Source organism: Paraburkholderia sp. RL17-381-BIF-C (assembly GCF_046026435.1).
Lineage (GTDB): Bacteria > Pseudomonadota > Gammaproteobacteria > Burkholderiales > Burkholderiaceae > Paraburkholderia.
In genome coordinates this window covers 1-83,594 of the sequence record NZ_JARESX010000033.1, presented here as the reverse complement: position 1 = coordinate 83,594, position 83,594 = coordinate 1, and the positions used below count along the sequence as shown (strand labels likewise).

General features: G+C 62.6%; 77 protein-coding genes and 1 pseudogene. 38 read left to right on the top strand and 40 right to left on the bottom strand.

Annotation, left to right across the window (positions count from 1 at the left end):
* On the top strand, positions 1 to 648 hold a 648-nt coding region (locus P0D70_RS20990), incomplete at its 5' end, for a phytanoyl-CoA dioxygenase family protein (protein WP_408185902.1).
* A gap of 350 nt (positions 649 to 998) precedes the next feature.
* On the opposite strand, the gene P0D70_RS20985 is transcribed toward P0D70_RS20990, so the two are convergent.
* The gene (locus P0D70_RS20985; RefSeq protein WP_408185901.1) at positions 999 to 2,126 is read right to left on the bottom strand and encodes an aminotransferase class V-fold PLP-dependent enzyme; all 1,128 of its coding nucleotides are present in this window, start codon (positions 2,124 to 2,126) and stop codon (positions 999 to 1,001) included.
* 241 nt (positions 2,127 to 2,367) lie between these two features.
* Between P0D70_RS20985 and P0D70_RS20980 the strand changes: the two genes are divergently transcribed.
* Both P0D70_RS20980 and P0D70_RS20975 read left to right on the top strand, forming a co-directional pair.
* Entirely contained in the window at positions 2,368 to 3,165 is a 798-nt protein-coding gene (locus P0D70_RS20980; protein ID WP_408185900.1) for a hypothetical protein, read from the top strand.
* 33 nt (positions 3,166 to 3,198) lie between these two features.
* Positions 3,199 to 3,582 carry a nuclear transport factor 2-like protein gene (locus P0D70_RS20975; protein ID WP_091805700.1) on the top strand — a complete coding sequence of 128 codons (384 nt, stop codon included), beginning with the start codon at positions 3,199 to 3,201 and terminating at the stop codon, positions 3,580 to 3,582.
* Between the two features lie 25 nt (positions 3,583 to 3,607).
* Here the strand turns inward: P0D70_RS20975 and P0D70_RS20970 are convergent, their stop codons facing one another.
* The 3 genes from P0D70_RS20970 to P0D70_RS20960 form a co-directional block, all read right to left on the bottom strand.
* Entirely contained in the window at positions 3,608 to 3,922 is a 315-nt protein-coding gene (locus tag P0D70_RS20970; protein ID WP_408185899.1) for a helicase, read from the bottom strand.
* A 107-nt stretch (positions 3,923 to 4,029) separates the two neighbouring features.
* A complete protein-coding gene (locus P0D70_RS20965; protein ID WP_408185898.1) occupies positions 4,030 to 6,279 on the bottom strand; it encodes a xanthine dehydrogenase family protein molybdopterin-binding subunit in 2,250 nt (749 codons plus the stop codon).
* Complete coding sequence (locus tag P0D70_RS20960; RefSeq protein WP_408185897.1) at positions 6,280 to 6,807, bottom strand: (2Fe-2S)-binding protein; 528 nt, start codon at positions 6,805 to 6,807, stop codon at positions 6,280 to 6,282. It lies immediately after the preceding gene.
* Positions 6,808 to 6,952: 145 nt separating this feature from the next.
* Between P0D70_RS20960 and P0D70_RS20955 the strand changes: the two genes are divergently transcribed.
* Positions 6,953 to 7,849 carry a LysR substrate-binding domain-containing protein gene (locus tag P0D70_RS20955; protein ID WP_408185896.1) on the top strand — a complete coding sequence of 299 codons (897 nt, stop codon included), beginning with the start codon at positions 6,953 to 6,955 and terminating at the stop codon, positions 7,847 to 7,849.
* On the opposite strand, the gene P0D70_RS20950 is transcribed toward P0D70_RS20955, so the two are convergent.
* Entirely contained in the window at positions 7,836 to 8,723 is an 888-nt protein-coding gene (locus P0D70_RS20950) for a LysR substrate-binding domain-containing protein (RefSeq protein ID WP_408185895.1), read from the bottom strand. The two genes, P0D70_RS20955 and P0D70_RS20950, sit on opposite strands and share 14 nt — an antisense overlap.
* 241 nt (positions 8,724 to 8,964) lie before the next feature.
* Here P0D70_RS20950 and P0D70_RS20945 point away from each other — a divergent pair, with 241 nt between their 5' ends.
* The 8 genes from P0D70_RS20945 to P0D70_RS20910 all read left to right on the top strand — a co-directional run bounded on the left by P0D70_RS20945 (position 8,965) and on the right by P0D70_RS20910 (position 17,785).
* On the top strand, positions 8,965 to 9,921 hold the full coding sequence (locus tag P0D70_RS20945) for an amidohydrolase family protein (RefSeq protein WP_408185894.1): 957 nt from the start codon (positions 8,965 to 8,967) through the stop codon (positions 9,919 to 9,921).
* A complete protein-coding gene (locus P0D70_RS20940; RefSeq protein WP_012428924.1) occupies positions 9,921 to 10,847 on the top strand; it encodes an amidohydrolase family protein in 927 nt (308 codons plus the stop codon). The genes P0D70_RS20945 and P0D70_RS20940 overlap by 1 nt, the downstream gene beginning before the upstream one ends.
* Before the next feature lie 107 nt (positions 10,848 to 10,954).
* Positions 10,955 to 12,349: a UbiD family decarboxylase gene (locus tag P0D70_RS20935; RefSeq protein WP_408185893.1), complete on the top strand. Its 1,395-nt coding sequence runs from the start codon at positions 10,955 to 10,957 to the stop codon at positions 12,347 to 12,349.
* Positions 12,346 to 12,936, top strand: a complete 591-nt coding sequence (locus tag P0D70_RS20930; RefSeq protein WP_408185892.1) for a UbiX family flavin prenyltransferase — start codon at positions 12,346 to 12,348, stop codon at positions 12,934 to 12,936. Before P0D70_RS20935 ends, P0D70_RS20930 begins: the two co-directional genes overlap by 4 nt.
* A gap of 40 nt (positions 12,937 to 12,976) precedes the next feature.
* Positions 12,977 to 14,083, top strand: coding sequence for a CobW family GTP-binding protein (locus tag P0D70_RS20925; protein WP_408185891.1), 1,107 nt, complete (start codon positions 12,977 to 12,979; stop codon positions 14,081 to 14,083).
* A gap of 143 nt (positions 14,084 to 14,226) precedes the next feature.
* On the top strand, positions 14,227 to 15,567 hold the full coding sequence (locus P0D70_RS20920; protein ID WP_091805664.1) for a nucleobase:cation symporter-2 family protein: 1,341 nt from the start codon (positions 14,227 to 14,229) through the stop codon (positions 15,565 to 15,567).
* 86 nt (positions 15,568 to 15,653) lie between these two features.
* Complete coding sequence (locus P0D70_RS20915) at positions 15,654 to 17,033, top strand: isoxanthopterin deaminase (protein WP_408185905.1); 1,380 nt, start codon at positions 15,654 to 15,656, stop codon at positions 17,031 to 17,033.
* A 20-nt stretch (positions 17,034 to 17,053) separates the two neighbouring features.
* The gene (locus P0D70_RS20910) at positions 17,054 to 17,785 is read left to right on the top strand and encodes a maleate cis-trans isomerase family protein (RefSeq protein ID WP_408185890.1); all 732 of its coding nucleotides are present in this window, start codon (positions 17,054 to 17,056) and stop codon (positions 17,783 to 17,785) included.
* A 74-nt stretch (positions 17,786 to 17,859) separates the two neighbouring features.
* Here P0D70_RS20910 and thrS read toward each other — a convergent pair whose 3' ends face one another.
* Positions 17,860 to 19,074 carry a threonine--tRNA ligase gene (thrS, locus tag P0D70_RS20905; protein WP_408185889.1) on the bottom strand — a complete coding sequence of 405 codons (1,215 nt, stop codon included), beginning with the start codon at positions 19,072 to 19,074 and terminating at the stop codon, positions 17,860 to 17,862.
* A 366-nt stretch (positions 19,075 to 19,440) separates the two neighbouring features.
* Between thrS and P0D70_RS20900 the strand changes: the two genes are divergently transcribed.
* Positions 19,441 to 19,926 (top strand): GNAT family N-acetyltransferase, encoded by a 486-nt coding sequence (locus P0D70_RS20900; protein ID WP_408185888.1) that lies wholly within the window; start codon positions 19,441 to 19,443, stop codon positions 19,924 to 19,926.
* Positions 19,927 to 19,956: 30 nt separating this feature from the next.
* Here P0D70_RS20900 and P0D70_RS20895 read toward each other — a convergent pair whose 3' ends face one another.
* Positions 19,957 to 20,541 carry a flavin reductase family protein gene (locus P0D70_RS20895; RefSeq protein WP_091805650.1) on the bottom strand — a complete coding sequence of 195 codons (585 nt, stop codon included), beginning with the start codon at positions 20,539 to 20,541 and terminating at the stop codon, positions 19,957 to 19,959.
* 211 nt (positions 20,542 to 20,752) lie between these two features.
* On the opposite strand from P0D70_RS20895, the gene P0D70_RS20890 reads away from it, so the two are divergent.
* Positions 20,753 to 21,559, top strand: coding sequence for an aminoglycoside phosphotransferase family protein (locus P0D70_RS20890; protein WP_408185887.1), 807 nt, complete (start codon positions 20,753 to 20,755; stop codon positions 21,557 to 21,559).
* A 43-nt stretch (positions 21,560 to 21,602) separates the two neighbouring features.
* Here P0D70_RS20890 and P0D70_RS20885 read toward each other — a convergent pair whose 3' ends face one another.
* Together P0D70_RS20885 and pdxR are read right to left on the bottom strand one after the other, a co-directional pair.
* On the bottom strand, positions 21,603 to 21,935 hold the full coding sequence (locus tag P0D70_RS20885) for a hypothetical protein (protein ID WP_091809052.1): 333 nt from the start codon (positions 21,933 to 21,935) through the stop codon (positions 21,603 to 21,605).
* A 225-nt stretch (positions 21,936 to 22,160) separates the two neighbouring features.
* The gene (pdxR, locus tag P0D70_RS20880; RefSeq protein ID WP_408185886.1) at positions 22,161 to 23,672 is read right to left on the bottom strand and encodes a MocR-like pyridoxine biosynthesis transcription factor PdxR; all 1,512 of its coding nucleotides are present in this window, start codon (positions 23,670 to 23,672) and stop codon (positions 22,161 to 22,163) included.
* A gap of 109 nt (positions 23,673 to 23,781) precedes the next feature.
* Here pdxR and P0D70_RS20875 point away from each other — a divergent pair, with 109 nt between their 5' ends.
* A complete protein-coding gene (locus P0D70_RS20875; RefSeq protein ID WP_408185885.1) occupies positions 23,782 to 24,522 on the top strand; it encodes a GNAT family N-acetyltransferase in 741 nt (246 codons plus the stop codon).
* Between the two features lie 70 nt (positions 24,523 to 24,592).
* Here the strand turns inward: P0D70_RS20875 and P0D70_RS20870 are convergent, their stop codons facing one another.
* Positions 24,593 to 25,129 carry a GNAT family N-acetyltransferase gene (locus tag P0D70_RS20870; protein WP_408185884.1) on the bottom strand — a complete coding sequence of 179 codons (537 nt, stop codon included), beginning with the start codon at positions 25,127 to 25,129 and terminating at the stop codon, positions 24,593 to 24,595.
* A gap of 231 nt (positions 25,130 to 25,360) precedes the next feature.
* On the opposite strand from P0D70_RS20870, the pseudogene P0D70_RS20865 reads away from it, so the two are divergent.
* Positions 25,361 to 25,978 (top strand): annotated as a pseudogene (locus P0D70_RS20865) (VC0807 family protein); the annotation flags it as partial.
* 59 nt (positions 25,979 to 26,037) lie between these two features.
* Here P0D70_RS20865 and P0D70_RS20860 read toward each other — a convergent pair.
* Positions 26,038 to 26,904 (bottom strand): LysR family transcriptional regulator, encoded by an 867-nt coding sequence (locus P0D70_RS20860; protein WP_091805636.1) that lies wholly within the window; start codon positions 26,902 to 26,904, stop codon positions 26,038 to 26,040.
* Positions 26,905 to 27,028: 124 nt separating this feature from the next.
* On the opposite strand from P0D70_RS20860, the gene P0D70_RS20855 reads away from it, so the two are divergent.
* From P0D70_RS20855 to P0D70_RS20825, 7 genes are all read left to right on the top strand, one after another.
* Entirely contained in the window at positions 27,029 to 27,973 is a 945-nt protein-coding gene (locus P0D70_RS20855) for an AEC family transporter (RefSeq protein WP_408185883.1), read from the top strand.
* 123 nt (positions 27,974 to 28,096) lie between these two features.
* A complete protein-coding gene (locus P0D70_RS20850) occupies positions 28,097 to 28,957 on the top strand; it encodes an AraC family transcriptional regulator (protein ID WP_408185882.1) in 861 nt (286 codons plus the stop codon).
* Positions 28,958 to 29,130: 173 nt separating this feature from the next.
* On the top strand, positions 29,131 to 30,096 hold the full coding sequence (locus tag P0D70_RS20845; RefSeq protein WP_408185881.1) for a quinone oxidoreductase family protein: 966 nt from the start codon (positions 29,131 to 29,133) through the stop codon (positions 30,094 to 30,096).
* 102 nt (positions 30,097 to 30,198) lie between these two features.
* Positions 30,199 to 30,375, top strand: coding sequence for a DUF1427 family protein (locus tag P0D70_RS20840; RefSeq protein ID WP_408185880.1), 177 nt, complete (start codon positions 30,199 to 30,201; stop codon positions 30,373 to 30,375).
* 192 nt (positions 30,376 to 30,567) lie between these two features.
* Positions 30,568 to 31,146 (top strand): DUF4337 domain-containing protein, encoded by a 579-nt coding sequence (locus P0D70_RS20835; protein ID WP_408185879.1) that lies wholly within the window; start codon positions 30,568 to 30,570, stop codon positions 31,144 to 31,146.
* 61 nt (positions 31,147 to 31,207) lie between these two features.
* Positions 31,208 to 31,825 (top strand): LysE family translocator, encoded by a 618-nt coding sequence (locus P0D70_RS20830; RefSeq protein ID WP_408185878.1) that lies wholly within the window; start codon positions 31,208 to 31,210, stop codon positions 31,823 to 31,825.
* Positions 31,826 to 32,013: 188 nt separating this feature from the next.
* On the top strand, positions 32,014 to 32,706 hold the full coding sequence (locus P0D70_RS20825) for a class I SAM-dependent methyltransferase (RefSeq protein WP_408185877.1): 693 nt from the start codon (positions 32,014 to 32,016) through the stop codon (positions 32,704 to 32,706).
* Between the two features lie 36 nt (positions 32,707 to 32,742).
* On the opposite strand, the gene P0D70_RS20820 is transcribed toward P0D70_RS20825, so the two are convergent.
* The 7 genes from P0D70_RS20820 to P0D70_RS20790 all read right to left on the bottom strand — a co-directional run bounded on the left by P0D70_RS20820 (position 32,743) and on the right by P0D70_RS20790 (position 37,805).
* Positions 32,743 to 34,017 carry an RNA polymerase sigma factor gene (locus tag P0D70_RS20820; protein WP_091805615.1) on the bottom strand — a complete coding sequence of 425 codons (1,275 nt, stop codon included), beginning with the start codon at positions 34,015 to 34,017 and terminating at the stop codon, positions 32,743 to 32,745.
* 3 nt (positions 34,018 to 34,020) lie between these two features.
* On the bottom strand, positions 34,021 to 34,428 hold the full coding sequence (locus tag P0D70_RS20815; protein ID WP_408185876.1) for a VOC family protein: 408 nt from the start codon (positions 34,426 to 34,428) through the stop codon (positions 34,021 to 34,023).
* A gap of 127 nt (positions 34,429 to 34,555) precedes the next feature.
* A complete protein-coding gene (locus P0D70_RS20810; RefSeq protein ID WP_408185875.1) occupies positions 34,556 to 34,969 on the bottom strand; it encodes a YciI family protein in 414 nt (137 codons plus the stop codon).
* A 147-nt stretch (positions 34,970 to 35,116) separates the two neighbouring features.
* Complete coding sequence (locus P0D70_RS20805) at positions 35,117 to 35,470, bottom strand: YciI family protein (RefSeq protein ID WP_408185874.1); 354 nt, start codon at positions 35,468 to 35,470, stop codon at positions 35,117 to 35,119.
* A 268-nt stretch (positions 35,471 to 35,738) separates the two neighbouring features.
* Positions 35,739 to 36,212, bottom strand: a complete 474-nt coding sequence (locus P0D70_RS20800; RefSeq protein ID WP_091805603.1) for a hypothetical protein — start codon at positions 36,210 to 36,212, stop codon at positions 35,739 to 35,741.
* 870 nt (positions 36,213 to 37,082) lie between these two features.
* Positions 37,083 to 37,355: a DUF1488 family protein gene (locus tag P0D70_RS20795; RefSeq protein ID WP_091805600.1), complete on the bottom strand. Its 273-nt coding sequence runs from the start codon at positions 37,353 to 37,355 to the stop codon at positions 37,083 to 37,085.
* A gap of 114 nt (positions 37,356 to 37,469) precedes the next feature.
* Positions 37,470 to 37,805 carry a hypothetical protein gene (locus P0D70_RS20790; RefSeq protein WP_408185873.1) on the bottom strand — a complete coding sequence of 112 codons (336 nt, stop codon included), beginning with the start codon at positions 37,803 to 37,805 and terminating at the stop codon, positions 37,470 to 37,472.
* A 398-nt stretch (positions 37,806 to 38,203) separates the two neighbouring features.
* On the opposite strand from P0D70_RS20790, the gene P0D70_RS20785 reads away from it, so the two are divergent.
* On the top strand, positions 38,204 to 38,677 hold the full coding sequence (locus P0D70_RS20785; RefSeq protein WP_408185872.1) for a GNAT family N-acetyltransferase: 474 nt from the start codon (positions 38,204 to 38,206) through the stop codon (positions 38,675 to 38,677).
* A gap of 35 nt (positions 38,678 to 38,712) precedes the next feature.
* On the top strand, positions 38,713 to 39,063 hold the full coding sequence (locus tag P0D70_RS20780; protein WP_091805594.1) for a DOPA 4,5-dioxygenase family protein: 351 nt from the start codon (positions 38,713 to 38,715) through the stop codon (positions 39,061 to 39,063).
* 52 nt (positions 39,064 to 39,115) lie between these two features.
* Here the strand turns inward: P0D70_RS20780 and P0D70_RS20775 are convergent, their stop codons facing one another.
* The 6 genes from P0D70_RS20775 to P0D70_RS20750 all read right to left on the bottom strand — a co-directional run bounded on the left by P0D70_RS20775 (position 39,116) and on the right by P0D70_RS20750 (position 49,229).
* Positions 39,116 to 39,427, bottom strand: a complete 312-nt coding sequence (locus P0D70_RS20775; RefSeq protein ID WP_408185871.1) for a high-potential iron-sulfur protein — start codon at positions 39,425 to 39,427, stop codon at positions 39,116 to 39,118.
* A 70-nt stretch (positions 39,428 to 39,497) separates the two neighbouring features.
* The gene (locus tag P0D70_RS20770) at positions 39,498 to 40,187 is read right to left on the bottom strand and encodes a nitroreductase (protein WP_408185870.1); all 690 of its coding nucleotides are present in this window, start codon (positions 40,185 to 40,187) and stop codon (positions 39,498 to 39,500) included.
* Positions 40,188 to 40,308: 121 nt separating this feature from the next.
* Complete coding sequence (locus P0D70_RS20765; protein ID WP_408185869.1) at positions 40,309 to 45,255, bottom strand: response regulator; 4,947 nt, start codon at positions 45,253 to 45,255, stop codon at positions 40,309 to 40,311.
* A gap of 317 nt (positions 45,256 to 45,572) precedes the next feature.
* Positions 45,573 to 46,295 (bottom strand): PepSY-associated TM helix domain-containing protein, encoded by a 723-nt coding sequence (locus P0D70_RS20760; protein WP_408185868.1) that lies wholly within the window; start codon positions 46,293 to 46,295, stop codon positions 45,573 to 45,575.
* Entirely contained in the window at positions 46,292 to 46,975 is a 684-nt protein-coding gene (locus P0D70_RS20755) for a Fe2+-dependent dioxygenase (RefSeq protein ID WP_091805578.1), read from the bottom strand. Before P0D70_RS20755 ends, P0D70_RS20760 begins: the two co-directional genes overlap by 4 nt.
* Before the next feature lie 67 nt (positions 46,976 to 47,042).
* Complete coding sequence (locus P0D70_RS20750) at positions 47,043 to 49,229, bottom strand: TonB-dependent receptor (RefSeq protein ID WP_408185867.1); 2,187 nt, start codon at positions 49,227 to 49,229, stop codon at positions 47,043 to 47,045.
* A 453-nt stretch (positions 49,230 to 49,682) separates the two neighbouring features.
* Here P0D70_RS20750 and P0D70_RS20745 point away from each other — a divergent pair, with 453 nt between their 5' ends.
* Positions 49,683 to 50,678 carry an aldo/keto reductase gene (locus P0D70_RS20745; protein WP_408185866.1) on the top strand — a complete coding sequence of 332 codons (996 nt, stop codon included), beginning with the start codon at positions 49,683 to 49,685 and terminating at the stop codon, positions 50,676 to 50,678.
* A gap of 42 nt (positions 50,679 to 50,720) precedes the next feature.
* Here the strand turns inward: P0D70_RS20745 and P0D70_RS20740 are convergent, their stop codons facing one another.
* The 4 genes from P0D70_RS20740 to P0D70_RS20725 all read right to left on the bottom strand — a co-directional run bounded on the left by P0D70_RS20740 (position 50,721) and on the right by P0D70_RS20725 (position 58,169).
* On the bottom strand, positions 50,721 to 51,521 hold the full coding sequence (locus P0D70_RS20740; protein WP_408185865.1) for an ROK family protein: 801 nt from the start codon (positions 51,519 to 51,521) through the stop codon (positions 50,721 to 50,723).
* 35 nt (positions 51,522 to 51,556) lie between these two features.
* Positions 51,557 to 53,164: a glucose-6-phosphate dehydrogenase gene (gene zwf, locus P0D70_RS20735; RefSeq protein ID WP_408185864.1), complete on the bottom strand. Its 1,608-nt coding sequence runs from the start codon at positions 53,162 to 53,164 to the stop codon at positions 51,557 to 51,559.
* Between the two features lie 160 nt (positions 53,165 to 53,324).
* Complete coding sequence (locus P0D70_RS20730; RefSeq protein ID WP_408185862.1) at positions 53,325 to 56,135, bottom strand: MGH1-like glycoside hydrolase domain-containing protein; 2,811 nt, start codon at positions 56,133 to 56,135, stop codon at positions 53,325 to 53,327.
* Between the two features lie 51 nt (positions 56,136 to 56,186).
* Entirely contained in the window at positions 56,187 to 58,169 is a 1,983-nt protein-coding gene (locus P0D70_RS20725; RefSeq protein WP_408185861.1) for an amylo-alpha-1,6-glucosidase, read from the bottom strand.
* 210 nt (positions 58,170 to 58,379) lie between these two features.
* Between P0D70_RS20725 and P0D70_RS20720 the strand changes: the two genes are divergently transcribed.
* The 3 genes from P0D70_RS20720 (at position 58,380) to P0D70_RS20710 (ending at position 61,347) form a co-directional block, all read left to right on the top strand.
* The gene (locus tag P0D70_RS20720) at positions 58,380 to 58,718 is read left to right on the top strand and encodes a hypothetical protein (protein WP_408185860.1); all 339 of its coding nucleotides are present in this window, start codon (positions 58,380 to 58,382) and stop codon (positions 58,716 to 58,718) included.
* A gap of 59 nt (positions 58,719 to 58,777) precedes the next feature.
* Positions 58,778 to 60,931 (top strand): phosphocholine-specific phospholipase C, encoded by a 2,154-nt coding sequence (locus P0D70_RS20715; protein ID WP_408185859.1) that lies wholly within the window; start codon positions 58,778 to 58,780, stop codon positions 60,929 to 60,931.
* A 146-nt stretch (positions 60,932 to 61,077) separates the two neighbouring features.
* A complete protein-coding gene (locus P0D70_RS20710) occupies positions 61,078 to 61,347 on the top strand; it encodes a cupin domain-containing protein (protein ID WP_408185904.1) in 270 nt (89 codons plus the stop codon).
* Positions 61,348 to 61,390: 43 nt separating this feature from the next.
* Here the strand turns inward: P0D70_RS20710 and P0D70_RS20705 are convergent, their stop codons facing one another.
* Together P0D70_RS20705 and P0D70_RS20700 are read right to left on the bottom strand one after the other, a co-directional pair.
* Complete coding sequence (locus tag P0D70_RS20705; RefSeq protein WP_091805554.1) at positions 61,391 to 62,506, bottom strand: succinylglutamate desuccinylase/aspartoacylase family protein; 1,116 nt, start codon at positions 62,504 to 62,506, stop codon at positions 61,391 to 61,393.
* 38 nt (positions 62,507 to 62,544) lie between these two features.
* Complete coding sequence (locus P0D70_RS20700; protein ID WP_408185858.1) at positions 62,545 to 63,312, bottom strand: transporter substrate-binding domain-containing protein; 768 nt, start codon at positions 63,310 to 63,312, stop codon at positions 62,545 to 62,547.
* Between the two features lie 123 nt (positions 63,313 to 63,435).
* Here P0D70_RS20700 and P0D70_RS20695 point away from each other — a divergent pair, with 123 nt between their 5' ends.
* Positions 63,436 to 64,356 (top strand): LysR substrate-binding domain-containing protein, encoded by a 921-nt coding sequence (locus P0D70_RS20695; protein ID WP_408185903.1) that lies wholly within the window; start codon positions 63,436 to 63,438, stop codon positions 64,354 to 64,356.
* 13 nt (positions 64,357 to 64,369) lie between these two features.
* Here P0D70_RS20695 and lysA read toward each other — a convergent pair whose 3' ends face one another.
* Positions 64,370 to 65,611, bottom strand: a complete 1,242-nt coding sequence (gene lysA, locus P0D70_RS20690; protein WP_408185857.1) for a diaminopimelate decarboxylase — start codon at positions 65,609 to 65,611, stop codon at positions 64,370 to 64,372.
* A 112-nt stretch (positions 65,612 to 65,723) separates the two neighbouring features.
* Between lysA and P0D70_RS20685 the strand changes: the two genes are divergently transcribed.
* Positions 65,724 to 66,653, top strand: coding sequence for a LysR family transcriptional regulator (locus P0D70_RS20685; protein ID WP_408185856.1), 930 nt, complete (start codon positions 65,724 to 65,726; stop codon positions 66,651 to 66,653).
* A gap of 175 nt (positions 66,654 to 66,828) precedes the next feature.
* Positions 66,829 to 67,683, top strand: coding sequence for an oxidoreductase (locus tag P0D70_RS20680; RefSeq protein ID WP_408185855.1), 855 nt, complete (start codon positions 66,829 to 66,831; stop codon positions 67,681 to 67,683).
* A gap of 29 nt (positions 67,684 to 67,712) precedes the next feature.
* On the opposite strand, the gene P0D70_RS20675 is transcribed toward P0D70_RS20680, so the two are convergent.
* The 8 genes from P0D70_RS20675 to P0D70_RS20640 all read right to left on the bottom strand — a co-directional run bounded on the left by P0D70_RS20675 (position 67,713) and on the right by P0D70_RS20640 (position 76,002).
* On the bottom strand, positions 67,713 to 68,129 hold the full coding sequence (locus P0D70_RS20675; RefSeq protein WP_091805538.1) for a rubredoxin: 417 nt from the start codon (positions 68,127 to 68,129) through the stop codon (positions 67,713 to 67,715).
* 453 nt (positions 68,130 to 68,582) lie between these two features.
* Positions 68,583 to 69,803 (bottom strand): Rieske 2Fe-2S domain-containing protein, encoded by a 1,221-nt coding sequence (locus tag P0D70_RS20670; protein ID WP_408185854.1) that lies wholly within the window; start codon positions 69,801 to 69,803, stop codon positions 68,583 to 68,585.
* Positions 69,804 to 69,974: 171 nt separating this feature from the next.
* Complete coding sequence (locus P0D70_RS20665; RefSeq protein WP_408185853.1) at positions 69,975 to 71,426, bottom strand: glycosyltransferase family 2 protein; 1,452 nt, start codon at positions 71,424 to 71,426, stop codon at positions 69,975 to 69,977.
* 48 nt (positions 71,427 to 71,474) lie between these two features.
* Positions 71,475 to 72,074 (bottom strand): cytochrome b, encoded by a 600-nt coding sequence (locus P0D70_RS20660; protein WP_091805529.1) that lies wholly within the window; start codon positions 72,072 to 72,074, stop codon positions 71,475 to 71,477.
* A gap of 187 nt (positions 72,075 to 72,261) precedes the next feature.
* Positions 72,262 to 73,068: a class I SAM-dependent methyltransferase gene (locus tag P0D70_RS20655; RefSeq protein WP_408185852.1), complete on the bottom strand. Its 807-nt coding sequence runs from the start codon at positions 73,066 to 73,068 to the stop codon at positions 72,262 to 72,264.
* Between the two features lie 297 nt (positions 73,069 to 73,365).
* Positions 73,366 to 74,478 carry an SAM-dependent methyltransferase gene (locus P0D70_RS20650; RefSeq protein WP_408185851.1) on the bottom strand — a complete coding sequence of 371 codons (1,113 nt, stop codon included), beginning with the start codon at positions 74,476 to 74,478 and terminating at the stop codon, positions 73,366 to 73,368.
* Between the two features lie 68 nt (positions 74,479 to 74,546).
* Positions 74,547 to 75,323 carry a DUF1295 domain-containing protein gene (locus tag P0D70_RS20645; RefSeq protein ID WP_408185850.1) on the bottom strand — a complete coding sequence of 259 codons (777 nt, stop codon included), beginning with the start codon at positions 75,321 to 75,323 and terminating at the stop codon, positions 74,547 to 74,549.
* Between the two features lie 70 nt (positions 75,324 to 75,393).
* Complete coding sequence (locus P0D70_RS20640) at positions 75,394 to 76,002, bottom strand: lipocalin family protein (RefSeq protein WP_408185849.1); 609 nt, start codon at positions 76,000 to 76,002, stop codon at positions 75,394 to 75,396.
* Between the two features lie 289 nt (positions 76,003 to 76,291).
* Between P0D70_RS20640 and P0D70_RS20635 the strand changes: the two genes are divergently transcribed.
* The 6 genes from P0D70_RS20635 to P0D70_RS20610 all read left to right on the top strand — a co-directional run bounded on the left by P0D70_RS20635 (position 76,292) and on the right by P0D70_RS20610 (position 83,294).
* Positions 76,292 to 77,356 carry a DMT family transporter gene (locus tag P0D70_RS20635; protein ID WP_091805520.1) on the top strand — a complete coding sequence of 355 codons (1,065 nt, stop codon included), beginning with the start codon at positions 76,292 to 76,294 and terminating at the stop codon, positions 77,354 to 77,356.
* 176 nt (positions 77,357 to 77,532) lie between these two features.
* Entirely contained in the window at positions 77,533 to 77,736 is a 204-nt protein-coding gene (locus tag P0D70_RS20630) for a DUF3562 domain-containing protein (protein WP_408185848.1), read from the top strand.
* Positions 77,737 to 77,872: 136 nt separating this feature from the next.
* Positions 77,873 to 78,976 carry an NAD(P)/FAD-dependent oxidoreductase gene (locus tag P0D70_RS20625; protein WP_408185847.1) on the top strand — a complete coding sequence of 368 codons (1,104 nt, stop codon included), beginning with the start codon at positions 77,873 to 77,875 and terminating at the stop codon, positions 78,974 to 78,976.
* Between the two features lie 127 nt (positions 78,977 to 79,103).
* Positions 79,104 to 79,565: a GNAT family N-acetyltransferase gene (locus P0D70_RS20620; RefSeq protein WP_091805514.1), complete on the top strand. Its 462-nt coding sequence runs from the start codon at positions 79,104 to 79,106 to the stop codon at positions 79,563 to 79,565.
* Between the two features lie 306 nt (positions 79,566 to 79,871).
* A complete protein-coding gene (locus tag P0D70_RS20615; RefSeq protein ID WP_408185846.1) occupies positions 79,872 to 81,581 on the top strand; it encodes an Hsp70 family protein in 1,710 nt (569 codons plus the stop codon).
* Between the two features lie 6 nt (positions 81,582 to 81,587).
* Positions 81,588 to 83,294 (top strand): J domain-containing protein, encoded by a 1,707-nt coding sequence (locus P0D70_RS20610; protein WP_408185845.1) that lies wholly within the window; start codon positions 81,588 to 81,590, stop codon positions 83,292 to 83,294.
* A gap of 21 nt (positions 83,295 to 83,315) precedes the next feature.
* Here P0D70_RS20610 and P0D70_RS20605 read toward each other — a convergent pair.
* Positions 83,316 to 83,594, bottom strand: a 279-nt coding sequence (locus P0D70_RS20605; protein ID WP_408185844.1) for a hypothetical protein, incomplete at its 5' end; no start/stop codon positions are given.

Below are 83,594 nucleotides of genomic sequence, written 5' to 3'. Positions count from 1 at the left end.
CGCGCCATCCTTGGACCCGAAGCCGAGTTTGCCTTCGACCATGCCATTCTCAAGCCCGCACTGCATGGCGCACAAACGCCGTGGCATCAGGACGAGGCATATCAGTCGGGCCCGGAGCAGGGGCGCCGGCAGATCGCGGTGTGGATGGCAACCTCGGCGGCAACGCTCGAGAACGGGTGCATGCGTTACGTGGCGGGCTCGCATCTGGGCGAAGTCCTGACACATCGCCCCTATCAAGGAGACGAGCGGGTTCATGGGCTCGAATGCATCGACGCATTCAATCCAGACGACGTGAACTACTGCCCTGTCGAGGCTGGCGGAATCGTGATTCATAGCGGACGCACGCTGCACGGCGCTGGTCCAAACCAGACGACTAGTGCACGTCTTGCCTACATCGTCGTCTTCGCTGCGCCCGGCGTTGTAGAGCATGTACCACGGGAATTCAGCTGGCTGCAGCGTCCTGCCGAGGCAGCTTCACAACGCCGTCGGCAATGGCTGATACGAGGGGGCGTGCTGATCGAGGTCGCTCGTAAAGTCCGGCGTTCACGTCAGCGAGCAACAAGCGGATTCGCACAGCAATTGCAGCAGGCGCTCATGCGTCGAATTCGCGGAAGACTGGGTGGCCGCGGCGCGTCGAAATCCAAGTAGTGCGCAAGATGTTTTCGAGGAGCGTCGCTCCCCGTAGAAAGGCGCTGGTGGCAGGGCGTTGGATCAACGCGGCAGAGCCCGCGGAACGCGACATTCGTCGCTTAATGCGATCACGAGCCGCAGTGGGTTGGGAGTGCCAGTTCATCGATTCAAATAGCGGGCGTCCAGTTGCTTGATGCCACCGGCGTGAGCAACGGGACACCTTGCTCGCGCCGGATCTAGCACGTTTCAATGTCGGCATTGGCCGAACAATGCGTATTAGGATCACCACCAAGCTTCGCAGTTCCTCCTGCCGACGTGGTTGCGATGACGAGCGATACGCACGTACGCCGCAAAAAAGAAAAATCGCTTTAAACAATACTATCCAACGCCTTCGCAAGCCTCGCTACCGCAGCTTCGACGTCATGCAGCTTGTCCAACCCAAACAATCCAATGCGGAAGGTCTTAAAATCCTCAGGCTCGTCGCATTGAAGCGGAACGCCAGCCGCAATCTGCAAACCCGCATCGGCAAACTTCTTACCCGATCGAATTCCATCATCGTCGGTGTAGCTGACGACAACGCCCGGTGCCTCAAACCCTTCAGCCGCCACGCTTCTAAACCCCTTATCCGCAAGAAGTGACCGAACACGCTTCCCAAGCTCAAGCTGCTCCGCTCTCACTTTATCGAAGCCGTATGCCTCGGTCTCCTTCATAACGTCACGCAACGTAGCGAGACCGTCCGTAGGCATCGTCGCGTGATACGCGAACCCACCGTTCTCGTAGGCTTCCATGATCTGCAGCCATTTGCGAAGATCACACGCGAAACTGGTACTCGTCGTCCCGTTGATTCTTTCGCGGGCAAGCTCGCTCAGCATGACCAGACCGCAGCACGGCGACGCGCTCCATCCCTTTTGCGGTGCGCTGATCAGGACGTCAACGTCGCTCGCCTTCATGTCGACCCAGACCGTACCGGAGGCAATGCAATCCAGTACGAACATGCCGTCGACGGCATGCGCAGCGTCGGCCACCGCGCGCAAATAAGCGTCCGGCAGCATGATCCCGGATGCGGTTTCGACATGCGGCGCAAAGACCAGATCCGGCTTGTGTTCCCTGATTGCGGCGACCACGTCTTCGATAGGTGGCGGTGCATAGGCAGCCTGTCTCCCTTCTTCGACCGGGCGCGCCTTCAGCACGATCGATTCAGACGGAATGCCGCCCATGTCGAAAATCTGCGTCCAGCGGAAACTGAACCAGCCATTCCGGATGACCAGGCACTTCCTGTTCGTTGCGAACTGCCGGGCGACGGCTTCCATGCCGAACGTCCCGCTGCCAGGTACAACAACGACCGACTTCGCGTTGTAGACCTTCTTCAGAGAATCGGAAATATCGCGCATCACTCCTTGAAAGAGCTGCGACATATGATTGATTGATCGGTCGGTGTAAACGACTGAGTATTCGAGGAGCCCCTCGCGGTCGACATCGGGAAGTAAGCCTGGCACGTTTGTCTCCGGTTATAGATGAATATTTGTACGTGAAACAGATTCTAGCGAAAGCTATGTGCGGCTGCGGCAAAAAGCATTTTGCATTGCTGCTGCCGGCCCGTGGCGCCGGTCGCTGCCAGGCCAGCGGGGCATCCGCCTGGCTTGATAGAACGAGCCACTCCGTCGGTTTGAACCATCGCCTCGCCCTCCGCAGACCCGCGTCCTACTTGGAACTATACTAGGACACTTGGAGGTCCCCATGCCCGACCACGACAAACCGCATCCACTCCGCCCGTTCCTGAAAAATTGGATTTGGGAGCATGGACGGATCGGCACTCGCTATCTTGACTACGCGGATGCCGAGATCAAGTTTGATGAAGGCAAGAAATCGCATTTCGCAGCCGAGAAATACACCTACGTACCCCTCGGCAAGGACGCTCAAGACGACGTATCCAAAGATGGTCCCGCGATCCAGGAAGCGGGACTCGCCCGCTTCCTGCGAGCCGCGCAATTGGGCTCGCCAGAGGAAGCCGGTTCTGTCGCGGAGGTTCAACGCGCCGTGCAGGACTGCGTCGAACTCGGCCTGTTCAGCGCCTATCAATCACAGGCTCGAGAAGCATTTGGCCGCTACGCGCAAGAACCGATGTTCGACGACGAGATTCGCGCAGCGGTTGTCGACGACATCAGGCGTATGTACGCTGGCATGCCAGAACAACTGGCGCTATACGATTTCAGCGTGCTTTACGGCTTGCCCACACCGCTGCTGATCAACGAGGCGCCGTTCATCGACTGGCGTGTGCGCGCCAGTCCGGCACTTCCGTTTGTATCGCTTCCGCTGGGACCTTACTGCCTGCTCGTAGGTGCGCCGTCTGGGAGGCAAAGCCGAATCGGATCGGTGGTCTGGAAAGCAGCTGCGGCGATGGGCCCGTTGAAGGACCACAACCGCCAGATCGCGGAGCACGCACGTCTTTGGCTGGTGGCGACCAATGATGACCAACTCGTCGCTGAAAAAAACCGCATTGCCGCGACGACGGGGGTTATTCCTCGACGCACGTAACTGTTGAACGTAGACGTTATCCGGAGGCACGCCATGCAGGACGAGACAATACGTGAGGCACTGAATGCGCACTGGCAAGCGTCGGCGGCCGGCGATCTCGACGCGGAACACGATATTTACGATGACGATGCCATCTGTGACTATCCGCAGTCAGGCGAGCGAATCCTCGGGCGAACGAATTTGCAGGCACTGCGGAGTCATCATCCAGGCAAGCCAGCAGGTTTCGATGTCAGGCGCATTCAAGGGGAAGGCAATCTATGGATAACGGAATACGCCATCAACTATAACGGGCGGCTGGCGTACACGGTCAGCATTATGGAGTTCTGTAACGGCAAGGTTATTCACGAGACGCAGTATTTTTCCGATCCATTTGAAGCGCCGAGTTGGCGGAGTCAATGGGTTCAGCAAATCGCGTGACTATGCGATGCATTGCCCCTCTTCCTTACGCCTCTTTCAACCAAGGCATTTCCACAGGCGACACCACCAACTGCCTACCATCGCGCTTCAGTTCGAAGATAAATCCCACCAGAATCATAGAATCGGCATAAGGGATCGGAAACACGTGCGGATTTTCCGCAGCGCGCAGCGGCCGAGCCGGCGTGTCCGCCGTCACCGCAGCATTCTCGCGGACGCTTTCCAGCTCGTCAGCCATGGCCTGACCACTGAGTTTCACGACACGGCTACGCAGGTCGCTGAAGGGTTCGATACGTGCCGCATCTTCGTTGTATTCGGGCACTTCATAGATGAACCAAGACATGTGCAGCTCCCAAGGAAAGGGCAGCCATTCTAACAGCGGCTTAATCGGTCGCGGATTCAACCGGTCGATGCAATAGCCAGATCGAATCGCGCAACCCCGCCTCAAGCCTACGCCTTCCGGCCCACTTTCTCCAACTCAAACGGCGTATCGCGCAACCGCTTCCCCGTTAGCCTGAACACCGCATTAGCAACCGCCGGCGCCACCGAAGGACTCGACAACTCCCCCACGCCACCCGGTTTCGACGTATCCCCCTGCACAATCAGAACGTCGACCTCGGGCATATCACTCATCCGCATGACCCGATAACTATCGAAGTTTTTCTGCTGAATCTGCCCATGCCGAATATCAATGCGATCCGCTGTCGCATGCCCGAGCCCCCACATCAATCCACCATAAAGCTGTTCCTCGACACCACCAGGCGAGACAGCCAACCCACAATCCGCGACACAGGTGAGCTTCTCGACCACAACGCCATCGCCCTTGCGAGCCACCCGCGCCACGACCGCCACATAACTGCTATACGCCTGATTCGTCGCCACACCCAAAGCAGTCCCGGCAGGCAACGCCTTCCCCCACCCAGCCCGTTTCGCCGCCTCACGCAAAACAGCCTGATGCCTCAGATCCTTCATATGCGCGAGCCGAAACTCGACCGGATCCTGATGCCCCGCATGCGCCGCCTCATCCATGAACGACTCGACCGCGAACACATTCGGGATATAACTCACCGCCCGATACCAGCCGGTCGGCACCCCCGTCTCATGCCGCACCCAACCAATATCCACATGTGGCGCCCCATAAGCGAACTCATACTTGCTGATCGCCTCCGTGGTGCTGTAATCCATCCGATCCGGCCGATCGAAGTACCCCGGCTCCCATTGTTCCGGCGAAGCAGGCATGACCGCGCGCAATTGCAGTGTCGCCAGATTGCCGCGCGCATCGAGCACGGCCCTCGCCCGGTGATAGCTCGCCGAGTGATAGTAAAGCGCGCGCATTTCGTCCTCGCGGCTGTTCATCAGCTTGACCGGCTGCCCAACCTTCAACGCAAGCCACGTCACTTCAAAAAGCCAGTACTTCGATTCACGCGACCCAAAGCTTCCGCCTGAAACCAGCTCATGCAGCACCACACGATCCGACGGAATACCGCCGATCACCTCGGCCGCCTCCTGCACCGTCGAAGGCACCTGCAGACCACCCCAATACTCGATCTGCCCATCCTTCGCCCACGCAGTGACGTTGATCGGTTCGAGCGGATTCTGCGCCTTATAAGGCATCGAATAAGCAGCTTCGATCACCCGCGCACCATGCGGCCACGCCGTCTTCACATCGCCGCTCTGAATGGTCGGCACCACCCTTGCCGCGGGATCGTCGAGCCACGCCGCCTGACACGCGGCAAGCGTGCTGCTATCGAAAGTTTCAAGCGGACTATCTTCCCACTCCACATGCAACGCCGCCTGCCCCTTATGCGCCGACCAGTAGTCATCAGCCAATACGGCCACGCCCGCCTGATTACCGCCGAGAATGTCCGGCCTCCCAGGAATCTGCACGACCTGCCGCACACCGGGCACGGCCAACGCGGCTTTGGCATCCACGCTGCGCACGCGCGCATCGATCACCGGCGCACGCGTGACGACCGCGACCAGCATGCCCGGCAACGACACGTCGATGCTGTATCGAAACGCGCCTCTCGCCTTCTCCGCCGCGCCGCGTTTCTTCTGCAATTTGCCGATGTATCTGAACTGCGACGGGTCTTTCAACGCGACGTCCTTAGGCGCGGGCAATCGCGCGGCGACCTGCGCCAGCGAGCCATAGTTCGCACGCTTGCCGCCAGCCTTGTCGATCACGAAGCCGTTTTCCGTCGAACACGCCGACGGCGCCACATTCCATTGCTTCGCCGCGGCAGCGATCAGCATCGCCCGCGCTGTCGCGCCTGCACGTCGCAAGCGGTCGTATTCCAGCGAGACGCTCGTACTCCCGCCCGTCGAAAACACCTTCCACAACGGATGAATGTAATCGCCGTAAAACGGATTCTCCGGCGTAATCACATCCACGCGAAACGGATCGACGTCCAGCTCTTCCGCAACCAGCGCAGCGAGCGCGGTACGTGTCCCCGTGCCCGAGTCGTGTTTATGGACGACGAGCTTGATCGTATCGTTCGGCAGTACGCGCACCCACGCATTCGGTTCGAATTCGCCGGCTTGCGGTTTGGGGTCGCAGCTTGGGCTATTACCGTTGGCGAACGCTTCAGGCAACTGGAAGCCGATCGCAAGCCCCGAGGCCAACAGCGCCGAACTCTGCTTGATGAAGCGACGGCGCGCGGCGCCGCGAGCGCTGGTCAGCGCGTCTTTGTCGTTGCGCATTCAAGCCTCCTCGTTCGTAGCATGAAGCGAGCAGGCGGACGCGCAAGCAGGCATCTCTACCGCCGCCAGCGCCGTATCACCCGAAGCCGCCCGCTTGATCGCCTTGCGAATCCGCGAGTACGTGCCGCATCGACAGATGTTGCCCGACATCGCCGCCGTGATGGTTTCGTCGTTGACGGTCGGCTTGCCCTTGAGAAACGAGGCCGCCTGCATCAATTGACCGGACTGGCAGTAGCCGCATTGCGGTACATCCTCGGCGACCCACGCGAGTTGCAGCGGATGCCGGCCGTCCTTCGACAATCCTTCGATCGTCGTGATGCGTTTGCCGGCCACCGCGGCAATCGGCAACAAACACGAGCGGACCGCCTCGCCTTCCAGATGCACCGTACACGCACCGCAAAAGCCGCCGCCGCAGCCGAATTTGGTGCCGGTCAATTTGAGCCGGTCGCGCAACACCCACAACAGGGGCATGTCTTCCGGTACATTGTCGAGCGAGTGCCGCGTGTCGTTGATCACGATCTCGATCATGCGCTGTCTCCTGAATGTTGTTGTGCAGCGCGGCGCATGCATGAACGAGAGCGTGAAAGACCGCGTGCTTGCGGCCATTATTGAAAGCCGTAAAGCACAACGCCAGCGACGATTTCTTCCATCACCCGTAAGTCCGGCTAACACCATGTTGAAGCGCTATCCGTCCATCCAGTCGATGCAGGCCTTCCTGCTGGCCGCGCGCCTCGGCAGCTTTTCGAGCGCGGCGCGGCAGTTGTCGCTCACGCACAGCGCGATCAGCCAGCAGATCCGCACGCTCGAAGAATTCGTCGGCCAGCCGCTCTTCGTGCGCGAAAGCGGCCGCGTGGTGTTGACGGATGCCGGCGTGCTGTTCGCCAATCAGTTGGCCGATGGCTTCGAGCAGATCGATCGCGCGTTGTCGTCGGTGAAAGAGCGCCCAGTCAAGCAGTCGATCACGCTCGACGTCGATCCCGAACTCGCGCAAAGCTGGCTGGTGGCGCGCTTGGCGGCTTTGCTCGGCGCGTTGAGCGGCACATCCCTCACGGTGTTGTCCACGCCGCGTCACGACCGCAGCGCGTTCGAGCGTGTGGATATTGCGTTGCGGTACGGATATGGCGAATGGGACGGCTTCGAAAACACGCTGATCTGCGGCGACCGTCTAACGGCCGTGGGCTCGCCATCGCTGCTGGAGGAACGCGGGCTTACCGTGCCGCTCACGCCGGAGCAACTCCTGGAATTGCCATTGCTCGGCTATACGAAGCGTTCGTGGATTCCCTGGCTCGCCGCCGCGGGTCTACCCGAAGTAGAGCCCGATGCGGTAGCGGTTTTCGACAATGCCGCCGGCTTGATCGCCGCCGCGAGTGCCGGCGTGGGCGCGGGATTGGCGCGTGGCCTGCTCGCCGCCGACGCGCAACGCAACGGCAATCTGATCGAACTAACGCAGGTGGAAATTCCCACGCACTACAACCTCTACGCGGTATGGCCGCGCGAGAAAGCCGAGCGCGTGGCGCCGCTGATCGACGTGATACGCGACCTGGTAGCAAAAACGGTCAGCACACGCTAGCCGCCACTTCCCGCACAGTATCGAGAAAGAGCGACAGCACCGGCGAAGGCGTCTCCGCGCGATAACGCGCGTATAGCGACACTTCCGGACGCGGCGCCGCCACCGGCACAAACGCGACACCACCCGTCGACAATTGTCGCGCGGAAGAAGGCAGCAAGGCCACACCCAGCCCTTCCCGCACGAGGCACAACAGCGTATGCACCTCGACCACTTCCTGATCGATTCGCGGTGTAAACCCCGCCTCGACGCAACAGTCCTGTAGAAACCGCGCCAATTGCGACTGCCGCAGCCCGAACGACACGAAGCGCTCGCTCTCCAACTCGCGCAACGCAATCTCTTCACGCGATGCCAGCGCATGCCCCAACGGCAACGCTATCACCGCAGATTCGCGCATCACCACTTCGCTGCGAATCTCCGGATCCTCATGCGAGACGCGGAAGAAACACACATCGAGCCGGCGCTCCTTCAACGCGAGAATCTGCGCGGCCGGCGTCATCTCATGCAGCGTCCACCGCACTTGCGGATGCTTCTGCGCGAATACCCGTAGCGCGCGCGGAATCGGCTCGACCATCGCCGAGCTGATGATGCCGATCTCGAGACTCCCCACTTCGCCGCGCCCCGCGCAGCGCGTCAGATCGATCGCGCGTTCGAACTGCGCGAAGATCAACGGCACCTGTTCTTTAAGTGTTTTCCCTGCCTCGGTGAGTTCGACACGGTGCTGCGAGCGCGTGAACAACGCGGTGCCCATCTCCTCTTCGAGGATGCGAATCTGCTGGCTCAGCGGCGGCTGGGAAATGTGCAGCCGCGCGGCTGCCCGGCCGAAATGCAGTTCGTCGGCAAGCACCGCGAAGTAACGCAACAGCCGGATGTCCATATCGCAAACGTATCAAGATCGTGGTTAAAAAATATTGTACAGAGCGTTTTTATCTTGTGAGACTGCATCGCAAGCAGCAGTGCACATCAGTGTGACACTCGATGCCGGCGAGGGGAAGGCGCACAAACACTGCGTCTTGCAAAGGGCCGCATGGGCAAGCCCAACGGGCTGAGTTCCATCGATGCGCCTGCCCGCGATCCGGCAACTGGATACACCAGTTCCTCTCAAGGAGATCGAGTACATGATCATCGACACTAGCTGTTACCCGACCAACCTGGTCGACCTCGCGTGGCGCCATGACGGCGAGCCATTTTCCGGCGAGCGTCTGATCGAAGTGATGGACGGCCCCTACATCATCAACGGTAAGCCTCGCCGCATCGACAAGGCGTTCATTCAGCCGCCGCAAGGCAACACCATCTATACGTGGACCGACGGCGAACGCTCGGGCCGCGAGTCGATCGACGACTACATGGCGTACACCGTGGAATGCGTTCAGAAGTACCCGGACCGTCTGCTCGGCTGCTTCGTCTACAACCCCCGTTGCGGTCCGGAGAACGGCGCCGAAGCGATCGAGTTCTATGCGAAGGAACACGGCTTCAAGATGGTGCAGTTGCAGGCCAACATGCATGCGTATCGCCCCGACCGCGCGCTCGACTGGCTGCGCCCCGCGTTGCGTAAATGCGCGGACCTCGGCCTGCTCGTGAAGCTGCACACCGGCGACGGCCCGTACAGCATTCCGAGTGAGTGGTATCCGCTGATTCGCGAATTCCCGTCGGTGAATTTCATCATGGCGCACTTCGGTGTGCAGACGGGCGGCGTGTATTGCTTCGAGCCGTATCAGATGGCGCTCGATACACCGAACGTGTATTGCGAATCGAGCTGGTGCCTGCAATCGCGCATCGTCGAATTCGCGAAGGTGCTGCCCACGCACAAGATTCTCTACGGTTCCGACACGCCGCCGAACGAGCCGGGCATGTGGCTGCGTTTGCTCGAAGTGTTGTGCCACGAACCGCCGCAAGGCCTGAATCTCGACGAAGACACACTCGAGGATTATCTCGGCAACAACCTCGCCCGCATGATCGGCCTCGAGCCGAGCGCGCCGCCGAGGAGCGTCGAAGAAGCGCAAGCCTATCTGAAACACCATGCCGGCACCGCGAAGAAACACGCGGGCGAGGCCCACTACGCAGGAGCCCGCTGATGATCATCGATACCCATCTGCACCCCACGAACCTCGTCGACGAAGCCTGGCGCCACACCGGTGAGCCGTTCACCGGCGAACGCCTGCTGAAGATGATGGACGGTCCGTACATCATCAACGGCAAGCCGCGCCGGATCGACATGGGCTTCATTCAGCCGCCGCCCGGCAACACCGGCTATCGCGACGGCAATCGACGCGGCCGCGAAGGCATTCGCGACTACATGTCATATATCGCCGAGTTGACGCAGAAGTACCCGGATCGTTTTATCGGCAACTTTACGTACAACCCGCGCTGGGGCCCGGAAAACGGCGCGGCCGAGCTCGAATTCCACGTGAAGGAATACGGCTTCAAGATGCTCAAGCTGCACGCGAACATGCACGGCTACCGGCCGGATCGCGCGCTCGACTGGTTGCGTCCCGCGATGAAGAAGTGCGCGGAGCTCGGCGTGGTCGTGCTGATTCACACCGGCGACGGACCGTACACGATCCCCACGCAGTTCTATCCGATCATCCGCGAATTCCCGATGGTGAATTTCATCATCGGTCACTTCGGGATTCAGACGGGCGGCAACTATTCGTTCGAAGCCTTCTGGATGGCGATGGACACGCCGAACGTGTACTGCGAATCGGGCTGGTGCTATCAGTCGCGCATCGTCGAATTCGCTCGCGAGCTGCCGCGCAACAAGATCGTGTTCGGCACGGATTCGCCGCCGAACGAGCCGGGCATGTGGTTGCGCGAACTCGAAATGCTGTGCGGTCCCGCGCCGCAAGGCATGAATCTCGATGAGGACGGCCTCGAAGACTACATGGGCAACAACATCGCCCGTCTGGTCGGAATCGAGCCAACCAAGCCGCCGAAGGATCTCGCCGAAGCGGAAAAGCGTTTGAAGGCGACGTACGTGAATGATGTGACGCAGCCGGCTTAACGCTGACTGCCCGATGGTTTGAAAGCAGGCGCGGTTAGCGCCGCGCCTGCTTCTTTCGTCTCACGCGTTTCGACTCAACCAGCGGTCCGCTTTCGACGGAGTTCACTATGGCGGATAACCTCTTCCGCGCTACACAGGATTTTCATCGCTTTGCGCTTGCGTATCGCGAGCACTATTCCGACGATGTATTGACGCTGACTCAGCCGCTGTCCGCGGACCAGGATGTCACGGCGGTCGTCGCGGAACTCGCCGCGCGCGGGCAGCATCCCATGCTGATCTGCGAGAAGGTCGACGGCATCGCGACACCTCTCGTCACCAACTTTTTCGCTTCACGCACACGCATTGGACGCCTGTTCGATGTCGATGCGTCCGGCCTCTTCGAAGCGTATCAACGACGCGCCAATGCACCCATCGCGCCCGTGTACGTGGCGAACGGTCCCGTGCTGGACCAGGTGATAGAAGGCGACGCCGTCGATCTCGCGCAGTTGCCGATGATCCGCCACTTCGATACCGACCGCGGCCCGTATATCACCAATGCGGTGATCGTCGCCGAAGATCCGGTCACGGGCGTCGCGAACCTCAGCTATCACCGCTCCATGCAGCACGCGAAGGACGCGTTGGCCACCAGCCTGCATTCGCGCGGCCATCTCTGGCGCATGCTGCAAACCGCCCAGGCACGCGGCGACACGTTGAAAGTCGCGATGGTGATCGGCGCGCATCCGCTCTTCATGCTGGCCGCAGCCGCACGCGTACCGTTCGGCACAGACGAGCGCTCAATTGCAGGCGGTCTATTCGGTGCTCCGTTGGAACTGGTGCGCACGCCGCGCTACGGCATCGGCGTGCCCGCTTCCGCGGAGTTCGTGCTGGAAGGCACGATCGATCCTTCCGCGCACGCCGAAGAAGGCCCGTTCGGCGAGTTCACCGGTTATTCATCGGACCGCTCGACCAACAACGTGCTACGCGTCGACACGATGATGCGCCGTCACGATGCGTGGCTCGTCGATGTGGTCGGCGGTCCCTACGCGGAACATTTGACGTTAGCCCGTTTGCCGCGCGAAGCGGAAATGAGCGAGAAGCTGAAGGCGCGTTTCCCGTCGGTCACCGCCTTGCACTATCCCAACTCCGGCACGCATTTTCACTGCTATGTCGCGCTGAATCAGACGCGAGACGGCGAAGCGCGCCAAATCATGCTTGCGCTCCTCGGCTGGGACCCGTATCTGAAGAACGTCGTGGCGGTGGACAGCGACATCGACATCACCAACGACTCGCAGGTCTTGTGGGCGATCGCCACGCACTTTCAGCCGCACGAGGACGTGTTTATCGTCGACGGCTTGCCAGGCAGTCCGCTCGATCCTTCGTCGTCCGCGGCGGGCACCACGTCGCGTATGGGGATCGACGCGACACGCGGCGCGCATTTCGACGGCATCCGCGCACGGATCAGCGAACGTGCCTCGCAACAGGCCGTGGACATTCTGACCCGCGCCGCCGGAGCACAGCGATGAGCGCGCGGCGACTCGTAGTCGGCATCAGCGGCGCATCCGGCTTTGCGTATGGCGTGCGCCTGCTGCAACTGCTGCGTCAACTCGATATCGAAACGCATCTGACCGTCTCGCGCAGCGCGCTGCTCACGATGACGCACGAGACCGACTACAAGTTCGCCGAAGTCAGCGCGCTTGCGAGCGCCACCTACCGTTGCGACGACATGGCCGCGGCCATTTCCAGCGGCTCATTCCGCTCGCTGGGCATGATCGTCGCGCCCTGTTCGATGAAGACGCTTGCTGAAATTGCCAGCGGCATGTCGTCGAGCCTGATTTCACGCGCCGCCGATGTCACGTTGAAAGAGCGCCGCCCTCTGGTGCTGCTGGCGCGCGAAACACCGTACACGTTGGCGCATCTGCGCAACATGATTGCCGTAACCGAAATGGGCGCGATCGTCGCGCCACCCGTGCCGGCGTTTTACGCGCGCCCGGCTTCACTCGACCAGATGATCGATCACACGCTAGGCCGCGTGCTCGATCTGTTCGGTCTCGAAGCGGGCACCGTCAAACGCTGGCGAGAAGTGGACATACCCGCACCGCAAATCGCCTGATAGCCGAACCGCAGTACGAACGAAGAAACGGAGACGAGCCATGAATCACATTCACACCACCCACAATGAAATCGAGAAAATCCCCGTCACGGTGCTGACCGGGTTTCTTGGCGCCGGCAAAACGACGCTGCTCAACTACATCCTGCGTGAGAAGCACGGCCGCAAGATCGCGGTGATCGAAAACGAGTTCGGCGAGATCGGCATCGACGGTGGCCTTGTGCTCGAATCGACCGAAGAGATTTACGAAATGACCAACGGCTGCGTCTGCTGCGTCGGCGCAGTGCGCGAGGATCTGGTGCGGATCGTGCGCATGCTGGTGGAAAGGCCGGACCGGCTCGATCACATCATTGTGGAGACGAGCGGTCTCGCCGATCCGTATCCGGTGGCGCAGACTTTCTTTCTCGACGATCCGATTGCGACGCAGGTCACGCTCGACGCCGTCGTCACGATGGTGGACGCGAAGCATATCGCGGCGCATCTGGACGATCTGGTGCTGGACGGTAGCGACAACCAGGCGGTCGATCAGATTGTGTGTGCGGACCGCATCGTCATCAACAAAGTCGATCTGGTCGGGCCGGACGATATCGCGTCGCTCACGCAGCGTATTCGCGGGCTCAATGCCACGGCAGAGATCGTGGAATCGAGCTATGCGCGGATCGACCTCGACAGGATTCTCGGCGTGGGCGCGAACGAGTTCTCGCAGATTCTCGTCGAAACCGATGGCTTGCACGAGGGAGAACACGCGCACGGCCACGAAGAACATCAAGCCCATCACGACCACGAACATGAGCACGATCACGCTCATTTCGAAGACGATCACGCCGACCATCAACACGACGAAAGCGTGTCCTCCGTCGGGATCGAAGTCGACGCGGATATCGACCTCCACGCACTACAAGCGTGGCTCGCGGAACTGCGCGACTCGGACGCGGCGAACCTGTTCCGCATGAAGGGCATTCTCGCCGTGCAAGGCCAGTCGCATCGCTATGTGTTGCAGGGCGTGCACAACGTCATCGAATTGCGCGCGGCGCAAGTGTGGGGTAGTGAACCGCGCTCGTGCCGCATTGTTTTCATCGGACGCGATCTCGATCGCGCCGCGCTGACCGACCGCTTCCATGCCTGTCTTGCCGTGCCGGTTGCGGCCTGACGGGAGACCCGGTCGGCGCGCGAAGTGATGCCGTACGGCGAGGCCCGTGCGGCGCGTTCCGATCGAAAACAAAATGCAAGTACCTTGCATGCGACCGGAGTAAGCGCTGAAGCGTTAATGCCGGTCGACATAGGAGACACGTCATGAACACCGCCATACACCCCGTCGATCGGATTCTGCCGAAGCGCCAGATGATCACGCTCGGTTTGCAGCACATGCTAGTGGCTTACATCGGCGCGATTGCTGTTCCGCTGATCGTCGCGTCGGCACTGAAGATGTCGCCGGCCGACACTACCGTGCTCATCAGCACGGCGCTGTTTTGCTCGGGCATTTCGACGATCCTGCAGACCGTCGGCTTCTGGAAGTTCGGTGTGCGCCTGCCGATTCTGCAAGGCGTCGCATTCAGCAGCGTCGGGCCGGTGATCGCGATCGGCACGAGTCCGGGCGTCGGCTTCGCCGGCGTATGTGGCGCGGTGATTGGCGCGGGTCTCTTCACGATGTTCGCCGCGCCGCTGGTCGGGCGCTTACGAAGGTTCTTTCCACCCGTCGTGACCGGCTGCATCGTAACCGTGATCGGCTTGCAACTGTTTCCCGTCGCGTATCAGTGGGCCGGTGGCGGCGAGGCCGCGCAACAGCAGTTCGGCGCCCTGCCCTTCCTGAGCGTCACGCTATTCGTCGCGTTGGTCATTCTCGCGATCAACCGATTTGCCAATGCGTTCCTGCGCAACCTGTCGGTACTCATCGGCCTGGTGGCGGGCGGCATTCTGGCGTGTTCGCTCGGCATGGGCAATTTCGCGAGCGTGGCACAAGCGCCGTGGTTCACCTTGCCGCTGCCGTTTCACTTCGGCACGCCCGTGTTTTCGCTGGTGCCGGTGCTGACGATGATCGTCGTCATGGTCGTACAGATGGTCGAATCCATGGGCCTTTTTGTCGCGATCGGCGACATCGTCGACAAGGACGTGAGCGAGGAAGACGTGGTACGCGGCATGCGCGCCAACGGACTCGCCAGCGCGATTGCCGGCATGTTCGCGGCGTTCCCGTTCATCGCTTTCATGGAGAACGTCGGGCTCGTGATTCTGACCGGCGTGCGCAGCCGCTGGGTGGTGGCGATCAGCGGCGTGCTGATGTGCGTGGTGGCGCTGGTGCCGAAGATCGGCGCGGTAGTGGCCTCGACGCCTTCGGCGGCGCTCGGCGGCGCAGGCATCGCGATGTTCGGCGTCGTGGTCGCGGCCGGTGTGCAGACGCTGGCGAAGGTGGACTTCGAGCGCAATCGCTACAACGTGCTGATCGTCGGCTTTACGATCGCCACCGCGTTGATTCCAGTGATGGCGCCGCAAGTCTTCAAGCATATGCCCGATTGGACGCAGCCGTTCCTGCATAGCGGTGTGGTGCTGGCGTGCCTGGTTTCCGTGGTGCTGAACGCGGTGCTCAACGGCGCGCATGAAGAAGACCTCGTGCCGGCACACAACATGGTCCGCGAATAACGGACGCGGCATGACGAGCGCGGCCGGTACGCCTGTATGGATCGCCGGCCGCTTCGCAGTAACTGAAAGGACATTGAATCGTGAGCATGCAAATTGAAGCGTTGCTGATCAAGAACCCTGTTGCGGTGATGAGCGGAATGAGCGGCGAGCGCGCGCGGCTCGGTCAGGTCGATCTGCGCATTCGCAACGGCCGTATTGAAACCATCGCCCCGAACCTCGAACCGCGCGCCGACGAGCGCGTGATCGACGCGCGGTCTTGCGTCGTCTATCCGGGCTGGGTGAATACGCACCACCATCTGTTCCAGAATCTGCTGAAGGCCGTGCCGTCCGGTATCAATGCGGACTTGCAGGACTGGCTGGCCGCCGTGCCCTATCCGCGGCTTGCGCGGTTTACGCCGGATCTGGCGCGTGTGGCGGCGCGTCTGGGTCTCGCCGAACTGCTGCTTTCCGGCGTGACGACTTGCGCGGATCATCACTATCTCTATCACGCCGACGGCAGCACTGAAACCGGTGATCTGCTATTCGACGAAGCGGCTTCGTTCGGCATGCGCTTCGTGTTGTGCCGCGGCGGCGCCTTGCAGGCGGCCGGCGATCATCCGGGCTTTTCGAAAGTCGCGCTCAAGCCCGAGACGCTCGATCAGATGCTGGCCGACATCGAACGTTTGAAGGCGCGCTATCACGATAGCGGCGCAGCCTCGATGCGTCGCGTGGTCGTCGCGCCCACCACGCCGACGTTCTCCCTGCCGCCCGAACTCCTGCCCGAAGTCGCGCGCGCGGCTCGGCGGATGGGTCTGCGGATGCATACGCATCTGTCCGAGACGACCCGTTATGTCGATTTCTGCAAGGAGCGTTTCAACCAGCTGCCGGTCGAGTTCGTCGCCGATCACGAGTGGCTTGGACCGGACGTCTGGTTCGCGCACCTCGTGCATCTGCAAGCCAGCGAAATCGCCATGCTCGCCGAAACGGGCAGCGGTTGCTCGCATTGCCCGGTCAGTAATGCGCGCTTGGGCAGCGGCATCGCGCCGGCGCCGCAAATGGCGGCCGCGGGCGTGCCCATGTCGCTCGCAGTGGATGGCGTGGCGTCGAACGAATCCGGCAGCATGACCAACGAAGCGCATTTCGCGTGGCTCGTGCATCGTGCGGCGCAGGGCGCGTCGGCGACCACCGTCGAAGAGACGATCCATTGGGGCAGCGCGGGCGGGGCCGGCGTGCTCGGTCTCGATGCGGTCGGCACGCTCGAAGTGGGCAAGGCGGCGGACTTCGTGCTGTACGACATTAGCGATCTGCGTTTCAACGGCTTTCACGATGTCGCGGTGGCGCCGGTGACGGCGGGCGAACCGGCGCGCGTTCGCTATAACGTGGTGAACGGCCGCGTGGTGGTGGATAACGGCGTGATTCCGGGTCTCGATCTCGACGAACTTCGTTACGAAGCCGCCGAGGGCGTGAAACTGTTGCTCGCTGACTAAAGGACAGGGGACGCTTCAGGATGCAAAGCAAACGAATCCGGCTCGGCATGCTCACGCCATCGTCGAACACGGCGCTAGAGCCGATCACGGCTGCGATGCTGAGCGAACTGCCGCGCGTCAGCGCGCACTTCGCCCGCTTCACGGTGACGGAGATCGCGTTATCCGAGACGGCGCTCGATCAATTCGACGCGAGCCGGATTCTGGCCGCCGCGCGTCAACTCGCCGATGCGCGGGTGGACGTGATCGGCTGGAGCGGCACGTCGGCGGGTTGGCTGGGGTTCCAGCGCGATCAGGCGCTATGCAGACAGATCACCGAGGCGACCGGCATTCCCGCGACCACCTCGGTGCTGGCGCTCAACGAAATCTTCGAAAAGACCGGGGTAAGGCGGTTCGGTCTGGTGTCGCCTTATACCGATGACGTTCAGCAGCGGATCGTGCGTAACTACGAGACGCTCGGTATTGAATGCGTGGCGGAGCGGCATTTGGGGCTACAGGATAATTTCAGCTTTGCCGAAGTGCCCGACACACAACTCGCGATCATGATGCGCGAGGCCGCGTTCGCGAGACCAGACGCGGTGACGACCTTCTGCACGAATCTGCATGCAGCGCATCTGGTGCGCGCGTTCGAGATGGCGACGGATATTCCCGCGTACGACACGGTGGCGACAGTGGTGTGGAAGGCGTTGAGATTGGTGGATGTGGATACGAAGCCGTTGATGAGTTGGGGGCGGTTGTTTGGCGAACTGCGATAGCTTTGCGTTCGAGCGTCGCGCCAGATTGAAAGGCTGAAGGGCCTCATTCAATGCGCCCTTCAGCCACCGCTGCGTCAGATCACTAGAGGCACCGCAGGCGGCAACGCGGCCAACCGCAAATGCTCGACGCCGTCGGCCAATGCAACCGTCGACTGCTGTCCATCCCGCATGCGAATGCTGATCGTCCCGTCACGCTCATCACGCGAGCCCACCACGACCAGAATCGGCACCTGCTTTTCCCGTGCATCGACGATCTTTTTCTCCAACCGCTCAGGCCGGCTGTCCTGCACCGCTCTGACACCGGCAGCGTCGAGCGCACGCGTCACCTCTTGCGCGTAAGCCAGATTCGCGTCGCTGATCGTCGCCACCACGACCTGTTCGGGAGCGAGCCACACCGGCAACCATCCCTCATGATGTTCGAGCAGCATCGCGATGAACCGCTCCATGCTGCCGAGCACGGCATGATGGATCATCACCGGCCGCTCACGCTCATTGCGCTCGTTGACGAACTCGGCATCGAGCCGCTCGGGCAACACGAAGTCGAGCTGAATCGTGCCGCACTGCCAACTCCGCGCGCGGCTGTCCGTCAGATGAAACTCGAGTTTCGGTCCGTAAAAAGCGCCCTGTCCTTCGAGCCCATCAAACTCCAGCCCGGCCGCGCGCGCCGCATTCGCCAACGCCTCTTCCGCCCGATCCCACGTTTCATCGCTGCCCGCACGCATCGCCGGGCGCGTCGCGAGCGCGACCTTGAACTCGGGAAAACCGAGGTCCGCATAGACCGCGCGCAATAGCGAACAGAAGCGGCCGACTTCCGCCTCGATATGTGCTTCCATGCAGAACACGTGCGCATCGTCCTGCACGAAGGCTCGCGTACGTTTGAGTCCTTCGAGCGAGCCGGAAGGCTCATCGCGGTGACACGCGCCGAACTCGCTATAACGCACCGGCAACTCGCGATACGAACGCACGCGCTGGTTGAACACCTGCACATGACAGGGACAGCTCATCGGCTTCAGCGACAGCGCGCGGCCTTCTTCGGCGTCGGCCAACGAATACATCGCCGCGCCGAACTTCTCCCAATGCCCGCTTTTTTCCCACAGCGAGCGCGCCAGCAATTGCGGCGTGCGAATCTCCCGAAAACCCGCGCGACGCATGCGGACACGCACATAATCTTCGAGCACGCGATACAGTTCCCAGCCTCGCGGGTGCCAGAACACCATGCCGGCGCCTTCTTCCTGTTGATGGAAGAGGTCGAGTTTATTGCCCAATACACGGTGGTCGATGTCGTTCACAGTCTTGCTCCGTTTGATCGCTTAGCGCTGGTGGATGCCGCAAACGGAGGTCCAGAAACGCCAAAGGCCCCGTCCGTTTCCGGCGGGGCCTTTGGTGGTTTGCCACTGCTTCTGCTCCTAGCGCGTGCAACCTCCAGACGACCCGCCTGTGAAGGTGGTCGTCGTGGTGGTGACGGCAGCGAAGGGAATCGAGTGGAAGTCCATGGCTCGACAGTAAACGATTCGGCGACGCTACGTCAATCGCATTCTCGACGCGCTCTGGTCAGAACAGCACGTTAAACGCTACGATGTATGTCTGATCCGAAACCGGCGCGCGCTTCGCAACACGCCGGTCTGCAACTCAACTGATCCATCGAGCCTCCAACCTTGACCATCCATATCCGTCCCGCTCACGCAACCGACGCCGCGTTGATTCTTCGCTTCATCACTGAACTCGCGGTGTACGAAAAGGCCGAGCATGAAGTCGTCGCAAGCGTCCACGACATCGAAGCGAGCCTGTTTTCCGCCGAGTCCAGCGCGAAGGCGTTGATCTGCGAAATGAACGGTGAGCCAATTGGCTTCTGCGTTTACTTTTTCTCGTATTCGACCTGGCTCGGCAAGCAAGGGCTTTATCTGGAAGACCTGTATGTGTCGCCGGCATCGCGCGGCAGCGGCGCGGGCAAACAGATGCTGCGTCACCTCGCAAACATTGCCTGCGACACCGGCTGCGGCCGCTTCGAATGGAGCGTGCTCGACTGGAACGAACCGGCGATCGGCTTCTACGAATCGATCGGCGCGAGCGCGCAAAGCGAATGGGTCCGGTATCGCCTGGCGGGAGATGCGCTCAAGAAATTTGCCGAGGGTGACGTTTGAGCGGTGTGTCTATATGCGCAACCCCCGACGTCACTGCGCCGCGCCATTCGCCACCGCGTCCACCTCGAACGCATCGCCCGTGGCAAAGAACGTTCCGCCGGCCACGTAGTGACAGGTGCGCAGATCGGGATCGTCGCCGAAGTGCCAGCGGTTATTCGAGTACACGCGGCTATCCGCATACGCCGCGACAACCTCGCCAATGATCAGGTCGTGGCGCTGGCTATCGTCCGGAATGACCTTGCACTCCATCCACGTGATGCAACCTGCGAGCATCGGCACGTCGATTTCTTGCGCGGGGAATGTCTCAAGATCGAAAGCTGAGAACTTGTCGAGTTCAGTGCCGGCGTTCGAGCCCACCGCCAGCGTTTGTGCCGCAAAGCCAACACTCGGCAACTGCAGACCGAACACGCCGCTTGCCTCGATCAGTTGCCGCGTGAGCGTGCGGCTATCCACGACCACGACCACCTTCGGCGGATTGAAGTCGAGCGGCATCGCCCAGGAGGCCGCCATGACATTCGAGCGGCCGCCGTGCGCGCTGGTGATGATCGTGACCGGACCGTGATTGAGTAATTGCGTGGCCCGCGACAACGCCACAGGTTCTCGGGTGACTTTCATACATAGGTTCCGCGTCGAATGAATGAGAGCGATTGTAGCGTCGGGGCTCGATGCGTGCTGCGCGTGCCATTGCGGGTCGATTCGGGTGAGAATGAAACACCATCAAACCGTTGGAGAAACCGTGCTCGCCGTCTGCCCGTATCCCGCTGACAGCAACATCGTTATATTCGACGAAGCAGTTCGCGCGGCCGCGCGAGGAAGGTGACGTTCGATGTTCACCGAGTACATCGTCAAATGGGACTTGAAGCAGGACGGCGAGCCGATTCGCACGCACAGCAGCCGGCTTCTCCCCGTGCGCCACCACGGCGTACCGGCAATGCTGAAAGTCGCCCAGGAGCCGGAAGAGAAATTCGGCGCGCGGTTAATGGTGTGGTGGGACGGCGAAGGCGCGGCACGCGTACTCGCCCACGATGCGGACGCACTACTGCTCGAGCGCGCGCAAAGCAGCCACGCGCTGGCGGACATGGCGCGCACCGGCAACAGCGACGCGGACGACCGCGCGATCGACATTCTCTGCACGACCGCCGCGCGGCTTCACAGGCCGCGGAACAAGCCGCTGCCCGATCTGATCGGTTTGCCACGCTGGTTCGAAAGCCTGTGGCCTGCTGCGCAAAACCACGGCAGCTGGTTGCAGGACAGCGCGGCCGTCGCCCGAGCGCTGCTCGCGGCTCCGCAAAATCCGGTGGTGTTGCATGGCGACATCCATCACGGGAACGTGCTCGATTTCGGCCCACGCGGCTGGCTGGCTATAGACCCCAAAGGTCTCTACGGCGAGCGCGGTTTCGACTACGCGAACATTTTCTGCAATCCGGACGAAGCGTCGGCGTTGCGACCAGGATGGTTCGAGCGTCGCGTCGAACGGGTCGCGCGACTGGCGGGCCTCGAGCGGCGCCGCTTGCTGGAATGGGTACTGGCGTGGTCCGGCTTGTCCGCAGCGTGGATTCTCGAAACGGGCGAGACACCGGAAATCGATATGAAGATCGGCAAACTGGCTGCCGAAGCGCTCGAACGCGCGTAAGGCGAATCAGGGCGGCAACTCACGAGCCGCCGCCCGGCGTCAGTCAGTGGGGCGCTTTGCCGTTGGGCACGGCGTCCAGTGGTTTGTGCTGTTCTTCACCGAGTCCGGGGAAGAACGCGTTCCATGCGGCGCGCACGCCTTGGGCCGCGGTGGCCTCGGCGGCGATCGACTCGGCTTCGCCATCGGCGGCTTTCGATGGATCAGCGGATAGCCCGCGCCAATGCGTAAACACGAGCAGCGGTTTCTCGGTCCATACGCCGTCGCCGTACTTCGCGAAAGCCGTGTCCCCGCTCGTCAATTGCACCTCGTACCAGCCTTCACGGACGGGCGTGTGGGCCGCAAGCTCAAACCACGCGGTCGGTTCGATTTCCTTCATGTCGTCTCCGGTCGGATAAATCGTCATAGATAACCACAGCAAAGGCATTCTTCATGCCCGGGCCGTGAAGGCAATCCGCCTTGCAGGCATTGCCTGTCACACGATGTTGCAGTGCGGCGCGCGCGGCATGATTTGCGGGCGATCGGTCAATGTCATTCCGATCGAAATCGCCTCGCATAATCGACACGATAGCGCGACATGGCCCACGTGGACAAACTCAAAACGTTACACGCGAAGCTTCGCGCTCGAGGCCTCGCTGGACCGGCGCTTCGGCTTGCCGTCCATCTTGGCCGCCAGCCCGGCCAGCACGCCGACGGCGGGCGCCAGTTGCTCCGCGGGCGTGCTGCCATAGCCGATCACCAACCCGTTCGTCTCAGCGCGCGGCTGGAGCGCGAACCCCGATAGCGCGCGCGGATTGAGCCCTTTCGCAAGCGCTTGTTCACTGAGAGTTTGATCGCTTAGGCGCGCCGGCAAGCGCAGCGTCAAATGCATGCCGCAATTGCCGCCCAGGATTTGCGACGGCGCGAAATGCGCGGTGAGCGCGTCGCGCAACGCCTGCTGTCGCTCGCGATAGAGACGCCGCATGCGCCCCAGGTGCCGCCCGAACTCGCCGCTCTCAATGAAATGTGCGAGCGCCAGTTGCTCCAGCCGGTGCCCGCCGCGCAACATCTCCTGCAACGCGACTGCCGTGTGTGCGGCGATCGGGCGCGGCAGCACCACGAAGCCGATGCGCAGCGCGGGAAACATCGTCTTGCTGAACGAGCCCACGTACAAAACCGGCGCGTCGTCGACCAGACCTTGCATGCTGGCGATCGGCTCGCCGGTGTGGCGGAATTCACCGTCGTAATCGTCTTCGATCAGCCACGCGCCGCTTTGCCGCGCCTGAGCGATCAGTTCCAGGCGGCGCGCCACCGAGAGCACCGAACCCGTCGGATACTGGTGCGCCGGCGACGTGTAGATCAGCTTGGGCGGCCGGGTGCGCCATGCGTCGGCGGGTGCCGCCATGCCTTCCGAGTCGACCGGGATCGGCACCGTGGTCAGGTCGCCCTGATTGAAGGCCGCCTTCGCGCCGCGATAACCGGGATCCTCGACCCACGCGACATCGCCCGGATTGGTGAAGAGCCGCACGCACAGGTTCAGCGCCTCCTGCGCACCCTCGGTGATCACGACCTGCGAGCCGTCGCAACGCACCCCACGCGCCATGCGCAGGTGCGCGGCGATGGCGTCGCGCAACGCCGGCTCGCCAGCCGGCGTGCCGTAGCCGAGCGCAAGCGGCAACGCGCGCTCCACGGACCGTTCGAGCGCGCGCCGCCACGCGGTCACCGGAAACCGGTCCAGTGCGGGCGTGCCCGGCGTCAGCGGCAAGGTGTTGTCCGTGTGGGTGAGCGTGGCCGCGAACTGCCCGACGCGCGCCGCGTAGGCCACCTCCGGCGCGGCAGGGTGTGTGCGCGGCTCGCCGCGCGCAGAGGGGCTGGAGAGCGGGCTCACGCGTGTGCCTCGCTTGTCGGCGACCACGTAACCGACCGCGGCCAGATGCTCGTACGCGATCACAACGGTGTTGCGCGACACCCCCATTTCCTCCGCGAGCAGACGCGACGCCGGCAGCAGCGATCCCGCCGGCAAGCGCCCCGCGAGAATCGCCTGCTGCAAGCGCTCGATCAGCTGTTTTTGGAGCGGTTCCGGCTTCGCTCCGCTGCCACCACTCGCGGAAGCAAGCGGCCCAATGATTTCGATCATCGCTGCTGGACCTATCAAATGAGTTTCTCATGGATCTTTTTAACATACCACGTTTGCCGTATCGTTCTTCATCAACGACGATCATTCGTAACCGAACAGGAGAAGATCCATGGAACCCAGACGCAATGCGTTCGAGCAGCCGATCGGCACCCCCGTGCCGGGCTGGAACGGCGCTCAGGCGCCCGGCCGCGAGCCGCTGGTGGGCCGCTATTGCCGGATCGAGCCGGTGGACGTGGAGCGCCACGCCGAGGACTTGTACGAGGCGTACCGCTCGGCCACCGACGGCAGCGACTGGACCTACCTGACGGTGGGTCCGTTCGAGAGTCTTGCGGCTTATCGCGAGCATCTGACGCGCGCCGCCGCATCGGCCGATCCGCTGCACCGTACGGTGATCGATCTGGCGACCGGCAAGGCGGTCGGCACGCTGGCGCTCATGCGGATCGACCGCGCCAACGGCGTGATCGAAGTCGGCCACGTCACGTATTCGCCGCGTCTGAAGCGCACGCGCATCGCCACCGAGGCGATGTTCCTGCTGATGTCGCAGGTGTTCGACAAGCTGGGCTACCGGCGCTTCGAATGGAAGTGCGATTCGCTGAACGGTCCGTCGCGCACGGCGGCATTGCGCTATGGTTTTACGTTCGAGGGCATCTTCCGCCAGGCGATCGTGTATCGCGAACGCAATCGCGATACCGCGTGGTTTTCAGTTATCGACAGCGAATGGCCCGCGCTGCGCTCCGCCTATGCGCGCTGGCTCGACGCCGGCAACTTCGACGCGCAAGGCCAGCAGGTTGAACGGCTCGCGGATCTGATCGCAAAGCAGCGGGCGGCGGCGGGCAACGACCCGCAATGAAGCGCGTGTCGCGCCGGCCGGCACGCGGCTAGCGCGACACACCCGGCGGCGACGCGCGTCGCGCGCCGGTTCAGACTTCGTATGAGCCGCGACGCAGCACGATGGTCGGTTTGCCTTTGTACGTGGTGCGAAGTTGCTCGCGATAGCCGCACTTGTGAGCAACGCGCAGCGACGGCAGATTCTCTGGCGCGACGATGCAGGCCGTTTCGCCGCCGGGCCACTGCTGATCGGCCCACTCCAGAGCGGCAAGCACGGCTTCCGTTGCGTAGCCGTGGCCGTGTACGGCCGGATCCAACGCCCAGCCGACTTCAGGCGTGCCGATCAATGACGGCTCGATCTCACGATGGTAGTCGGCAAAGCCGACTTCGCCGAGAAACCGGCCGCTCTGCTTGTCCCGCACGACCCAATAGCCGTAGCCGAGCATCGCCCAGTGTCCGGCGTAGCGCAGCAGACGCGCCCAGACCTCTTCGCGCGTGAACGGTTTGCCGCCGATGTAGCGAATCACTTCGGGATCGGACCACATCGCAAAGCTATCGAGAAAATCGTCGCGCGTGTGCGGGCGTAGGGATAGGCGGGAGGTAGTGAGAAGCGTGGGACGGGTAGACATTGCGTAAGAGCGGATCGTGGTTGAAGTGGCTCGGCAGGCAGTGCGCTCGATCATCGCAGATTTTTTCCGCGCGAGGGGCGTGGCCAAAATCCGGACCGAGCGCGCCGCAAGCTATGGCAGGAGAAGAGACTTCGCCATACACTCCCCGATACGTCCGCGCACACGAGTCGACGCGATAAGCACATCGACAACAGCATGCGCTGCATCGCCCCGCTCACCACCGGTCTGTCGATGAAACATCGCCTGCGCTACCTCACCGCGCTGATCGTGAACGTCGCCTTGCCCTGGCTCGCCTACCGGCTCGCCCTCCCGCACTGGGGCCACCTCGGCGCGCTAGCCGCCTCGGCATTGCCGCTGCTCGCGTGGATGAGCCTCGACCTGCTGCGCTATCGCCATTTCGACGCGCTCAGCGCGATCGTGCTGGTCGGCATCGTGCTTTCCATACTGGCCACGGGCGCGGGCCTCGCCAGCAACGCCCGGCAGCGCGCGATCGAAGAACCCATGGTGTCCGGCATGATTGGCGTGTCATTCCTGATATCGCTCGCGCTGCCGCGGCCGTTGGTGTTTTATCTCGGCCGCTCGACCATGTCGCGCGAGGATCATCGCAGCGTCGAGAGCTTCGAGCGGCATTGGCGCGAGCGTCCCACGCTCGTCGCCTATATCCGCTTGATGACGCTCGTGTGGGGCATCGGCATGACGGGCGAGAATCTCCTGCGCAGTCTGATCGTCTGGCAATGGGCAGACGACCCGCGCTCGGCCATCGCCTCCAACGTGCTGAGGTACGGCGTCTACGCCGGCTTGACGGCCTGGACTTTCTGGTGCCGCCGGCTCATCAAACGCGATGCGCTGCGCTATCCGGACGACGCCGTGGACCAGGCAACCCGCTCGCGAGTCGATAAGCGCCGCGTTCACGCCAGTTCGAGAAAGCGCGCCAGACACGGATTGCGATTGGCCGGCGACCACGCCAACACCTGTTCGATCAGCGGCGCATCGACCAGCGGCCGGAACACCACACCCGCGAGTTGCGCCTTGCGCATCGACGCCGGCACCAGCGCCACGCCCACCCCTTCGTCGACGAGGCTCAGCACTGTTTGCTGCAACTGCACTTCGAAGCGTATGTCGGGTTCGAAGCCGCCAGAGCGGCAATGCTCGACGATCGTCGCGCGCAAAGTGGGCGCCACGTCCTCGGACGCGAGCACGAACGGCTCGCCCGCCAGTTGCGCGATCTTCAGACGCCGCGCGCGCGATCGTGGATGACTGCGCGACAGCGCAACGCACAAAGGCTCGCTGAGAATCGTGCGTGTGGCGAGCCCCTTGTCCGGGATAGTCGGGAACATGATGGCCGCGTCGATATGGCCGGCGAGCACCTGCTCGGCGAGGTCGTTCGAGACGACTTCACGGAGGTGCAGCGCGACCTCGGGAAATGCCGCGCCAAAAGCCCGCGCATAGCCGGGCACGACGTTATAGGCCGCGCACATCGTGAAGCCGATAGCGAGCTTGCCCGCATCGCCCTGCGCGGCAGCTTGTGCGTTGCTGACGGCTTGCTCCACGGCGGCGAGGATCGCCTTCGCGTCGGCGTAAAAACGCTCGCCCGCGGCGGTCAAGGTGACGCTGCGCGGACTGCGCTCCACCAGCGTGACGCCGAGGCTCGCCTCCAGCGCCGCCAGTTGCCGGCTCAACGGCGGCTGCGACAGGTTCAGACGCGCCGCCGCCCGGCCAAAATGGCGCGTTTCGGCAAGCGTCACGAAGTAGCGCAGCGGCTTGATATCGATCACGATGCTCTCGCGCGAAATGACAATGCAAAAAAGGTATTGTCGGGCACAAAAAACGGTATTGGATTGTATCAACGCTAGCCACTACGCTGGCGGATCGCCATGTCTTCCCGAGATTTTTTCGCCGATGTTAGCCACCCTCGAAATCCTGCTTCCCGTCTTCGGACTGATTTTCGCGGGTTTTGCATGTCGCCGGCGCAACGTGCTCGGGCCGAACTCGGCCTCGGAACTGAACCGCTTCGTGGTCTGGCTGGCGCTGCCGGCGTTGCTGTTCGACATCATGGCGCACGCCACCTGGCAGCAGCTCTATCAGCCGGCCTTCGTCGCTACCTTTTCGATTGCGTGCGTCAGCGTGTTCGTACTGATTCTCGCGATACGCTTGCTGAGCGGCCGGCATCTCGCCGATGCAAGCGTCGATGCAATCGCGGCGTCGTATCCGAACACCGGTTACATCGGCTTCCCCCTGGGACTGATCGCGTTCGGCCCGGCCAGCCAGACGCCGACCACGATCGCCACGATCCTCGTCGCCTGTGTGCTGTTCGCACTTGCGGTCGTGCTGATCGAGGTGGGGCTGCAGAGCGAGCGCACGCCGCATAAGCTGGCGTTGAAAGTGCTGGGCTCGCTGGCGCGCAATCCGCTGATCGTGTCGCCGATTGTGGGCGTGCTGTTCGCCAGCCTGCATGTCGCGTTGCCGGCAAGCGTCGAGACCTTCCTGAAACTATTGGGCGGCGCGGCGAGCCCGTGCGCGCTGGTGAGCCTCGGCTTGTTCCTCGCGGAAAAACGCTCATCCGAAGCCGGCACACGCGGCATTTCCTGGTTGCTGACCGGGGTCAAGCTGCTGGTGCAGCCGGCGCTGACGTGGTGGTTCGCGGCGCGCGTGTTCGGACTCTCGCCCACGCTGGTCGAGATGGCCGTCGTGCTGGCCGCGCTGCCCACCGGCACCGGCCCGTTCATGCTCGCCGAGTTCAACGAACGTGAAGCGCACATCACCTCACGGACAATCCTGCTGTCCACCGTTGGCTCCGTCGCGACCCTGTCCTTGCTTTTGATGTTGATGGGCCATCGGACCTAAGCGCAGCTGAACGCGCCGGCCGGCACGCAAACATACGTAGGCCCGCGCCTCGCGTTATGCTTCGAACACGGACCGCCGCGGTCCGCGATCCGCTTGCGCGAAGCCGACCCGAACCGACCCGCCGTGCCGAAAGCCCGCCCACCCGAACTGCATGACGACGCCGACGCCCGTTCGCTCGCGCGGCACTATCCGCGCGGGCTGCGCATCGACCCGCACTCGCACACGTGGGCGCAGGTGCTGTACGCGGTATCGGGCGTGATGTGGGTGGAAGTCGGCCGCGAAGCACTGGTCGTGCCGCCGCAACGGGCGGTCTGGCTGCCGGCCGGCACGCTGCATTCCATCCACATGATGAGCGAAGTGGAAATGCGCAACCTCTACCTTCACGAGCGCAACGTCGGTCACCTGAGCCGGCGCAGCGACGTGTTCGAAGTGAACGGCCTGCTGCGCGAACTGATCACCTCGATCGCGGAACACGAGGGCACCGGCGCACGCGATCAAACCTATCTCGACGCCGCGTACCGTCTCGCCATGCTGGAACTCGGACACGCGCCGCGCTCGTCGCTGCGCATCGCGCTGCCCGATGCTTCGGACCGGCGGCTCGAGGCGCTATGCCGCGCGGTGATCGACAACCCGTCGATCGCCATCAGTTTCGAGCAGCATGCGGCTTCGGTCGGAGCGAGCGTGCGGACGCTGGCGCGGCTCTTCACACGGGAACTGGGTATCGGCTTTGCCGAATGGCGCCGCCAGGTGCAACTGGCGGTGGCCGTCTCCTGGCTCGCCGAAGGGCGGCCGGTCAGCAGCGTCGCGCGCTCGCTCGGTTTTCAGCCGAGCAGCTTCAGCGACATGTTCCGCCGCGAACTCGGCGCGCCGCCCACTGGCTTCGATCCGAGCGGCACATTGAGCGAAGCGGCTTCCGTTGTCTCACCCGAACGCGAATCCGAACCCCAACCCGAACCCGAACCGGCGAAGACACGACCCGGCTGATTACTCGTCGCGCTTGTCTTCTGCGCATGGTGTCCAGGCTGATCCAACGCCTTGTCCGATATTCGAAAGTCTTTGTCTCAACGCCTTTGTGCCGGTCACCTAGACTACGTTCAATCTGCTGCGCGAAATAGCGCGGAATCCAGCAGCACCCCTCTTGCATGGAGCGACGCACGATGAAAGCCGTCCAGTTCAAATCCTTCGGCAGCCCCGAAGTGCTCGAATACGTCGATCTGCCCACGCCGCAAGCCGATGCGGACAACGTCGTCGTGCAGGTCAAGGCGGCCTCGGTGAATCCGAGCGACGTTAAGAACGTCTCCGGACATTTCGGGCACACGGTTTTGCCCCGTACGCCAGGGCGCGACTTCAGCGGCGTGGTGGTGGACGGCCCGCAAAACTGGCTCGGCGCCGAAGTGTGGGGCACCGGCGGCGATATCGGCTTCACGCGCGACGGCACGCATGCCGAATTCATCAAGGTGCCGCTCGCGGCACTGTCGCGCAAACCCAAAACACTCAGCCACGCCGAAGCGTCCGCCATAGGCGTGAACTTCGTGGTCGCCTGGCTCGGCACGGTCGAGTACGCGCATCTGCAAGCGGGCGAAATCATCGCGGTGATCGGCGCGGGTGGCGGCGTGGGTGGTGCGGTGGTGCAGATCGCGAAGGCACACGGCGCGCGGGTGATCGCCGTGGACCGTCATCCACTCGACGCGGAAACGCCGGCGGGCCGCCTGATCGACGACTACGTGCCGCTCGACGAAAACGTCACCGATCGCTTGAGAGCGCTGACCGGCGGCGTGGGCGCGGACGTGGTGTACGACACGGTCGGCGGCGTGGCCTTCGAGACCGCATTGAACCTCGTCAAGCGACGCGGCCGCGTGCTGGAAATCAGCGCGACGGGCAAGCGCCGCGTCGAGTTCGATCTGATCGACTTCTATCACAACGAGACCCAGTTGCTCGGTGTGGATAGCGCGAAGCTCGGCGTCGCCGACTCGGCGCCGTTGATGACAGCGCTGGTCGAGGGTTTCGAAACCGGCAAGCTGACCGGGCCGGTGATCGCGCAGGCCTTCCCGCTCGAACGCGCGCGCGAAGCGTACGACGCCGTCGCCAGCGGCACGCGCGGCCGGGTCGTCATCACGATGTAGTCGCCGTCGCGGCCGGCGGGCGTGGCGGCCCGTTTTCACGTGGCTTTTCACGTGGTTTTTCGAGTGGTCTGTCACGCGGCTTCTCACCTGGGTACAACAGTCATGAAAGCGTATTTGATCTCGCTGGCCGCCGGAGCGGTGGTCGGCCTCCTCTACAGCGTAATGGAAGTGAAGTCGCCCGCGCCGCCGACCGTCGCGCTGGTCGGACTGCTCGGCATGCTGGGCGGCGAACATGTGATTCCGTTCGTCCGCACCTGGCTTGCCGCGGGCGTTCACTGACCTGCTTCAAGCCGCCGCGCGTTGCTTGCGCTGAAGTCAGCGCATCGATCGAGTCAAGCCAACCCGGACACTTCTTCAGGCTCGCCAGGCCATCCCCTTTTCCGTCACCGTGCGTCACACGCTAAGATTGAGGCCCGACGGGCCGGTGCGCTGCCCGGATATGACAAGAAAAGCTTCGCCTCGGAGAATCAGATGCCTGAAGAATACGAAGTACATGGTCCGCACGACCATGCCGTGGAACACGCCGGCCATCACGACGCGGACCCGTTCGCAAGCCGCATGGCCGTGATCACGGCCATACTCGCAACGATTGGTGCGCTGTGCGCTTATCAGAGCGGCAACAGCGAAAACCTCGCGCTGTATTTCAAGAACGAAGCTGCGATCAAAAAGACCGAAGCGTCGAACCAGTGGAACTATTACCAGGCGAAGGGCGAGAAGCAGAATCTCGCCGAACTCGGCGCGGCGCTCTCCGCCGCGAATACCGACGCGCATGCGAAATTCCTCGCCGACGTCGATAAATACAAGCAGCAGAAAGAGCCGATCCGCGCGAAGGCCGAAGCCATAGAAAAGGAAGTCGTCGATAACGACGTGAAGAGTGAAACGCTTCTGCACGGCCATCATCGTTGGGCACAGGCCACCACGCTGATCCAGGTGGCGATCGCCCTGTGCGCCATCACGTTGCTGACCCGCAAGAAGTGGCTGCGCAATCTCTCGTTCGTGGTGGCGGGAGCGGGCGTGATCACCGGCGCCCTGGCGTTTTTCTCGGCTTGATGGATCAAGGGCCGCACAGCCGCCGTGGTTGGCTGCGCGGCGCAAATGAAGGGAGTGAAGCGTGATTGATGGGTCCGCCGTTCTAGGCGTTTTTTCGGTGTATGTGGCCGGCGTGGTGATCCCCGGCCCGAACTTCGTCGCGGTCGCGCATAAGGCCGCATCGGCGACGCGAGTCGAAGCGCTCGCGATGGTCGGCGGCATCGTGCTGGTCAATCTGTTCTGGGCAAGCTGCGCGATTCTCGGCGTCGGCATTGTGTTCACGGCTTTTCCGTGGCTCGCGCTGGCAGTCAAGGTGGCCGGCGCCGGCTACCTGATCTGGTTCGGCGGACGTCTGATCGTCAATGCATCGGCGGGCAAGCCGGCTGGCAGCATGCATGCGACGAGCGGCGGTTTCCGTCAGGCATTCGCGCAAGGCTTTGCCACCAACATCGCGAATCCGAAGTCGATGGCGTTCTTCGCCGCGGTGTTCTCCTCCGCCATGCCGGCGCACGTCAGCGTCGGCACGTTTGCCGCGATGCTCGGCATGGTGTGCGTGGTGGCAAGCAGCTGGTACGGGTTCGTTGCGCTCACCTTGTCGCATGAGCGGATTGCCAGCGCCTATCGCCGCTGCAAGGCATGGATCGACCGCGTTTGCGGCGGGCTGATCGTCGCGTTGGGTGTGCGTCAATTGATACGGTAGCTTCAGCAGTCCCCAATCTCGAGACGCGTGTTAAATACTGTTTTGCACGCAGTCTCGCCTCCATCAGCGCCAGCAATAAAGAGATAAGCACGGCGCAGCTTCATGACATAAATTAAGGATGCCGTATTACTGTTCGCACCCCTGCAGCGAACACCGCATCCGGCACGATCTGTCATGGAGGAATCGCTGTGAGAGAAACTATTGATCCGTCAGACGAGGTGACGACCGCCAACCTCGAAGCAAGCATTTTGCTTCCCCAGCTCGGCTGCCCGGCAGGCAAGATCGGCATAGCGGTCGGCGACATGCTGGAACGCTCGAATCGCGCGGTTATCGAAACGGCATTCGATCTGCTCGATCCGCACGCAAACGAGCGCGTGCTCGAAGTTGGCCTCGGCAACGGCGGGCATATCGCCTACGTGCTCGATCAGGGGGCGAGGCTGCGTTTCACCGGTATCGATCTATCGCCTACCATGATCGCCGTCGCTCGTTGCCGCAACGCGGCTTTCGTGCGCGACGGCCAGGTCAGGCTCGAAACCGCGGACGTCGCCGCCATGCCGTTCGCCGCCGCTTCGTTCGACAAGGCCGTCACGATCAACAGTACGTACTTCTGGCCCGACCTGACCGCCGGCCTGGCGGAGATTCGCCGCGTGTTGCAAGTGGACGGCACGCTGGTGATCGCGGCCATCACGCCGGGTGCCGCGATTGAGATGCCGTTTGCCGAGTACGGCTTCACGGTGCATGACGCAACGGCGCTGGAGGCCGCCTGCGTGGCCGCGGGTTTCGATCGGATCGGCATCACCCGCTTCGTCGAGCCGCTCAGCGACCCGCCGCAGCAGTATGGCCCGCGGGAGTTTTATCTGCTTAGGGCGTGCGCCGTCTGATACGGCGGCTTGCATCGGCGCTTTACGCGGCAAGACTCAATGTGCAATGCCGCGCGCACGCTCGAGCAACAATTCGCGCTCACGCGCATTGCGCGTCATACCGGCCGCACGTTCGAATTCGGCACGCGCCTCATCCACGCGGCCGAGTTTCGCCAGCAGATCGCCACGCACGCTCGGCAACCAGTGGTAGTTCGCGAGCGCGGCATCGGTTGCCAGCACGTCGACGATCTCCAGTCCGGCAGCCGGGCCGAACGCCATGCCGACCGCCACCGCGCGATTCAACTCGACCACCGGCGACGGTGCCACCTGTGAAAGCGCGTCATACAACGCGACGATCTGCACCCAGTCGGTATCGTCCGCGCGACGCGCACGCGCATGACACGCTGCAAGCGCCGCCTGCAGCGCGTAGGGGCCGCTCGCGCCGCCCAACGCATGCGCGCTGTCGAGCGCGGCGAGCCCGCGACGGATCAGCAGTGGATCCCAGCGGCTGCGGTCCTGATCGAGCAGCAGCACGGGGCGGCCTCGCGCATCCGTGCGTGCATGCGTGCGCGACGCCTGAATCTCCATCAGCGCGACAAGGCCATGCACTTCGCTCTCATCCGGTACGAGACCGCTCAGCACACGGCCAAGCCGCAGCGCTTCCTCGCATAGCGCAGGACGCATCCAGTCGTCGCCGGCAGTGGCCGAATAGCCTTCGTTGAAGATCAGATAGATGACTTGCAGCACCGAGGCGAGCCGCGGCGCGCGCGCGTCCGCCTGGGGCACTTCGAACGGCACCTTGGCAGCCGAGAGCGTGCGCTTGGCGCGCACGATACGCTGTGCGATGGTCGGCTCCGGCACGAGAAACGCGCGCGCGATTTCGTCCGTGGTGAGGCCGCCGAGCAGCCGCAGGGTGAGCGCGACCCGCGCGTCGGTGGACAGCACCGGATGGCACGCGGTAAACACCAGCCGCAGCAGGTCGTCGCCAATATCGTCGGCGCGGGCGGCATCGAGGGCATCGACGAAATCGGGCACGAGATGAGCCTCCAGCGCGTCGAGATCGTGACCCAGCTCCTGATGCTTGCGGGCATGCAACGCTTCCTGCCGCAAGCGGTCAAGGGCGCGGTTCTTTGCGGTCGCCATCAGCCACGCTCCAGGATTGTCGGGCACGCCCGCGTCGGGCCAATGTTCGAGCGCGGCCACCAGGGCGTCTTGCGCCAGTTCTTCGGCGAGCCCCACGTCACGCACGATTCGCGCGACGTGGGCGATGACCTTGGCGGATTCGATCCGCCAGACTGCCTCGATGGCACGGTGGGTGGCTGCCGTCGTCACGCGTCAGCCCGCCGCCTTGGCGTTCGGGTCCATGTAGATGAGCTCCCAGATGTGGCCGTCGATATCTTCGAAGCCATGCCCATACATGAAACCATAATCCTGCGGCGCGCGCGGTATCGCGCCGCCCGCGGCGAGCGCTCGCGCGACCAGCGCATCCACCTCTTCCCGGCTTTCACAAGACAGACCCACCAGCGCTTCCGTGCTCTCCTTCGGGTCGCACAGCGATTTGCGCGTGAACGACTTGAACAGGTCCTTGACCAGCAACATCGCGTAGATGTTTTCGCCGAGGATCAGACAGGCCGCCTGCTCGTTCGTGAATTGCGGCTCGAACCTCAAGCCGATCGCGCTGAAAAAGGCTTTCGACCGTTCGAGGTCATTCACCGCGAGATTGACGTAGATCTGCTTATGCATGATGGAGTCCATTGATGAGGTTGCGTTCGCACGGCTCTCACCACGCACTACGCTCAGTGCGCACGTTGCGCCAGTTGCGCCGCGTCAGCAGCCCTGCGCCGCGTTCAGCGCGGTTCCCGCTCCCGCCTCAGCGCTTGCCGGCTTCCAGTTCGCGGAACCGGTCCAGCTCGGGGCTGGGCTCGAAGTCGTCGAGTTCGAACAACTGACGCACTTCGATTTCGCCGTCGGCTTGCTCGCCGAACGGCGCCGGAAAACGCCGCGCCCATTCCATGGCTTCTTCACGCGAGCGCACCTGGATCAGCGTGTAGCCGGCAACGAGTTCCTTGGTTTCCGCAAACGGGCCGTCGACCACCGAACGCTTGCCGCCGCTGTAGCGTATGCGCCAGCCTTTAGAACTCGGTTGCAGACCGGTGGCGTCGAGCAGCACGCCGGCTTTGGCCAGTTCTTCGTGGTACGCGCCCATTGCGGCCATGAGGGACGCTTCCGGCATCTCGCCGGCTTCGCTCGCGGCCGTCGCTTTTACAAGGATCATGAATCGCATCGCCGTTACTCCAATTCGTTGTGAGAGGGAAAGCCGCACAAACTGGGAGGCTTCTTACTCACACGACGAGCAACGCGCGGCCGGATCGACACGCCTGCCGACCCACCAGGGAAAACCCCGAGACAACGCTGTCGATGCGCGTATCGCCTAGGCGAAACAAGGTCCGAGCTTGCGGACTTCGACGGTGCACCACGTGGCCGCCGGGCAGGCTTGGGCGATAGCCACGGCTTCTTCACGGGTATCGCAGTTGAGGAGGAAGAACCCGCCGATCATCTCTTTGGCTTCGGCGAACGGGCCGTCGAGCAGTTTCGGCTGGCCGTCGCGGACCTGTACGCGGACCGCGTCGCTTGCGGACGTGAGCGACTCGACCGCGACCAGTTTGCCGCGCTCTTTCAGATCGGCGGCGAAACGGACCATCTGGTCGTAGACTTCGCGGCCCGCAGCTTCACCGCGTTCAATGCGTTGATTCGGGGGTTCGACGATGAGCAGCATATAAGACATGGCGTCTCCGATTGATCGCGTCGCAAACGTGAACGCCCTGGAAGCGTAAGAGGAGAAATCGCGCTCACGGCCGGTTGGCGAGAGGCAGTCTAACAAGCGCGGATGACTCCAGCAAACCAGATGCGGCGCTGGCATGGCGGCCGAATGGGCGCCTTACGGAGACTCGTAATATCCGCACGTCGATGCGAGGTGTGAAAAAAACGCCCCATGGGGGCGTTTCATTTGCGCGAACCAGAAACGAAAGAGCCTAACCAGGCCACCCTGCTCCTCAGGCAGCAGCTTCTGCAATCGCCTGAACCTGCGCGGACCTCATCAGTCCTTCAATCATTTTCGCTTCCGCGCTCGCAATCTCGCTCAACGATGCCACGGACAGTTGCGCGTCGAGAATCTCCAGCGCCGTGCACAAGCGGGCGTATTCGCCGTCTTCCAAAGCCCATGCGCCTTCGCCGAGTTCACGCGCGTCGAGTTGAACCATCGCGGCATGTGCGCTTTCGATGTCGGCAATCGCGTCCTCGCCGAGACCGAGCCGCGCAAGCTCTTGCGACACCAGTAAATGCCGGCTCAAGGTCATGTGCAGATTCCGCGAGCCGTGGCCGTGGCGGAATGCATCGAGGGCGGTGTAGCACTGCAGAAGCATCGCCGCGGTGACCGGCTCATGAGCGGTGCGGCTATAGGTCAGCGCACGCAACAGCGGGGACATGGCCGGCTGGTTGTGCTTGCGGACTCGCGATTTACTGGACATATCGGTTCAACCTCCTTCTCTAACTCTCGGCTTCGCCACCGGATTCTTGCGTTCAACGGCGGCAATCGCCGCCGATACGCCGGCGGCTCGACAGGCCCGAAGCGAGTCTGTGTGGCCATCATGGCAAGCAACTATTAAGACAGACTTAAACGACCTCAAGTCCTGTTTAGATGCAGCGTGCGTCACAGCGCGCAGCCGGCCGCTTGTCCGGTGCCGCCGCAAAAAACGCAGTGCAACGCCGGCATATCGGTTCGAACCCGCCGATTGCAAGCCTTGCCGCGCAACGAGACGAAAAAAAACCCTGTTCCCGCGAAGGAACAGGGTCGGACAGGATGGAACAGTCGTACTCGCGCGTGGATGCTTGCCGACCTTCACCACCGCAAACTAACAGAGTTGCTACTTGAACTACATCTGCGAAAAGCTGTTGTTTCTTGAACTACTGCTGCATCACAGCCGGGTCCTTCGCCTTCAACATCGCCTGACTGCAACCCCCTGCTGATTCACGCGCTAATTCATGGATCGCGCGCCGTTTGCATTGCTTCTCTTACCTACTGCTTTACTGCCCTGCCGTGTACGACAACCACGGCAAACTGCCATCAACGGTACGGTTCAAAACAACGCGGGGGAAGACCGCGTCGATGGGCTCGGTGATTTGTCGCGCCATGGAAAACAGTGTATGCCGGCACTTGCGAATGCAATTGCGCGAAGCGAGGGGAATTGGCAGGCCAGTTTGGCGAATCGGCGTAACAGGCCGATTTCCTCAGACATGAGCGACGGCGCCTTCGCCGTCGCTCGTTCATTTTCGAGTGGGTGCGATTAACCGACGCGACACCGCGTGGACGACACGCGCGTTCGCATCGGGCAGGGTCATCAACCCCGAGCGACGAAGTCGCTGATCGTCAGCAGCACTTTTTCGCCCGGACGCGCCAGCATCTTTCTCTCCGCCACGGCGGTGATGCGTTTGCGCCCGTCCGCGAAAGTCTTCAATACGCGCTCCTCGCCGGCGTCGCGTTGCAGCCAGAAATGCTGCTCCAAGGCCTCACGCGTGACGGCGCACTCAAGGTCCCGTCCTCGCGTCGAAAGCTGGAAAATCACCGCGCGTCCGTCTGCCGAGACGCTTGGCTCAAGCTCGATAATCTCCATAGCCCACCTCGCAAAGTTCGTTAAGCCGCTCGCCGTGTTGAACGAACGACACCGGAAGAAACTGAATACGCACGCAAAGCCACGCGCTGAGTTTTTCGACTGATCAGATGCACCCTATCGCGCCACGGCCGCGCTCGTTGTGAGCTGAGCCATTGTCCCGTGAACCGGCGCGTGCGTCGACAGCGGCAACGGCACATGCGCCGGTCGGCGCACTGAACCGCTCAACCAGCGCGGACGTTTCGCGCAGAACTCATGCAGCAATGCATTCAACCCTTCCGTCATGGCTTGCGTGCTACGGCGCACGCCGCGCGATGCGGACGAAATCGCAAACCAGGAATGCGGCGGCCGAAGCTCGTGGCAAATGCCGCGCGCATCGACAAAGCGCAGACAACCGGTGTCGGGATAAAAGACGAGCGTCATCGCGTCGCCGTCGACCCCGTGCGTGACCATGTGTGGTTTCGTATTCAGCATTTTCGTTGTTATGCCAGGTTGGCGTTTTTTTGTTGACGGTGCGGCTTCGAGGCCGCCCGCGCCAGCAATTTGCGCACGAGGCAAAAGCAAAGCGCATGCCAACGAGGGCACAACGCATCGCGTGAACCGTGGCGACTGCAACGCGACCTGACGACACCGTGCCTCTGGCGCGGCGCAAATGCCGATCACGCCTGAGGCGAGGCACGCGACAGCACGCGATTGCGCGGAGGCGCGGACCGCCAACTGTCGGCATCGGCGCGACCGGCGCACTGCAAAGTCGAGAGGCACACACATAACCGCGTGGTAAAAAAGCGCTGCTGGCGCGACAATTCACGACCATTCTTACTAGCCGCCGGCACACCGGCAACCTGACCAGCATGCCCGCTCAAGAACCCGGCTTCACCCTGCGCCCGGCGCTGGACTCGGACATACCCTTACTGTTCGAACTGCGCAAGGCGACCATGACTGAGCACCTCGCGCGCGTTGGCGAACCGTCGGACGATACCGAGCATCGCGCCCGTCTGCTGCATCGTTATGACACGGCGCGCGTAATTTGCATCGACAGCGAACCGGCCGGTTTGCTCAAGGCGCATCGCACCGGCGCCGAATGGGTCGTCGTGCAATTGCAGATCACGCCGGCACTTCAGGGGCGCGGCATCGGCGAACGCGCGCTGCATTGGGTATTGCGCGCCGCGCAGGCCGACGCATTGCCGGTCACCCTCAAGGTGCTCAAAGGCAATCCCGCGATGCGGCTCTACGAGCGGCTCGGCTTCGAGATCGTCGGCAAAGATGAGAGACAGTTTTACATGAGGCGCGCGCCGCGCGCGTCGGCGGAAATTGAAGCAGAATGAATGTCGGATAAAGACTGATACGTAACGGACCTGCCATGACCTTTCGCGACACTTCCGCCATCGCTAGCTGGCACGCCCATGTGTACTTCGATGCGAGCACCCGCGACGCCGCGTGGACCTTCCGCGAGCAGATCGAAGCGCACTGGAGCGGCAAGCTGCAAATGGGCCGCTTTCACGAGCGCCCGGTCGGACCGCATCCCATGTGGTCGTATCAGCTTGCATTTACGCAGGACCAGTTCGCCGACCTGGTCGGCTGGCTCACGCTGAATCACGGCTCACTGGATATCTTCCTGCACCCCAACACCGGCGACGCACTGCGCGATCACCGCGACGCGGCCGTATGGATCGGCCATTCGCACGAACTGGTGCTGAGCGCGCTGGGCTAACGGCTTCGAACGCGGCGCGCAGCGAATCGAACCGCGCGCCGCCGCTTGCGGTTCACATATTCGAATACGAACTGCACCAGCCGCGCGCGGCGACCTGTTTGTCGCCGAACAGCGTGCAGCCGCCGTATGCATCGGTGGCTTTGCCCTGGAACAGCGAGCAATTGCCGCAATTTTGGTCGGCGGCGTAGCCGGGGAATTTCGCCTTGTCGACCTTGGAGGCGTCCTCCTTATAGCCGACGGCTTGCGCCTTCGGATCGGCTTCGCTGAGCGTATTCGCGGTCTCGGCGAAAGCGGTACGTGCGAGTGCGAGCGCTGAGCCCGCGCTCACGCCGAGCAGCAGAAAATGGCGGCGCGATGTTTTCATATGGGTCCGATGGAAAGTGGGAGGCGTGCCTCGATCGCGATCAAGTGCGATCAAGTGGGATCAAGCGCCGTCAATCGAGAAATCGCGTGAACCGCTCAACCGGTTCACGCTCGGTGCGCAACGTGTTGACCAGCGCGCTTTCGTCGGCGAAACCGAGGGACATGCCGCACACCAGTTGTTCTTCGGGCGGCAGGCCGAGGTGTGCCGCAATCACGCGATGAAACGGCGTAAACGCAGCCTGTGGACAGGTATCGAGACCACGTCCGCGCGCGGCCGTCATGATCGCCTGCAGGAACATGCCGTAGTCGAGCCAGCTGCCGCGCTCCAATACCCGGTCGATGGTAAAGAACAAGCCTACCGGTGCGCCGAAGAAGCGATAGTTCTGCGCATGCTGCTCATGCATGCGCGCCTTGTCGCCCTTCCCGATACCGAGCAGGCCATACAGATCCCAGCCGATTTTGCGGCGCCGGTCAATGTACGGTGACACCCATTGATGCGGGTAGTACGGATACTCTTCCTGGTACAGCGCGTCGCGCTGGGGGTCGTCGTAGGCGGCGAGCAAGGCCCGCGAGAGGCGCGCGAGCGACTCGCCCGTCACCACATAGACTTTCCACGGCTGCGTATTGGTGCCCGACGGCGCGCGGCTGGCGGCTTCGAGAATGGCTTCGATATCGGCGCGTGGCACCGGAGCAGGCAGAAAGGCGCGAACGGAGCGCCGCGTGATGAGCGCGGTGTCGACGGCGTTATCGGATGTGGTCATCGGCGAATTCCGGCAGAGCCAACGGTTGTGGCGGTCTGCGGGAATTCTAGCGCGAGCGCCACCTTCTTCGCTGACAGGCCGGCAACTGCCGCCCTGCTTCAACAGGTCTAACGCGGCGGCCTCAGCCGAGCGGCGTTTTCAGCGCATCGATGAGATCGAGCAGATCATAGGGCTTGCGCAACAAGATGGCCTGCGGCAATACCTTGCGCTGCTCCGGCGTCAGCACGAGGTCATAGCCGGTCAAAAAGATCACGCGCAGATCGGGCCGCTCGCCACACACCTCCAGCGCCAGATCGATGCCCGACTTGCCCGCCAGCCCTACGTCGGTGAGCATCACGCTGATCGCATGTTCGCTGAGAATCTGCCTGGCGTCGTGCTCGCCTTCGGCTTCCAGAATGTCGAAGTCGAACGTGCGCAGCAATTCGGCGGTGCTCGCGCGAATCAGTTCGTCGTCTTCCACCAGCAGAATCCGTGGCCGCGTCTGAGCTGCGAAACTGTCGGCGCTATCCGGCGTGGCAGGGGGATCGACCTCGAGAAGATGCTGCTCGGCCTCGGCGATTTCGGCCGCCAGTGGATTCTGCGTTTGCAGCACATAGCGGACTTTGCGCGCCAATGCTTCGTGCGTGTAGGGCTTGCTGAGCAATTCGATGCCTTCATCGAGCCGCCCGGAATGCACGATCGCGTTGTCCGTATAGCCCGACGTGAACAGCACCGCGATCGCGGGCAACCGTTCGCGCGCCTTGCGGGCGAGTTCGGTGCTGCGCAGCGGGCCGGGCATTACCACATCGGTGAACAGCAAGTCGATCGGCACGCCGCTTTCGACGATCGCGAGCGCGCTTTGCGCGTCTTTCGCTTTCAGCACGCGATAGCCGAGATCGGACAGCATTTCGACCACCGTCGTGCGCACTTCCTCGTCGTCCTCCACCACCAGAACCGTTTCCGTGCCGCCCTTCGCGGGACCGGCGTCGATATTCGTTTCGAGGTCTTCCTGCTGGCGCACCCGCGGCAGATAGATGCGAATCGTCGTACCGTGCCCCTCCTCGCTGTAGATCTTCACATGCCCGCCCGACTGCTTGACGAAGCCATACACCATGCTCAAGCCGAGGCCGGTGCCCTGACCTTCGGGCTTGGTCGTGAAGAACGGCTCGAACACGCGCTCGCGTACTTCCGGCGGCATCCCGGCGCCCGTGTCGGTGACGGCCAGCATCACGTACTGGCCCGGCGTAACCTCCGCGTTGCGCTTGGCGTAGGCGTCGTCGAGCGCGGCGTTGCCGGCTTCGATCGTCAGCTTGCCGTGGCCGTTCATCGCGTCGCGCGCGTTGATCGCGAGGTTCAGCAGCGCGTTCTCGACCTGGAAGGGATCGACCAGCGTATTCCACAAGCCGCCCGACACGATCGTTTCGATTTCGACGCCGTCGCCGAGCGCGCGTCGCAACATGTCGTCGAGTCCGCGCACGAAGCGGCCGAGATTGACGACCTTCGGCGCGAGCGGCTGACGCCGCCCGAACGCCAGCAACTGCGAGGCGAGGTTCGCGCCGCGGGCCACGCCCGCCAGCGCATTGCGCACGCGCTGCTCGGGCTTCTCGGAACCGGCGACGTCTTTCGCCAGCAGTTGCAGATTGCCGCCTATCACCTGCAGCAGATTGTTGAAGTCGTGCGCGACGCCGCCCGTGAGCTTGCCGATCGCTTCCATCTTCTGCGCCATGCGCAGCGCTTCTTCGGCGTGGCGCAGCGCCTCGGTGGTTTCCTTGTCGGCGGTGACGTCGCGGCCCACGCCGTGAATGCGCGCCGTGTCGGGATCGAGCGCGAGTGTCCACGCGACCCAGCGCCACGTACCGTCGATCCGCTTGAAGCGGTTTTCATAGCGCACCGGCACGCCCGTGCGACGCAATTCGGCGAGATGCGTGCTGACGACCGCGACATCGTCCGGGTGAACCAGGTCGACGTAGGAACGCGACATGAGCCAATGCATGTTATGGCCGAGCGCATTGCTCCACGACGGACTCACGCGCTGCAAGCGGCCTTCGATATCGGCCACCACCAGCAGATCTTCGCTCAACTCCCACAGACGGTCGCGGTCCGCCACCGTCTCGATCACACGGCGCTCCAGCGTTTCGTTCAGATCGTGCAGCGCGCTTTGCGCTTTGGCGCGCTCGGCGATTTCGCTTTGCGCGGCCTGGTACAGACGCGCGTTGTCGATGGCAATGGCCGCTTGTGCGGCGATACCGGCCACGATCCGCTCGGCGCGTTCGGTGAATACGCCAGGCTCCGGATGGCCGAAGAACAGGCCGCCGACCACCTCCCCGCTACGCGACTGCACGGGTGTGGCCAGATAGCTGCGCACCTTCAGGTGGCCTTCCGGCATGCCACGATGCGGCACGTTATGGCCGTAACGCGGATCCTGAGTGATGTCGTCGACGCGAACGATGCCTTCGCCGTTGAACGTAGGCGCGAACACCGCCGTGTTGCGCGGCATCGGAAAGCCCGCAAACGCTTCCTTCGGCACACCGGACAGCGTGTACAGCATGTAGCTGCCGCCCTTGTCGTCGAGCACGTTATAGAAGAACGAACCGAACGCGGCGCCGGTCAGTTCGGTGGCCGCGTCCGTCACGATCTGCACCGCGCGGTTCAGATCGAGTTCGGCCGCCACCGTCGAGCCCACGCGATTGAGAATCTCCAGCGTGCGCGATTCCTCGCGCAGCTTCATCTCGGTCTCGCGGCGCAAGCGGGCGAGTTGCAGGTTGCCCGACACGCGGGCCAGCAGTTCGCGCGCCGAGAAGGGTTTGGTCAGATAGTCGTCGGCCCCGTGCTCGATGCCGTCCACGCGCGCTTCCTCGCCCGCGCGGGCGGACAGCATCAGCACCGGCGTGTCGCGCAGGTCCGGATCGGCGCGCAGTGCACGCAGCAGGCCAAAGCCGTCAAGTCGCGGCATCATTATGTCGGAGAGCACCAGATCGGGACGCTCCTCGCGCGCGGCTTCGAGCGCGGCCTGGCCGTCGGTCGCAAGACGCACGTCGTGCCCTGCCGCACGCAAGATGCGGCTCATGTACTCACGCAAGTCCGCATTGTCGTCGACGACCAGGAGCCGCGCGGCAGAGACCGGCGCGGCGTCGGGCGACACCTCGCCGGCCGGCGTCGCATCGATTGGCGCATCGGTGAGGATTTCGTTCTCCGGACTCCAGCGCAACGCGGCATCGACATAGGTGCGCGCGTGTTTGCTCATGGCGGCATGCACGGCTGAGTCTTCGGACTGGGGCTGCACGGCGCCACGCGGCAGCGAGACGGTGAAGCACGCCCCCTGGCCCAGCGCACTGTCGACCCGCACCGTACCGCCGTGCAGCTTCACCAGTTCCTGCACCATCGCGAGCCCAATGCCACTGCCTTCGACCGAGCGTCCTGGCGCGCCCGCCACGCGATGAAAGCGCTCGAAGAGGCGCGGCACTTCTTCTTCGGCAATACCGATCCCGCTATCCGTCACGCTAACCTCGACGCCACCGCCAACGACCTCGCGAACCGCGACACGAATCGTGCCGAAGAACGTGAACTTGTAGGCGTTGGACAGCAGGTTCATCACGACCTTTTCCCACATCTCGCGGTCGAGTTGCACGACCACGGGCGTGGCCGGAATCTCCACCTCGAGCCGCAGGCCCGCTGTTTCGATCGCGGACTGGAACAGCGACGCGAGTTCGGCCGTGAACGACGCGATATCCGTGGGTTGCGGGTGGCTCTGCATGCGTCCCGCTTCGATGCGCGAAAAATCCAGCAGCGCGTTGACGAGCTTGAGCAGCCGCAAGCCGTTGCGATGCGTGATCTCGATCAGCGCGCGGTCCTCGATATCGCTGCCCATCCGCGCGTTGTCGCCGCTCGCGGCAAGTTGCGGCTTGGCGAGCAGTTCTTCGAGAGGGCCGAGCATCAGCGTCAACGGCGTACGAAATTCGTGGCTGATGTTGGAAAAGAACGTGGTTTTCGCGCGGTCGATTTCAGCCAGCGCCTCCGCGCGCCGCCGCTCTTCCTCATAAGCGCGCGCGTAGCCGATCGCCGCGCCGATCTGGCCGGCGCTCAGATTCAGGAAGCTGCGATAGGCGTCGTCGAAAAGGCGGCAAGGATTCAGGCCGGCGATCAGAACCACGGCTTGGGTCGCCTCGCCGCCGGGCGACACCGGCAGAACGACCGCCTGCTGCGGCGCGAGATGCCACGGCCCGCGCGGCATCTCGGTGCCGAATCGCTGCGTCAAATCACGCACAAGCTGCGGCGCCTGAATCTCCATCACGTCGCCGACCGGCCAGAGCGAGTCGCCGTCGAGCTTGATTGTCCGCGCCGCCGCCGGGTGATCCGGCTCGATGCCGCTCGAACCGACCAGCGTGGCCGTGTCGCCGCCGGGTTCGGCGGCGTACAGCAAGGCGAACGGAAGATCTTGCAGATTAGACTGCAAGGCACGCGCGCTGAGCTTGCATGCTTCGCGCCAGTCGCGGCCGTCGGGGCTGACCGCCGCCAGTTCCTTGAGCAGCGCCAACTGCCGCTCTCCGACCACCTGTGCGGTGCCGTCGCTGTTGGCGCAGATAATGCCGCCGGGTTCGCCGTCATCGCCGGGAATGGGGCTGTACGAGAAGGTGTAATACGTCTCCTCGGGAAAGCCGTTGCGCTCCATGATAAGCAGCTTCTGTTCGACGAAGATGCCTTCCGCGCCGGCCAGCGCGGTATTCAGAAGCGGCTCGATATCAGTCCAGATTTCGCGCCAGACGACCTTGGTCGGTTGGCCGAGCGCGACCGGATGCTTGCCGCCGATGATCGATTTGTACGGGTCGTTGTAAAAATAGATCAGCTCGTCGCCCCAACCAATCCAGATCGGCTGACGCGATGTGAGCATGATGCGGATCGCGATCTTCAGCCCTTGCGGCCAGGTGTCGGGCGCGCCGAGCGCCGTCTGCGTCCAGTCGTAGGCGCGGATGAGCGCGCCCAGTTCGCCGCCGCCGGCAAGGAACGACGGCGCGGCGAGGTCGGCGGGCAATGCATCCGATAAGAAGCGGTCCGGCTCGTTCAACGCGATCTCCTCGACGCGGTGGCTCATAGTCGTGCGGACCGCGATTGCAAAAGCGGTGCCTGATCCAATGGATAGCCAACGTTAACGCGCAATTGATGTAGCGCGATTCTCGCACGTAGACGGATGCCGGAGGAAGTTGAGACGACGCGCGGAGCGGGCCTTTCGCCGCGCCGGAGAGCGTGTGCCGAACGGAACGCTGGCAGCGTGGAAGGGATACTGCGAGGGGAGCTTGAACTGCCGGTAAAACGTACCTCGGTGCAACGCTCGGGAAAGACGATCTTCCCGAGCGCGAGTCAGGCAAGGCGGCGGATTTCTCCGGGATTACGCCCTGCCCGCAGCGGCATTTACAGCAACCCGACGCATACTGCGGCGACGATCGATCCCAGCACCAACACCGCGCCGACGGTCTTGCGTTTGTTCAACTCCGTCCAGAGCAGAACGCCGGTAAGGGACAAGAGAATGATGCTACCGGCCAGCGTGTCGATCAGCAGCACCCAGCCGACGCTCAAGCCCACCCCCTTGTGCAGATTAGTCAGCACCGCGAGGAACGTGTTCTCGCTGCGCTTGACCGTCACGTAACCGTTGCCCACCCAATATTCGGCGGACGTGTTCTCTCGGGGCGACGCGAAATTGAGCTGCCAGTGCTCCGGCTGGACCATGCTGCGCTCGCCCCACGCGACCGGATGCGCCGGCTCTTTCTGAACGCGCCCAGGCGTGCCCGCCAGTTTCAGTTCATGCTTGAGCCATTCGCCCAGATCGCGTGGCGTATCTGGCGCCGGTTGCGGCAACGGCACCTGCAACACCGCGACCTGCGGCTCGCCGGTCGATACCTTGAGCGGACCGCCGCGATGATTCAGCAGAAACCCCGTGGTGCCGAACAGCAAACCCAGCGCCGCGCCCCACAAACCGACCCAGCCATGCACCTTGCGCAGCCACTTGATGAAGGTGGCGCGGCGCGAGCGCTGCTGGCGCGCCTTCAACTCGCCGCCGTCAAGGCGCTGCGGCTCGCGGGCCGCGCGGTCGATGCCCCTGGGCGCTTGAATGTCGAATGCCTCGGGTACGCTCACGGTTCGCTCCAGTTACGCAACAGGTTGTGATAGATGCCGACGAGGCTGCGGCGTGCGGCGTCGTCGGCGTTGGTGGCATTGAGCCGTTGAATGGCGGTGTCCATGTCGAACAACATCGCACGCTGCGTATCGCTGCGCACGAGGCTTTGCACCCAGAAGAAACTCGCGACGCGCACGCCGCGCGTGACCGGCGTGACCTGATGCAAACTCGTCGCCGGATAGACGATCATGTCGCCCGCCGGCAGCTTGACCTGCTGCACGCCGTACGTGTCTTCGATCACGAGTTCGCCGCCGTCGTAGTCGGCGGGGTCTGAAATGAACAGCGTCACGGAGACGTCGGTGCGCAGCTTCACGCCGTTGGGCAGCACTCGCACGGCTCCGTCGACATGACTGCCGAACTGCATGCCGCCTTCGTAACGATTGAAGAGCGGCGGATACACCTGGTTCGGCAGTACCGAGCTGATGAACAGCGGATTGCGTTCGATCGACGCGAGAATCACGTCGCCGAGTTGGCGCGCAATAGGCGTGTGTTCGGCAATCTGCTGGTTACGTTTGACCGGTGCGCCCTGATAGCCCGCGGTCGCGCGGCCGTCGACCCACGCGTCGCCGGCATTGTCGAGCCGCTCGCGCACGACGCGCAACTGCTCGGCGCTCAGTACATTCGGAATGTGCAGCAACATGATGGTTCCTTTGCGTCGACTTGCCGTCTTCGAAAACGGCAAGCCTAACGCACCCGTTCAACGTGTATCAAAAGCGGTAATCGAACGTCGCCAGCAACGTGCGTCCGATACCCGGTACGGAACGGCCGCCGTCCGACGGAATCAACGCGTCGTAGTACGTCTTGTTGGTCAGGTTCAGCAGGTTCAGGCGGACGTCGTATTTCTTCGCGCGATACGCCGCGGTCGCATCCCAGCGCGTGTAGCCCGGCACCTGCACGTAATTCGTGTTCGATGCGTAACGCGGCGACATATACGTCGGACCGCCGCCGATTTCCCAATGCGGCGTGAACGCGTAGGTAGTCCAGAACGTCAGCGTGTTACGCGGCGTGTTGGCCGGCACGTGACCTTGCGTGCCGTCGCGCGCCTTCAGGATGATGGCGTCCATGTAGGTGTAGCCGCCGAACACTTGCCATTTGTCCGTAATGTGGCCCGTCACCCCGGCCTGGAATCCGTCTACGCGAACGTCGCCGTCCAGCTCGTATTCCGTCGGCGACACCTGGGTGCGCGCGTTGGTTTTTTCCTGGCGGAAGAATGACGACGTCACCGAGAGATTGCCGCCGAGCAGATCCCATTTCGCGCCGACTTCGTACGATCTGGTCGACTCGGGCGCGAGGTTCTGCGTAAGGTTGGTCACCGTCAGCGCTTCGAGCGACGGATTGAACGACGTGCCGTAAGAGACGTAGTACGACTGCCAGTCGGTCGGCTGATAGATCACCCCGGCGCGCACGCTGGTGAAGAAATTGGTTTGCGTGGCGTAGGCCGGCAGGCTGATCGTGTTGTGGATCTGCGCCTGGAAGCGATCCCAACGCAAGCCGCCAATCACCTTCCATTGCTGGCCGATCGATACGGTGTCGTTCAGGTAGGCGCCGATTTCGTTCGACCCGGAGTCCGCATGGTTGCCGACCGTCGTCGTCACACCTGCGGGCGTGGACAGATACGCGGGATTCACCATCGAAACGACCGGCAGATTGTTACGCGTGTACGCCTGGTTCGAATAGCTGTCGTGACCGAGGCTGACACCGGCGATCAGGTCGTGCTTGATCGGGCCGGTCACGAATTTGTATTGCAGCATCGTGTCGTTGTACAGCGAGTGGTTCTCGATCACACGGTCGTGGCTTTGCAACTTGATGAACAGTTGCGACGGCGACAACGTCGTGTAATTGCCGTTGGTCAACGCGGTGCTGCTGGCGAGCGGCCCCGTCAGCACCGCTTGCGGCGCGGTTTCGCGCGCGTCGGTCATCGAGTGCGAGAACTGCGTCTGGTTGGTCAGGATCAGGTTGTCCGAAAACTTGTGCTTGAGCGCGGCGGTGACCGTCTGCACGTCCTGAATCGTGCGGTCGGTGGTCAAGCCGTAGAAGGTGTTCTTCGGCACCGGCGACGGGTGACCGTTCAACGCCTGCACGCCGTAGTCAGGCATGTCGTAGTTGTGCTGGATCAGCGCGGAGATCGTGACTTCGGTCGGCGTGCCGATCCCGAAGCGCACTTCCGGCGCGATGCCGTAGTCCTTGTTCTTCATCTCGTCGCGCGTCGAACCGAGGCTTTGGCCGAACGCGTTCAGGCGAATCGCCGAGGTCTCTGTCAGCTTATGGTTCACATCGACGGTGCTGCGATATTTGGCGTCGGTGCCGATCATGCCCGTGACTTCCGCCGAGTCCTTCAGGTTCGCCTTCTTGCTGACCTGGTTGATCACGCCACCCGTCGAACCGCGGCCGAACAGCATCGACGAAGGACCGTACAGCACTTCGATTTCTTCGAGGTCGAACGTGTCGCGATAGTACTGGTTGCGATCGCGGAAACCGTCCAGATAGATGTCGTTCTGTGCGGTGAAGCCGCGCAGGTTGATGTTGTTGCCGATCTGACCGCCTTCGGCCGCGCCGATCGTCACGCCCGGCGCGTTGCGCAGCGCGTCCTGGAACGAGGTCGCGCCTTGCGATTGCAGCACGGCCTTGTTGATAACCGTGACGGTCTGCGGAATATCGCGCAGCGCCGTCGGCGTCTTTGCACCGACCGTCGACCGCTCTGCCTGGAAGTCCTGTTGTTCAGCCTGCGCCGAGACGCCGATGGTCGGCAAGGTATGGCTGTCGGCGGTGGTCGTCGCGGCCGGCGAGGCGGCTGGCGACGCGGTTTGCGGAGCGGTCTGCGCGACCGCCGGAGTCGCAAAAGGAACGGCAAAAGCTAGCGCTAACGCTGTCGCAAGCGGCGTGTGGTTGAACATGGAAATCCCGTCAGAGATGCGCTTGCCCGATTCGCATACCTGAGATGGAATCAATGACAAATTCGCAATTGGCTGGCTGCCGGTCTCGTGCGCACGGCACCGATGACGGGATGGCTGGCTGCTGTTAAATGAGAATCGCTATCATTCCACACGCATAAAACCGCATCAATCGCAGCGTCGCTTACCCCTCGTAACGGAATTGTTTCTATTTTTTACGATTGAAAGGCTTATGTAATTTAATGCGTTCGAGTTATGCCTGAATATTACATTTCAGTAATGTTACTTGCATTGAAATAAAAGGCTTTCTGGCTTGTAAGTTCAAAACACACCGAACCGAAGCTTTCAACTTACTAACGGTTTACAGCGATCGCAGCCGGCATCAATTCCCGACACGGTTTATCCTTTTTGCAACACTGCATCTTGAACTGTTCCGTTCATCCCCCGGAGTTGACCATGCAATACCGCAAATTCGGCCGCACCGGCCTGACCGTTTCGCGCCTGTGTCTCGGCACGATGACCTTCGGCCTGCAGACCGAAGAAGATGACTCGCATCGCATTCTCGACACGGCGGCGGATGCCGGCGTGAACTTCATCGATACGGCCAATGTGTATCCGCTCGGCGGCGGCGAGAATATTGCCGGTCGCACGGAGGAGATCGTCGGGCGCTGGCTGAAGGGCAAACGCGACCGCTTCATTCTGGCGACGAAAGCGGTCGGCAAGATGGGACCCGCGGCGTGGGATCAAGGCGCGTCGCGCAAACATCTGCTGGACGCCATCGACGCCTCGTTGCAACGCCTCGGCACCGATTACGTCGACCTCTACCAGCTTCACTCCGACGACGCGAATACGCCGCTCGACGAAACCCTCGAAGCGCTGGACGTGATCGTGCGATCAGGCAAGGCGCGTTATATCGGCGTGTCGAATTTTCTCGCGTATCGGCTCGCCCGCGCCTTGGGCCGCGCCGATGTTTTGCGTGTGGCGCGCTTCGTCTCCGTGCAGCCTCGCTATAACTTGCTGTTCCGGCAGATCGAGCGCGAGTTGCTGCCTCTCGCAGACGAAGAGCAACTGGCCGTAATGCCATACAACCCGCTCGCGGGTGGGCTGCTCACGGGCAAGCATCAACTGGAAGCGACGCCGACGTCCGGCCGTTTCACCGAAACCGTCGGCAAGGCCGGCGCGATGTATCAGCAGCGGTATTGGCACAAACGCGAGTTCGAGACGATCGAGCAATTGAAAGCCATCGTGGCGCCGACCGGAGAATCGCTGACGCGGGTTTCGCTCGCCTGGGTGCTGGCGAACCCGCTCGTCACATCCGCGATTATCGGTGCGAGCCGCGCCGAGCAATTGAGCGATACGCTCGCGGCGTCCGAGTTCGTGCTCGATCCGCAGATCAAGACGCAACTCGATGAAGCGAGCGTGGAGTACCGTTGGGGTGACGCGGCGCGTTAAGCGCAATCGCCTGCCGCGAGGGCGGCAGGCGCCGCGCGAAGATCACTTGAAGCGGCCCGTCCGTTGATTCGCTTCCGGCAATTGCCGCGATTCACGCATGGACTTTGCATGCCATAGACGCGCGCCGCCTTCAATGCCCGCATCGTTCGAAACGGTCGCCACGTTTGCCGGCAGATCGAACTTGAGCCGCGCGGCGTTGCCGCCGCCAATCCACAGTTTGTCGTAGTTCACCAGCGCGCTCAGGATCCCGATCACCTTCAGAACGCGCCGGTTCCAGCGTTTGTTTCCGACTTTCTCACGCGCCGCCTCGCCGATGTATTCGTCGTAAGCCACGCCCTTCTTGCTGACCGGGTGATGCGCAAGCTCCAGATGGGGCATCAGCTCACCGTCGCGAAACATCGCCGTCCCCGCGCCCGTGCCGAGCGTCAGCACGAATTCGAGGCCTTGGCCCTGGATCGCAGCGAAACCCTGCATCTCGGCGTCGTTGATCATACGAACCGGCAATCCGCCCAGGCGCTGTGCCAGTGAATCAGCCAGTGGAATATCGTGCCAGCCTTCGACGCCAAAGTGCGGCGCGGTCAGAATACGGTTGTTGCGCACCACGCCCGGAAAGCCGATCGACATCAGCGTAGGCGGCTCCTGTTCGACGAGCGGAGCGACCAGCGTCGCCAGCGCGTCCACGAGTTGATCCGGCGTACACGGATGCGGTGTCGCCACTCGCACGCGCTCCGTTTTCATCTTGCCGTCCGCGTCGATGATCGCGGCTTTCAAACCCGTGCCACCAACGTCGATCGCCAGAATTCGCTCGGTACTGCTTGTCACTTTCGTCTTACGTGTCGCCACGGTGTCCCCCGATTGTGTTGGTGCGGCTCGTCGGATTACTTCTTCTGAACGGCGTCCTGTTTCAACGGCCGCCATGCGTGACCGTCGCGCGCCAATAGCGCGTCTGCTTCCGCGGGACCTTCGCTGCCGGCCGCATAACCATGCACCGGCATCGCACCGCCCGATTTCGGATGCAGCACGTCGTCCACCGCGCACCAGCTCGTTTCGATACTGTCGGCACGCTGAAATAACGTCTCATCGCCGAGCATGCAGTCGTAGAGCAAGGTCTCGTAGCCGACGTTCGCCCGCTCCGCGAAAAAGTCGCCGTAGTCGAACGAGGACTGCACTGGCCCGACTTGCATGACCGGCCCCGGCGTCTTCACGTTGAAGTCGAAGCTCGTGCCATGCGCGGGATCGATGCGCAAGGTCAGCACGTTAGGCGTAAGTGCGTCCACTGGAGTGTCACGAAACAGGCGGAACGGCACCGGTTTCAGTTGCACCGAGATTTCCGTGCGACGCGCGGCCAAGCGCTTGCCGGTGCGCAGATAGAACGGCACGCCGGCCCAACGCCAGTTCTCGACGAACACGCGTGCCGCTGCGTAGGTTTCCGTCGTGCTGTCCGGCGCGACGTCCGGCTCCTCGCGGTAGCCGACACCCGCCGGGCCCTTTGCATATTGACCGAACACGACGTCGTCCGGAGTCAGCGGCTGGATGGCGTCGAAGATCTCAGCCTTCTTGTCGCGCACGGCCTCGGCATCGAACGAATTGGGCGGCTCCATGGCGACCATGCCGAGCAACTGGAACAGATGGTTCGGCACCATGTCGCGGAACGCACCGGTCTGTTCGTAGAACTTGCCGCGCCCTTCCACGCCGATCGTTTCCGCGGCGGTGATCTGCACACAGTCGATATATTCTCGCCGCCACATCGGTTCGAACAGCGCATTGGCGAAGCGCACCGCGAGAATGCTCTGCACGGTGTCCTTGCCGAGAAAGTGATCGATGCGATAGACCTGCGATTCCTTTGCGTACGACAGGATATGCGCGTTCAGATCGCGTGCCGAAGCGAGATCGGTGCCGAACGGTTTTTCGATCACAAGCCGGCGGAAGCCGCCGCTGTCGCCCTCTTTCAGCAGGCCAGCATTGCCGAGACGCTCGACGATCGGTTTGAAAAAGCGCGAACTGACCGCGAGGTAGAAGATCACGTTAGCGCCCGGCGCTTGCTCGATCTTTTGCTTGAGCTTCGCGAAGACATCGTCGGTTTCGAATTCGCCGGCCATGTATTCGAGCCGTTGCGCGACCCAGTCCCACGCCTGGTCGTCGAGCTTGCCGGCGTGGAAGGTGCTGGCTTTATCTGCGGCAAACTGCTCGAGCGACTTGTGCAGGTCTTCGCGCCACTCGCTCGTCTCGCGCTCGCCATGATTCACACCGATGATTTTCATCCCGCCGTCGAGCAGGCTGTCCACCGCCAGGTTGTAGAGCGCCGGCATGAGGAGCCGTTTGGTCAGGTCGCCGCCCGCGCCGAAGATCACCAGCGTACAAGGTGGCGCGGGCCGCTTGCCAGCCGGCGAAGCCGGCGCTTGCTGCGGGCTCGCGCTGACTTTGCAACTCGGCTGTTGACTGGCGGCGGGGCGAGCGGATGTTCGGTTATTCGGTGTAGTCGACATGGGATTCACTTTTGGAAACCAATGGAACGAACGTGGTGATACATGAAAGACCACGCTTGAACCCACACAGTTCAAAAACCGCCGCGCGCCCCTGTTCGCCGTGCGATGTTGTAGGGCTTATGTAACCTCACTCACCTCATAGACTCGGCGCCGCCGCGCACTACTTCGCCGATGCGTGCGCGGGCTCGGGTGCGGATGCCGGCGCGGGCTCGGGCGACCGTGCCGCCGCTGTGGCTTGCGCCGACGGTGAAGCCGCCACAGGCTCCCGATCCGTTTCGCCCGGCAAAGGCACGTTGCCCGATGCGCCCATCACGCGCGGCTGCAATAACAAGGCGACCAGACCGGTCCAGCCGGTTTGATGCGAAGCGCCCACGCCGCGCCCGGTATCGCCATGAAAATACTCATGGAACAGGATCAGGTCGCGCGAGCGCGGGTCGGTCTGCAATAACGGATACGCGCCCATGACCGGACGCTCGCCGTCCTTGTTCTTGAGAAACAGCCTGGTACACCGGCGCGCCAGCTCGTCTGCAATTTCGCTCAGCGTGAACGCCTGGCCCGAGCCGGTCGGATACTCGACTTTGAAATCGTCGCCATAGTAGCGATGAAATTCATACAGCGATTCGATCAGCAGATAGTTCACCGGCATCCACACCGGACCGCGCCAGTTCGAATTACCGCCGAACACGCGCGTATTGGATTCGGCCGGCAAATACTTCACGGTGAAACTGTCGCCGTTGTGATTGAACACGAACGGCTGATCGCGATGAACGCGCGAGAGCGCCCGCACGCCGTGATCGGAAAGAAATTCGCTTTCGTCGAGCGCACGGCGCAGCAATGCTTTCATCCGATGCCCGCGCAATAGCGAGAGCAACAGCGAGTTACCCTTGCCCGGCTCGTTCCAGCGCGAAACCAGCTTCGCCAGATCGGGCCGATGTTCGAGGAACCAGACAAGCCGCTCACGCAAACACGGCAAGCCGCCATGCAGACGCTCTTCGAGCACATGCACGGCAAACAGCGGAATCAGCCCCACGATCGAGCGCAGGCGCATGGGAACGCTGCTGCCGTCGGGCAAACGCAGCTTGTCGTAGAAGAACTCGTCCTCGCTGTCCCACAAGCCGGTATCGCAGCCGTCGTCGCAACTCACGGCTTGCGCGATATACAGAAAGTGCTCGAAGAACTTCACGCCGATGTCGACGAAAACATGATTGGCGTACGCGAGTTCCAGCGCGATACGCATCAGGTCGAGCGCGTACGCGGCCATCCATGCGGTACCGTCGGCCTGGTCGATGTGGCCGCCGGTCGGTAGCGGCGACGAGCGGTCGAAAATGCCGACGTTGTCCAGCCCAAGAAAGCCGCCCTGAAAAATGTTGTGGCCGTCGGCGTCCTTACGGTTCACCCACCAGGAGAAGTTCAGCAGCAGCTTGTGGAAAACGAGTTCGAGAAAATCGCGATCGCCCTTGCCCGTGAGCGCGCGGTCGATTTCGTACACGCGCCACGCGGCCCACGCATGCACCGGCGGATTGGCGTCGCCGAGCGCCCACTCATACGCAGGAATCTGACCGTTCGGATGCTGATAGCGGTCCTTCACCAGCAACAGCAATTGCCGCTTCGCGAACGCCGGGTCGATCAGCGCGAACGCGGCGGCATGAAACGCCAGGTCCCACGACGCGTACCACGGGTATTCCCACTTGTCGGGCATCGACACGATGTCCGCGTTGCACAAGTGCCGCCAGTCCATATTGCGGCCATGCTTGCGGCTCGCAGGCGGCGCAGGCTGAAGCGGGTCGCCCTCAAGCCAGCGTTGCACGTCGTACTGGTAGTACTGCTTCGACCACAGCATGCCGGCGAGCGCCTGACGCTGCACCAGGCGCGCGTCGGGGTCGGTAATATCGTGCTGCAATGCGCCATAGAACTCGTCGGCCTCGGCAATGCGGTGCGCGAATATCGCGTCGGCGTCGAGTTGCACGTCGTCGGGACTCGACTGCGGACGCCAGCGCATGTACACGACCGCACGTCCACGGGGTTCGAGCTCGATCGCAGCATGCGCGCCGGCCTTGGTGCCTGCATTTCGGCGAATCGCGTGTTCATCGCCGTGCACGAGATAATCGTTGAAACCGTCTTTGAACGGACCCGCGCCGTCCGTATTGAAGAGACGCTTGACGTTGGTGTCGTTCTCGCAGAAGAGCCATGTCACCGGCGCGTCTTTCGACCATGCCGTGACGACGATCGGCTCCTGGCCATGCTGATGCCCGACCACGTGCGCCTCGCCATTGTGGTCCGTGCCGGCAACGAGCGAGGGCTTGTCCTTGTTCTCCTTCCACGACCACGAATTGCGCGCCCAGATTTGCGGCAGCACATCCAGTGAGGCCGCCTGGTCCGCGCGATTCTCGATGGTCACGCGCATGAGGATGTCGTCCGGCGCGTGTTTCGCGTATTCCACCTGCACGTCGAAGTAGCGTAAATCGTCGAACACGCCCGTGTCGAGAATTTCGTACTCCGGCATGTCGCCGCCGCGTCGCGCGTTTTCCTGCACGAGGTCTTCGTAGGGATAGGCGGCATGCGGGTATTTGTAGAGCATGCGCATGTACGAATGCGTCGGCGTGCCGTCGACGTAAAAGTACAGCTCTTTCACATCTTCGCCGTGATTACCTTGAGCATTCGTGAGACCGAACAGGCGCTCCTTCAGGATCGCGTCCTTGCGATTCCAGAGCGCGAGCGAAATGCACCAGCTCAGCTTGTCGTCGCCGAATCCGGCAATGCCGTCTTCGCCCCAGCGGTAAGCGCGGCTGCGCGCATGGTCGTGCGGAAACGAGTCCCACGCTGTACCGTCCGCGCTGTAATCCTCGCGCACGGTGCCCCATTGACGCTCGCTGAGATACGGTCCCCAGCGCTGCCAATGCGCACAGTCGGCCGAATGGAGCCGTGAACCCTCAATGGTGGCGAGCAGATTGGCAGCGCGCAGCGGTGGCATGACTACGTCCTTGCATCAGGCTTGGCGGTGGGACACACATCGTAGCGCGGTTTAGGCGCCGGCGGTCGGCAACCGGGCAAGCAGCGTTTCCATGCGCAGCAACTCGCCCAGCGACCAGGCCTGAAAGGGCGTGCCGGTCGGAGCGTGCGGCGCGTCGCCATCGACGATTTCAGAGAGATGATCGAGGCCGGCATGATCGAGATGCGCGTAGAGCGGGTCGAGAAAGCGCGTTTTCGCTTGCATGCGGGCGTCCGCCTCGCCGCCGTGGATTCGCAGCCACGCTTCGACAAACGGACCGAGCAGCCACGGCCACGCGGTTCCTTGATGATAGGCGCCATCGCGCTCCAGTGGAGGCCCGCCGTAGTGTCCGCGATAAGCAGGGTCGGACGGTGCGAGCGTCCTCAGCCCCAGCGGCGTGAGCAACTGCGCTTCGACCTGGTCGAGCACCGCACGCGCCGCCGCGCCTTGCAGCAAGGGAAACGGCAGGCCGCCTATGGCGAAGATCTGGTTGGGGCGGATCGAGCGGTCGATCGCGCCGTTGACGTGATCGACATCCACGTTGTCGAACAGACCTTGCGTGGCAGGATCGATGAAGCGTTCATGAAACGCTTGCAACGCTCGGTCGGCGGCAGGCTGCCACTGCGAATTCCACGTTGCTGCAATGCGCAATGCGTTGATCCAGAGCGCCTGCACTTCGACCGGCTTGCCGATGCGCGGCGTCACCACCCAATCGCCGACTTTCGCATCCATCCACGTGAGTTGCACGCCGGGTACGCCGGCGCTGAGCAGGCCATCGGCGGCGGATGCCTGGATGTTGAAGCGCGTGCCTTTCGTGTAGCCCGCGAGGATGGATTCGCTCGCCTGTTGCAGGCGCTGCTGCGTCGCAAGGCTAGCGTGATGGGTCGCGAGATAGTCGTGCACGGCGACGATGAACCACAGCGACGCATCCACCGAGTTGTATTCCGGCGTGTCGCCATAGTCGGGGAAGCGATTTGGCAGCATGCCTTCCGACAACGTGCCCGACCATTCGAGCAGGATCGCTTCAGCATCGTCGAGCCGGCCCGATGCGATCAGCAAGCCGCGCATTGCGATAAAGGTGTCGCGCCCCCAATCGGTGAACCACGGAAAACCCGCGAGGATCGTGCGGCCTTCGTTGCGCCCGACCACGTAGGTATCGGCAGAACGTTGCAGGCGAGAGCCAAGGGCGTCGCGGCGCTGTTGTTCGATGCGCGCGAGTTCTGTCGCATGCGCGGCTGCCGCCATTGCGTTTGGAGATTGCGTTGCGCTCGCAGTGTGAGAAGCGCTGAGAATCATCACGGCTTCACCATCGGCGAGATGGAAGGTGAACACGCCGGGCGTCGCGAGATCCTCGCTGAAATCGAGCCCACGTTCTCGCTCGCGAACGTAGCAGAAGTTGCGATACCAATCCGGCGCGTGGGTGTAGACGCCGTTCGTCGCACACTGGATCACCGGCAGATCGCCGTAGGGTTGCCAGTTCACGCTGGCCCGATCGTCGCTCGTCTGCGCATTGAAATTGAACGCGGCGTTTTCATGATGCAGTGCGTGGTAGTCGCGGCCCGATAGTAGCGGCCTGACGTTCAATGTGAGAGGGATTGCTTCAGCTTTGTTTCCGACACCCTCCAGACGCCAGCGCAAAACCGTTTCGCGGGTCGCCTTGCTAACGAACACATCGGCGGTCAACACGAGATGCGTGTCGAGTTGCATACGCCACGTCGGCCACGGCGCGGTGTCGAACGTAACCAGACTCGCTGTCAGGTCCGGATAGATCAGATCCGGCACGTATCGCTGCATGCTCAACGGATAACGCTTGCCATTCGCCTCCAGCCACGCCTCCACGCCGTTGACAAGCACGATACGCCCGCCTGGCGCACGCGTAGCCGAGAGCAGCAGCGCGTGATAACGGCGCGTGCGCAGCATGCCGACCGTACCTGACGCGAACCCGCCGAAGCCATCCGCTTCCAGCCATTCGTCTTCGAGACGCGTGATGTCGAAAGGTCGTTCGATGTGTGTCATGAACTTACCGGTTGAACAAAGCCGTCAATCATTCGGTGTGCCTGGACGACAGGCACATGGCGCTGCGGTGACCATTCTCCTACTTATCACTTTCCGCTTCCTTTCGAAAAACCGACTCGCAGACGCAAGTTTTACCACTCGCAAACGTTTCACAATTATTTCTTGAAAGGGTTGGAGACTGCATCCGCTTTCACGAACTGGATGCAAAACATGAGAAGAGACAAAGGCCTCACGAGTGACGCTCGGGTTGCCGCTCGGTTTTCCGCTTTGGTTGCGCTTGCAACTTTAGCGTTGAGCGGTTGCGGTGCGGATGATTCCGCGCCTTCCGCGGCGTCTTCATCGCAAGCCGTTGCCGGCAACGATGCCGCGCCCGGTGCGGCGAGATCGCCCGCCACGCCGATCCTCAACGCATCTTCAACGCTTGCGGCAAACCCAACCGCGGCCTCCGATCCGATCACGCAGAACATGCAAGCCAGTCTCGCCGCGGACAACCAGCAAGTCGCACCCGTCATGCATTACGCGCCCGGCGACAGCGGCAGCAGCAACTGACCCGATTCCACCGGCGCGCGAGCCGCGCTATTCTTTTCCCACGCAGAAGGTGATATTCGATGACATCAACTAGCCGTCGCCGTTTCCTGCAGACCGTGGCTTCATCCGCGGGCGCTGCTGCCGCACTGACCGCACTGCCCGAGTCGATTCGCAACGCACTTGCCGTTCCCGCGTTTTCGCGCACTGGCACGATCCGCGATGTCGAGCACATCGTCGTGTTCATGCAGGAAAACCGCTCGTTCGACCACTACTTCGGCCACCTGCGCGGTGTGCGTGGCTACAACGACCGCTTCCCGATTCCGCTGCCCAACGGCAAGCCGGTGTGGTATCAACCGTCGAAGGAAGATCCGACCCGGCCGGTCCTGCCGTTCCATCTGAACACGGCGACCACCAGCGCGCAATGCGTCGGCGATCTGGATCACTCCTGGTACAAGACCCATGCCGCAATCGACGGCGGCCGCTACGACCAATGGCCGGCCACCAAGACCGACATGACAATGGGTTATCACCTGCGCAGCGACATTCCGTTCCATTACGCGCTGGCCGATGCGTTCACCATCTGCGACGCGTACTTCTGCTCGCTGCCGGGACCGACGCACCCGAACCGCTCGTATCTGATGACCGGCATGGTCGATCCGACCGGCACGCTGGGTGGTCCGCTCCTCGACAACAACGATTTCGTCGACGGCGACGGGCCGCCGAATTACCAGTTGCTCTCGTGGACCACGTATCCGGAGCGTCTGCAAGCCGCGGGCATTTCGTGGCAGGTCTACCAGCAAGGCCTGACTGGCGCCGATCCGCTGAACGGCAACTACGGCACCAACATCCTGCAGAACTTCACCAACTTCATCAACGCGCAGCCGGGTTCGCCGTTGTATGAGCGCGCGCAAACCGTGCGCACCATCGACGACCTGAAGGCCGACGTGCTGGCCAACAAGCTGCCGCAAGTATCGTGGTTGTGCCCGCCGGCTGCGTACTCGGAACACCCGAGCTACACGCCCGCATACGGCGCGGAATACACCTCGCAGATTCTGGATGCGCTGACGTCGAATCCCGAAGTCTGGAGCAAGACCGTGCTGTTCATCATGTACGACGAGAACGACGGCTTCTTCGATCACCTCGTGCCGCCGCAACCGGCCACGACCGGCGCGCAAGGCAAGTCGACGGTCAGCACCGAAGGCGAAATTCACAACGTGGTGAACCCGTTGCGCGGCGGCAGTTACACCGCCGACGGCCTGCCCTACGGCCTCGGCCCGCGCGTGCCGATGACCATCGTGTCGCCGTGGAGCAAGGGCGGCTTTGTGTGCTCGCAGGTGTTCGATCACACGTCGGTGATTCGCTTCATCGAAGCGCGCTTTGGCGTGTATGAGCCGAACATCACGGCATGGCGCCGCGCGGTGTGCGGCGACCTGACCACGGCGTTCGACTTCCGCACGCCGGACTCGAAGGTGCCGCCGCTGCCGGACACGAGCAACTACAAGAGCATCGCCGACAACCAGTGCGCCACGCAGCCGAAGCCGACCGTCCCCGCGACGCCGGGCGCGATCGACCCGCAGGAAAGCGGGATTCGTTTCGCGCGCGCGTTGCCGTACGAGTTGCATGTTAACGGGCACGCGGACGCGAAGAAGAACACGTTCGAAATCTCGATCGGCAACACCGGCGATCAGGGCGCGCATTTCTATCTGTACTCGACCAACCGCACGGATGGCCCGTGGCGTTACACCGTCGAAGCAGGCAAGTCGCTCAACGAAACGTTCGATCTGACGGTGACCAACGGCGTGTACACGTTCGAAGTGTTCGGGCCGAATGGTTTCGTGCGCAAGTTTGCGGGCAACACGCAGCAGGCGACGGCGCAGAACGCGCAGTTCGCAGGCGGCCACGGCAGCAACAAGCGCGCGGAGCCGGAAGTGAAGGTGCAATACGACGTCGCGAACGGTAACGTGTTCCTCAAGTTCAGCAACAAGGGCAGCGGCATTGCGCGTTTGACGGTGACGGACAACGCCTACGGTGCGCGCGCTCGTCCGGTGCTGGTGCCGGCAGGCGCGCATATCGAAGAAGCGTGGGTACTGGCGTCGAGCCATCACTGGTACGACTTGACGGTGACGAGCAACGACGACGCCAGCTTCTCGCGCCGCCTTGCGGGTCACGTCGAGAATGGGCGGCCGAGCATTAGCGATCCGGCGGCGGTCGCGCCGGTGTTGGTGGCGAATTAAGAGCGGGTCATGCGCGCTGGGCTTCAATCGGGTAGGTGGCTGGTTTGGAAGGCTCGATCGAAGCCCAGTTGCGCGAGCACGCTCTGCAGAAAATCGCGCGCGGCGTTAAAGTGAAGCTCCACTATCGCTTTGCCGAGGCACACGCTATGGACCGTAACGCATTCACCGAAAGCCTGACGAAAGAAGGCTTCCCCGACGCCGTGGTTGTCACGCGCGAGGCGAACATAGAGATGGAAGTTCACGAGCATCCCTTCGAAGCCAAGGCACTGATCCTGGAAGGCGAAATGAATATACGCGTGGGCGACGAAGAGCGCGCGTATCACGTCGGCGATGTTTTCCACGTGCCTGCGAACAAGCCTCATTCGGAACGCTATGGCCCGAACGGCGTGACGTATCTGGTGGGCAGGAAGCAGTAAGACGCGGCCTGATAGACAGCCCGCGCCCAGAGAAAGAAAACTGTCAGGCGCCCAGCAATACCCCGGTCCTGAAAGGGCGCGTGCCCGTTACGCGCCCGAGCGGTGCGCCGGCCGTCACAAAGCGAATCGCGCGTCGCATGTAGAACACACCTTCCGTTTTGCTGACGATCGTTGTCGTCTCGTCCGTTAGCGGATCGACGATATCGAATAGCGGTTGCCCGACGCGAATCGTGTCGCCAATCTTCGCGCGATGAATGAGGATTCCGCTCACAGGCGCATAGAACTGTTCGCTGCCGGCCAGCGGGGTGGCCGGCGCCAGCAATTCCGGTAAAGGCTTCGCTTCGAGCTGGATCGCTCTGCGCCACACGAGGTAATCCACCAGCGCGTCGGCATCTTCCTGAGCGACCTCGTAGGAGACGTCGCGCTGTCCGCGGCATTCCACGGTCACGGCAATCGCACCGTTAGGCACCGGCTTGTCGGCCGGCAACGCCTGCTGCAATTGCCACCACAACAGGCTATGCGTTTCGTCGAATGCTTCGCCGCCCGAGTTGGTGGCGAGCAACGACGCCTGCGCCCCGAGATAGCGCGACAAAGGCTCGAACTCGGCCCACGCGGCCTCGCTCGTATAGAGATGCATCGCGGCTTCGAGCGAACAGTGCAGATCGATAATCACATCCGCATCGAACGAGAGTTTCAGCATTGCCAGTTGCAGCGATTCGAATTCCGTCAACGGTTTCTGCGCGGCCAGTTCTTCGCCAATCAACTGGCGAACAATCCGCACATTCTCGGCGGCATCGGAACCCAACGCTTCTTTGGCTTGGGCCACCAACTTCGGAAACTGCAGGAAGTGGCGATTGAAGTTCTTCCCGCTGCCCAGATCGAAGCGGCCAAGAAACTGGCCGAGCACATATTGTCCGAGCCCGACCGGATTCGCTACCGGCACCAGGACGATTTCCGCGTTCAGCGCACCCTGCTTCTCCAGTTCGAGCAAACGGCGCTTGAGCAATACCGTCGTCAGCATGGCGGGCGTTTCATCGGCATGCAGCGACGACTGGATATAGATCTTCTGACCGCTATTCGCGGGTCCGAAGTGAAACGACACCAGTTCACGGTGCGTGCCGATAGCCGGCGAGAGAAGCGGAATCGATTGCCTGTTCATGAGCGTGAGTCTTTAGAAGAAAGTCGGGAGTCGGAGAATCAGTTTCCGTACGGATCGAAGTCGAAGTACTTCTTCGCGATCTGCGCATACGTGCCGTCCTTGCGCATCGAGGCGATCGCCTCGTTGATGGAGGCCTGCACCGCGGTCTCGTCCTTACGTAAGCCGATGCCTACGCCGCGATCGCCCATCGAGAGCGGTTCGCCCACGAACGCAAAGCCCTTGCCCGCCGGCGTGCGCAAGAATCCATAGTCCGCCTCCACCGAACCGAGCAACGCCCCGTCGAGTCGCCCGTTCTCCAGGTCGGCGAAGACTTCTTCCTGGCTCTTGTACGCCACCACGTGCACGCCGAGCGGCGCCCAGTTCTTCAACGCATACCCTTCGAACTGCGTGCCCGACTGCACGCCGATCGACTTGCCTGCCAGCGCGCTCAAGCCGCCCGCAAGCGCGGAACCCTGCCGCGCGATCAGCCGCGATTTGAACTGGAACAGTTTCGACGAAAACAGAATCTGCTGCTCGCGCTTTTCCGTAATCGCCATTGAAGACAGGATCGCGTCGATCTTGCGCGCCTGCAACGCAGGAATCATCCCCGAAAATTCGAGTTCCACCCACTGGCAGCGCGCGTGAATGCGCTTGCAGATTTCATTGCCGAGATCGACGTCGAAGCCTTTGAAACTGCCGTCGGGCGCTTTGGAGTCCATCGGCGGATAGGTCGGATCGATGCCGAGGCGCAGCGTGGTGGAATCAGCGGCAAACGCGCCGCTGCTGAAAGCCAGCGCGGCGCTCAAGATCATCAGCGAAATTTTCATGGGAGGACGGAGTGTGAGGTGGGCGGATTGACTACGGTGCCATCCTATGTGGCGCCCGCGCCTCAAAGAAGTCCCGATCGGACTATCATGATCACTTTTCCCGATCACCGGATGGCAGCCTCCATGGCGTTGACGATCTCCCAACTCCGGGCATTCACCGCCGTCGCCGAGCACGGCAGCATCCGCGCGGCCTCGCGGGCGCTCGGCATTGCGCAGAGTGGCATCACGCAGCAATTGCAGAACCTCGAATCCATGCTCGGCGCCACGCTCTTCACCCGCACGAATCGGGGCATTGCGCTGACCGCGCTCGGCCAGCGGCTGTTGCAGCGGGCCGGCGCGATCATCGGCGAATGCGAACGCGCGGAGCAGGAAGTGCAGCAACTACAAGGCGACTATGTCGGCGAGGTCACGTTCGGCATGACGACCGAGCCGCTCGTCGATGCGTTCGCGCCGGTGCTGATGGAATTTCGCACGCGCTTCGAGCGGGTCGCCGTGCATCTGCGGACCGGCACCTCGCGCATGATGATTTCGTGGATTCGCGAAGGCACGCTGGATTTCGCGGTTGCGCTGGTATCGAAGCATACGGATACCGCCGATCTCTCGGTCATGCCGCTTTATCCGTCCGATCCGGTGATCGTCTGCCGCCAGGGGCATCCGAAAGCGGGCGCGACGTCGCTAGCCGAACTGGTCGATTGCACGTGGGTCGCCACGCGCTCGCCGAATCTCACGGCCGACCCGCAAATCAATCGACTGAGCCATCTGTTCGAGAGCCACGGCTTGCCGCCGCCGAAAATCGTCGCGACGGTGGAAGGCTTGTACGAGACGCTGCATCTGGTGGGCGCAACGGATTGCCTCTCGCTGGAGTCGTCGATCGTTGTGAAGCGTGGGCCGTTTGCGAGCACGCTCACCTCGATTCCCGTGCGCGAGCGCGCGGTCGAGCAGAACGTCTGCCTGTTGCAGCGCGCCGCCATTCCGCTTACGCCCGCTGCGCAGGAACTCGCCACCATGATCGCTTCCTACACGCGCACGGTGCGGGCGCGTTGAAGCGGCGCTGGAATCACACCGCTATTTCGAGCGCGAGCAACTCATCGAGCGTTTGACGACGACGAATCAGTCTAGGCTTGCCATGCTCCAGCAACACCTCGGGCGCGAGCGGCCGGCTGTTGTAGTTCGAAGACATCGACGCGCCGTACGCACCCGCATCGTGAAACACGATGAAGTCGCCCACTTCGGGCGCCGGCATTGACCGGCTCGTCATGACACCACCCTCCGCTTGGGTGAAAACGTCGCCGGCTTCGCACAGCGGCCCGGCCACCGCGAACGAATCGGCCGGTGCGTCACTCGGCGAGCCATCACGTCTCAGCACCGTCATCTCATGATGGCTGCCGTAAAACGACGGCCGCACCAGATCGTTGAATCCAGCATCCACCAAAGCAAACTGCTGCGTGGGGCGCGAGTTCAACGCGTGGACTTCCGCCACGAGCACGCCCGCCTGCGCAACCAGAAAGCGCCCCGGTTCGATCTCCAGCCTCACGCCATGCCCGACGTGCGCTTCGATCTGCCGCCGCGCCGCGTCCCAGAGCCGGAAGTAATGCGCCACATCGATATCGGGCTCGCCTTCGCGGTACGGCACCGACAGACCGCCGCCCGCGGAAATTGCTTCGATATCGTGGCCCAGCCCCTTCACAGCTTCGACCATCGCCTCGCAGACGCGCGACAGATGCCCATAGTCGACGCCCGAGCCGATATGCATGTGCAACCCGACCAGCTTCAGACGATAACGCCGGACCAGTTCAATCGCGCGCGGCACATCGTCGAGCCAGATGCCATGCTTGCTATGCTCGCCGCCCGTGTTCGTCTTGTTGCTGTGCCCGTGGCCGAAGCCTGGATTGATCCGCAGCCAGACGCGATGGTCTTCGGGCGCATGGCGTCCTATCCGCTCGAGCATATCGAGCGAACCCGCGTTGACTGTGATGCGGTGTTCGACCACGGTGGAAAGCGTCGCATGATCGATCAGATCCGCTGTGAACACGACGCCTTCTGGATCGCCTTCTGGTGCAAAACCCGCCGCAAGACTACGACCGATTTCGCCCAACGAGACGGCGTCGACCATGACGCCTTCGTCGCGCATCAGTTTGAGGATATGCAGGTTCGAACACGCCTTCTGCGCGTAGCGGATCACGTCGAAGCTGCGCAATTCGGCAATGCGCTCGCGGATCAGGTCAGCGTTGTAGACCCAAAGCGGCGTGCCATGCTCTTGCGCGAGTCCGACGAATTGTTGCGGATTGAATGGCGTCACGGTCCCCGTCTCTCGATGTCAAAGCGTTGGTGTCAACGACATCATGCTAAAAACGTGGCATTCAGTAAAATACCAATTCCTGGCAACTCCATTCACTTCTGATATACCCATCATGGCGCTCACGCATCGGCATATCGAAGTCTTCCGCGCGCTGATGACAGCGGGCAGCGTCACCAAAGCGGCGGAGATGCTCTTCACCTCGCAGCCCACCGTGAGCCGCGAACTCGCGCGCATGGAACAGAGCATCGGCTTTGCCTTGTTCGAGCGCACGAACGGCCGGCTGCGACCCACCCTGTCCGCGCTCATGTTGTTCGACGAGATCAAGCGCGCGTATGTCGGGCTCGAACGTGTGGCGTCCACCGCCGCCAGCCTGCGTGAATTCCAGGGCGGCCAGTTGTCCGTGATCGCTTTGCCCGCGTTTTCGCATTCGATCCTGCCGGGCGCGGCGAAGCGCTTTCACGACGCCCAACCCGGCGCGAGTTTGTCGATCGCAACGCAGGAATCACCGTTTCTGGAAGAATGGCTGACGGCCCAGCGCTATGACCTCGGCTTGACCGAACATGGCGCGCCGCCAGCGGGCACGCGCCTCACGCCATTGCTCGAAGTGGATGAAGTGTGCGTGCTGCCTGACGGGCATCCATTGCTCAACAAGCGCGTGATCGCGTTGAAAGATTTCGCGAATCAGCCTTTCATCAGCCTGTCGTCGAACGATCCGTACCGGATTCAGATCGACGAAGCCTTCGCGCAAGCGAATATCGCGCGCCGCCAACTCGTCGAGACGCCCACGGCGGTCTCGGTGTGCAGTTTCGTGCGGCAAGGTCTTGGCGTCGCGATCGTCAATCCGCTAACCGCTCTCGATTTCGCGGGCCGCAACCTGCATATCCGGCCGCTCGCCGTGTCGTTGCCGTTTCGCGTGAGCATGATTCATCCGGAACATCGTCCGGGCCACCCGCTCGCCGGCGCGTTCGTTCAGGCGCTGCAAAGCGAAGCCGCCGCGCTCCGGCTACAATTGAAAATCCACACCGGACGCAAGCAGCAATAACGGCGTCGTTCTCGCATCCAAGCACGCGAACGGCCGCCGGCACCCACCGAAAAAAAGTCCGGGCACGCTTCAAGCTAAGCACTGCAGCAAACCGATTGCGCACGCGAACGGCGCACAGCGCGCTCGCGCCGCATGGAGTCCTCTTATGTCGTAGACATCAACAGGAGTTTCCCAAATGATGAATCGAGACAATCCCGTCTGGCTGATCACAGGATGTTCCACCGGATTCGGCCGCGAGCTGGCAAAGCTGGTGCTGGAACGCGGCTGGCGCGCCGTGGTTACCGCGCGCGACCCGTCGAAAGTAAAAGATATCGTGGAAGGCCACGCCGATCGCGCACTGGTTCTGCCGCTCGACGTGACGAACCCCAAGCAGATCGAAGACGTGGTCACGCAAACCAGGCAACGTTTTGGCCGCGTCGATGCGCTCGTCAACAACGCGGGCTATGGTTATCTGGCCGCGATCGAGGAAGGCGAAGACGACGAAGTCCGCGCCATGTTCGAAACCAACGTGTTCGGTCTGGTCGACATGACCAAGGCCGTCCTGCCGATCATGCGTGAGCAGCACAGCGGCTTGATCGTCAACGTGTCGTCGATTGGCGGCATTACGAGCTTCGCGGCGACCGGCTATTACCACGCCACCAAATACGCGGTGGAGGGTCTATCCGAGTCGCTGGCGACCGAGGTGAAACCGCTCGGCATCGACGTGTTGATCGTCGAGCCCGGACCGTTCCGCACCAACTGGGCGGGTCCGTCGATCAAACAGTCGGCGACAGTGATCGACGACTACGCGGCCACGGCCGGCGAACGCCGCAAGCAGACCGAGGCGCGCAGCGGCAAGCAGGCGGGCGACCCGGTGCGCGCGGCGCAGGCAATCATCGACGCTGCGCTGTCGGACAAACCGCCGCTGCGTTTGCTGCTCGGCAAAGTCGCACTCGAACTGGCGCGCAAGAAGCTGGACTTCATGCGTGGCGATTTCGATGCATGGGAAGCCACCACGGTAGGCGCGGATTTTCCGGAGGGCGCGGGTTAATCAGCCGCGCGAGTTATCCGTTGGCCGGGTTAAAACTCGACCAGCGCGAAGTCTTCCTTGCCCACGTCGCAAAGCGGGCAGCGCCAGTCGGCCGGGACGTCCGCCCATCGGGTGCCCGGCGCAATGCCTTCGTCCGGCAAGCCCGCCGCTTCGTCGTAGACCCAGCCGCAGATCACGCAGACCCACTGCTTGAAATCGTCCGCGCAGGCCGCACCGTCGGCGGACGCCTGCGGCGCTTCGGCCGCGTGCGACGCCGGCGTTTCATCCAGGCTCACCACCAACGGCGCGGCCGTGCCTTCGCCGGTTGCCGCGAGACGCGCCTGCAGGCTTTCCAGCAGCCGCTCTGCCTCGGCCTGCGTCAGATCGATCCAGTAGGGATCGCCGGCGCCGTCGTTGAGCCGCTCGGGGGAAAACTGGATTTCTACGGCTACGCCCTTCTTGTACATGGCAAATCGGAATATCGATAAAGCCGGCAGCGCGCCCCAAAGAGACTTTCTTCGGGACGTGCCGGCAGGGGTCGGAAGCGTTGCGCCGAGACTTCGCGCAGAGATTAGACGAACTGGTTCAGCACGATGGCGGCGATCAGGCCGGCGGCGCCGATGAGGCCCAGCAATTGCAGCAGAGTGAGGGATTTACGGGTTGCGGTAGGGATGTGTTGCGTAGTCACGGGCTAGTCTTGAAGATCGGAAAAAGCGAAATGGTACACGGGTACGCGGCCGGCGCATGTCGATTAGCGCAAACCGCCGTGCATTAGCTGCCATTATCGCCGCTCGATCGCCCGGGATTCCCTACCGTCCGGAGATGGATTAATTCCCCTCGAAGGGGAAAGTTTTTCTTACGAATTATCCGCGCGATATTGTCACTGGCGCGAGGCGTCCGGCTTCAAAGAGGCCGGCCTATCAGCTCTTCGCGAGCGGGCTGCCCTGACGCGAATCCCAGAAGCGAATCACCGCCGTATCGCCCGTGCCGGCGCCCACGACCTGATCCGGCGCGCCGCTCTCGCGCAGCAACGCGCGCAGTTCGTTGATGACCGGAAACACCTCGTGATTCCAGTCCGCGCCTTGTGAATCATGGGCGCGCTGTTCGGCTTCGACGATTTCGCGGTCTTCCTTGAAAATGCGTTCGGTGAACCACACCAGCAGCGGCCACGCGAGATTCAGCACGCCGGGAATGCCCGGTTTGCGAATCGACAGCAGCCCGAACGTGCGGTTGGTGCGCTGCTCACGATCGAGCGGCACGTAGACGATCCACAGATTCATCACCAACGTCTGCTCGGACGTGCGGATCTGCAGCGTCTGATACGGATATTCGGTGCGGATCGTCATCACGTCCTTGTCGTTGTCGCCCCCGGTTTTGCGGCTCTGGCCGAACACGATCGCTTCGCCGATCGGCTGCTGACCGGCCATGCGCGCAAAGGTGTAATCGACTTCGACCCAGCCTTCGCCACGGCGCCGGCCGAGCGAGCGCGCCCGCATCTGCCCCATCTGCTTGCGATGCAAAAACTGATGGTTCATGTCCATCAGGTTCTCGTGCATGAACGAGTAGTGGCAATTCACCGGACGGCCGAAACGGCGCGTCTTGTACTTCGTGTCGGACACCGAGCCGAGATCCGGCATGGGCCGTCGTTCGGCCAGAGCGGCGTCGCCGGGGAAAACGAAGATCAGGCCTTCGACTTCGCGGCACGGATAGGAACGCACGCCATTTGGCAGACGGTCGCGGCCCAGATACGGCACGTCGATGCACTTGCCCGAGCAGTCGTACGTCCAGCCGTGGTAGCCGCAGCGAATCGATTCGCCATCCACCACGCCTTGATGCAGTGGCACCTGACGATGCGCACAGCGGTCCTCGAGCGCGAACACCTTGCCGCCCTCCGTGCGCGCCAGCACGATCGGGTCGCCCGCGAACGTGACACCATGCGTCTTGCCCCGCTTCACCTCATGCGACCACGCAAGCGGATACCAGTAGTCTGGGTGGATGCCGACGCGGCGCAGATCGCGCACCGGCGCGTCGTTGGCAGCCTGGCCGGGCGCGTGAGCGGCTTTTTGCGATGCTGTCTGGGGGGGCGACACATCGACGGTCGCATCGCCGGTGTCTTGTTCTAGCGGGGGCACAGCATGCATAGGTGGGTCTCCGTGCACGGGCGGATAGAAGGTTGCCGCCCCGCAGGTTGCGGGCGGCGTCGTCGCCAGTCTACTAGAACCCGACACCGCTTGGGTTCGCGGACCGCGTTCCTTCCCGCGCAAGCGCACCGTCCCGTCACCCGGAACACCGCCTTGAAGAAAGGCGCCGTGTCAGCCTTCGTCGTGCGCCACCAGCCCTGAGCGGCGCTGCACGCCCCACGACCGTCCGCCACGCAGGAAATGCAGCCAGCCGAGCGTGGCGCCCACGTGCCGCACCACTTGGAACGTGAACGGCTCGGCAATCGCCGCGAACACCGCCATCCATAAACTGGAGCCGGTGCGCTCGCCGGTCCAGCGCCGATACAGATGGATGCTCCACAGATAGAACGCGAGATCGATTGCCGTTTTCAGGCCGATCACGCTGAAGATCGACACGACGATCGCGCCATGCCCACCGAGCAGAAAAGCGAGCAGCAGCGCAAAGGCGGTCAAGCCGTAGATCGGCTGCATGGTGTCGATCGCCTTGACCGGCAGCATCAGCATGCCGAGCGTGCCGTAGCGCGGATTGCCGGTCATGTCGCGGTTCCAGTACTGCGTTTGCAGGAAGCCCGCGAACCAGCGGCGCCGTTGACGCAGAAAACTGGCGAGATTGTCCGGTGCGTCGGTGTGGGCATGCGCCTCGCCGACCACGCGCACGTCCCAGTCGAGGCCATGGTCGACCGAATACCGGCGCAGCCGGTGAATCAGCTCGTAGTCTTCAACCAGGCACTGCGGATCGAAGCCGCCCACGTCGACCAGCGCGTCGCGCCTGAACGACGCGAAGGCCCCCGAAATCAGCAGCAGGCTGTCGGCGCGCATCCACGCAAAACGGGCGATGAAGTTGCGCATGTACTCGTAAGTCTGGAACCATTCGAACACGCGCCCCGACACCGACTTGCCGCATACCGGCACCAGAATGCCGGCGGCGGCGACGAGCCTCGGTTCGCTCGCGAAAGCGGCGCGCATGGCGTAGGTGGCGTCGTCGTCGAGCAGGGTGTCGGCGTCGACCGTCATGACGGTTTCCGTGGTCATCACGGTGATCGCGGCGTTCAGCGCGCGCGCCTTGCCGCCGTGCGGCACGCGCAGCCAGAACAGGTTCGGATACAGCGCGCTGGGTGCGCTCAGCACGCCGTCAGCGGCCGCCGTGAGGCCGAAGCGCTCGATCAGCAGCTCGCGCGTCGAGTCGGTAGAGCCGTCGTCGGCAATGACGATCTGCGCCGGCCCATGCGTCTGCCGCAACAGCGCGGCAAGCGTCACCGGCAGCACCGCCGCTTCGTTATGGGACGCGACGATCACGCCCATGCTCGGCAAGCTGCGCCGCTCGAACTCAGGCTCGAGCGGCGGCGTACGCCGCATCAGGGGCAGCGTCTTCCACGTGACGAACGCCAGCAGCAAGGTGTCGTACACCACGTAGGCAATGCCCGTCGACCACGCGAGCGCGCCCTGCAGAAAGAAGGCGCGCGCGAACAGCAGCAGCCACAGCACGACCACGCTCAGATGAATCAACGTACTCAACGGCGTCGAGCGACGCGGCACAATGCGCGGCGACGCGAGCGCGAGAGCCTGTTCCAGGGTTTTCTTCAAAATGACTGCCGGGTAGTCTGTGCTGCGGTTGATAAGTGGACGCGGCGCTTACGGCACCATGCGCTTCAGAACCGACTTGCGATCGATCCACTGATGCTTCAACGCCCCGCCGATATGCATTGCCAGCAGCGCATAGAGCGCGTAGCCGAGCCACGTATGCAACGCGCCGAAGCGGTCGTGCAAGCTTTCCTTGAGCGTCGGATCGAGATTCATCACATAGCCGATACGCGGCCAGGGGAACAGGTCGAACAGGCGCATGGGGTGCGTCGCCGCGTCTTTCCATGCGGAATCGTGCAGCCAGCCGGACAGCGGCAGCGCAATCATCAGCAGATACAGCAGAAAATGCGCGACGTGCGCGGCGATCTTCTCCCACGACGGAAACTCGCGCGGCAACGGCGGCGGCTTGTGCGACACACGCCACAAGATGCGCATGAGCGCGAGACCCAGCACCGTGATCCCGATCGACTTGTGGGTGTCGATCACCGGGCGCACCCAGTCGTCCGGCAGCGAATCCGCGCTCAGGCCGAGCACCACGTTGCCGATCATCAGCAGCGCGATCAGCCAGTGCAGCACCATGGCCGTGCGGGTGTAACGGGACGGCACAGGCGTGCCGCTCGAGTCGGTCAAAGAGTCGGCGTGCGTGTTCATGATTGTTCCGTCCGCAGATTCATTGCTGCGAAAGCTGTTTGATATTCCCGTCATGCCGAGGCGGATTCCGGCGCATGCCACCGCAGCACGGTAGGAGAACGCCCCAGTGTGCGGCTTTATTCCGCCACACGCTTAATAGTATGTTTCAGATTATTTCGCGCGCGCGGCGCAAAGCCGCCATTGCAGCCTAGCCGAGCGTTGCCTCGCGCCGTGCGATCAGCGCGATCGACTCGATTCGCTCCTCGACCCAGCCGTTGGTTGCATGCGCATCCAGTAGCTGCCGGATGCGGGCTTGCAGTTCGTCCAGCCGCTCGCCGAGCCGCTCGCGCGACAGACTCGACATCGACAAGGGCCGCTCGATCAGCGATTCGACCGACGTCCGCCGTGTTTCGACAATCGACACGCGCTCCAGCGCCGAAAATGACGACTTTGCGAGCACCGTGTCGTGACTCTCCCAGTCGTCCGACTTGCGCTGCACGCGCGCCGGGTCGCTCTGCGCGTATTCTTCGAGCAACGCCTGATAGGGCGCGAGCCAGGCAATCGGCGCGTCGGTGACGATCGCCGTCGAGAACAGTGCGAGCGCGCCTTCCGGCTCAATCAGCGCGTCCAGCCTCGCGAGCGTGTCGGGCCGGTCCATCCAGTGAAACGCGCGGCCGATGACAGCCAACCGAAAGCGCCCGAATGCCGGCGACAGATCATAAGAGCTGCCCTGGCGGTATTCGATATTCGGAGCAATTCCAGCGCCCAGGCCTGCCGCGATGCGCAGCATTTCCGGTTCGGGGTCGAGCGCGAGACCCGAACCGACCCACGAGGAAAACGCCAGCGACAGCTGCCCCGGCCCGCAGCCGAGATCGAGCAGCCGGTGCGAACCGCCGAGCTCGCAGGACTGAGCGACGCGGCGAATCAAGCGCGGCGAATACGGTGGACGGCCCGCCAGATAATGAGCGGCGTTGGTCTTGAAGCGGTCGGGGACGAAGGGAATCGGAGCGGTCATCGGCGGTTCCTGGCAGGTGGGTTGCGGCAACAGGCAAGCGAACAGAACGCCATTGTCGTTGCTGCGGCACATTTGCGCCGACGTTGCCATGCAATTCGATCAGATCGGGCGTCCATACTTCAGGATCGATTCTGATTGGATACCCATATCGCTGCGCAGTTTCCGGCAACACGACAAATCGTCAGTGCTGCTTCTACGAGACGGCGCCCCTCAGAAAGGCGCGCGCGCAAACACAATGAAAGGCGGCCGGCACGCCGTATCCCGCTTTGGGGGTTGGAGAACCTCGCCGGCCGTTGCTCAACGCTCCACAAACCGCTTCACAAACCGATAGTGACCGACCCCCCACTCGTTCCCGTTTGCATAGCCGAACAGCTCGGCCACGGCCATATAGAACATGCGCCAGCGTTGCAGCCATACGGCCGCATCGCGCGCGCCGTAGGTATCGACGAGCATCGGCATTACCCGGTCACGTGCCGCGTCGAGCGCGGCGAGCCAATGATTCGCCGTGCGCTCGTAATGCGTGCCGCTCACCCACCACTGCCGCTCCATGCGCAGGTCGTCCTGGAAATTGAGCAGCAGCGCCTCGGACGGCATGGTGCCGCCGGTGAAGAAATATTTCGACATCCAGTCGCTGCCGTCCTGCACCTGAAAGTGATACGCGAGCGTGCGGTGTACGAAGATGTGCACGAACAGCTTGGCGTCCTCGCGCATCCAGCCCGCAATTTTCGCGAGCAGCAAGCCGTAGTTTTTCATGTGCTCGAACATCTCGATCGACACCACGCGATCAAAGCCGCAGCCAAGCTGTTCGTCAGTGAATTCGAAATCGACAATGTTGCCCGTGACCACCGAGAGGTTGCGCAAGCCCGCCTGCTCCGCGCGCGCTTCAATGAACGCGCGCTGCCCGTGCGAGTTCGATAGCGCGACGATCCGCGAATTCGGATAGCGAGCCGCCAGCCATAACGACAACGAACCCCAGCCGCAGCCGAGATCGAGAATCCGCTGACCGTCGGCCAGTTCCGCGCGCTCGGCGTAGCGTTCCAGCATGGCCGCCTCGGCTTGCGCAAGCGTCTCGCTGCCGGTCGGATACAGGCAGCACGAATACTTCAGATGCGGCCCGAGATGCGCGTGAAAGAACGAAGCCGGCACCTCGTAATGCTGCGTGTTGGCGGCTTGCGTTTCGATCGCGATCGGGCTCGCACGCAGATCATCGAGCAGACGGTTGAGGCGTTGCACGCGCACCTCGCCGTTATTGAGCGCTTCGTCGCGCAGGCGCTGGCGCATCAACTGCCGCATGCCGAAACGGATCACGCCGTCGGGCAGCCAGCCACGTTCGCAGCTCTGAATGAGCCAGCCGTCGCCGGGCTCGGCGGGTGACGGCGGCAGGGTGTGACCGGTGGTGGAAAGGCTCATGAAACAGACTCCCTATCGTTTTTTCGCGATTTTTATTTTGAAGGTGTGCAGGCGCCCTGCGCGAGCGTTCACTGCCGCGGCGGCCACGGAATCAATGCGCTGGTGGTGCGCATGTAATCGGCGTAACCGGGGCGCCGCTTTGCCATGCTTTCTTCGAGCAGCGGGATGCCGGAGAGCTTCAGCAATAGAAACGCCATGAGTACCGGCGGCAGCAGCGTGAACCAGCCCCACGGCGTGCCAATCGAGAGTGCGATATACGCGAGCCAATGCACGCATTCGAAGAAGTAATTCGGATGACGCGAGTAACGCCATAAGCCGACGCGGCACACGGTATCGCGATTCGCCAGATTGGCCTTGAAGTCTCGCAACTGGCGGTCCGCTATACCCTCGCCGGCCACGGAGACGATCCACACGACCACGGCCAGTACGATCCATCCCGTGGCCGGCGCGGTGCCGCGATACGACGGCACCAGAAACGCGATCGAAAGCAGCATCGAAATCACGACTTGCAACTGGAAAAACCAGAACATCCTGCTCGCCGCCTTGTCGCCCCATTCTTCGCGGAAGCGGCGATAGCGCGCGTCTTCGGGCTTGCCGGCATTGCGCTTCCACAGATGCGTGCCGAGCCGAACACCCCAGATCAACCCACCTAGCGCGGTCAGAGCGCGCGCGACCGGGTCGCCTGTGCCGAGCACCGCGTAGAGCACGGCCACGAGACCGAGCGAATACGCCCAGATGGGATCGACCATGCCGGCGTTTTCGGTTTTCAACTGCCATGCCCAGACCGCGCTGAAAATCACGACGAGCCCAATCAGGGCAATCACGGCGGCGGCAAGTGCTGGCATGGATTCCTCGTTCAAAGGCGATGCGGGTTATACGCTTCGAAAGCGCGATCGGATGCGTCCGGCGCGCCCGCTAGTCCTTGTCGCCCGGCGAGGCGAAGCCTGCTTTGCCCAACTGATCCGGCCGCTGCGGCACGCGTCTGAAGCGCGACGTGTCGTAACCCATCGCGTCGAGCCGGCCGAGCAGGGCACGATACGTTTCATCGCTCATGTCCGGCTCGCGGGAAAAAATCCAGCCGAGGTTTTTGCCGGGATAGCCGAGGATCGTGTAGCGATAGTCCGGATCGACATAGAGCGTCAGTTGCGTCACGTGGACCGGCCAGAACAGTTGCACGCTCCACTCGCCACCGTCTTTGCCCGGCACGGGCGTGTCGAGAAACTGATAGTGCTTTTCCTCGGCGTCGAAACTCTTTTTGCGGCCGTAGTACGAGTCCTCGATCTTGCCGTCGTCGCGCAATTTCCATTCCGCGCGGCTCCCCACCATGTCGCGCTCGGCGAAATAGGGAATGTTCGCGATGATGTACCAGCGGCCCATATAGCGCGGCAAGTCGACCGGCACCGTGGAGAGCGGTTCGCTCGCGCGCGGGTTGGGATTGGGCGGATCGTTGGAGCAGCCCGCGAGCGAGAACAGCAGAAATGCCGCAGCAGCGGCGGCGACGGTGGTAAGCACAACACGGCGCATGGCAATGGCCTCGAACGTAGCGGATATAAAGGTATTACGTTCGATGGGGCCGGATGGATGCGCGCGCCGACCGCGAATCCGCGCGGCGACACTGCAAAGCATGTGCGGGCGACGCTCGGCGCGTGCGGGACAGTTTCCGGCGATCTGACCGCCGTGCCTTCGAGGCTAGCCGACCCTGCCCGCGTTCGGGGAGTTTCCATCCAAACGACGGTTCAGCGCAGCGTAAGCCGCGCCATCCGGTTAGCATTGAGGTGTCTGCAACGCCCTCTCCTACCTGAATCGCCCGCTCATGCCTTCCCGCTTCAATGCCGCGTTTACCGCCTTGCTCGCCGCCGCCCTGTTCGGCGCGACGACCCCGCTCGCCAAAGCGCTGCTCGGCTCGCTCTCGCCGTTCCTGCTTGCCGGGCTGTTCTATCTCGGCAGCGGCGCGGGCCTTGCCGCCCTGATTCTGGCGCGCCGGCTCAAAGGCGGGCGCACCGGGCAACCGGCCGACCACAGCCGCTTCCCGTTACGCGAGGTGCCATGGCTGGCCGGCGCGATCGTGGCCGGCGGCGTCGTGGGGCCCGCTTTATTGATGCTGGGTCTGAAAACAACGCCCGCCGCCACCGGTTCCCTGCTGCTCAATCTGGAAGGGGTGTTCACCGCTCTGATCGCCTGGGTCGTGTTTCGCGAAAATGTCGACGTGCAGGTGTTCCTCGGCATGGCCGCGATCGTCGCGGGCGGCGTGGCGCTCTCCTGGCAGCCGGGCGCGGCGGGCCTGCCGCCCGGCACGCTGCTGCTGGCCGGCGCGTGCGCGTGCTGGGCCGTCGACAACAACCTCACGCGCAAGGTATCCGCGCACGACGCCATGTTCATCGCCTGCGTAAAAGGGCTCGTGGCCGGTTCGGTCAACGTGACGCTCGCGTTCGTACTCGGTGCCGCATGGCCGAGCGTGCCGACCGTCGCGCTCGCCATGCTCACGGGTTTTGCGGGCTACGGCGTCAGCCTCGTGCTGTTCGTCGTCGCGTTGCGCAATCTCGGCACGGCGCGAACGGGCGCCTACTTCTCCGTCGCGCCGCTGTTCGGCGTGACCTTGTCGTGGCTGCTCTGGCCGGAAATGCCGCCGCCGCTGTTCTGGATCGCCGCCGCGCTGATGACGTTGGGCGTGTGGCTGCACATTCGCGAGCGTCACGAACATCCTCACACGCACGATCCGCTCGAACATACGCACCGTCACCGGCACGACGCGCATCATCAGCACGAGCACGACTTCGCGTGGGACGGCGCCGAGCCGCACACGCATCCGCACCAACATGCACCCATCACGCATGCGCACGCGCATTTCCCAGATATTCACCACCGGCATACGCATTGATTTTCCGGCTAGCCGCGCCACACGGTGACTTGCTGCACCGCAAGACAAAAATCTCTGTGAATTGAATCATGTGATAGATCGATTCAATTGGCATGCCCGTGCATCGCATCCTCTAATGAAACTCCTGCTGTGCGCGCTGTGTCCGTCCAACCTGCCTGGCATCCTTGGAGAAGCCCATGTCTCAACCCGAGCCCAACGTAGACGAATTGGTGAGAAGCATCGCCGAGGAAACCGACACGCCAACGGAAACGGTCTCGAAGCTGTACGCGGACATCCTGGCTGTTTATCGTCAGGACGCGCGTGTATTCGATTACGTACCGCTCTTTGCGGCGAAAAAAGTCCGCAATCAGCTTCGTCGTAGCGCGGACCGCAAACACTGACACCGCGGCGCGCGGAGCCCCCTGCTCGCTGAACATTTCGTCTGGATAGACTCGCGCGCGAACGTACGCAACGCGCGCCGATTATTTTTCCCGCTGCTAGACTCTGACCCAGGACCATTGACTGGGGGGAGTTGGCATGCGGATAACAATCGTAGGCGCGGGCATTACCGGCTTGAGCACGGCGTGGTCGCTCTCAAAACAGGGACACGACATCACACTAATCGAGCAAGGCTCGATTCCCAATCCACTCGCCGCTTCAGGCGACCGGCATCGCATGATTCGCCGTGCCTACGGCGATGCGGACGGCTACGCGCACACCATCGACGAGGCGTTCGACAGCTGGGACCTGCTGTGGAACGACCTCGGCGTTTCACACTATGCAAACTGCGGAGTACTCGGCATTTCACAATTCGCGGGCGACGGCGCCGAGCAGTTCCGCGCCGGACTCGACCGCATGAATTTCGAGTATGAAAGGCTTGAGCCACGCGATGCCGCCGCGCGGTTTCCCTTTCTCGACCCCAACACCTTTCGTTATGCTTACTTCGATCGCGACGGTGGTGCGCTGTTCAGCGAACGCATTGCACGCGACATGAAAGCGTGGCTCAAGATGCGCGGCGCCGATATTCGCATGCACACGAAGGTGCTCGCGGTCGATCCGCACACCGCTTCCGTGCGTCTCGAAGACGACACTCTCGTGCGTGCCGACAAGCTCGTGGTCGCCGCGGGCGCATGGACGTTGCAACTGTTCCCGGCGCTCGCCGAAAACCTGATGACTTATCGCAATACCGTCGCTTATCTGGAGCCGCCGGCGGATCTGGAAGACGCGTGGTCGACGGCACCCGCGATCGTCGACATTGGCGGCAAGAATGACGGCTATGTGCTGCCACCAATCGACGGCGTCGGTCTGAAGTTCGGTGCGGGTGTCAATAAAACACTTGCGCTCGACCCCGACGCCAATCGCATTGCCGCGCCTGGCGAGGGCGACCGTTTGCGCCGGATGTTTTCGCCGCCGTTCAGCCGCATAGACGAATATACGGTATCCGAAGTAAAAACCTGCGCGTACACCTTCACGGCGGACAAGCGGTTCTTTTCGAAGCGCATTGGCAACACGCTAGTGGTGTCGGCTTGCTCCGGACACGGGTATAAATTCGGCGCGGCGGTGGGACGCCGAATCGCGGAGTCGCTGGAAACCGGCGACGATGCGCTGCTCACGCGATGGCTCAAGGCGGAAACGGTCTAGCGCGCCATGGCGGAGGCGATCACCCTGCGCGTGGCTCCAAGTTCTGGCCGCTTTGTGGAGCTAACAATCGTGCGACAAATTTCTTATGCTGACGGTTTGAGAATCTTCACTTAACGAGGAATCAAACATGTCAGGCCCGATTCAGATCCGCCCTGTCGCACCCGCCGATTTCGACGCGTGGTTGCCGCTATGGGACGCCTACAACGCGTTCTATGGCCGCTCGGGCGAAACAGCGCTGCCGCGCGAAATCACGAAAATCACTTGGGGGCGTTTCTTCGACGGCTATGAGCCGATGCATGCCATGGTCGCCGAACGCAACGGCCAGTTGCTCGGTCTCGTGCATTTTCTGTATCACCGTCACACCACCATGGCGGGACCCATCTGCTATCTGCAAGACCTCTATACGCTCGATAGCGAACGCGGCAAAGGCGTGGGCCGAGCATTGATCGAGGCGGTATATGCACGCGCCAAAGCCGATGGCTCGCAGCGCGTTTACTGGCAGACACACGAAACCAATCAGACGGCGATGAAGCTGTATGACCAGGTCGCGGACCGCTCGGGTTTCGTGGTTTATCGCAAAGCGCTGTGATGTCGACGTTGCGATAGCGATCGCTATCGCGCAGCACGCTCGTCTAGCGCGCTTCGAGTACCTCTCTCCACGCCGTGTGCCACGCACGGCTCGCCGCTTTCGCATGTCCGGCCGATCATCCGGCCGCCATGCGCAGCGCATCCCACGATCCGATTCCCTCAGCGACCTTTTGTCCGCGCCGCTCAAGTTTGCGTGCGGTCTGCCGTTATCGCCATTGGACGGAGCTACACCCGGCTCCACGCAATGCATCAGCGAAAACCTGGGCGGTCTCCTCACGGAGGGGCGCAAACGAATCGGAAACCGTACATGCCTTCGATCATCGGCATCGATCTTGGAACCACGCATAGTCTCGCGGCAATCTGGCGCGACAATCACGCTGTCCTCATCCCGAACGCGTTAGGCGAGACGCTCACGCCCTCGTGCGTTTCCATCGACGACGACGGCTCGATCCTCGTCGGCCGCCCCGCCCACGATCGCCTGCATACGCATCTGCAACGTACCGCTGCAAACTTCAAGCGCTACATGGGCACGAGCCGCACCGTGTCGCTCGGCGCGCAAACGCTGCGCCCCGAAGAGCTGTCTTCTCTCGTACTCAAATCATTGAAGGCCGATGCCGAAGCTTTTCTCGGCGAAGCGATCAGCGACGCGGTGATCGCCGTGCCCGCCTATTTCAGCGATGCACAACGTAAAGCCACGCGCATCGCCGGGGAACTGGCCGGTCTCAATGTACTGCGTCTCGTCAACGAACCGACAGCGGCCGCGCTGGCGTATGGCGTGCATCAACGCGATTGCGAGCGCAAATTTCTGATCTTCGATCTCGGCGGCGGCACCTTCGACGTTTCCGTGCTCGACTTCTTCGAAGGTGTGATGGAGGTGCGCGCGAGCACCGGCGACAATTTTCTGGGCGGTGAAGATTTCACCGAGGCACTGGTCGAGTTGTTCTGCCAGCGCAACGGCCTCAAGGTCAGATCGCTCGCGCCGGTTGCAGCACAGCGTCTGCATCAGCAGGCCGAACGTGCGAAGCGTCAGTTCACGCAGAGCGGCGTTGAAAGCGTCACCCTCGAGCTTGCAGCCGGCGACGACAAGTACACGCTCCAACTCGACGCAGCCGCCGCGGAGCGCACTTGCGAGCATTTGCTGGAACGGCTGCGTAAGCCGGTAGAACGCGCCTTGCGTGATTCGAAAATCGCCGTGGCTGCGCTCGACGAGATCATTCTCGTGGGTGGTGCGTCGCGCATGCCGATGGTCCGCAAGCTGGTCTCGAAGATGTTCGGTCGCCTGCCCACCGGACATTTGAATCCGGACGAGGTGGTCGCACTCGGCGCTGCGGTACAGGCCGGTCTCGTTGGACGCGACGCCGGGCTCGACGAAATGGTGCTGACCGATGTCGCGCCGTATAGCCTCGGCATCGACACGGCCATGCAAGTCGGTCCGGGCCAATTCGTGCCGGGTCACTTTCTGCCGATCATCGAGCGCAATACGATCGTGCCGGTGAGCCGCATGCAGCGCATCTTTACCGTGCGCGACCGTCAGCCGATACTCAACCTCAAGGTGTTTCAGGGCGAAGCGCGGCTGACCGCGGACAACGTATCGCTCGGCGAATTCACGCTCGAAGTGCCGCTCAAACCAGCGGGCGAAGCAGGCGCGGATGTGCGCTTCACTTACGACATCAACGGTGTGCTCGAAGTGGAAGCCACCGCGTTTCCGGACGGCAAGAAACGCGCAATGGTGATTGAAGAGAACCCCGGTGTGATGACGCCGGAAGAAATCCGCGAGCGCCTCGCTGCATTGAGCGCGCTGAAGATTCATCCACGCGACCAACTCGAGAACCGGACGTTGTTGACGCGCGCGGACCGTGTCTACGAAGAAACGCTGGGCGACCATCGGCAATATCTGGCCGCGCATATCGCTCGCTTCCAGGCGCTGATCGAGCATCAGAATGCCGATGAAATCGCGCAGGCGCGCGGCGAACTGGGCGCGCTGCTCGACCGCTTTGATGTGCATGTGACTTATTGAGCGGCCATGAACACGATTGCGAACAATCATTGGCCTTGGGACGTGCTCGGCATCGAGTCGAATGCCGACGAGCGTGCGGTGCGTCGCGCCTATGCGCGGCTGTTGAAGCAACAGCGTCCGGACGAAGATGCCGAGGCGTTTCAGCGTTTGCGGTATGCGTATGAGTCCGCGTTGCAGATGGCGAGCGGTACGGCCGCACAGAAATCGACCACGGCGCCCACGCAGGTGAATGTGGACGGCATCGCGACCGCGGAGTTGACCGAACCCACGCAGAGATCTACAAAAGCGCCTGTGATGCTGTCCATTACGGCCGACACCTCTGAAGTTCAGGCCGCTCGCGAACTGGACGCTTTCGAAACCGCAGTCCAACTCTGGCAAAACTTCGTCGCGCACACGGATGATCTCGGGTCGCGGCGGACACTGCAAGATCTATTTGCCCGCGTTATCAACATTCCGACGCGCGACGAACTCGAATGGCAGGCGCTGTGCCATTGTCTAAACGAGGACACGCCGGCAACGCTGCGCACGAACCTAAGTGCGGTCCTCGGCTGGCGGGACAACGCGACGCACCTGCGGCGGCGCAATGCGGCCATTGCGGCGCTCGCGCTGGACCGCGTGTTTGCCGACGAGGACTATGACGCGCTGCGCCTGCGCTTTCCCAACGCGATGGCGTTGCTCGAAGGGCCATTGCCTCAAATGACGGTCGGCGCCAGAGCGCTGCTTCGTGCCGGCGTGCGCGCCGAGATGGAGCAACTGCTGATCGCGCTATGCCGTTACCATCCCAACGTCGTGCGGCTGAGGCTCAATGCCGAGAAGGTCGATTTCTGGGGCCGCTGCCTCAAGTTTCGCATTAGCGCGGGCCGCCTGCTTGGTCCGGCGCTCGCGCTGAATGCGTGGTGCGGATTGCTGTTTGCCGATGCTTCGCTCAATTCCAGTCGCGGCCGATGGTTCGATCAGTGGGCGCCGGCTCAATTGGGCATTCTTGTTTCGACACTCATGCTTGCTTTGGTGATGGTCGCTGCCGCCACCGTGTTGCTGTCCGAAGGCCAGCAACAAAAACTGCGGGCGTTACGCGCGATCGGTTGGCTGCGCTATGGGTGGGTTCCTGTGTGGCTTGGTGCGACCACCATTTCGCTGTGCGAAGACGGCAGCGGAAGATCGACTTCGATCGCGATGGCCACGCTAGGGGTCTGCACGATTTGGGCTGCGTTGATTTACGGGTGGCCGCCTGTGAAGGAACTCGCGATACTTGCGGCCTTCAGTGCGACGGCGCTGGGCTTTGCCGGGCACTGGATCGCTACGGACTCGCATGCGTGGTTGATGCCTTATGCGCACGGCGTGTTGTTCGCGTTCTTCATTTCGTTTTCGCAGGCGGAATGGCGCGAATGGGTTGCGCGTCGGCCGCCTGTGTTTTGGGCTTGTGTGCCTGTATGGTTCGCCGGGTTCGCAGCGTTGATCGTGTTGCTGGTACAGCGCGAAGCGCGCGCGACACAGTTTGCGTGGGCCTTGTTTACGGTGATGTCGGCGACGGGTGGCGTGCTGGCGACGACGCGTTGGAGCGATCTGCGTGCGGCTATACCAGCGTTTTTTCGCGGTTATACGAATCTCGTGTGGATGGCGTTGGCGATTTATAAGCCGGATATCGTCGCGTGCGCGGGCGCGGGGTTGATGAGTGTGTGGGTGATTGAAGGGTGCAGGCGGCGGGTGGGGTAGGTGGAGGGAACAACGCTCAACCTAATTTACGCCGTCACTTGCATAAACATATATGTCAACGGTCGCACCTACGTCGCCAACTGCCTTGAGAAACGATGGCGTGAGCGAAATCGGGTAAATAGCTGTGTCGGGCAACCAGAAGAGGCCCATGCGGAACTCGACCGCGTCCACCCCTGGAAACCTGGCCAGCCGCCTCACTTCAGCCTCGTAGCTTCGCAAGAAACTGAGTGTCGCATTAATCTGCGGTTCAAGGAGATGCTCGTCAATTGGCGACACAGCGATTTGTAGGAACGAGGACTC

Bases quoted from the DNA above. Each gene is read 5' to 3' on its own strand.
- P0D70_RS20980 (WP_408185900.1), top strand. From the start codon at position 2,368: ATGCCCGACCACGACAAACCGCATCCACTCCGCCCGTTCCTGAAAAAT.
- P0D70_RS20975 (WP_091805700.1), top strand. From the start codon at position 3,199: ATGCAGGACGAGACAATACGTGAGGCACTGAATGCGCACTGGCAAGCG.
- P0D70_RS20970 (WP_408185899.1), bottom strand. From the start codon at position 3,922: ATGTCTTGGTTCATCTATGAAGTGCCCGAATACAACGAAGATGCGGCA.
- P0D70_RS20965 (WP_408185898.1), bottom strand. From the start codon at position 6,279: ATGCGCAACGACAAAGACGCGCTGACCAGCGCTCGCGGCGCCGCGCGC.
- P0D70_RS20960 (WP_408185897.1), bottom strand. From the start codon at position 6,807: ATGATCGAGATCGTGATCAACGACACGCGGCACTCGCTCGACAATGTA.
- P0D70_RS20955 (WP_408185896.1), top strand. From the start codon at position 6,953: ATGTTGAAGCGCTATCCGTCCATCCAGTCGATGCAGGCCTTCCTGCTG.
- P0D70_RS20950 (WP_408185895.1), bottom strand. From the start codon at position 8,723: ATGGACATCCGGCTGTTGCGTTACTTCGCGGTGCTTGCCGACGAACTG.
- P0D70_RS20945 (WP_408185894.1), top strand. From the start codon at position 8,965: ATGATCATCGACACTAGCTGTTACCCGACCAACCTGGTCGACCTCGCG.
- P0D70_RS20940 (WP_012428924.1), top strand. From the start codon at position 9,921: ATGATCATCGATACCCATCTGCACCCCACGAACCTCGTCGACGAAGCC.
- P0D70_RS20935 (WP_408185893.1), top strand. From the start codon at position 10,955: ATGGCGGATAACCTCTTCCGCGCTACACAGGATTTTCATCGCTTTGCG.
- P0D70_RS20930 (WP_408185892.1), top strand. From the start codon at position 12,346: ATGAGCGCGCGGCGACTCGTAGTCGGCATCAGCGGCGCATCCGGCTTT.
- P0D70_RS20925 (WP_408185891.1), top strand. From the start codon at position 12,977: ATGAATCACATTCACACCACCCACAATGAAATCGAGAAAATCCCCGTC.
- P0D70_RS20920 (WP_091805664.1), top strand. From the start codon at position 14,227: ATGAACACCGCCATACACCCCGTCGATCGGATTCTGCCGAAGCGCCAG.
- P0D70_RS20915 (WP_408185905.1), top strand. From the start codon at position 15,654: ATGCAAATTGAAGCGTTGCTGATCAAGAACCCTGTTGCGGTGATGAGC.
- P0D70_RS20910 (WP_408185890.1), top strand. From the start codon at position 17,054: ATGCAAAGCAAACGAATCCGGCTCGGCATGCTCACGCCATCGTCGAAC.
- P0D70_RS20895 (WP_091805650.1), bottom strand. From the start codon at position 20,541: ATGAAAGTCACCCGAGAACCTGTGGCGTTGTCGCGGGCCACGCAATTA.
- P0D70_RS20890 (WP_408185887.1), top strand. From the start codon at position 20,753: ATGTTCACCGAGTACATCGTCAAATGGGACTTGAAGCAGGACGGCGAG.
- P0D70_RS20885 (WP_091809052.1), bottom strand. From the start codon at position 21,935: ATGAAGGAAATCGAACCGACCGCGTGGTTTGAGCTTGCGGCCCACACG.
- pdxR (WP_408185886.1), bottom strand. From the start codon at position 23,672: ATGATCGAAATCATTGGGCCGCTTGCTTCCGCGAGTGGTGGCAGCGGA.
- P0D70_RS20875 (WP_408185885.1), top strand. From the start codon at position 23,782: ATGGAACCCAGACGCAATGCGTTCGAGCAGCCGATCGGCACCCCCGTG.
- P0D70_RS20870 (WP_408185884.1), bottom strand. From the start codon at position 25,129: ATGTCTACCCGTCCCACGCTTCTCACTACCTCCCGCCTATCCCTACGC.
- P0D70_RS20855 (WP_408185883.1), top strand. From the start codon at position 27,029: ATGTTAGCCACCCTCGAAATCCTGCTTCCCGTCTTCGGACTGATTTTC.
- P0D70_RS20845 (WP_408185881.1), top strand. From the start codon at position 29,131: ATGAAAGCCGTCCAGTTCAAATCCTTCGGCAGCCCCGAAGTGCTCGAA.
- P0D70_RS20840 (WP_408185880.1), top strand. From the start codon at position 30,199: ATGAAAGCGTATTTGATCTCGCTGGCCGCCGGAGCGGTGGTCGGCCTC.
- P0D70_RS20835 (WP_408185879.1), top strand. From the start codon at position 30,568: ATGCCTGAAGAATACGAAGTACATGGTCCGCACGACCATGCCGTGGAA.
- P0D70_RS20815 (WP_408185876.1), bottom strand. From the start codon at position 34,428: ATGCATAAGCAGATCTACGTCAATCTCGCGGTGAATGACCTCGAACGG.
- P0D70_RS20810 (WP_408185875.1), bottom strand. From the start codon at position 34,969: ATGCGATTCATGATCCTTGTAAAAGCGACGGCCGCGAGCGAAGCCGGC.
- P0D70_RS20805 (WP_408185874.1), bottom strand. From the start codon at position 35,470: ATGTCTTATATGCTGCTCATCGTCGAACCCCCGAATCAACGCATTGAA.
- P0D70_RS20800 (WP_091805603.1), bottom strand. From the start codon at position 36,212: ATGTCCAGTAAATCGCGAGTCCGCAAGCACAACCAGCCGGCCATGTCC.
- P0D70_RS20795 (WP_091805600.1), bottom strand. From the start codon at position 37,355: ATGGAGATTATCGAGCTTGAGCCAAGCGTCTCGGCAGACGGACGCGCG.
- P0D70_RS20790 (WP_408185873.1), bottom strand. From the start codon at position 37,805: ATGGTCACGCACGGGGTCGACGGCGACGCGATGACGCTCGTCTTTTAT.
- P0D70_RS20785 (WP_408185872.1), top strand. From the start codon at position 38,204: ATGCCCGCTCAAGAACCCGGCTTCACCCTGCGCCCGGCGCTGGACTCG.
- P0D70_RS20780 (WP_091805594.1), top strand. From the start codon at position 38,713: ATGACCTTTCGCGACACTTCCGCCATCGCTAGCTGGCACGCCCATGTG.
- P0D70_RS20775 (WP_408185871.1), bottom strand. From the start codon at position 39,427: ATGAAAACATCGCGCCGCCATTTTCTGCTGCTCGGCGTGAGCGCGGGC.
- P0D70_RS20770 (WP_408185870.1), bottom strand. From the start codon at position 40,187: ATGACCACATCCGATAACGCCGTCGACACCGCGCTCATCACGCGGCGC.
- P0D70_RS20765 (WP_408185869.1), bottom strand. From the start codon at position 45,255: ATGAGCCACCGCGTCGAGGAGATCGCGTTGAACGAGCCGGACCGCTTC.
- P0D70_RS20755 (WP_091805578.1), bottom strand. From the start codon at position 46,975: ATGTTGCTGCACATTCCGAATGTACTGAGCGCCGAGCAGTTGCGCGTC.
- P0D70_RS20750 (WP_408185867.1), bottom strand. From the start codon at position 49,229: ATGTTCAACCACACGCCGCTTGCGACAGCGTTAGCGCTAGCTTTTGCC.
- P0D70_RS20745 (WP_408185866.1), top strand. From the start codon at position 49,683: ATGCAATACCGCAAATTCGGCCGCACCGGCCTGACCGTTTCGCGCCTG.
- zwf (WP_408185864.1), bottom strand. From the start codon at position 53,164: ATGTCGACTACACCGAATAACCGAACATCCGCTCGCCCCGCCGCCAGT.
- P0D70_RS20730 (WP_408185862.1), bottom strand. From the start codon at position 56,135: ATGCCACCGCTGCGCGCTGCCAATCTGCTCGCCACCATTGAGGGTTCA.
- P0D70_RS20725 (WP_408185861.1), bottom strand. From the start codon at position 58,169: ATGACACACATCGAACGACCTTTCGACATCACGCGTCTCGAAGACGAA.
- P0D70_RS20720 (WP_408185860.1), top strand. From the start codon at position 58,380: ATGAGAAGAGACAAAGGCCTCACGAGTGACGCTCGGGTTGCCGCTCGG.
- P0D70_RS20715 (WP_408185859.1), top strand. From the start codon at position 58,778: ATGACATCAACTAGCCGTCGCCGTTTCCTGCAGACCGTGGCTTCATCC.
- P0D70_RS20710 (WP_408185904.1), top strand. From the start codon at position 61,078: ATGGACCGTAACGCATTCACCGAAAGCCTGACGAAAGAAGGCTTCCCC.
- P0D70_RS20705 (WP_091805554.1), bottom strand. From the start codon at position 62,506: ATGAACAGGCAATCGATTCCGCTTCTCTCGCCGGCTATCGGCACGCAC.
- P0D70_RS20700 (WP_408185858.1), bottom strand. From the start codon at position 63,312: ATGAAAATTTCGCTGATGATCTTGAGCGCCGCGCTGGCTTTCAGCAGC.
- P0D70_RS20695 (WP_408185903.1), top strand. From the start codon at position 63,436: ATGGCGTTGACGATCTCCCAACTCCGGGCATTCACCGCCGTCGCCGAG.
- P0D70_RS20685 (WP_408185856.1), top strand. From the start codon at position 65,724: ATGGCGCTCACGCATCGGCATATCGAAGTCTTCCGCGCGCTGATGACA.
- P0D70_RS20680 (WP_408185855.1), top strand. From the start codon at position 66,829: ATGATGAATCGAGACAATCCCGTCTGGCTGATCACAGGATGTTCCACC.
- P0D70_RS20675 (WP_091805538.1), bottom strand. From the start codon at position 68,129: ATGTACAAGAAGGGCGTAGCCGTAGAAATCCAGTTTTCCCCCGAGCGG.
- P0D70_RS20670 (WP_408185854.1), bottom strand. From the start codon at position 69,803: ATGCATGCTGTGCCCCCGCTAGAACAAGACACCGGCGATGCGACCGTC.
- P0D70_RS20660 (WP_091805529.1), bottom strand. From the start codon at position 72,074: ATGAACACGCACGCCGACTCTTTGACCGACTCGAGCGGCACGCCTGTG.
- P0D70_RS20655 (WP_408185852.1), bottom strand. From the start codon at position 73,068: ATGACCGCTCCGATTCCCTTCGTCCCCGACCGCTTCAAGACCAACGCC.
- P0D70_RS20650 (WP_408185851.1), bottom strand. From the start codon at position 74,478: ATGAGCCTTTCCACCACCGGTCACACCCTGCCGCCGTCACCCGCCGAG.
- P0D70_RS20645 (WP_408185850.1), bottom strand. From the start codon at position 75,323: ATGCCAGCACTTGCCGCCGCCGTGATTGCCCTGATTGGGCTCGTCGTG.
- P0D70_RS20640 (WP_408185849.1), bottom strand. From the start codon at position 76,002: ATGCGCCGTGTTGTGCTTACCACCGTCGCCGCCGCTGCTGCGGCATTT.
- P0D70_RS20635 (WP_091805520.1), top strand. From the start codon at position 76,292: ATGCCTTCCCGCTTCAATGCCGCGTTTACCGCCTTGCTCGCCGCCGCC.
- P0D70_RS20630 (WP_408185848.1), top strand. From the start codon at position 77,533: ATGTCTCAACCCGAGCCCAACGTAGACGAATTGGTGAGAAGCATCGCC.
- P0D70_RS20625 (WP_408185847.1), top strand. From the start codon at position 77,873: ATGCGGATAACAATCGTAGGCGCGGGCATTACCGGCTTGAGCACGGCG.
- P0D70_RS20620 (WP_091805514.1), top strand. From the start codon at position 79,104: ATGTCAGGCCCGATTCAGATCCGCCCTGTCGCACCCGCCGATTTCGAC.
- P0D70_RS20615 (WP_408185846.1), top strand. From the start codon at position 79,872: ATGCCTTCGATCATCGGCATCGATCTTGGAACCACGCATAGTCTCGCG.
- P0D70_RS20610 (WP_408185845.1), top strand. From the start codon at position 81,588: ATGAACACGATTGCGAACAATCATTGGCCTTGGGACGTGCTCGGCATC.